We start from the raw sequence: 113082 nt of genomic DNA, 5'->3' as shown, positions 1-113082 counted from the left end.
CCGGCGACGTCTATACCGTGCGCGACGACCAGGTCGTCGCCTCGACCGTCGCCGCCAAGCGGCACGCCGTCGTGCCGTCACCGGGCGGCGGCGTCCGGGACGCCCCGGTCGAGGGGCGGCGGCAGAGTCAGCCGGTCCTGTCGGACGACCAGGTGCTGCGCCTGGTCCGGCTCGGCAGGCGCATCGAGGAGCACTTCGCACGCCCTCAGGACATCGAGTGGTGCCTGACCGGCGACGACTTCCACATCGTCCAGAGCCGGGCGATCACCACGCTCTTCCCGATCCCCGCGACCGACGACGGCGAGAACCACGTGTACCTCTCCGTCGGCCACCAGCAGATGATGACCGACGCAATGAAGCCGCTGGGGTTGTCGTTCTGGCAGATGACGACGCCGCGGCCGATGTCCGAGGCGGGCGGTCGTCTGTTCGTCGACGTCGCGCCGCTCCTGGCGACGGCGGCGGGCCGCGCGACCATGATCGACACGCTGGGCAAGGCCGACCCGCTGACCCGCGACGCGCTGCGGACCATCCTCGACCGCGGCGACTTCATCCGCCCCGTCCCCGACGAGCCCGCCGCCGCGCCGCCCGCCGCAGCCGAGCCCGCCCCGATCGAGACCGACCCGGCCCTCGTCACCGAACTCATCCAGCGCAGCGAGGAGTCGCTGGCCACGCTCAAGGACACGATCAAGGACCTGTACGGCACGGCGCTGCTCGACTTCGTCCACGCCGACATCGCGGAGCTGAAGCGTGTCCTGTTCGAGCCCAGGAGCATCCAGGCGATCATGACGGGGATGGACGCGGCCTGGTGGCTCAACGACCACCTCGACGAGTGGCTGGGCGAGAAGAACGCCGCCGACGTCCTGACCCAGTCGGTCCCGCACAACGTCACGTCGGAGATGGGCCTGGCCCTGCTCGACGTCGCCGACACCATCCGCCCGCACGCCGAAGTGGTGGCCCACCTGGAACGCGGCGGCTCCCTGGACGACCTGGCCGGCCTGCCCGGCGGCCGGGAAGCGCGCGACGCCATCCAGGCCTACCTCGACAGGTACGGCATGCGCTGCGCGGGCGAGATCGACATCACCAGAACCCGCTGGAGCGAGCACCCCGCCACGCTCGTCCCCACCCTCCTCGGCAACGTCAAGAACTTCGAGCCGGGCGCCGGCAGGCGGCACTTCGAGCAGGGACTGGAGGAGGCACGCCGCAAGGAGCAGGACCTGCTGACGCGGCTGCGCGACCTCCCCGACGGGGAGCGCAAGGCCGAGGAGACCAAGCGGAACATCGACCGCGTCCGCACCTTCGCCGGCTACCGCGAATATCCCAAGTACGGCATGATCAGCCGCTACTTCGTCTACAAGCAGGCGCTGCTGCGCGAAGCCGACCGCCTCGTCCAGGCCGGCGTCCTGCGGGAGCGGGACGACATCTTCTACCTGCGCTTCCAGGAGCTGCAGGACGTCGTGCGCACCGGCGAGGCCGACGCCGCGCTCATCCAGGAGAGGCGCGCGGCGTTCCGTACATACGAGACGCTCACCCCGCCCCGCGTCCTCACCTCGGACGGCGAGGCCCTCACCGGCCAGTACCGCCGCGACGACGCCCCACCCGGCGCCCTCTCCGGCCTGCCCGTCTCCGCCGGCACCGTCGAGGGCCGCGCCCGCGTCGTCAAGGACATGGCCGAGGCCGACCTGGAACCGGGCGACATCCTCGTCACCGCCTACACCGACCCCAGCTGGACCCCGCTGTTCGTCACCGTCGCCGGGCTCGTGACGGAGGTGGGCGGGCTGATGACGCACGGGGCGGTGATCGCCCGGGAGTACGGCCTGCCGGCGGTGGTGGGCGTGGAGCAGGCCACCAGGCTCATCGAGGACGGGCAGCGCATCCGCGTCCACGGCACCGAGGGTTACGTCGAGATCCTGGACTGAGCCATCATCGCCTGGTGACCCCCTGCCCGTTCTGCCTCATCGGGGCCGGCGAAGCCGACGCCGAACTCGTCGCATGGCGCACGGCCAACGCCTACGTCGTGCCCGTCCCCTCGCAGCGCCCCCGGAACCCGGGACACTGCCTGGTCCTGCCCACCGCACACGTCACCAGCCTGGACACGGCATCGGCCGAGGTGCGAGGTGAGGTGTTCGAGCTGGTGAGCCGCGTGGTGGGCGCCGTGCCGCGGGCATTCGGGGCGGTGGGCAGCATCGTGCAGCAGAACAACGCGATTCCGGGGCAGGTGCTTCACCACCTGCACGTGCACGTGATCCCGCGCTTCGAGGGCGACGGATTCGTGCAGCCGGATCCGTCCAAGGTCGAGGTGCCGTTCGAGGTCCGGGCCGAGCAGGCGGCGCTGCTGCGGGCACAGCTCTGAGCCGGCTTGGCAGGGTTCAGGAAACCTTCGCCCGGCGCAGCCGCTCGGCCGACTGTGCCCGAAGCGCGTCACCGCCCGCCGACGGGCCACCGCACAGTGCCATCTCCCGTGCGTTGTACGCGGCCATCCACACGCTCGCCGCCCACGCGATCTCCACCTCCACGAGCGTCCCCGAAAGCCGTGAAACATGAGCGTCGGCAACGGCGAAATGCCCCGAGCAGCGAGAGCCCGCGCGGCCCACAACGCCTGCTGCCAGACCACCCCCCGCCCCGCGCAGGACCGGGGGCGGGCGAATGGGGGATGCGGTGAAAAGTGAGCAACCTACCCCCGAGCGTCGACGATCATGCCCGCGCCCACGGTGGTGTTGCTCCCCTCCTCCACCAGAATGAACCCGCCGGTCAGCCGATTGCGTGAGTACTCGTCCACGAACAGCGGATGGGTGACCCGCAAGGACACCCGCCCGATCTCGTTGAGCCCCAGCGCGGTGGCCGTCTCGTCGCGGTGCAGCGTGTTGACGTCGAGCCGGTAGTGCACGTCTCGCACCAGCGCCCGCGCCGTACGCGTCGTGTGCTTGATCGTCAGCTTCGACCGCGGAGCGAGCTTGACCGCGTCGGTCATCCAGCACACCATCGCCTCGAGCTCCTGGGCGGCCTGCGGCTGGTTGTTGGGCCGGCAGATCATGTCGCCCCGCGAGATGTCGATGTCGTCCTCCAGCCGGAGGGTCACCGACATGGGCGGGAAGGCCTCCTCGACGGGGCCGTCGAAGGTGTCGATGGAGGCGATCCTGGTCGCCAGTCCCGACGGCAGGTGCAGGACCTCGTCGCCGGGCTTGAGGACGCCTCCGGCCACCTGGCCGGCGTAGCCGCGGTAGTCGTGGAAGGCCGGGTCGGTGGCCTTCTGGGGCCGGATGACGTACTGCACGGGGAAGCGCACGTCGACCAGGTTGCGGTCGGAGGCGATGTGCACGTTCTCCAGGTGGTGCAGCAGCGACGATCCCTGGTACCAGGGCGTGTTCTCCGAGCGGGACACGACGTTGTCGCCGTGCAGCGCGGAGATCGGGATGAACGTGAGGTCGGAGACGTTCAGCTTGGACGCGAAGGAGGTGAACTCCTCGCGGATCTCCTCGAAGCGTTCCTGGGAGTAGTCGACGAGGTCCATCTTGTTGACGGCCAGGACGAGGTGCGGCACCCGCAGCAGCGAGGTGAGGAAGGCGTGGCGGCGCGACTGCTCCAGCACGCCCTTGCGGGCGTCGATCAGGATGATGGCCAGGTCGGCGGTGGAGGCGCCGGTGACCATGTTGCGGGTGTACTGGATGTGGCCGGGCGTGTCGGCGATGATGAACTTGCGCCGGGGCGTGGCGAAGTAGCGGTAGGCGACGTCGATGGTGATGCCCTGCTCGCGTTCGGCGCGCAGGCCGTCGGTCAGCAGCGACAGGTCGGTGTACTCGGTGCCGCGGTCGCGCGAGGTGCGCTCGACGGCTTCGAGCTGGTCTTCGAAGATCGCCTTGGAGTCGAAGAGCAGGCGTCCGATGAGGGTGGACTTTCCGTCGTCAACGGAGCCGGCGGTGGCGAAACGCAGAATGTCCATGATCAGAAGTAACCCTCACGCTTGCGGTCTTCCATAGCGGCCTCGGAGGAGCGGTCGTCGGCGCGGGTGGCGCCGCGCTCGGTCAACCGGGTGGCGGCGATCTCCTCGATGATCGCCTCGACGGTCGCCGCCGTCGACTGGACGGCTCCGGTGATCGTCAGGTCGCCGACGGTGCGGTAGCGGACCACGGCCTCGAAGACCGGCTCGTCGTCGCCGCGGGTGACGAACTCGCTGTCGGCCAGGAGCATGCCGTCGCGCTCGAAGACGCTCCGGGTGTGGGCGAAGTAGATCGAGGGGATCTCGATGCCTTCGCGCCGGATGTAGTCCCAGATGTCGAGCTCGGTCCAGTTGGACAGCGGGAAGACGCGGATGTGCTCACCCTTGCGGATGCGCGCGTTGTAGAGGTTCCACAACTCGGGACGCTGGTTCTTCGGGTCCCACTGGCCGAACTCGTCGCGGAAGGAGAACACGCGCTCCTTGGCGCGGGCCTTCTCCTCGTCGCGGCGCGCGCCGCCGAAGACGGCGTCGAACTCGTTGTCCTCGATGGCGTCGAGCAGCGTCGTGGTCTGCAGGCGGTTGCGCGAGGCGCGGCGCCCGGTCTCCTCGGCGACGCGTCCGGCGTCGATGGAGTCTTGCACGAGGGCGACGACGAGCCGCGCGCCGAGCTCCTCGCTGCGGCGGTCGCGGAACTCCAGCACTTCGGGGAAGTTGTGCCCGGTGTCGATGTGCATCAGCGGGAAGGGGATCGGCGCGGGCCAGAAGGCCTTCTCCGCGATGCGCAGCATGACGATCGAGTCTTTTCCGCCCGAGAAGAGCAGACACGGGCGCTCGAATTCGGCCGCGACCTCGCGCATGATGTGAATGGCTTCGGCCTCGAGCACGTCGAGTTGCGACGTGGTGTAGTCGCGCTGCTGCAGCATCCGATCTCCTCTAGCGGTGCAGGTCCCGGATTCCGGCGAGCAGGGAAGGCGCCAGCTCCGGTAGGGAAACAAGGATATCCGGAAGGGTCGGGTCGACTTGGTTGTAGGTCAGCTCTGAGCCGTCGATTCTGCTCGCGTGCGCCCCGGCCGCCTGCGCTACCGCCACCGGCGCCGCAGAATCCCATTCGTACTGCCCCCCGGCATGCACGTAAGCCTCGACCTCGCCGGTCAGCACGGCGGCGATCTTCGCCCCGGCCGAGCCGATCGGCACCAGGTCGGCGCCCAGCAGGTAGGCGAGCTTCTGCACGAACTCCGGCGGCCGGGTGCGGCTGACCGCGATGCGGAAGCGCCCTCCCTCGAACCGCCGCAACGGCACGGGCGCGGCCGTACCCAGGCATCGTCCCTGCGCGGGCAGCGCCACGGCGCCCGCCACCAGCGAGCCGCGCTCCCACAGCGCGACGTGCACGGCCCAGTCGGCGCGCCCTTCCTCGGCGAACTCGCGCGTGCCGTCGAGCGGGTCGACGATCCACACCCGCTGCGCCTGCTGGCGGCGCGGGTTCTCGCGTTCCTCGCGCGTGGCCTCCTCCGACAGCACGGAGTCGGAGGGCCGGAGCCGGGCCAGCGACTCCATCAGGAAGACGTGCGACGCGCGGTCACCCTCGGCACGCAGCGCGGGAGGATGCTCGAAGCCGAGGTCGGCGCGGAGTTTCAGGAGCGACTCGCCGGCCGCGGTCGCCAGATCGGCGGCCAGATCGTGGTCGTCGCGAATCGTCATCAATAGGCTCCTTGCCCGCGTGCTACGGCCGACCAAGTCTTCCATAGGATCTGCAGATCGAGCATGAGGGACCAGTTCTCCACGTAACGCAGGTCGAGCCGCACGGATTCCTCCCACGACAGGTCGGATCTCCCGCTCACCTGCCACAACCCGGTCAGCCCGGGACGCACCAGCAGCCGTCTGCGCACGTCGTCGCCGTAACGGGCCACCTCCTCCGGCAGCGGAGGCCGTGGACCCACCAATGACATGTGCCCGAGCAGCACGTTGATCAGCTGCGGCAGCTCGTCGAGCGAGTGGCGGCGCATCCTGGCCCCCAGCGGCGTGATCCGCGGATCGTTGCGGATCTTGAAGAGCACGCCTGCGCTGTCGCTGGTCAGCGTGATCTTCCGGTTCTCCGCGTCGCGCCACATGGTGCGGAACTTCAGGATCGTGAACGTCCGCCCGTCGCGCCCCACCCGCGTCTGACGGAACAGGGCGGGTCCTGAGCTGGTCAGCCGTACGGCAAGCGCCAGCGTCACCAGCACCGGCGCCAGCACGACCAGCATCGCCAGCGCGACGACACGGTCGAAGCAGTTCTTCACCAGTTGCCTGGCCCCGGCCAGCTCGGGATGCTCCACATGAAGCAGCGGCAGCCCCGCGGCGGGCCTGATCGTGGTGCGCGGGCCGGCGACCTCCATCAGCGCGGGCGCCACGACCAGCTCCGTGTGCGTGCGCTCCAGCCGCCAGGCCAGCCGCCTGAGCGCCACCCCGTCCATCTCGGGGCAGGCCAGCACCGCCACCGTGTCGGCCTCGCACTGCCCCACCACCAGGGCCACGTCGGCGAACGCCCCCAGCACCGGCACGTTCTCGATCTGCCTGCCGGGAACGTCACGCGGCAGGCAGGCGGCCACCACCTCCATGCCGTGGTAGCGCTCGGTGCGGAAGCGTGTCACCAGGTCGGCGATCGCCGCGGCATGCCCCACCGCGACGACCCGCCGCATGCACTCGCCCGCGGCCCGGCGCCGGTGCAACGCGCGGCGCAGGCCGTACCGGAAGACCAGGGTCAGCACCACGGTCAGCGGCAGCGCCACCACGACGTACCCGCGCGCGACCTCGGTCTTGGTGGCGTAGGCGCAGACGGCCAGCGCGGTGATCAGCACCAGCCCGCACTGCACGACCCGGCGGAACTCCTCCGAGCCGATGCCCAGCATGCGCGGCTCGTAGGCCCGGTTCAGCGCGATCGCGCACACCCAGGCGAGCGGCAGGGCCAGGCTCAGCACGATGTACGGCGTGGCGTAGGAGGTCACCTCGCCGAAACGCACGAGGAAGGCGACGGCCGCCCCGGCCCCGGCGCAGGTCAGATCCGAGGCGAACGCGCGCAGGAGGTACGGGCGCACCCAGGCCGGCCTGCGAGGATCGGCGCGCCAGGTGACGACCGGTTCCGATCGGACGACGGTCATCAGCCCTTCGCCGTTGTGCACGCACGCCTCCACGTGACCACAGGTCAACAGATAGTCACCAGAGCGTAGCGACCCGGTCGACCCGGCACAGGCGAACGGTTCTATGCGGCGATCAGCGAGGAGGGCCGGAAATGTTCAGGTCGAGCGCGTGGAAGGAGTTCTGCGTCGCCTCCAGGCCGCGCTCCATGAGCGACTCGACCACGTCGGCCGACCGGTCGACCAGGAACGGCAGATCCTTGCGCTCGGCGGTGGCGAAGTCCTTCAGCACGAACGAGGCCGCGTCCATCCGGCCGGGCGGGCGGCCGATGCCGAACCGCACCCGCAGGTAGTCGCGCGAACCCATCGACTTGGTGATCGACTTGAGCCCGTTGTGGCCGTTGTCGCCGCCGCCCAGTTTGGCGCGCATCGCGCCGTACGGCACGTCGAGCTCGTCGTGTACGACGATGACGCGCTCCACCGGGATCTTGTAGAAGTCGGACAGCAGCTTGGTGGGACCGCCGGACAGGTTCATGTAGGTCAGCGGCTTGGCCAGCACCGCCTTGGGCGTCTCCAGCAGCTCGGCCCGGCTCCTGTGCACCTTGAAGCGTCCGCCGGCGCGCGCGGCCAGCTCGTCGAGCGTCATGAAGCCGGCATTGTGCCGGTTGCCCGCGTATTCAGGACCGGGATTGCCCAGCCCGACGATCAACCAACGATCCATCAGATCCCCGCTTATGCCGAAACGGGGCAGCCCGCGGACTGCCCCGTTTCAGACGGATGACTACTCGGCGTTGTCGCCCTCGGCGGCCTCGGCGCTCTCGCCCTCGGCAGCCTCGGCGCTCTCGCCCTCGGCGGCCTCGGCCTCGGGCTCCTCGGTCGGCTTGGCGGTGACGTGCAGCACCAGAGCCTCGGGGTCGGCGGCCAGGGTCGCGCCCTGCGGCAGCTTCAGGTCGCCGGCCAGGATCTGGGTGCCGACCTCCAGGCCCTCGACGTCGACCTCGATGCCGGTCGGGATGTGGGTGGCCTCGGCCTCGACCGAGATCGAGACGAGCTGCTGGTCGAGCAGGCCCTCGGAGTTGACGTCGCCGACGGTGGTGACGGGGATGTCGACGGTGACCTTCTCGCCGCGCTTGACCAGGAGCAGGTCGACGTGCTCGACGAAGCCCTTGATCGGGTCGCGCTGCACACCCTTGGGCAGGGCCATCTCGTCGATGCCGTCACCCTCGAGACGGATCAGGACGTTGGGCGTGCGCAGGGCGAGCAGGATCTCGTGACCCGGCAGGGTGAGGTGCTTGGGGTCGATGCCGTGGCCGTACAGGACGGCGGGAACCTTGTCGGAGCGACGGATCTTGCGAGCGGCGCCCTTGCCGAAGGTCGTACGGGCTTCGGCGGCAATGCGTACTTCGGACACGACATCTCCTAGGGATGCGATTGCGGAATCCCGCGCTCACCCTCAACCGCCCTAGCGGAAGGCGTTACGAGCGCGGACAACCCCACAAGCCTACCTGCTGCGTACGGCGGGCGCGCCCGCCCGCCGTACGCCCGCTCAGGCCTCGCCCTCGAAGAGGCTCGTGACCGAGCCGTCGTTGAACACCTCGCTGATCGCCCGCGCGATCAGCGGCGCGATCGACAGCACGGTGAGCTTGTCGAACTTCTTCTCCTCGCTCAGCGGCAGCGTGTTGGTGACGATCACCTCGGAGATGCGGGAGTTCTTCAGCCGGTCGACCGCCGGGTCGGAGAAGACCGCGTGGGTCGCGGCGACGATCACGTTGGTGGCGCCCTGTTCGTACAGCGCGTCGGCCGCCTTGCAGATCGTGCCCGCGGTGTCGATCATGTCGTCGATCAGCACACACGTGCGCCCGCGCACCTTGCCGACGACCTCGCTGACCTTCACCGAGTTGGCCACGTCGAGGTCGCGCCGCTTGTGGATGAACGCCAGCGGCGTGCCCAGCGTGTCGGCCCAGCGCTCCGACAGCCGCACGCGGCCGGTGTCGGGCGAGACGACCGTGGTGTTGGCCAGGTCGAGCTTGTCCTTGAGGTAGGCCTCCAGCACCGGCATGGCGAACAGGTGGTCGACCGGGCCGTCGAAGAAGCCCTGGATCTGCGAGGTGTGCAGGTCGATCGACATCAGCCGGTCGGCGCCCGCGGTCTTGAAGATGTCGGCGATCAGCCGGGCCGTGATCGGCTCGCGGCCGCGGCCCTTCTTGTCCTGCCGCGCGTAGCCGAAGAACGGCATGACCACGGTGATCCGCTTGGCGGAGGCACGCTTCAGCGCGTCCACCATGATCAGCTGTTCCATGATCCACTTGTTGATCGGCTGCGTGTGCGACTGGATCACGAACGCGTCGCTGCCACGCACCGACTCCAGATAACGCGCGTAAATCTCACCGTTGGCGAAGTCGACGAGCTTGGTCGGCGTCAGCGAGATGCCAAGACACTCGGCCACCTCCTCGGCCAGCTCCGGGTGGGCCCGCCCGGAGAAGAACATGAGCTCTTTCTCACCAGGCTGCTTGATGCTCGTCACGCTTCTACTCCCGCTCTTGCTCGTCGGCCAGCGCCCGGTGGGCGGCCGTGGCCGATTTCGTGCCCGCGCGCCTGCGCAAGACCCACTTTTCGATGTTGCGCTGACGCGCTCTCGCCACCCCGATGGCACCGGGGGGAACGTCGTCGGTGATCGTCGAACCGGCCGCCGTGTAAGCGCCGTCGCCGACGTTCACCGGTGCGACGAGCATGGTGTCACAGCCCACGAAGGCGGCCTCGCCCACGGTCGTGTGGCTCTTGTTGACGCCGTCGTAGTTCACGAACACGGTCGAGGCGCCGATGTTGGCGTCGGCGCCGATCGTCGCGTCGCCCGCGTACGTCAGGTGCGGCACCTTCGCCCGGTCGCCCACCTTGGCGTTCTTGGTCTCCACGAAGGTGCCGACCTTCGACTTGACCCCCAGCACCGTGCCCGGGCGCAGATAGGCGTACGGCCCGACGCTCGCCTCGGGACCGACCACCGCGCTGTCGCAGACGGCGTTGCGCACCACGGCGCCGGCGCCCACCCGCGTGTCGGTCAGCGTGCTCGCCGGACCCACCTCGGCGCCGCTCTCGATGATCGTACGGCCGTGCAGCTGGGTGTTCGGGTGCAGCACCACGTCGGGCTCCAGCTCCACCTGGACGTCGACCCACACGCTGGCCGGATCCACCACGGTCACGCCCGCGCGCATGTGCGCGTCGAGGATGCGCTGGTTCAGCACCCTGCGGGCGAACGCCAGCTGCACCCGGTCGTTGACACCCTCGACCTCGACGTAGTCGCCCGCGATCCAGGCGCCCACCCGGTGACCCTCTTCGCGCAGGATCGACAGCACGTCGGTGAGGTACTCCTCGCCCTGGGCGTTGTCGGTCGACACCCGCTTGACCGCGTCGGCCAGCAGCAGCCCGTCGAAGGCGTAGACGCCGGAGTTGATCTCGCGGATGGCCCGCTGCTCGTCGGAGGCGTCCTTCTCCTCGACGATCTCCAGCACGCTGTTGTTCGCGTCGCGGACGATCCGGCCATACCCGGTCGGCCTGGGCACCTCGGCGGACAACACGGTGACCGCGTTGCCCTCCTCCGCGTGCCGTACGAGCAGCTCGCGCAGCGTCTCGGCTCGCAGCAGCGGCGTGTCGCCGTAGGTGACGAGCACCGTGCCCGCGATCGTGCCCGTCTCCTCCAGCACCGTGCGCACGGCGTGCCCGGTGCCCTTCTGCTCACGCTGCACCACCGCCCGCGCGTCGGGGCTGGTGTTCTTGAGATGGTCGCCGACGCGCTCGCGCGCATGGCCGATGACGACGATCAGCCGCTCCGGCTCGAGCTCACGAGCGGCGGCGAGCATGTGGTCCACCAGCGTGCGACCGCAGACCTCGTGGAGCACCTTCGGGGTCTGGCTCTTCATCCTGGTGCCCTCGCCGGCGGCGAGGACGACGACTGCGGCCGGGCTTACCGGGTTAGGGCGCGGCACACTCACGGATTGAGGCTCCCTGTGGCTGGGCGGTTCAGGGTTTCGGGGTACGGCTGCCGTGTTGCTCGTTGTTGCGACGGCTACCGCACCGCTACCCTCCCGACACGCTGAGGATACCTGGCCTGTCCCGCCGCGGGTCAGCGGAGGGACACGAACCCGAACTTGCCCAGCTCCGGCGCCAGGATTCGAACCTGGAATACCCAGAACCAAAATCTGGTGAGTTGCCAATTACTCTACGCCGGATCGCCCGGAGCCCCCGGCTCCAGGGGTCAAGCTTACCGACCTTCACCACCGGCCGCCGACTCCCTTATCCCGCCGGGGCACCCCGCCTGCCTACGCCTCCGCCCATAACAGACAGACCGAAAATAGGCAAGGCATGGAACCCACATCAGGGGGCAGCAGAGAACGTCATCTTCCCCACATTCGCGTCTTAGCCGTTCCTTACCTACGATGGCGTAAGTTACGGTTGCGTAGCTCGGACATACTTCCCCATCTGTGTCGTGAGAGGTAGCCCATGACCATCGCCGTCGACCGACCGGCACCGACCCCCAAGCCCGAACACGACCCGTCCCGCCGCTCCAAGACCGAGCTTGCCATCTTCGGTCTAGTGGTCGGACTCCCGCTCGTCGCGTTCGCGGCGGCCGTGCCCTTCGCCTGGGGTTGGGGCCTGACCTGGACCGACGTCATCATCGGCTTCGTCTTCTACATCGTCTCCGGCCTCGGCGTCACGGTGGGCTTCCACCGCTACTTCACCCACGGCAGCTTCAAGGCCAAGCGCGGCCTGAAGATCGCACTCGGCGTCGCCGGCAGCCTGAGCCTGGAGATGTCCGTGCTCGACTGGGTGGCGGTGCACCGCAAGCACCACAAGTTCTCCGACAAGGAGGGCGACCCGCACTCGCCGTGGCGGTTCGGCACCAGCTTCAAGGCCGTCACAAAGGGCCTGCTGTACGCGCACATGGGCTGGCTGTTCGAGGCCGAGCGGGCCAACCGCGAGAAGTACGCTCCGGACCTGCTCAAGGACCCGGACATCGTGAAGCTGCACAAGGCCTTCATCCCGCTCGCCGCCTTCTCGCTGTTCGGCCCGGCCATCCTGGGTGGTCTGATCACCATGTCGTGGTGGGGCGCGTTCACCGCGTTCTTCTGGGCCACGCTGGTCCGCATCGGCCTGCTGCACCACGTGACCTGGTCCATCAACTCCATCTGCCACGTGTTCGGCGACGAGGAGTTCGAGTCGCGTGACAAGTCGCGCAACGTGTGGATCCTGGCCATCCCGTCCTTCGGCGAGTCGTGGCACAACCTGCACCACGCCGAGCCGACCTGCGCCCGTCACGGTGCGCTGAAGGGTCAGATCGACCTGTCCGCGGGCACGATCCGCATCTTCGAGAAGCTCGGCTGGGCCCACGACGTGCGCTGGCCGAACCCCGAGCGGCTGGCCGCCAAGCGCGTGGCCGCCTGAGCGGCCGGGCGGGAGACCTGATTCGGCCGATCCGGCCGTGATTCGACATGATGGAGTCTGTGACCGTTCCCCGAAAGCGTATGACCGGCCGAGAGCGCCGCGAACAGCTGATCCGCATCAGCCGCGCGCTCTTCGCCGAAAAGGGGTTCGACGCGACCTCCATCGAGGAGGTCGCGGCCCACGCACAGGTTTCCAAGCCGGTGGTCTACGAGCACTTCGGTGGTAAGGAAGGCCTCTACGCGGTCGTGGTCGACCGCGAGATGCAGAAGCTGCTCGGAATGATCACGGAAGCACTGGCCGCGTCGCACTCGCTGATCAAGCTGGAGCGCGCGGCCTTGGCGTTGCTGCGATACATCGAGGAGAGCAGCGAGGGTTTCCAGATCCTGGTGCGCGATTCGCACGCCGCCTCCGGCACCGGCACGTTCGCCAGCCTGATCAGTGAGATCGCCAGCCAGGTCGAGGACGTCCTGGCCGACGAGTTCCACAGCCGGGGCTACGACCCGCACCTCGCGCCGATGTACGCCCAGATGCTGGTGGGCATGGTGGCGCTGACCGGCCAGTGGTGGCTCGATGTGCGCAAGCCCAGCCGCGAGGAGGTCGCGGCGCATCTGGTGAACCTGGCCTGGAACGGCCTGACGGGGCTCAACCCCAGCCCGCAGATCACGGCGGCGACCCGCAATCACACGCCGCGCCCGATGGCGCCCAAGCCTGTCGATCTCGACGGCGACGAGCCTCGCGAGCTGAGCGAGAAGGAGCGCCGAGAGGTCGAGAAGGTCCGCATCCGCGAGCAGCGCGAGGCCGACAAGGCCCGCGAGCGCGATCTGAAGGAACGCGAGCGCAATCTGCGTGAGGCGGAGAAGGCGGCCGACCGGGCGGAGAAGCTCCGGCAGCGGGAGGCGCGGCTGGCCGAGCGTGCGGCGCGGCTGGCGGAGAAGGACCGCGAGAAGATCATTGTGGAGCGGATCCTGCCGCTTGCCATCGAATCAGCAGAAACGGAACAGACAGAGTAAGTCGTTGAGCGTAAGTTAACGCATTGTTCAACCTAGTTGGGCATATTAACCAATATGTCCGCCGAACTGCTGCACCCTGGAAACGATCTGCCCCTGCCTCAGGAGCGCTTCCTCAACCGTGAGGAGAGCTGGCTGCAGTTCAACGAACGGGTGCTGGAGCTTGCCGAGGATCCCTCGCTTCCCCTTCTCGAGCGAGTGCGGTTCTTGGCGATCTTCGCCAGCAATCTGGACGAGTTCTTCCGAGTGCGGGTGGCAGGTCTCAAACGCCGCATGGCGACGGGCCTGCTGTTGCGGACCAAGAGCGGGCTGAAGCCGCGCGAGGAGCTGGCGCGCATCGGCACGATCGCCGACCGGCTGGCCACGCGGCACGCCCAGGCCTTCCATGAGCGCATCTGCCCGCAGCTGGCCGCCGAGGGCATCGAAATCGCCCGCTGGGAGGATCTGGGCCGCGAGGAGCGCACGGAACTGCGCAAGCTGTTCAGGGAGCGGATCCGCCCGGTTCTGACGCCGCTGGCCGTGGACCCCGCCCACCCGTTTCCCTATATTTCCGGACTGTCGCTCAACCTCGCCGTCGTCGTGCGCAACCCGGTGACCGACCACACGGTCTTCGCCCGGGTCAAGGTCCCGTCGCAGCTGCCCAGGTTCGTGGCCGCCTCCAAGGACCGGTTCGTCCCGCTCGAGGATGTGATCGCCGCCCATCTGGGCCAGCTCTTCAAGGGCATGGAGATCGTCCAGCACCACGTCTTCCGCGTGACCCGCAACGAGGACCTCGACGTCGACGAGGACGTCACGGAGAACCTCATGCAGGCCCTGGAGAAGGAGCTGCTCAGGCGGAGGTTCGGCCCGCCGGTCCGGCTGGAGGTCGAGGACACCATCACCCCGGAGGTGCTCAAGCTCCTGGTCCAGGAGCTCGACGTCGCCCCGCACGAGATCTACCGCATCCGGGGACCGCTCGACCTGAGCGGCCTGCACGCGATCGCCGACCTGGATCGCGCGGAGCTGAGCTACCGCCCGTTCGTGCCCGCGGAAGCCGTACACGCCGAGGACGACATCTTCGCCGTGCTGCGCGAGCGCGACCTGCTGGTCCAGCATCCGTACGACTCGTTCGCCACCAGCGTGCAGCGTTTCATCGAGTCGGCCGCCGAGGACCCGCGCGTGCTGGCGATCAAGCAGACGCTCTACCGGACCAGCGGCGACTCCCCCATCGTCGACGCGCTGATCAACGCGGCCGAGGCGGGCAAGCAGGTCGTGGTGGTCGTCGAGATCAAGGCGCGCTTCGACGAGCACGCCAACATCGAGTGGGCGCGCAAGCTGGAGAAGGCCGGCTGCCACGTGGTCTACGGCGTCGTGGGCCTCAAGACGCACTGCAAGCTCTCGCTTGTCGTACGGCAGGAGCCGAACGGCGAGCTGATGCGCTACTGCCACATCGGCACGGGCAACTACAACCCCAAGACCGCCAGGCAGTACGAGGACTTCGGCCTGCTGACCTCCGATCCGCTGGTCGGCGAGGACGTCACGGACCTGTTCATCCACCTGACCGGCTACTCCAACCACTCGGCCTACCGGCGCCTGCTGGTCGCCCCGCACTCGCTGCGCGGCGGGCTGCTGGCGCGCATCGAGCGGGAGATCGCCCACCAGCAGGCGGGGCGTCCCGCGCGGATCCGGATCAAGACGAACTCGCTGGTCGACGAGGAGATGATCGACGCCCTCTACCGGGCCTCCCGGGCGGGAGTCCCGGTGGACGTCTGGGTGCGCGGCATCTGCACGCTGCGTCCCGGAATCCCCGAGTTGTCGGAGAGCATCCGGGTCAGGAGCATCCTGGGCCGGTTCCTTGAACACTCCCGCATCTACGAGTTTGGCCTGGGCAGGCGTCCCGAGGTGTGGATCGGCAGCGCGGACCTGATGCGCCGCAACCTCGACCGCCGCGTGGAGGCGCTGGTCAAGGTGACCGGCCAGCAGCACAGGGCCTACCTGATCGAGCTCATGGACCTGGCCATGGCGGAGACGACCAGCTCGTGGTGGCTCAACTCCGACGGCACGTGGACCCGGCACCAGGGCACCGACCTGCAGAGCCACCTGATCGGCACCAGACGATGGAGGACCGTTGACGGCTGAGCCCATCAGGGCCTCGGGAGCCGTGGTGTGGCGCGGCTCCCCTGACGCTCCCGAGATCGCCGTCGTGCACCGGCCGCGCTACGACGACTGGACCTTTCCCAAGGGCAAGGCCGAGCCGCGCGAGCACGACATCGTGACGGCGCTGCGCGAGGTCAGGGAGGAGACCGGCTTCACGGTCACGCTGGGCCGGCGGCTGCCGGCTCACGACTACACGCATAACGGCCGCCCGAAACGAGTGAACTACTGGACGGCACGCCTCATGTCCGGCCATTTCACCCCGAACGACGAGGTGGACGAGCTCGTCTGGCTGGATCCGGCCGCCGCCAGGGACCGCCTGACCTTCCCGTTCGACGCCGCGCTGCTCGACCGGCTGCGCCCGCTCGACACCGTCCCTCTCGTGCTCGTACGGCACGGCACGGCCGGCGAGCGTGACGCGTGGCAGGGACCCGACCGGCTGCGCCCGCTCGACGCCCACGGGCTGATCCAGGCCAGGATCCTGGCCAAGATCCTGCCCGCCTACCAGCCCCGGCTGCTGCTCAGCTCGCCGAGCCTGCGCTGCGTCCAGACGCTGGAGCCGTTTCTTCGCACGCTCCTCAACTCCGTAGACGCGAGCCCGGCCCTGGAGCCCCTGCTCAGCGAGGAGGAGTGGGATCCCGACAAGACCGTCGACCTGGTCGACGGGATCCGCGTGCCCGCGGTGGTCTGCTCGCACGGCAAGGTGCTCCCCGCGCTCGCCCCGCGGCACCTCGACAAGGGCGCCTTCGTCGTCCGGCACCGCCTCGGCGAACGGGTGGTCGCCGAGGAGTACCACCTGACGCGTTAGAGCAGCTTGCCGACCGCTTCGACCGTCCGGGCCCACACGGCCGGGAATTCGGCGTGCGCGCGCTCGGCCGTGTTGCGCTCGATCCCGATCAGCAGGCCGTACGTGAAGGTGTCCTCACCCGCCTGCCGCGCGGTCTCGGCCTCCTTGGCCAGGGTCTCCTGCGCGACGACGCCGTCCTGATGCTTGCCCAGAACCTCCTGTACGGCTTCCGCGTGCTTGGCCAGCCTGCCCATGTCCTTGCCGAGCGCGGGCCGGAGCGCCTCCGCGGTGTAGCGGGCACGCTTGGCGGCCTTGCGCACGTCGTGCATGGCGATCTCGCGGCGCTCGGGGTCGTCGATCGCCTGGGCGGTGTCGTAGGCCCTGGTGACGCGGTTCCAGTTCTTCGCCGCGGCGGCGGGGAGCTGCTGCTGGGCGGGCTTGCCCGCCTTGCCGGTCAGCTTCGGCGCGGAGACCAGCCGGTCGAGCGCGTCGAGCAGGGCGAAGTAGCGCTCGCCGCGCAGGGCCTCGCGGATGCGCTCGTAGGCTTCCTGCTCACGTCGGTGCAGGTCCTCGCCGAGGCGGGTCTGGATCGGGCCGGTGACCAGCTCGGGCGCGAGGCTGCGCAGGTGGCCGTCGAAGCGGGCCCGGATGACCTCCAGGTCGCGGGCCTCGCCCAGCACGGTGCCGAGCCATTTCAGCTCTTCCTGCAGCTCGTCCGTGTCCGTGATGATCGACTTGAAGGCCTTGAGCGCGCTGCGCATGCGCCGCGAGGCGACGCGCATCTGGTGCACGGCGTCGTCTTCCGCCCGCCGTACTCTCGGGTCCTGCGAGAGCAGGGCCGCCACGTGCCCGGCCAGGTAGTCGACCACCACCGCACCCGCGCTGCCCGGCTCGGTGGCGGCGCGTTCCAGGGGCGCGGGTTCGAGCAGGCGGGCCAGCTTGCTGGCGGCTCCGGCGGGTTTCGCGCCGGCCTTCATGATCTTCTTGCCGACCTTGGCCAGGAGCTTGCGGTCGCCGTCGAGGAGTTCGGCCTCGACCTCGCGCCACCGCACGACCCTGGGCTCCTCGCCCGTCACGGTGCCCTTGACGCGGTCGTCGGCGACCTCCAGGTCGTTGCCGAGCCGGACGACCGTGCGCCGGGTGTCGAGCTCGGCGACGATCTGCAGGTCGGCGCCGCGCGTGAAGGCGAGCACCAGGTCGGACAGCTCGGTCGGGACGACCTTGATGCTGCGGGTCAGCGGGTGGGTGATCTCCTGCCGCGCGCCCTTGGCCTTGGGCAGTTTCAGGTGCCAGCCGGGGTCGGAGCCTCCGCGTCTCCTGCGGAGCGTCACCCCTCGCCTGGCCAGCCGCAGATCGGCGGTGTCGTAGTAGAGGGCGACGAGCTGGTAGCTCTTGGGGCCGATCGTCGCACCCAGATCCGGTAGTTCGTAGTCGGGTGGAACGTCGAACTTGTCCTCGATCTCAATGCCCACTAGACCCCCTAGATGGCCGATTTCGGACCATGATGCCATCGCAAGGTGAACATCACACGGCCTGAAGGAGCTCGATCCTGTTGCCCACCGGATCTTTCACATAAATTCGCCGATATCCGGGGAAAAGGTTGTCTGGTATGGCCTCGGGAAGCATTTTCGCGAGTTCGTCGAGATTGTCGACGAGGAAGCCCGGATGGGCCTTGGCCGCAGGACGGAAATCGTCCTCGATGCCCAGGTGCACCTCGACCCCCGGCCCCCTGAACCACGCGCCGCCGCGCTTGGCCAGTTCCGGCGGCTTGGGCACCTCCTTGAGGCCGAGCACGCCCTCGTAGAACTCCTTGAGCCGCGGCTCGCTGCCCTTGGGCGCGGCTAGCTGGACGTGGTGGATCGCTGTGATCATTTCTGCCCCACGACGAAGATCCTTCTGAACGGGAACGCCGTGCCGTAGGGCCGGCGCGGGTAGGCCTCGCCGAGCCGTACGGCCAGCTGGGCGGTGAAGCGCTCGCGCTCCTCCTGGTCCAGGCGGTCGAAGACCGGGCGGAGGGCGGTGCCGGAGGTCCACCTGAGCACGGCGTCCTCGCCCTGCAGCAGATGCACGTAGGCGGTCTCCCACGCGTCGATCAGCTTGAACCGGCCGGCCAGCAGGTCGAGGTAGCCCTCGGGCTCGTCGACGGGCCTGGCCCGGGGCACGTCTCCCACCTTGTCCCGCCATTCGGGGCCCTGGCAGAGCTCCCGGATGATCACGTGGCTGGGCGCGTCGAAGTTGCCCGGCACCTGGAAGGCCAGCCAGCCTTCCGGCGCGAGGGCGTCGGCCCAGCGCGTCAGGACCTCGCGGTGGGTGGGCACCCACTGCAGCAGCGCGTTGGAGACCAGCACGTCGACGGGCCCGTCGGGGGTCCAGGTCGCGGCGTCGGCGACGTCGAATCTCACGCCGTGGTGCTCGCGCGCCTGGTCGATCATCTTCTGCGAGGAGTCGAAACCGCGCACGTCCGCTTCCGGCCAGCGCCGCTTGAGGGCGGCGGTCAGCTCACCGCTGCCGCAGCCCGCGTCCACCACCGTCGCCGGGCCCTGCGCCCCGATCCTCGCGGTGAGCTCGAAGAACGGGCGTGATCGTTCGTCGGTGTACCGTGCGTATGCCGACGGGTCCCAGATATCTCTTGACATGAAGATAATTGATATCGAGAGAGATATCTCGATGTCAAGACAGTAGACTTCTCCCATGAACACCGATGAGGTCGATCGGCTGGTCGCCGCCTGGCGACAGGAACGCCCCGATCTGGACGTCGAGCCGCTCCAGGTGCTCAGCCGCGTCTCGCGGCTGGCCAAGCACCTCGACCGCGCCCGCCGGGCCGCCTTCGCCGAGCACGCCCTCGAGCCGTGGGAGTTCGACGTGCTCACCGCGCTGCGCCGCGCGGGCAAGCCGTACGAGTTGTCACCCGGCGCGCTGCTGCGGGCGACGCTGGTCACCTCCGGCACCATGACCAACCGCATCGACCGCCTCGCGCAAGCCGGGCTGGTGCGCCGCCGCCCCGACCCCGAGGACCGGCGCGGCGTGCTCGTCTCCCTCACCTCCGAGGGGCTCGACCGGGTCGACGCGGCCTTCGCCGGCCTGCTCAGGCGCGAACACGACCTGCTGGCCGGGCTGGGCGCCGACGACCAGCGCGCACTCGCCGGCCTCCTGCGCACCCTGCTGGCGCCTTTCGACAGCTGAGCCCTTCGAGCTTCGCTGCACCCCGATTACTCACCGAGGCGCTCGGCGACCTCCAGCCACTCCCCCTCGACCGAGTCCTTCTGGCCCAGCACCTCACGCAGCTGGGCGTCGAGCTCGCCGAGCCGCCCGAAATCGCTCGCGGCGTCGGCCATGGCCGCGTGAAGCTTCGCCTCCTGCTGCCCCAGCTTGTCGAGCTGGCGCTCCAGCCGGTTGAGCTCCTTGCGCAGCTCCCGCTCCTCCTTGGCCGACTTCCCCGGGTCAGCCACCGGAACAGGCGCCTCGACCGGAGCCTTCACCGCCGACGACACCCGCGCGGTCACCGCGCCGCCAGACGCCCGCCGCTCCAGGTACTCGTCGACGCCGCCGGGCAGCATCGACAGCCGCCCGTCGCCGAGCAGCGCGACGCACCGGTCGGTGACGCGCTCCAGGAAGTAGCGGTCGTGCGAGACCAGCACCAGCGTGCCGGGCCAGCCGTCGAGCAGGTCTTCGAGCTCGTTGAGCGTCTCGATGTCGAGGTCGTTGGTCGGCTCGTCGAGCAGCAGGACGTTCGGCTCGTCCATGATCAGCCGCAGGAGCTGCAGCCGCCGCCGCTCGCCGCCGGACAGCTCGCCGACGACCTTCCACTGCGCCTCGCCCTTGAAGCCGAGCCGCTCCAGCAGCTGGGAGGCGCTCCACTCCTTCTTGCCGACCTGGATGTACTTGCGGATCTCCTCGACGGTCTCCAGCACGCGCCGCTTCGGGTCGAGCTCGGCGAGCTCCTGCGACAGGTACGCCAGCCGTACCGTCTTGCCCTTGACCAGCCGGCCCGAGTCGGGCCTGACCTGCTCGGCCAGCAGCCGCAGCACGCTCGACTTGCCCGAGCCGTTGACGCCGATCAGCCCGATGCGGTCGCCGGGGCCGAACTGCCAGGTCGAACGGTCGAGCACCAGCGGACCCTCACCGGGGCCTCCCGCGTGCAGCGTGAGATCTTCGAGGTCGTAGACGGTCCTGCCCAGCCGCGCCGAGGCGAACTTCAGCAGCTCGACCGTGTCACGCGCCGGCGGCTCGTCGGCGATCAGCGCCTGCGCGGCCTCGATGCGGAACTTGGGCTTGGAGGTGCGGGCGGGCGGGCCGCGCCGCAGCCACGCGATCTCCTTGCGCATCAGGTTCTGCCGCCGCTCCTCGGCCGCCTGCGCGATGCGCGCCCGCTCGGCCTTGGCCAGGACGAACGCGGCATAACCGCCTTCGTACCGCTCGACGCGGCCGTCGACGACCTCCCACGTCCGCGTCGAGACCGCGTCGAGGAACCACCGGTCGTGCGTGACGACCAGCAGCGCGCTCTTGCGCGCCGACAGATGCCGCGCCAGCCACGCGATCGCCTCGATGTCGAGATGGTTCGTCGGCTCGTCGAGCATGATCAGCTCGTGGTCCTCGATGAGGAGCTTGGCCAGCGCTGTGCGGCGCCGCTCCCCACCCGACAGCTCGGCCGCCTTGGATTCGAGGTCGAGGTCGCCGATCAGGTTCGCGAGGATCTCCCTGATCTGCTGGTCTCCGGCCCACTCGTGCTCGGCCTTGTCGCCGAGGACGATCTCTCGTACGGCTTTCGCCGGGTCGAAGTCGTCGCGCTGGGCGAGCAGGCCGATCCGGACGCCGCGGGTGTGCGTGACCCGGCCGCTGTCGGGCTTGAGCGTGCCCGCGATGACCGAGATGAGCGTGGACTTGCCTCCGCCGTTGCGGCCCACGACGCCGATGCGATCGCCTGCCTCGATGCCGAGGGAGACGTCGCTGAGCAAGGGCTTGGGGCCGAAGGCCTGGGAGACCGATTCGAGATTGACCAGATTCATCGCAGCACTAGCGTATCCGCGCCGTCCGCTTGTGCCGTACCACCGCCTGTGCCGTACGGCCGCTTGTGCCGTACGTCCGCCTGTGCCCGTACGTCCGCCTGTGCCGTACGCCCGCCTGTGCCGTACGGCCGATCACACGATCTCCGCGCCGGGCACCTCCCCGTGGGCGGCCACCGCGAGCCTGCACACCCCGGCACCGCTCAGCGCCGCCGCCAGCTCCCGCGCGTGGTCCGCGTCGCGTGCCAGGAACGCGCAGGTCGGGCCCGACCCCGACACGATCGCCCCCAGCGCGCCGAGCTCGCGTCCCGCCTCCAGGGTCCTGGTCAGCGACCGCCGCAACATCACCGCCGCGGGCTGCAGATCGTTGACCAGTTCGGTGCCCAGCCGCTCGGCGTCGCCCGCCGCCAGCGCCGCCAGCAGCCCGTCGTTCACCCGCGGCCAGGCGACCTGCTCCCCGGTCGCCTCGCGCAACCTGTCGCACTGGCCGTAGACCGTCGCCGTCGACAGCCCGCCGTCGGCCACCGCGAACACCCAGTGGAAATCGCCCCCGGTCGGCACCCCGGTCAGCTGCTCGCCCCGCCCTGTGCCCACCGCCGTGCCGCCCAGCAGCGAGAACGGCACGTCGCTGCCCAGATCGGCGGCGATCTCCATCAGGTCCTCGCGCGGCAGCCCGAGCCCCCACAACTCGTTGCACGCCACCAGGGCGCCCGCCGCGTCGGCGCTGCCCCCCGCCATGCCGCCCGCCACCGGGATCGCCTTGCGGATGATCAACTCCACGCCGTACGTACGGCCCGCGTGCTTGGCCAGCGCCCGAGCCGCCTGGATGGCCAGATTGCCATCGTCGAGTGGCACCTGGTCGGCGTGCTCGCCCTCCACCCGCACGGTCACCAGCTCGGACTCCCTGGCGACCACCTCGTCGAAGATCGACACCGCGTGGAAGACGTTGACCAGGTCGTGGTAACCGTCGTCACGCAGCGGGCCGACCGACAGCTGGACATTCACCTTGGCGGGCACCCGGACGGTCACCGAACTCATCGCGCTTCTACTCTCATCCCCAGTGGTTTTCAAGGCTCCCGATGCTATCGGTGAGCGGTTCACAGGATTGGCGGACCGCGATATGCACGTTCTCGAAGTGCCGCAGTGGCAGGGCTCGGGCGCACCGACCGCCCGTCGCCTCGCCGAGGGCGCCGCCCTGCTGGCCGGCATGGTCCCGTACGGCACGCGCCTGCGGGTGCCGGTCGACGAGGAGTCGTCGGTCGACGGGATCGCCGCCTCCGTACGCTCCATGCTGCCGCCAGGACCGGTGCTGACGGTCGGCGGCGACTGCTCGGTCGACCTCGTCCCCGTCGCGCGAGCCGTCTCCCAGTACGGCGCGCGGCTCAAGGTGTTCTGGTTCGACGCGCACGGCGACCTCAACACGCCCGAGTCGTCACCCTCCGGGGCCTTCCACGGCATGGTCCTGCGCACCCTGACCGGCACCGGACCCGCCTCCCTGGTGCCCGACACCCTCCTGGACCCGGAGCGGATCGTCCTGGCCGGCGTCCGCGACCTGGACCCGGGCGAACAGGCGTACGTCGCCTCGTCGGGCATTACCCACCTGCGAGACACCTCCGGGCTGGAGTCCGCGCTCGCTCCGGGCGACGTCGCGTACATCCACATCGACCTCGACGTCCTCGACCCCGGCGTGTTCTCCTCCGTGGGCACTCCGGCGCCCGGCGGCCTCCAGCCCGGCGAGCTCCTCGACGCCGTGGCGGCCATCGCGTCGGTCGCCGAGGTGGTGGGGATGGCCATCACCGAGTACGAGCCGTCCTCGGCGGCCGACCAGGAGCTGCTGGTGCCTCTCGTCAGAGGGCTGACCTCGGCTTTTGCGGCTTCGAAAAAATCTTGAGAAAAATCTGGGTGCGTTGTCGAAACGAGGGCCGTCCGTTCGCCGCGTAGGCAGAGGGCCGGAAACGCCGGTCCCGGCGAACGCAAGGACGACCACCATGGCCCTCCGCACCACCACCTCCACTCCCGCACCCAGCACCTCCACTCCCGCACCCAGCACCCCCACCCCCACCCCCGCGCATGACGCCCCCACCCCCGCCGCCGCTCACAGCGCCTCCACACACGGCACCCTCACCCCCGAGAAGGCCCCCCTCACCTCCGCACAGGGCGCCCCCACCCCCGGGCACGGCACCCCAACCCCCGGGCACCGCATCCCTACCCCCGCCTCCACACACGGCTCCTTCCGCGCCACCCGCCAGACGGGGCGCACCCTCCAGCTCCTCCGCCTGGGCGCCCTCGCCGGCCCCTTCTACGTCACCGTCGCCCTGTCCCAGGCCCTCACCCGCGAAGGCTTCGACCTCTCACGCCACCCCTGGAGCTTCCTCGCCAACGGCGACCTGGGCTGGATCCAGACCACCAACTTCATCCTCACCGCCCTGGCCACCATCGCCTTCGCCATCGGCCTCCGCCGTACCCTCACCCCTCTCCCCATCCCCACCTCGGCTCCCGCCCCCACGCCCACCCCCGTACCCTCCACGCCCGCCTCCGGCCGCGGCCGTGACTCCAGCCGCGGCTCCGGCCACGCCGCCAATAGCCACTCCCCCAGCCGCGGCTCCCGCTGGGCCCCTCGCCTCATCGCCGCCTTCGGCGCCAGCATGCTCGGCGCCGCCGCCTTCCCCGCCGACCCCGCCATGGGCTTCCCCACCGGCACCCCGGAAGGCCCCGGCGCCATCACCCTCGCCGGCACCATGCACATGGCCGTCGGCGGCGTCGGCTTCCTGTGCCTCGTCGCCGCCTGCTACGTCCTCGCCTCCCGCTTCACCCGCTCCGGCGAGCGCGGCTGGGCCATCTACACCCGCATCACCGGCACCCTCTTCCTCGGCGCCTTCCTCGGCATCGCCACCGGCGGAGCCATCGCCTGGGCGAACCTGATCTTCGTCGCCGCGATCATCGCCGTCTGGTGCTGGATGTCGCTACTGTCCATCAAGCTCTCGCGCAACGCCTGATCCCGCCCCACCGCCCACTGCTCACCACCCACCACCCACCGCTCACCGCTCACCGCTCACCGCTCACCGCTCACCGCTCACCGCTCACCGCTCACCGCTCACCGCTCACCGCTCACCGAAGGAGCCCGCCATGCGTTACCTGATCACCCTCAAGGTCCTGTCCCAGCCCGACGGCCCGCCGCCCGCGGAGCTCATGGACGCCATCTTCAAGCTCGGTCAGGAGGCCACCGAGGCGGGCGTCCTCCTCGACAACAGCGGCCTCGCCCCCAGCTCCCAGGGAGCCAGGATCGTGGCCACCGGCGGCCGCCTCGCGGTCACCGACGGCCCCTTCGCGGAGGCCAAGGAACTGATCAGCTACGCGCTGTACCAGGTCAAGACGAAGGAGGAAGCGGTGGAGTGGGGCTCCCGTTTCATCCGCATCCACCTCGACCTGTGGCCGGGCTGGGAGGGCGAGGCCGACGTACTGCGCCTCTACGGCCCCGAGGACTTCGCCCCACCCGCCTGACCCCCACCCACGCACCCCCACGCACCACCACCTGACTCGCCGAGACTCTGGCCCCCGCCCGTTCGCACCGGACGCTCACTACACCACCCGACCCGCTGCCCCAAGGCCCGCCGTAGCTCTCCCGCAAACGGCGGGCCTCTTGCTGCCCGGGGCTACTCACCGCCTGCCCAGAGACGGACATCGCTCTCTTAGGCAACCCCGCCCAGCGACGCACATCGCCCTCGTAAGCACCCCCGCCCAGCGACACACATCGCCCTCGTAAGCAGCCGCGTCCAGCGACGCACATCGCCCTCGTAGCAGCCCCGCCCACCGACTCGTAAGCGAGCCCAGCGCCTACCCCCTCCTGTCTCTGAGTCCGCCCCTTAACTCCACCCCGTCCCCCGCCTTTGATGCCGCGCCGCCTCCCACTCCCAAGCTCGTCCCTGCCTCCCACTCCCAAGCTCGTCCCTGCCTCCCACCAGTCGACGGATCCCACTCCCCCTCCCGCCAGGGGCTTCCCTCCACCCGCCCGCATCCGATATCCACATCCCATGCCCACAGCCGACGCGCATCGCGCAGTAGAAGCCGTCTGGCGAATCGAATCCGCCCGCGTCATCGCCGGGCTCGCACGCATGGTCAACGACGTCGGCCTGGCCGAGGAGTTCGCCCAAGACGCCCTGGTAGCCGCTCTGGAGGAATGGCCCCAAAAGGGCATCCCCGACAACCCCGGCGCCTGGCTGATGCGTACGGCCAAGCACCGCGCCATCGACCAGTTCCGCCGCCGCGACACCTACGACCGCAAGCTCCAGCAAGTCGGCCACGACATGGAGATCCGCCAGGAGTCCGCCGAAGCCGAGCTCGACGACGCACTGGACGACCACATCGGCGACGACCTCCTACGCCTGATCTTCACCGCCTGCCACCCCGTCCTGCCCGCCGAGGGACGCCTGGCCCTGACCCTCCGCCTGCTCGGCGGCCTCACCACCGAAGAGATCGCCCGCGCCTTCCTCGTCCCCGAACCCACCGTCGGCCAGCGCATCTCCCGCGCCAAGCGCACCCTCGCCGACAAACAGGTCCCCATCGAGCTCCCACCCCCCTCCGAACTCCCCACCCGCCTCGCCTCGATCCTCGAAGTCATCTATCTGATCTTCAACGAGGGCTACGCCGCCTCCACAGGCGAGGACTGGATCCGCCCTTCCCTCTGCGAGGAGGCGATGCGCCTGGGCCGAGTCCTCGCCGGCCTCCTCCCGAACGAACCGGAGGTCCACGGCCTCCTCGCGCTCATGGAGATCCAGGCCTCCCGCATCCCCGCCCGCACCGCACCGGACGGCTCCCCCATCCTCCTGCTCGACCAGGACCGAAGCCGCTGGGACCGCCTCCTGATCCGCCGAGGCCTGACCGCGCTCGGCCGCGCCGAGTCGCTCGGCACCCTCGGCCCGTACGCCCTCCAGGCAGCCATCGCCGCCTGCCACGCCCGCGCCCTCACCGCCGACGCCACCGACTGGCCCCGCATGGCGGCCCTCTACCGGCTGCTCTCCCACGTCAGCCCGTCACCCATCGTCGAGCTCAACCGCGCCGTCGCCGTCAGCATGGCCGATGGACCCGCCGCAGGACTGGAGATCGTCGACACCCTGTTGTCGGACCGCTCGCTGCGCGACTATCCCCAGTTGCCTGCCGTACGTGGCGACCTCCTCGCCCGCCTCGGCCAGGCAACGGAGGCGGCTGAGGCCTTCGAACGTGCGGCGGACCTGACACGCAACGCTCGCGAACGCACCCTGTTCCTGTCGCGCGCCGCCGCTCTCCGCCAGCCGTGACTGGCCGCCGCATGCCGGCTTCCCCCCAGACGCGATCGGCGGTGGTAGGCCGGCTTCCCGCCAAGGGTGATCGGCGGTGGTGGGCCGACCTCCCGACAAGCGTGATCGGCGGTCGTGTGCCGACCTCCCGCCACCCGAGATCGATGGTCATCTGCCGACGGGGACATGAGGCGGAGGCGTCGCTCGCGGGAGGCGACGCCACACTGACGCGACCCCACACGGACGCGACCTCAGGGTGAGCCGCCCAGCCACGGTCCCCGGAGAAGGCGCGATCGCGCCGCGCGGGGAGGCTGGACGCGGCGACCCAGGCCGAGGGGCGAAGACGAGGACGACGCCGGACTAGGCACACCCGACGGAGACGCCTGCGGGGGACGTCAGACGAACGCGCTGGACGAAGACGCCAGATTCAGACGCCCGGAGGTGGGGGCGCCAGTCGGAGCCGTCAGTCGGAGCCGTCAGACGGAGGCTCCAGACGGAGGCTCCAGACGGAGCCGTGAGAGGGGGACGCCCGACGGGGGTGGACGTGTGCGCCGGACGGAGATGGAGTGGCTGCGAGCAGCCCAGGTGGGATAGCCGAGGGGGTGGCTGGGGCACTGCGGTGGGGGCGCGCTCATGAGCCTTCTCGGAGCGTTGCGCGGTAGCTGCGGGGCGGGACCCCGAACTCTCGACTGAAGATGCGGCTGAAGTGGAACGGGCTGGCGAAGCCGGAGGCGGTGGCGACCTGGCCGATGTCGAGGTCGGTGACCTCCAGGAGCCTGGCGGCGTGCCGTACGCGGGCTTCTCTGACCGCGGCCATGGGTGAGCGGCCCGTCGTCTCGGTGAAGAGGTGGGCGAAGCGGGACGGGGACAGGGCGATGGCGCGGGCCAGCGACGTGACCGTGTGGGGCGCTGCCGGGTCGGCGGTGATGAGTTCCTGGGCGTGGCGGATGCGGGCGTCTCCGGTGCGGGCTGGGCGGGCTCCGGCTGTGGCGAGGAGGAGCACGGTTTCCACGGCGCCGAGAACCAGTTCGCGGGCCTCTGCTGCGGTGGCGACCACGGCCTGGGTGGGCGTGGTGGGGTCGGGCGGGAGACCGTGGCCGGTCCAGCGGGCGTCGGCGTGGGCGCGGAGGAACGTCTCGTCCACGCGTGCGGCGGTCAGGCCGGGGATGACGAAGAAGCCCGGGCCTGCGGAGTGGGGTGACAGCCATGGCAGCCACGACTGGCGTGGCTGGAAGTGGATCCACCAGAAGCGCCAGTGGTCGTCGGCTGTGCGGTAGGAGTGCGGGGTGTTCGAGGCCAGGACGACCAGGTCTCCTGGGGAGGTGGTGCGGGTGGTGGCGCCCTGTTCGATGTGGCCGCTGCCTTGTTGGGTCCACATGAGCATCCAGCTCGGCGAGCCGGTACGGCGGCGGGTGCCGTAGCCGCGGGGCATGTCGTAGTGGCCGACGATCACCAGCTCGGCAGCAGGAACAGACATGTCATTAGCCGTTGGGTGCATACCTTCCGCCGGGACGGCTCCTTAGCGTGGGATGTATGAGAACGAGCGATTTTCACCAGCGGGGCTATCTTGTCCTACCGGGTCTGCTGTCCGCGCACGAGGTGGCGGGGATTCGCGACGAGTTCATGAGGCTGCACGCCGATGGGCCTATTCCTGGGCATTTCTCGCCCACCGTGGGGGCCGAGGGTGAGGCCTACGACGTGCTTCGGGAGTATCCGCGGGTGATGCACCCGCATCAGGTCAACGAGCTGACCATGCGGTATCTGCTCGATCCGCGGATCGCCGCGGTGCTGCGGGAGCTGCTTGGGGAGGAGCCGATAGCAGCGCAGAGCATGTTCTACTTCAAGCCGCCCGGGGCTCGGGGGCAGGCGTTGCATCAGGACAACTTCTATCTTCGGGCCGAGCCTGGGACTTGCATCGCCGCCTGGATCGCGATCGACCGGGTCGATCGCGAGAACGGGGGGCTTGAGGTGGTGCCGGGGACTCATGCCATGGATCTGTTCTGTCCTGAGAACGCGGACCAGGACGTGTCGTTCACGCGGGAGTACGTGCCGCCGCCTCCTGGGCTGGAGCGGGTGCCGGTGGATATGGAGGCGGGAGACGTGCTGTTCTTCAACGGCAGTCTGGTGCATGGCTCGGAGCCGAACTCGACCGTTGATCGGTTTCGGAGGAGTTTGATCTTTCATTATGTGGGTGAGTCGACCACGCATATTTCTTCCTGGTATCCGACGTTGCGGATGAGTGGGGAGGTCGTTGCGATCGCGGCTGCTGTGGGTGGGGGGCCTTGTGGGACGGAGGGTGGCGGCGTTTCTGGGCCTCACTGATGGGGGTGGGGCTGGGCTGGGCTCGCTGAGGCTCGGGACCCCGGCCTCAGTGATGCAGTGGAGGAGCCGGTATCAGCGAGCCCCAGAGGGCGCGGGACTGGGTCTCGCTGATGCGGTGCGGGCGGCGCTGCGTTCTAGGGGTGGTGGGTCGGGCGGCAAGGCGGGCTTGATGGCCCGCGAGCCCCTGGTCTTGCCGCCCGACGTTTGGTGGGGTCAGCCGGGGCGTACGGCGCCGCGGTAGATCGGGCGGTAGTAGGTCGAGTTGAGGAACTGGGTCTTCTTGACGACGTCGCCCGTCTTGGGGGCGTGGATCATGACGCCGTTGCCGAGGTAGAGGCCTACGTGGGTGGGGTCGCCCGTGCCGCCGCCGAAGAAGACCAGGTCGCCCTTGCGTAGGTCGTTCAGGGGGATTCTGCGGCCCTGGCGGAACTGGGTGCCGGTGTAGTGGCCGAGCTTCACGCCTGCCTTGGACCAGGCGTAGAGGGTCAGGCCGCTGCAGTCGAAGCCGACTGTGGAGGCGCCTCGGCCTATGCCTTTGGTGGCGCCTGACGGGGCGCCACCGCCCCAGGAGAAGGGGGTGCCTAGTTCTTGGAGGGCGGTTGCTACGGCCAGGTCGGCTTTTGTGGTTGAGGGCTTGGCTGGGCGGGGGGTGGGCTTGCGCGGGGTTGAGCGCTTGGGGGGTGAGGACTTTGGGGGTGACGACTTCGGGGTTGAGGATTTCGGGGGTGTGGCTCGGGGGGTGGAGTCGCTCGGGGTGGAGTCGCGGGGAACGGGGCGGGTGATGTCCGGGTGCGTGATGTCGGGGCGTCGGGGGTGGCGTTCCGGTGGGATGGGGCGGTCGTGAGAGACAAGACCGCCGTGGGAGGCGGGGTGGTCGGCGGGCAGGATTCGCCAGGGGTCGGCGAATTCCTCGCGGGGGCGCCAGAGGGCGATCGGCCATTCGATGGAGGACGGCCATGGTGTGGTGGCCCTTGGGGGCTCGTCAGGCCATGAGCGGGTGCTGGCCCAGGGCGGGATGCCAGCGCGCGGGCGAGAGCTGATCCACGGCGGCGTGTCGGGGCGCGAGCGGGTGATCTCCCAGGGCGGAGTGTCAGGGCGCGAGCGGGCGTTTGCCCACGGCGGTGTGTCAGGGCGGGGGCGAGAGCTTGCCCACGGCGGTGGTGTGTCAGGGCGCGAGCCGGTGCTGACCGACAGCGGCGTGTTGGGGTGGGAGCCGGGGCTGGTCCATGGCGGTGAGCCGGGCTTTGAGGGGGTGCTTGCCTCGGGGGTGGGGCCGTCGGGGATCGCGGGTGGCCAGGGGGTGGTGGCCGATGCTCGGGTCCACTGGGTGGCTGAGAGGTGGGCGGATTCCTGCGTGGGTGCGGTGGTGGTGATGTCGGTGATGCCGGCGCGTTTGAGGAGCCGCCGCAGCGTGGCGTCGTTTCTCGTGCATGCCTCATGCGGCAGGACGACCCGTACGCGCAGCGGTGACGCGGCTGGGCCGGGTGGCTGGGTGTCGAAGAGCGGTGCGTAGAGCCGAGGGAGGGTGACCACGCCTGAGCATGTGGTGGTGGGGTCGGCGAGGGCGGACGCGGTGGGGAGTGCGCTCAGGGTGGCGAGCATGCCGCCGCTGATCGTGAGCAGCCGTGGGCGGGGGGACATCCTGGTTCTCCTCGAAGGTTGGAGCGAATCGAGGCGCCCAGGATGTTGGTCGGCGCGGAGGGGACGAGGGGGCGAATGGCGTTCTGTGGATGGCGGCCGGGAGGTGGGGTGGCCTGTGGATAGCGGCGCAGGTCGCGCGGGGACGACCAGGGTCACGCCGAAGTGAGCGCGGGTAGGGCCGGGTCACGACGCGGACAGCGCAGGCCGCGCCGCGCCGGGGCGGGGCGCGCCGGGGCGGGACGGGACGAGGCGGGACGGGACGGGGCGAGGCGGGGCGAGGCAGGGCGAGGCGGGGCGGGGCGGGCTGCGCCGGGGCCGGGGCGCCGGGCCGGGGTGGGGCGCCGGGCCGGGGCGCCGGGCCAGGGTGGGGGGCCAAGGCAGGGTGGGGGGCCAAGGCAGGGTGGGGGGCCAAGGCAGGGTGGGGGGCCAAGGCAGGGTGGGGGGCCAAGGCAGGGAGCCAAGGCGAGGCGCCGAGGCGGGGGGTGGGGGCAGGCCGGGGTGCGTCGGGCCGCGATGGGGCACTGCGCCGACAGGGAGGTTGCTCGCAGTGCGGAGCGGCGCGCCCTCAAGCAGGCCGATGCTCCGCGATACGGGCGTAGTCCCCCACCTCCAACTGCTCCCCCCTCAGCGACGGATCCACCCCCGCCCCCCTCAACGCCTCCTCCGCCCGCGCCGCCGTGCCCGCCCAGCCCGCGAGGGCGGCGCGTAGGGTCTTGCGGCGTTGCGCGAAAGCGGCGTCAATGACAGCGAAGACCTCCTCGCGGGAGGCAGTGGTGGAGGGGGGGTCGCGGCGGACGAGCGAGACGAGGCCGGAGTCGACGTTGGGCACCGGCCAGAAGACGGTGCGGCCGACGGGTCCGGCGCGGCGGACGTCCGAATACCAGGCGGCCTTGACCGACGGCACGCCGTAGACCTTGGAGCCGGGGCGGGCGGCCAGGCGGTCGGCGACCTCGGCCTGGACCATGACGAGGCCGCGCTCCAGCGACGGGACGGCGGCGAGGAGGTGGAGGACGACGGGGACGGCGACGTTGTACGGAAGGTTCGCCACGAGCGCTGTCGGCAAATATCCGGAAAAGTGGGTGGGGGTCACCCGCATCGCGTCCGCCTCCACCACGGTGAGCCGCGACCCGAGCCCCCGCTCCCCCACCGTGACCGGCAACTGCTTCGCGAGCACCGGATCGATCTCGACCGCGACCACGTGCGAGGCGGCCTCGAGCAGGGCAAGCGTCAGCGACCCCAGCCCAGGACCGACCTCGAGCACCACGTCGGAGCCCGAGACCTCGGCGGCTCGGACGATCTTTCGTACCGTCCCGCCGTCGATCACGAAGTTCTGGCCCAGCCGCTTCGTCGGACGAAGATCAAGCTTCTGCGCCAAATTACGTATTTCCACGGGACCTAGCAGGCTCATACTGTTCCCCACATCCATCCAGTCTCCCGCACCGAAGTACCTGGGATGGACGAGGGGAGGCCGGGCATGGACAACGAAGGGACATCCCTGATGGATCCAACGGGCGCAGCGCCGCTCCGCCCCACGGACCGGCGCGAGATCGGCCCGTACCGGCTCCTCGGCAGGCTGGGCGAGGGCGGCATGGGCACGGTGTTCCTGGCGCGCGCGCCCACGGAGCGCCTGGTGGCGGTCAAGGTGGTGAAGGCTGAGTACGCCAACCAGCAGGGCTTCGCCGCCCGTTTCCACGCGGAGGTGGAGAACGCCCGCCGCGTGGCGAGTTTCTGCACCGCCGAGGTCCTCGACAACGGCAATTCCGACGACGGCCGGCCGTACATGGTCACGGAGTTCATCGCGGGCACCCCGTTGTCGGAGCAGATCGCGCAGTACGGCCAGCTCGATCCTGGCACGCTCCACGGCGTGGCCCTGGGCGTGGCGGCGGCGCTGGCGGCGATCCACAACGCCGGCCTGGTGCATCGCGACCTGAAGCCGGCCAACGTCATCCTGTCGCTCTCCGGCCCGCGCGTGATCGACTTCGGCATCGCCCGCGCGCTCGACCGCGACAGCGGCTTCACCCTGTCGGGCGAGCTGCTCGGCAGCCCGGGCTGGTGGGCTCCCGAGCAGGTCAGGGGCATCGAGATCACCCCGGCGGCCGACATCTTCTCGTGGGGCTGCCTGGTGGCGTACGCGGGCAACGGCCGCCATCCGTTCGGGCGCGGCGATGTGATCACGCTGGCCTCCCGGGTGCTCAACGACCAGCCTGACCTGGGCGCGCTGCCCGCGCCGCTGAACGATCTCGTACGGCAGGCGACGCAGATGGATCCCGGGGCCCGTCCCAGCGCGCAGGAGCTGGTGCTGGCGCTGGTCGGCGGGGTGCCGAGGCCGGTCGATCCGCCGACGGTGATCGCCACGGATGTGCTCAACCAGTCGTGGCAGCCGCCGGAGAACGTGGTCAAGGACACCGGCGCGTTCCGCAGGTTCTCGCGCCGGGGCAGGAAGAAGGCCGAGCAGGAGGCGCTGGAGCGGGAGTTCCAGGAGGCCGTGGGGGCGCAGCAGGGCGAGGACAGCTCTCCGGGGCAGGTCGCCGCCTTCCAGGAGCTGACGCCGCCTCCCGTGGTCGTCCGGGATGCGGGTAACGCTCCCACCTACGTGCGCCCGGAGCCGGATCACACCAATCCCGCCGAACCGGTCAGCAAGCCCAGGAGCACCCGCTGGCTGATCGCCGCGGCGGCGGCGGTCGCCGCCCTTTCCGTGACGGGCGCGGTGCTGATCAGCACCCTGCGCCCGGTCGCGTCCACGAGCACCCAGACCGATCCGACGGCGGGGCCGACCCAGGTCACCCAGCAGGTCAACGACGTGGGCCGCAGGTTCGCCCTGGGACCCGCCATCGACGATCCCCTCCTGCTGGTCACCGAGGCGCCGCAGTGCGGCCTGGCCGACTACCAGGGCACGCGGAGCGCCCAGGGCCAGCTCTGCCTCGTCAGATGGACCATGATCAACCCAGGGGGAACGATCAAGGAGCTGGGCGACCCCGTGGTCACGCTCACCGACAACCAGGGCGCCGCCCACGACCCGGCCCCGGCCGATCTGCCCGCCTCGATCGTCCCCGGCGGCCGGGTCGACGGCGTCTTCGTCTTCGACCTCGCGCCGATGCGCGTGCCCGTCAAGCTGTCGGCGACCATGTTCCCCGGCGGCAAGCAGGTCGAGGTGATCCTGTGAGGCATCTGCTGGCGCTGCTGATTGCGGGGGCGAGCCTGACGGTCACCGGGCCGCAGGCGGCCGCCGTCGCGTGCACCACGCCCGTCGAGACCGACCACACCGCGATCGGCGACCCGTTCGCCGGTCCCGGCGCGGTCCACCTGCTGTCGGGCAACAAGCTCGTCGCCCTGCCGAGCCCCGAGCTGGCGGCCGGCGACGGGTACGGCTGGTCGGCGGAGGTCGCCGACCTCGACGGGGACCGGTGTGCCGACGTCCTGGTCGGCGCGCCGTACGCCGACGTGAACGGCGCCCGCGACGCGGGCGCGGTCTATGTCCTGTACGGCGGGGGCACGCGGCCGCCCAGGAAGCTCATCGCCCCGAGCCCCCAGCAGGACGCCCACTTCGGCTGGTCCGTCTCCGCAGGCGACGGCCTGATCGCGATCGGCGCGCCGTACGAGGACGAAGCCGACACCCAGGACCAGGGGGCGATCTACACGGGCACCGCCGACAACCTCAGGCGCCTGTCGCAGGAGATGGCCGACGTGCCGGGCAACGGCGAGGCGGGTGACCAGTACGGCTGGGCGTTGCAGTTCACGCGTGGCCGCAGCCTGGCGGTCGGCGTGCCGTACGAGAACAACGACGGCGCGGGCAAGCAGGTCGGCGAGGGGCTGCTCGACACCGGCTCCATCACGCTGATCAACGACGTGACGGCGGCGAAGATCACGGCGACGAAGTGGGAGCCGGAGGAGCTGGAGGCGGGCTCGCGGTTCGGCTACGCGCTGGCCTACTCCGATTCCGTGGGCCTGGCGGTGAGCGCTCCGGTGGAGGGCACGGTGCGGTTCTTCGACGCGGCGCTCAAGCAGACCAGCACGTTGCGGCAGCAGTCGGCCGGTGCGCTGGCCGCCTCGCCCGACGGGCGGCTGGCGATCGGCATCGCCTCGACGGGCTCGGTGAGGATCGTGGGACCGGGCAGGAGCGACCGTACCCTCGACGTCACCGACAGCGACGGGCGGCTGGGCGCCGCGGTGGCCTTCAGCGGCAACCGGCTGGTCGTCGGGGCGCCGGACCGCGGGCCGTACGGAGCGATCGCGGTGTACGGGCGCAACGCCGACGAGGAGGAGACGTTCCGGCCCGGCAAGGGCGCGGAGTTCGGCGCCACGCTCAGCTGAACAACTGGGCCCCGCACTGGGGCCACTGGCCCTGCCAGCGCCCGCTCACACGCTGGTAGAGCAGCTGCGCGCGGTAGGTCTGCTCGGCCTCGGGCCAGGCGGTCGGCAGGCGCGTGCCGCCGACCGCCTTCCACATGGGCAGGCTGAACTGGTACATGCCGTAATAGCCGCCCGCCGCGTTGACCGCCTTCGGGTTGCCGTGCGACTCGCATCTCGCGAGCGCCGCCCAGTTCAGCTCCGCCACCCCGGCGGGTACGGCACGCGCGGGGCGGGCGGGCTCCACCTTGATCACGACACCACGGGGCGGATAGCTGTCGAGCGACGGCGTCACCCGGTCGCCCGGCCCGAGCCGTACGCCCTCCTCCTGAAGCACCTGCCGCACGGTGTTCCCGGTGGTGTAGACGATCTTGCGGTCGTCGCCCTCCACCACCTGGACCCGGCGCTCGGCCGGCTCCGAAACCGGCATCGTGCCCCCATCGGACGCCGACAGATGCCCGATGGACGCCACGGGCGGGGCCTCCGGCGGGCTGTCGACGACGAGCGTCACGGGCCTGGCACGCCGCACCACGATGCGGGAGCCGTCGGCCACCTCGTCCATGCCGGAGGAGCTGACGTAGTCGTTCGGCCCGACCGAGACGTCCGCCTCGTCGAGCAGGTCGTAGACCGTGTCGGAGAAGGTGCTCATCGCCACGGTCTGCTGGTCGATGACCAGCTCGACCTGCTTGCCCAGGTTCGCGACGGACAAAACGACGACGGGAATCAGGGCGGCGACGCCGTAGGCCGTCCACGCCCACGGCGACAACCATGGACAGCGGGGACGCGGCTTGCGTCTGCTTCCGGCCATCTGGCACCTCCACGCACGGTAGAGCGCCAGACGCTAGTTGCCGACTACTCAGAGTCACAACCAGATCACGAAAAGATGGTCACCAACTACCGAAGGCGGTGTTTCCGTTGGCAGTGATGGCCCGGCAGAGCTCGTCGGGATGCATCTGCTTGACCTCGGCCAGGCAACGCACGATGAGCGGGATCAGGTAGGGAGCGTTCGGCTTGCCCCGGTGCGGGACCGGCGGCAGATAGGGCGCATCGGTCTCGACCAGGATCAGCTCGGCAGGCGCGACAGCCGCGGCCTCACGGAGATATCCGGCGTTCTTGTAGGTCACCGGCCCGGAGAACGACATGAAGTATCCGGCTTCGGCACACTGCTTGGCCATCTCCGCGTCGCCCGAGAAGCTGTGGAAGACCACGACGTCGGGGGCGCCGACGGCACGGAGCACCGCGAGCACGTCGTCGTGCGCGTCACGGTCGTGGATCACCAGCGCCTTGCCGGTGCGCTTGGCAATCTCGATGTGGGCGCGGAAACTGGCGTGCTGATCGTCCTTGGACGCCCAGTCGCGGTAGTAGTCGAGCCCGGTCTCCCCCACCGCCCTGACCTTCGGAAGGCCCGCCAGCTCCTCGATCTCGGCGAGCACCTCGGCCGTCGAGGCGAACGACTCGTTCGGATGGATCGCCACGCCCGCGTAGATGTCGGGGTGGAGCTCGGCCAGATCGGCGTTCCAGCGCGAGGACGGCAGGTCGTAACCGATCGTGACCAGCCTCGTCACCCCGACACGGCGCGCCTCGTCGAGCACGCTCGCGACCGTCGCCGAGGCCGCCTGGGCGGCCTGCGCCACCGGATCCCCCGAGGAGGCCTGACGCTTGCCGACCATGATGTCGAGGTGGCAGTGGCTGTCGAACACCTCGACCGGCAACGGCTCCGGCGCGTCGGGGAGCATGCTCAGCCCTCCAGGCGCGGGAAGAGGATCTCGCCCTTGGTGATCGTGGCGCCCTCGGGCAGCACACCCCAGCGGCCCGCCTCGTGCACCTTCTGGGCGGGCAACGCGCCCAGGTGCTCCTCAGCGCCGAGCGAGAGCCACAACTTCTCGGCGGTCGCGGGCATCACCGGGTTGAGCAGCACGGCGATGGCCCGCAGCGACTCGGCCGCGGCGTAGAGGATCGACGCCAGCTTGGCCTGGCCCTCGGGAGAGGTGTCCCTGGCCACCTTCCATGGCTCCTGCTCCGACAGGTAGAGGTTGACCTTGCGCACGAAGTCGAAGATGTGGCCGAGGCCGCCGGAGAAGTCGAGGTCTTCACCGATCGCCCGGTCGGCCTTCTCGACGGCCTCCCTCAGCGGGCCGGCGAGCGACTCGTCGGAGCCCGCGGGCAGCACCCCGTCGAAGTACTTGCCCACCATCGCCGCCACCCGCGAGGCCAGGTTGCCGAAGTCGTTGGCCAGTTCGGAGGTGTAGCGGGCGGTGAAGTCCTCCCACGAGAACGAGCCGTCCTGACCGAACGGGATCGCGCGCAGGAAGTAGTAGCGGTAGGCGTCGACGCCGAAGTGCTCGGTCAGCTGGCGCGGCGAGATGCCGGTCAGGTTGGACTTGCTCATCTTCTCGCCGCCGACCATGAGCCAGCCGTTGGCGAACACCCGGCCGGGCAGCGGCAGCCCCTGCGCCATGAGCATCGCCGGCCAGATCACGGCGTGGAAGCGCAGGATGTCCTTGCCCACGAGGTGCACGTTCGCCGGCCAGATGCGGTCGAACTTCGCCTGGTCGGCGCCGTAGCCGACGGCGGTGGCGTAGTTGAGCAGGGCGTCGATCCACACGTAGATGACGTGCTTGTCGTCCCACGGCACCTTGATGCCCCAGTCGAAGCTGGAGCGGGAGATCGACAGGTCCTGCAGGCCGGATCTCACGAACTGCACGACCTCGTTGCGGGCGCTCGCCGGCTGGACGAAGTCGGGATTGGCCTCGTAGAACTCCAGCAGGCGCGTGCCGTACTCGGACAGCTTGAAGAAGTAGTTGTCCTCCTCGAGCCACTCGACCGGGCGCTTGTGGATCGGGCACAGGTCGCCCTCGAGCAGGTCGCCGGGAGCCTTGTACTCCTCGCAGCCCACGCAGTAGGGGCCGGTGTAGCTGCCCTTGTAGATCTCGCCCTTGTCGTAGAGGTCCTGGACGAACTCCTGCACCCGCTGCGTGTGGCGCGGCTCGGTGGTGCGGATGAAGTCGTCGTTGGCGATCTCGAGGTGCTCCCAGAGCGGCTTCCACGCCTCGCTCACGAGCTTGTCGCACCACTCCTGCGGGCTGACGCCGTTGGCCTCCGCCGTACGCATGATCTTCTGGCCGTGCTCGTCGGTGCCCGTCAGGTACCACACGTCCTCGCCGCGCTGACGGTGCCAGCGCGTGAGCACGTCGCCCGCCACCGTGGTGTACGCGTGACCCAGGTGAGGAGCGTCGTTGACGTAGTAGATCGGCGTCGAGACGTAGTAGGCGGCCATGCGGGAAATCCTATCGGGGTGTCTTTCCGCGCATGGCCGCATGTGCGGGTTAGCGCACGTCGACGTAGTCGCTGCCGCTGGTGGCCTTGGTGAAGGCCCAGCCGCCGCCGTAGACCGCGCGCCACGTGCCGTCCGCCTTGGCGGTGAAGGCGCGGCTGAAGTTGCCCTTGCCGCTGGTGGTGATGCCGCCGAGGGTGCTCCAGGTGGTGGAGCCCTTCTTCCTGAACTGGATGCTCACCCAGCCGCCGTTGAGGTGACCGTAGGCGGTGCCGGTGGTGTTGGTGCCCTGGAGCACGCCGGTGACGGTGATCCGCTTGCCCTTGCGGACGGGCTCGGGACCGGCGTTGAGGGACACGATGCGGGCGTGACGCTGCAGGTCGTAGGTGAAGCTCGACGAAGCGGTGACGCCGTGGCTGTTACGCACGACGACGCCGCAGGTGGCCTTGTTCGGCGCGCCGGGCATGACCCACATGCCGCCCTCGAAGACGCCCGAGACGGTCTCGTCGAGGTCGAAGGTGTAGCCGCCGCAGGTGACGTCAGCGTCGGAGTCGTCGGTCTTGGTGTAGACGGTGATGTCGACGCCGGTCTTCTTGCCGGGGTAGCGGATGGCGGCGTCGTCGACGTCGATGTAGGAGATCTTGACGGGGAACAGGGCGGCGTCGAGGGCCTTCTGCGCTTCCGTCACGACCTTCTCGGCCTCGGCCCACAGGCCCTTGAGGCGGTCGGCCTCGGCCTCGAGGTCACGAGCGGCGGTCCACAGCGGGACGGCCTCGCCCTCGAGGGTGGTGGCCTTGGCGTCGGCCTCGTCGAAGGCGGCCTTTTTGCCGGGCAGGCGCTCGGCGGCCTCCTCGAAGCGAACCTTGCCGGCGCTGAGCGCCTCGACGGCGGCGTCGAAGGCGGCCTTGGCGGCGTCGCGGTCCTTGGTGGCCTGCTCGACCTGCTCGGGGGTGGCCTCGGCGAGCGCCTTCTCGGCTGCCGCCAGCTTGGCCTGGGCCTCCGTCACGGCGCTCTCAAGGCCGGGGATCGCGGCGTGGGCGGCCGCCTTCTCGGTCAGCTCGTCCTCGTAGACGCCCTTCAGCCGGTTCGCTTCGTCGCGGGCCTGCGCGGCCAGGGCCTTCGCGGCGTCGGCCTTCTCGTCGGCCGCGACGTAGAGCTCCTGGGCCGCACGGTAGGCGTCCTCCGCCTTGTCCGCGGCCCGGATGGCCGCCCGCAGCGCGAGCCGCAGCTCGTCCACCGTGGGCGCGGCCTGGACCACGGCGCCGGCCGGGGCGGCGAAGGCGGCGGGGATGACGACGCCGGTGGTGGCGGCGGTCGCGGCGAGCAGGGAAGCGAGGGCGCGCTTGCGCACAGGTAACTCCAGTGGTGATTCGGCCCGCGGTTCACAGCGGACACACAGTTAAGACTTAGAGAACATAAGGTCCACTTCTTCGTAAAGAGTGACAAAACGGACGGGAGATCGGCTAACAAGTTGATAAACGCCGAGGAGCCCCCGGAAAACCGGGGGCTCCTCGGCGAGTGCGAGAGTGCGAAGGATCAGACGCGCTGCTCGCGCGTCACCCTCTCGGCCGCCTCCTCGGCGGCCTTGGCGGCCACGTCGATCGACGACTCCCGGGTGCGCCGGATGCCCAGGATGCTGACGAACAACGCGGCGAAGATGGTCTGGAAGCTCATGATCAGCGCGGTCGCCGCGGGCACGACGATGCGCAGCGACTCGCGCGGGTCGAGCTGGCCGAAGCTGCGCACCTGCCAGTGCACCAGCGACATCACCAGGCCGACGACGCCGGCCAGGGCCAGCAGGCCGCCGACGACCAGGCCCTTCTCCAGGGTGACGATGCTCACCAGCTTGCGGATGCGCGGCGACTCGGGCAGGAAGCCCTCCTCGGCGGCGTAGACCTTGGTGAACACGGCGAACAACATCGCCTGGAACCCGATGACCACCGCGGCGGACGCTCCGACCAGGGTGTCGACGTCGAAGGCGAGCTCGCCGATGCGCACCGGGCCGAAGGTCAGCGCGGTGCCGGCCACCAGGCCGACGACCATGAGCACGAAGCCGGGGATGAAGAACAGCCACTTGGGGCTGTAGAGCATCAGGAAGCGCAGGTGGCGCCAGCCGTCGCGCCAGGAGCGCAGGTGCGGCGGGCGGGAGCGGCCGTCGGGCGAGAGGGTCGTGGGCACCTCGCGCACGTCGAGGCCCTGCAGCGTCGACTTGACGACCATCTCGGAGGCGAACTCCATGCCGCCGGTCTGCAGGCCGAGGCGCAGGATCGAGTCACGGCGGAAGCCACGCAGGCCGCAGTGGAAGTCACCGATGGCGCTGGGGAAGAACAACCGCCCGATGAACGACAGGACGGGGTTGCCCAGGTAGCGGTGGAGCGGAGGCATGGCGCCCGGCTTGATGCCGCCCTTGAAGCGGTTGCCCATGACCAGGTCGGCGCCGTCGCGCAGCTGCTCCACAAAAGGGAGCAACGCCGTGAAGTCATAGGAGTCGTCGGCGTCGCCCATGATGACGTACTTGCCGCGTGCCGCGCGGATGCCGCCCATCAGGGCGTTGCCGTAGCCCTTCTCGTCGACGTGGACCACGCGGGCCCCTGCGTCACGGGCGAGCTGCTGCGACCCGTCGGTGCTGCCGTTGTCGGCGATCAGCACCTCGCCGTCGATGCCGTGCTCTTCCATGCAGGCCAGAGCCTTGCGAATACAGACTTCTATGGTCTCTGCCTCATTGAGGCAGGGCATGACCACCGTCAGTTCCACGCTTTAACCCTCCGGTCATGACTCTTCCAGCCAACCATGATGCCCTCTGCCCCCAGATGCTCGGGTCAAGTCCGCGAAACGCCTGGCATCCTTGTGGGCATGGTGAGTGTCGCGGATCAATCCGCCGTCAATCACTCAACACCGCGCCGAAGCCTACGGATCCGGATGTTTCTTCGGCATAACCGAGTGTTTGTGGCGGCCTTCGCCGTAGGAGCGATCCTTCGGCTCATCACCATGTTCGGGTACGGCCCGGCGATGTGGTTCAACGATTCGTATCAATACGTAAACGTTGCTTTGCATCCGCGCGCCGACGTCATCCGACCGGTCGGTTACAGCCTGTGGCTGTTCCTGCTCAAGCCGTTCAGCAGCCTCACCCTGGTCGTGTTCACCCAGCACCTGATGGGCCTGGCCACGGCGGTGCTCGTCTACCTGCTGCTGCGCCGCAGGTTCGGCCTGCCCGGCTGGGGCGCGACGCTGGCGGCCGCGCCCGTGCTGTTCGACGCCTACCAGATCCAGATGGAACAGCTGGTGATGTCCGACTCCATGTTCACCCTGCTGGTGGTGGGCGTGGTCACGCTGGTCCTGTGGCGCGAGCAGCTGACGTGGCGCATCGGCGCGGCCGTGGGACTCATGCTCGCGGTGACCGCCCTGACGCGGTCGATCGGCCTGGCCATCCTCGGCCTCGTGGTGCTCTACCTGCTGGTCAAGCGGGTGGGCTGGAAGCCGATCGTGGCCATGGTGATCGCCTGCGCGCTGCCGGTGCTGGGCTACATGGCCTGGTTCAGGTCCGACAACGGCAAGTTCGGGATGACCTACAGCGACGGGCTCATCCTCTACATGCGCACCGCCGTGTTCGCCGACTGCAAGAAGATGGAGATCGACCCGCGCAAGGAGCTCGACCTGGCGCTGATGTGCCTCGACGTCGAGCAGCGCAAGCCGTACGCCCAGTGGTACCTGTGGGGCCAGGGCCAGGGCCGCGACGACGGCACGGCCAGCGAGATCCTGCACCGCTGGCCGGGCAAGAAGTTCGACGAGTTCAAGAACGAGATCGCCGGCCGCTTCGCCAAGCGGGCGATCATGGCTCAGCCCGGCGACTACCTGCGCGTGGTGGCGACCGACTTCCTGCGCTCCTTCCACTGGGGGCGGCCGCAGTTCCCCGACGCCAAGACGTTCAACCAGTACGAGTTCCGTCCCGACCAGCCCGCGCGCCTGGAGGTCTGGTCGACGTACCAGGGGCGGGCCGACACCGACGCGTTCATGTACGAGCAGGGCCCGCCAGAGACCAAGACCAAGCAGCCCTGGGCGACGTTCATGGACGTCTACCAGGACTGGTTCTTCCTGCGCGGCATCATGCTGGCGCCGATCATGCTGATCGGCCTGTACGGCGTGGCCAGGCGCTGGCGGCGGCTGGGCGGGCCGGTCGCGCTGCCCTGGCTGGCCGCCTTCGGGCTGCTCCTGGCTCCCGCCGCGACCGCGGAGTTCGACTACCGCTACGTGCTGCCCGCCGTACCCCTGGCGTGCCTGGCCGCGGCGATCACGCTCAGACCCAGGTCCGCAGCAACATCCGCGCCCACCACTCCGAGTGAGTGATCGTCTGGCCGCTGAGCACGGGCGCCAGCCACCAGAAGTTGATCAGCACGATCAGCGTGTAGGCGCCCACGCCGGCGGCTCCGACCGCCCGCCGTACGGGTGAGGCGTCGGATCTGCCCAGCGCCTGCCCCGCCAGGAAGGTGACCGCCAGCACCATGAACGGCACGAGCGGGATCATGTAGAAGAAGTACATCGTCCGGTTGTGGGAGATCGCGTAGTAGAGCCACGGCGCCCACCCGGCCACGTAGGCCAGGAGCACCGCGCCGGCCCGCCAGTCGCGCGAGGAGGTGTACCAGGCGACCATGCCGATCAGCGCCGCCGCCGCGCCGAACCACAACGCCGGCGTGCCCACCGCCAGCTCCGCCTGCACGCAGCGCTGCGCGCCGCAGCTGATCTCGCCCTGCCAGTGGAAGGAGATCGGCCGGTTGAGCAGCGGCCACTGCCACGGCTCCGACATGTAGCTGTGCGTGCTGGTCAGCCCGGAGTGGAAGCTGAGCACCTGCTTCTGGTAGTCGAGCCAGGAGCGGAAGGAGTCGAACAGGAAGAACAGCGGCCCTGACGAGGTCGCCTGCTCCCAGTTGCGCCCCCAGCCCTTGTCGGTGACGAACCAACCGGTCCAGGTGGCCATGAAGGTCACCGCGGGCACCAGCGCCATCGCCGACAGGGCCGTGGGCAGGTCCCGCAGGATCGCCCCCTTGTACGGCAGGCGCAGGCCCACCGCCCGCCTGGCGCCCATGTCCCACATCAGCGACAGCACCGCGAAGGCGATCAGGAAGAAGATGCCCGACCACTTGACCGCGCAGGCGGCGCCCAGGCAGACGCCGGCCGCGATGCGCCAGGGCCGCGCGCCGAGCCAGGGACCGTGCAGGGTCACCGGCGAGGTTTCGTACCAGAGGGCCAGGCGCTCGCGTGCTTTGTCGCGGTCGACCACCAGGCACGCGAAGCCGGCCAGCACCCAGAACATCAGGAAGATGTCGAGCAGCGCGGTGCGCGACATGACGAAGTGCAGGCCGTCGAGCGACAGCAGCAGCCCGGCGAGGCAGCCGAGCAGGGTGGAGCGGGTCATGCGCCGGGCGAGCCTGGCCAGCATGAGGATCGACAGGGTGCCGACCAGGGCGGCGGCGAACCGCCAGCCGAAGGGGGTGACCCCGAAGAGCCACTCCCCCACGGCGATCATCCACTTGCCGAGCGGCGGGTGGGCGACGTAGGAGCCGCCCGCGTCCCAGATGTTCAGGTCGCCCGCCATGATCATGCGGTCGGCGATCGGGTTCTTGTCGTCGCCCAGCGTCTCCTGCTCGGCCCCGAAGGTGAGCAGCGCGTAGGCGTCCTTGATGTAGTAGGTCTCGTCGAAGACGATGGCCTTGGGATGGCCGAGATTGATGAAGCGCATGGCGCCACCGAGGACGGCCACGAGCACCGGTCCCACCCACCCCCAGAGCGCGCTCTCCTGCATCGGGGGGACCAGTCTGCGTAACATCGACACCTATGCTCTCCTGTGGACGGCGTCGTAGAGCTCCCGTTTGACCAGGCCCATGGACTTGGCCACCTCGGAGATGGCGTCCTTGGCCTTGGTGCCGTTCCCCACCATCTCATCCACCAGGGCGATCGCGTCTTCCATCGACCCCTGACCCGGCACATGGCCTGACACGACGATGGTGATCTCGCCCTTGACCCCGCCGGCCGCCCACTCGGCGAGCTCGGCCAGGCCGCCCCGCCGTACCTCCTCGTAGGTCTTGGTCAGCTCGCGGCAGACCGCGGCCCGCCGGTCGGGGCCCATGGCCTCGGCCATGGCGGCCAGGCACTCCTCCAGCCGGTGCGGGGCCTCGAAGAAGACCATCGTGCGCTGCTCGGTGGCCAGCTCGGCCAGGCGCCTGGCGCGCTCGCCCTGCTTGCGCGGCGGGAAACCCTCGAAGCAGAACCGGTCGGAGGGCAGTCCGGAGATCGCCAGCGCGGTGGTGACGGCGCTCGGCCCCGGCAGGGCGGTGACCGGAATGCCCGCTTCGACCGCCAGGCTGGTCAGCCGGTAGCCCGGATCCGACACGCCCGGCATGCCCGCGTCGGTAATCACGACCACGGTCGCGCCCGCCCGCAGGCTCTCGATCAGTTCGGCCGCGCGCGCCGCCTCGTTCTGGTCGTAGTAGGAGACGATCCGCCCCCGGATCTCCACCTCCAGATCGGTGGCCAGGCGGCGCAGCCGCCGCGTGTCCTCGGCCGCCACCACATCGGCCGTCGTCAGAAGGTCTCGCAGCCGGGGCGAGGCGTCCGCTGCCTGTCCGATCGGCGCCCCCGCCAGCACCAGCCTGCCGTGTTCGCTCACCCAACCATTGTGGCCGTGTTTTTTCGGTAAGCACCCGCTTGGGGCCCGTACGATGTCCGAATGGCGGTGACCGATTTCCTCAACCTCAAGGAAACCAGACTGAGCGCGCCGTCGGTGCGTGATCGTCTGGTTCCCCCCATGCCGGGCAACCCGCTGTGGGGCTGGCTGGGACCGATCCTCGTCATGATCTTCGGTGGGGTGCTGCGTTTCCTCAATCTGGGACACCCCAAGGCTGTCGTCTTCGACGAGACCTACTACGCCAAGGACGCCTTCTCGATCATCACCAACCTGGTCGAGCGCACCTTCATCAAGGACGCCGACAAGGCGATCCTGGCGGGCAACACCGACGTCTTCGCCAACGAGCCCTCCTACGTGGTGCACCCGCCGCTGGGCAAATGGCTGATCGGCGCGGGCGAGTGGCTGTACGGCATGAACCCGCTCGGATGGCGCGTCGCGGCCGCCTTCTTCGGCACGCTGTCCATCCTGATCATCGCCAGGCTGGCGCGCCGCATGACCCGCTCGACGCTGCTGGGCTGCTTCGCCGGCCTGCTGCTCGCCCTCGACGGCCTGCACTTCGTGCTCTCGCGCACCGCGCTGCTCGACATCTTCCTGATGTTCTTCGTCCTGGCCGCCTTCGCCTGCCTGGTCGTCGACCGCGACAAGGCGCGGGCCAGGCTGGTCGACTGGTACGAAACCTCCGCCGTCACCGCCGAGGGACCGTGGCTGGGCGTCAGGCCCTGGCGCATCGCCGCCGGGCTCATGCTGGGCGCCGCCTGCGCCGTGAAGTGGTCGGGCGCGTTCTTCTTCGTCTTCTTCATCATGTCGTGGCTCTGGGACGCGGGGGCGCGCAAGGCCGTGGGCCTGCGCTCGCCGTACCGGGGCGCGCTGGTCAAGGACGTGCCCACCGGGCTGATCGCCGCCGTCGTCGTGCCGGCCGTGACCTATCTCGTGAGCTGGACCGGCTGGTTCGTCACCGACAAGGGCTGGGGACGCAACTGGGAGGAGGCGACCTCGTCGGGGCCGTTCTACTTCCTGTTCAGCTCCTTCCGCTCCCTGGTCGACTACCACCTTCAGGTGCTGAGCTTCCACTCCGATCTGACCAGCACCCACCCGTACCAGTCGGAGCCGTGGTCGTGGCCGCTGCTCCTGCGCCCCGTCGCCTTCTACTACGAGGGACGCCAGGACGTCTGCGGGGTCAAGGACTGCTCCGAGGCCGTGCTCGGGGTCGGCACGCCGGTGATCTGGTACGGCGCGCTGGCCGCGCTGGTCGCCCTGATCGCCTGGTACGTGGCCTCGCGTGACTGGCGCGCGGGAGCCGTCCTGCTGGGCTACGCGGTGGCGTGGCTGCCGTGGTTCTACTTCGCGTTCAAGGACGACAGGACGATGTTCCTGTTCTACGCGATTCCCATGCTGCCCTTCATGATCCTGGCGATCACGCTCTGCGCGGGATTGCTCATAGGGCCGAAGGGCTCGTCCCAGACCCGGCGCACCGTCGGCGCGGCGATCGTCGGATCGTTCGCGCTGCTGGCGCTGATCAACTTCTGGTGGCTGTACCCGGTCCTGTCGGCCGAGGTCATCCCTTACACGCAGTGGAAGGCCAGAATGCTCTTCGAGAAGCGATGGATCTGACCCGGTTACAGCTGGCTTGATGGTGATTTCGTAGGGTAGTCGCTGTGCAAGAGCCAATACGCACCGGTTTCGGTCATCGTCAGGGCCGGGGTCGATACGGCAGACTTCGAGGCATGCCCGCACCGGACGTGGCCGCGCTCCTGGCGCTGCTGGACCCAGCCATCGCCGACGAGGCCAGGACCGCCGTGGAGTGGCTCACCGGAGGTGAGCCACTCGAGACGGTGACCCAGCTCGACGTGTGCGAGTTCCTCTGGTTCACGCTGCCGCTGAAGGTCGACGGCGACCCGGTACGGCTCGCCCGCGCGCTGGGGCAGCTGCTCACCCTCGGCGGGCTGTCCCGCTACGCCGAGATCTGCACCTCGGCCGTGACCCTGCGGATCTTCCGCGTCTACGCCGAAGACGGGCAGGACGCCGGCAACGCCGCCTACCAGGAGGCCCTGGCGGCCACCGGCGTGCTGCCTCCCGACGTTCCCGAGCTCGCCTGGAGCATGATCATGGGTCCGGAGGAGCTGGGCGCCCACGTGGCGTGCTCGGCCGCCCTGGAGCTGGCCCAGCTGTCCGACACCCCGTTCGACGCCGTCGAGCTGACGCGTGACTGGCTCACCCGGCCGCGTGCCGAGCTGGGCGGCGACAGCTGGCTGCACCGCGTGCACGGCGAGCGGCTCAACCGGTGGGTGCTCGGCCGCGGTGAGGCACGCCGCGAGCTGGCCCAGCCGTTCGAGGTGCGGCTGCACGCCCCGGTGCCGCTCGACCCCTCGCTGGAGCCGGTGGCCAGAGGGCTGATCTGCGGCGAGCCCGACGAGGTGACGCTGCTCCTGCTGGCCGACGGCTCGTCGTGGTCGGCGGAGTCCCTGCAGGAGCGGGTCGGCGCCGTGGCCGGCCGTACCTCCTCCGACCTGCTCCCGCGGCTGGCCTCGCTCGGGCTGCTGGCCGACCCCGTACGGCTGACGCCGACCGGCCAGCTGGTCGCCCTGTCGGCGCTGCGATCACACGCGTTGCGGCCACGGAAATACGTGACCCCGGGCTAGCCGAGGATGCGCGCGATCGTCGTACGGCCCATGGCGCTCATGGCCGGGTTGCTCTCGGCGTAGTACCAGGCCGCGCCGAGGGCCTGCTGGAAGGCCCAGGCGCGGCCGCGCTCCCACTCCAGGTCGTCGCTGCCCAGCTCGCGGCGCAGCACCCCACGGGGACCCGCCTCCAGCAGGTGCCAGGCGCCCACCAGGTCGAGGGCGGGGTCGGCGGGGCCGAATCCCCCGCCGTCGAGGACACCCGCGAGCCGCCCTCCGTCGACCAGCACGTTGCCGGGGATCAGATCGCCGTGGTTCATCGTGTCGGGAGCCTCGCGCGGCAGCTCGCGCAGGTCCGACCACAACCGCCTCAGCCGCGGGACGTCGAACAGCTCCTCGCTGCGTCGCAGGCACGTCTCCACCCACTCGTCGTGGTCGCTCAGCCGCCCGCCCCTGCCGCCGCCGGAGAAGGTACGGCCCCGCGTGTCGAGAGCACGCAGCCCGGCGATGAACTCGGCCAGATCCCGGGCCAGCCCCTCCGACCCGCCCGCACCGGCCGCCGAGGCCACGACGCCGGGCAGCCAGGTCTGCACCGACCACGGCATCGGATAGCCCTCACCCGGCTCCCCGATCGCGATCGGCTCCGGGGTCGGGAAGCGGGTGGCACCGGCCAGTTCGCGTGAGGCCCGCGCCTCGCGTTCGAGCCAGTCGCGTGCGGCGGCCGGATCCTTCGGCTCCAGGGGGAAGCGGGCCGCCAGGCCGTCGCCGATGCGGAAGATCGCGTTGACGGTGCCCTCCCCCGGGACACGGCTGACGGGCAGGCCGCGCCACTGGGGGAACTGCCCGTCCACCAGGGCCCGTACGGTCTCGGGTGCGACGGTCAGCTCGTCGGCGTGCATCTTCACCGGTCGAGCCTGCCACGCGCCGGACTCCCGCTGCCAACGGTTTACCTCGCGTGCCGTACGAGCCGGACCTCGAGCTCCAGCACCACGGCGTCCTCCAGCAGCAGGGCGGTTGCGGCGTTCCAGTTCACGCCCCAGTCGCGGCGGTTGATCGTCGCGCGGCCCGTGAAGGAGGGCTCGGGGCCTGTCAGCTCGAACTCCACGGTGACCGGGCGGCTCACGCCGCGGATGGTCAGGTCGCCGGTGACCACGAACGTGTTCCCGCCCGCCCGCTCCACCCGAGTCGAGGTGAAGGCGATGGCCGGGTGCTCGTCGGCGTGCAGGAACCTGCGCCGCAGGTGCTGGTCACGCCGGTCGTCGCGGGTCCGGAGGCTGGCGGCCTCGATCGTGATCCCGACGCTCGACCGCGACGGGTCCTCTCCGTCGAGGCGCGCGTGGCCGGCGAAGGCGTCGAACCGGCCACGCACCCTGGTCGCCATGGTGTGCCTGCCGACGAAGCCGATCGTGGTGCGGGCGGGGTCGAGGACGTAGTCGCCGGTCAGTTCGCTGAGCTGGGTGATGGTAGTCATGGCAGGTACGACGAGACGGGCGCGCGGAGTGTGAGGCGCCGGGCTCACATTCCTGGCCGCTGTTCCGTCATACCTGCCGGAGGGGGACCTTTATGAACGCGATCATGAGTGAGCGGCGGCAGTTGATCAACCTCGCCTACCGGCTCCTCGGCTCCCTGGCCGACGCCGAGGACGTCGTCCAGGAGACCTACGCGCGCTGGTACGCCATGTCGCCGCAGCAGCAGGAGGCCATCGAGTCTCCCGGCGCCTGGCTGACCAAGGTCGCCGGCCGGATCTGCCTCGACGTGCTCGGCTCGGCGCGCGTGCGCCGCGAACGCTACGTCGGCGAATGGATCCCCGAGCCGGTGCCCGGCCACCACGAGTGGTCCACGGCGAGGCTGGGCAGCACCACGGTCGACCCCGCCGAGCACGTGACCCTCGACGAGTCGGTCAACATGGCCTTCCTGGTGGTGCTGGAGGCGATGACCCCGGCCGAGCGCGTCACGTTCGTCCTGCACGACGTCTTCCGCTACACCTTCGTCGAGGTGGCCGAGATCGTCGGGCGCAGCCCCGCCGCCTGCCGCCAGCTGGCCACCTCCGCCAGGCGGCGCCTGCGTGACGCACGCGTGCCCCCCGCCTCCGGACACCGGCACGCGGAGGTGGTCCGCGACTTCAAGCAGGCCTGGGAGGCCAAGGACATCGGCGCGCTCATCGGCCTGCTCGCCCCCGGCGCCGTGGCGATCGGCGACGGCGGCGGGCTCGCCAGCGCCGCGCCGCACCCCATCGAGGGCAGCGCGCCGATCGCCCGCTACATCGCCGGCATCGGCGACGGCCCCGGGCTGGTCATCCACGAGCGGCTGGTCAACGGCCAGCCCGGCCTGCTGCTGGAGTACGAAGGAGCCGTGGCGGGCGTCCTGGCCTTCGAGATCGCCGACGACGGCCGGATCAGGCGTATCTGGGGCATCCGCAACCCCGAGAAGCTGCGGCCGTGGAGCGAGGGCCTATGACACCTCCGCCCGCTGCTCGCGGGCGATCGCGACGGTCTCCCTGCCCGACGGCAACCTGGTCGCGATCGCCATCACCACCACCGTGGCCACCCCGGCGACGATCAGCAGCACCTGCACGCTGATCACGTCGGCCAGCGGGCCGAACACCAGCATGCCGACGGGCGTGGCCAGCGCCATCACGATGCTGACGTAGCTGAAGACCCGCCCGTGCATGGCGGGCTCGACCGTCTCCTGGATGAGCGTCATGAACGGCGTCGAGAACGGCGGCACCAGCAGGCCGATCAGGAACATGAAGCCGAAGAAGATCCACAGGTTCGGGCTCAGCCCCAGCCCGATCGTCACCAGCCCGAACCCGTAGACGGCGACCAGGATCAGGCCGATCCTGCCGCTCTTGGCCAGCACCGTCGACATCAGCACACCGCCGAGCAACATGCCCAGGCTGAAGGCGATCTCCAGCACCGCGAGCATCCACGACTCGCTCCCGAAGCTGCGCGCCACCATCAGCGGCGTCATGAACGACGGCGCCACGGTCAGCAGGAAGATCACCGTGTACACGATCAGCAGCCAGCGCACGACCGAATGGCTGCTGATGTAGCGCATGCCCTCGACCAGGTCCTGCCAGTAGGTGGCCGTCGACTCGCTCACCCGCTCCAGCGTCGGCACCGCCACCAGCGCCAGCAGCCCGATGCCGACGACCGCCGTGATCACGTCGAGGAAGAACACCGGCACGAGACCGAACTTCGCGTAGATCGCCCCCGCCGCGGCAGGAGCGAGCAGCGCCATGGCCGACTGGATCGTCTGGAAGATCCCGTTGACCCGCATCAGCTGATCACCCGGCACGATCTGCGGGATCATCGCCTGTACGGCAGGCGTCTGCACCCCGGCGCCCACCGACCTCACCGCCACGGCCAGCAGCACGATCCACAGATCCGTCACCCCGTTGGCCATCAACACCGCCAGCACCAGCGTCGCCGCCGCGATGCCCGCGTCGGCGACCATCACCAGCACCCGCCGGTTCATCCGGTCAGCCAGCACACCGCCGAAGAGCGAGACGAGTCCCTGCGGCAGGAAGGCGGCCACCGCGTAGAGCGCCACGCTCAACCCGGAGCGGGTCTCCAGGGTCACCCACCACATGACGGCGTATTGCACGACCATCGAGCCGAAGAGCGACACGGTCTGGCCGGTCAGGAAGAAGGCGACGTTGCGCCGCCAGTGGGTGGTCATCTTGCTTGCCTTCCGAGGTGCCGGTAAAAGTGATCAGTATTACCGCATGTACCCATTTCCGCAGAATGGCGAGGGTGAGAGTGGTTCTCGGCCGCCACCTTCTCGCCGCGCTCGTCTACGACACCCTCGCACGCCTGGCCATCCCCGTGGCCGTCATCGCCCTCATGGCCCCGCGTACGGCTGCCGGATGGTGTGACCGTTGACCCGACGACGCACGGACGCGAAGAGCACGCCGATCCTCGACTGGACACACCCGCGAATCCAGAGCCTCTCGGCCGAGATCCGCGACACCGACGAGCGGGGGTTCCTGGTCGCCGCGCACGGCCTCATCGCCGAGCGGGTCCGTCCGGTGTACGCGATGAACGATGCTCTGCCACCCACGCCAGAGATCTGATGATCGATCCGCAGTCCCCCGCCACGTGGTCCTGGCCTGGCCCGAGTTCCTGGTCGGCGGGGCGTGGGTGAGCGTGTCGGAGCTCCACGGTCCGTCACGGACCGCGGAGCCGTTCACCAACACGGGCGACGAGACTCTGTTCGAGGCCGTCGCGCGTGGCTGCGACCTGTCAGGTCACGTCCTGGCCGACCTGGGCTACTTCGATTCCCGCGACGACCTGTTCGCGCGGCACGGGCAGACCCTGTGCCTCCCGATGCGCGTCGCCGCCGATCTCCTCAGTGCTCCCACGCTGCGGCGCCGCGCAGCAGGTGGTGGTCCGACACGCCAGGGGTGCAGGCCGCGGCGTCGCCGCGTACGGTGGTGAACCAGTAGTAGCTCAGGAAGATGTAGTCGATCTTCCCGGGCACCCCCACCCCCGGTGAGCACACGGGTTCGGCCGTGGCCTCGCCGGTCCTGCAGCGATCCTGCTCCTGCCCGCACGTGTTCCCGAAGTGTTCCTTGTCGTTCTCGTCGACCTCCTGGAACACCCCGTGCCCGCCGGTGTGGTTGTACAGCGGGTCGAGGGTGGCGTCCGTGGGCAGCACGTTGAAGTCGCCGCCCAGCACCACCGGCTCACCCTGGGCGGCGAAGGCCCTGGTGAGGGTGGCGACGCGCTCGACCTGTACCTTGGCGCTCGCGGGGTCGGGGTCGATGTGGGTGTTGCACGCCCTGACGGTCCGTCCGGTGACGGTCGAGCGGGCGCACAGCAGCTTGCGGTCCTCGACGTTGCCGACCTCGGGGAGCGCGTCGACGGTGCGGGAGCCGTTGTTGATCGTGCCCGCCTCCCCCTTGGCGAAGATCACCAGGCCGAAGCGGTGGTCGGTGCCCCAGTCCGAGCAGCCGGGCGCGGACGGCAGGGCCGCCGCCCACACCGAGTCGTACCTGGGCTTGTCCGTACGGCTCTGCAGGTGGTCGCGCAGCAGCGTCCACTGCCCGTAGCAGACCTCCTGGAGCATCACGAGGTCGGCGCTCCAGTTGTCCATGGCGCGGACGACCACGTCACGCCAGGCGGTCTTGGAGCCCTGGTAGATGGGCGGGCAGTGCTTGGCGGAGCCGCACACGTTGTAGGAGATGAAGCGCGGGCGCGGCCAGTTCTCGGCATCGGGCAGGTCGGCTTGGGCTGGACTCGGGGTGAGGATCAGGCCTAAGGAGAAGAGCGTGGCGAGGAACGTTCTGACTGCTGCCCGCATCGGCGAGCTCCTTTCGATTCATTCCACGGTGATGACCTGGTCGGTGAGCCGGGCCCGCTCGGCGGCGAACACGGCGAGGTGGGAGGCGAGCGATTCGGCGGGGCCTGAGCGGATCAGGTCGCGCTCGCCGGTGGCGACGGCGCGGACGAACGCGTCCATGAGGCGCGCGTCGCCGCCCGCGTGGCCGCCGCCCGCCGTGGCGTCGCCGGTGGGTGTCACGTCGAGGGTCGTGGTGGCGCCGGTGCGGAAGTCGTTGACCATGACGCTCTCGCCGTCGCACGACAGCTCGCCGTGGGTGCCGAAGATGCGGGTACGGCGGTGCCCGCCGGTGTTGAAGGCGGTCATGGTGAACGTGCCGGTGGCTCCTCCTTCGAACTCCATGGCGACGACCTGGTGGTCGACGACGTCGTTGTCGCAGTCGTAGACGCATCTGCCGTACGGCCCGTGCCTGAGGGCGCTGGTGAGCGCCTCCTCGGTGAAGGTGGCCGTGACGACGCTGAGCGGCCAGCCGTGCCGCCCTTCGCGCAGCCGTCCGAAGTAGAGGCGCGTCGCGGAGTACGGGCAGTCGGGTTCGACGGCGCAGTCGAGGCAGCGTGCGGCCGCTCCCTCGGGGCGGTTCTCGGGCCGGAAGTGCTGGAGTCCGCCGAAGCTGGACACGCGCCTGATGGGGCGGCCGACGACGTACTGGAGCCAGTCGAGGTCGTGCGACGACTTGGCCAGCAGCATGAAGCTGGCCTGGTCGGACCTGCGCCAGTTGCCGCGCACGTAGGAGTGCGCCTGGTGCCAGTAGCCCACGGGTTCGAGGTGCTGGACGGAGACGATCTCCCCGATGCGCCCCGAGCGCAGCACGGATCGCACGGTGTCGGTGTACGGCGCGTAGCGCAGCACGTGGCAGACGGCGAAGATCACGCCTGCCCGTTCGACGGCCGCGACGATGGCGCGGCACTCGTCCTCGGTGGGCGCCAGCGGCTTCTCGACGAGCAGGTGGCAGCCGAGCGCGGCGAAGGCCTCGGCCGGTTCCGCGTGGTCGGAGTCCTGGGTGGCGATCACGACGGCGTCGGCGATCCTGCCGGCGGCGGCCAGCTGCCGCCAGTCGGAGAAGACCCGGGCGCCGCTCGGGCGGGCCAGGGCCAGCGCGCGCTCCTCCGAGGGGTCGGCGACGGCCACGATCCGTGCCTGCTCCGGGTGCGCCAGCGCCCACCGGGCGTACCCGCTGCCGCGGTCTCCGGCTCCGACGATGGCCAACGACACAGGTGACGACATGCTTCTCTTCTCAGCCATTCAGGTTGTCCAGCAGGGAGCTCTCGACGACGTCCAGGGCGGTGCGCAGGGCGCCGACGGTGACGGCACGGTCGCCCAGCGACGACACCTCCAGCCGGGGCGGCAGGGAGGTCATCTGCGGCAGCCTGCGGCGGATGGGTTCGGCGATCTGCTCGCCGGCGGCCGCCACGCCGCCGCCGATGACGATCAGCTCGGGGTTCAGGAGCAGGGCCAGGGTGCCGACGGCTCGGGCGATGCGGGCGAGGATCTGTTCGAGGACCTGCTGGGCCTCCTCGTCGCCGTCGCGGGCGGCGGCCATCAGCAGCGCGGCGTCGCCGGTCAGCCCTTCGGCGCCGCCGGGCCGTACGGCATCGTGCTCGCGCAGCCTGGCCACGACCTCCTTGCCTACGTGGCTGGCCAGCGCGCCGATGCCTTCCGCGCCGGGTGTGTGTTCGAGCAGGCTGAGGAAGGCCATTTCGCCGGCGCCCCCGTCGTGGCCGCGGAAGACCTGGCCGCCCGAGACGATGCCCGCGCCCAGCCGTTCGCCGGCCAGCACGTAGATGACGTCCTGGCTGGCGGCGGCCACGCCGCGCCAGCGCTCGCCCACCACCGCGAGGTTGGCGTCGTTGTCGGCCAGGACCGGCGCGCCGAAGGACCGGCCCAGCTCGGTCCTGAGGTTCAGGCCCTTCCAGTCGGGCAGCACGTCGCAGGCCAGCACCACGCCCGTGCGGGGGTCGACGACGCCGGGCGTGGCCGTGCACACGGCCAGGACGGCGGAGCGTTCGACCCCGGCGGGTTTCAGCGCGGCTCGTACGGTCCTCCGAACACCGTCGAGCCTGGCCTTGCGGTCGAGTTCCTGGCCGAGCTGCCTGACCTCGGTGGCCAGGACGGCGCCGCGCAGGTCGGCCACCGAGACGACGCACTTGTGCACGCCGATGTCGATGCCGACGACGTAGCCGCGTTCCGCGCGCAGCCGTACGAGCCGGGCGGGACGGCCGCGGCGGCCCGCGGGGGCGTCCTCGGTCTCGGCGATCAGCCCGATCCTGCGCAGATCCTCGATCACCGCGTCGACCGTCGGCCTGGACAGTCCCGACGCGTCGGCCAGCTCGGCGAGGCGGATCGTGCCGACCTCCCGCAGGACAGCGAGCGCCCTCTCGGCGTTCAGTCGGCGCAGCAGGGGGGCGGTCGCTGAAGACGTCATGGCAGGCATGGTGTCACCCCTTCACCGCACCGGAGGTGAGCCCGGCGACGATGCGACGCTGGGCGAGCAGGACGAGCACGACCACCGGAACGGTCACCAGCAGGGCGGCCGCGGCGATGGCGCCGTACGGCTGCTGGAACTCCGAGTCCCCGGTGAAGAAGGCGAGCGCGGCGGGGACCGTGCGGGAGGCCTCGGTCGAGGTGAGCGAGATCGCGAACAGGAACTCGCCCCAGCACGCCAGGAAGGTGAGCAGGAACGTGGTGACCACGCCGGGAACGGCCGCGGGCAGGATCACCCGGACCAGCGCCTGGAGCCGGGTGGCACCGTCGACCTGCGCCGACTCCTCCAGCGCACGCGGGATGGTGCGGAAGAAGGCGGTCAGCAGCCAGATCGCCAGCGGCAGCGAGAACGAGACGTAGGGGATGATGAGGCCGAGCCAGGTGTCGAACAGGCCGAGCTCCGTCCACAGCGTGAACAGCGGGCCCACCAGCGCGATCGCGGGGAACATCGTCAGCCCCAGGGCGGTGCCGAGCACCAGCCCGCTGCCGCGGAAGCGCAGGCGCGCGATCGCGTACGCCGCGAAGACGGCGACGATCACCGAGACGGTCGTGGCGATGAGCGAGATGCCCACGGAGTTGCCCAGTGCGGTGGTGAACATCGGCTTGGTGAACAGGCCGGTGTAGTTGTCGAGCGTGGGCGAGGCCGGCAGGAAACGCCCGTCGTTCTGCAGGGTGGGCGGCTTCAGCGACAGGCTCACGACCCAGACGATCGGCGCCAGGGTCCAGACGGCGACCGTGAGGGTGACCAGGATGTCCGCGATCCGCCGCCTCATGACGCACCTCTGAACGCTCGGACGAAGCCGGCCGCGATCATCGCGACGCAGACGAACAGCAGCACCGAGACGGCCGAGCCGAGGCCGACCTCCAGGTCCCTGATCAGGAAGCGGTAGCTCAGGAACGACAGGGTCTCGGTGCCGACGGCGCCCTGCGTCTGGATGTAGACGGTGTCGAAGATGCGGAAGGCGTCGAGGGTGCGGAAGAGCAGGGCGACCATGATGGCCGGCCGTACGCACGGGATCGTCACCCGCCACAGCCGCTGCCAGGCGTTCGCCCCGTCGACCTTGGCCGCCTCGTAGACCTCGCCGGGCACCGTGACCAGCCCGGCCAGCAGCATCAGCGCCATGAACGGCGTGGTCTTCCACACCTCGGTCAGCACGATCACCGTGTAGGCCGACCAGGTCTCGCCCAGCCAGTTGAAGTCGCCGCCGACGAATCCCACCGACGGCTGGAAGGCGAAGCGGAAGGCGAAGGCGGAGACGACGGTCAGGACGGCGTACGGCACGAGCACGACGGTGCGCAGCAGCTGCCTGCCCCACAGCACCTTGTGCATGGCCAGGGCGAGGGCGAAGCCCAGCACGAACTCGAGCCCGACGCTGGTCACCGTGAGGATGACCGTCGAGGACAGGTCACGCCACCAGTCCTGGCCGGTGAGGATCTCGCGGTAGTTGCCGAGCCCCGCGAACGCCCGCTCGCCGGGGGCGCTCAGGGAGTAACGCTCCAGCGACAGGGCGACGGTCCGCAGGACCGGCACCACCGTCACCGCCAGCATGAGCAGCAGCGCCGGGCCGGCCATGAGCCAGCCCAGCCGCTGCTCGGTGCGGACTCGGTTCACTGTCCCACGGCCTGGGCGACGGCCGCCTGGGCCTTGGCCGCGGTCTCGGCGGTCACGGACGCGGGCGGGTGGAAGGCGGTCTGGATGGCGGTGGACAGCGCGTTGTACTTGCGGACCATCGGGCGCGGCGAGGCCTCGGCGATCGAGTCGCGCATGACGTCGGCGAAGGGGAACTTGGCGCGCACCTCCGCGTCGTCGTAGACCGACGAGCGGGCGGCGGGGATGCCGGCGCCCATCATGAAGCCCTTCTGGGACTGGGTGGAGGTCAGGCAGGCGAGGGCGGCGTAGGCGCTCTCGCGCTGGTCCTCGGGCGTGCCTGCGCCGATGGCGATGTTGGAGCCGCCGAGCGGCGGAGCGCTGGGGACCCCGGCGACGACCCTCGGGTACCTGGCCCAGCCGTAGTCGTCGAAGACCTTTTTGAACTCGGGTTCCTTAGTCGCGCGGTCGGCCGCGGCGGCGTAGACGTAGCCCCAGTTGGTCATGAACGACGCCTCGCCCTGCTCGAAGGCGGCCCGCATGGTCTCCTCGTCGAGCGTGCTCATGCCCTTGAGCGCGGCGGGGCCGGTGGCCAGGGAGCCGATGACGGAGGCGGCCGCCCGCCCGGCGTCGCTGTCGAGGCCCGGCTGGCCCTCGGCGTCGACGACCTGGCCACCGGCCGAGGCGACGAGGGCGTTGACGAAGACCGTGTATCCCTCGTAGCGGTTGCCGGGTGTGGCCACTCCGCGCTCGCCCTCCGGCATGCCGCCGGCTGCGGCGAGGAGCTGCTCCCAGGTCAGTTCGCCCTTGGCGGGGTCGATGCCCGCCTGTTCCGCGCGCGACTTGCGGTACCAGAGCAGTTGCGAGCCGGACAGCAGCGGCGCCGCGTAGAGCTTGTCCTTCCAGGTCGCGGACTTCAGCGCGCCTTCGAGCGTGCCGTCGGTGACGGTCTTGGCGGTGGCGTCGGGCAGCGGCAGGATCCAGCCGGCTTCGGCGAACTCGGCCGTCCAGACGACGTCCATGGTGATGAGGTTGACCGACTTGTCCTTGGCCGAGAGCCGCCGCACGAGTTGCTCGCGCTGCTTGTCCGAGCCGTCGGGGAGGGTCTCGACCTTGATCGCGTACTTGCCGTCCTTGGTGCAGGCGGCCACGGCTTCCTGCGTGGGCGTCTCGGCGTTCGGGCCCTGCCACCAGGTGAGCGCGACGGGGCCTTCGCTCTCGGCGGCGCACGCGGCCAGGGGCAGGGCGGTGAGTGCGGCCGCCGCGAGCCGAAGCAGATTGCTCATGAGGGGTCCTTGGGGGAAGGAGGCTTGCTCTTTTTTTCAGGGTCATTTATTAATTAAGCCTGAAGAATAAGAGCCGCTCGTGACGTCGTCAAGACGGCCCCCCGATCGGCTCGCTCATGAGAACGAAGGACGCTTATGCCCCGCACAGCCTTAACGTCCCTGGTGGCAGCCCTGACGATCGCGCTGCCCGCCGTGGCCGTACCCGCGGAGGGAACGACCTCGCCCACGCTCCCCCCGGGCCTGACCCTGACCACGCTGTCGCTGGGCGCCCAGGACGCCGACGACTTCTGGACGGTGCACGTCTATCTGCCCGCGACCCTCGACGGTCCCGCCGCCACCGCGGGCACGGCGCTCGGATCGAGGGAGATCGCCGACCGCATCGCCGCCGGTCTGCGCGAGAAGGGCTTCGAACCCCGCGTCGAGCAGGTCGACCTGCCCGCCTTCGCCGACCGCCCGGCGGGCGTGCTCGGGTGGACCGTACGGCTGGGCCGCTACGCCACCAGCGGCGAGGCGTCCGCGGCTCTGACCCAGGTCAGAGCCGCGGGCTTCACCGGCGGCACCCGCTACACCGCGCAGGACGGCACCGACCGGAACGCGCCGCAGAAGGTGCACGTGCTCCGCGTCGACTTCAGCCAGTTCCGCGGCACCGTGGACACCGACTTCGGCCCGGCGCTGAACGGCCCCGAGACGCTGACCGACCTCATCGCCGCGACCGGCGCCAGCGCCGGCATCAACGCCCAGTGGTTCTACAACCGCGCCCCCGGCGGCCTGTACGTCAAGAACGGCAAGCTCATCGGCTCCGCCACCCAGGGCCGCGGCGGGATCAGGATCACGCACGGCGGCCGACGGGTGGACGTCGACGCCTACACCGCACACGTCACGCTCCGCGCGGGCGGGGCGACGGCCGAGGTCGACGGCGTCAACCGGCTGCCCGGCGAGGTCTGGAACTGCGGCGGCGTCGGCGGCGACCAGCCCACGCAGAAGCCCCAGCACGACCTGAAGTGCACCGACCCCAGCGAGCTGGTGCTCTTCACCCCCGAATGGGGCGTGCCGCCGGTGGGCGAGGGCGCCGAGGCCGTGCTCGACGCCGACGGCACCGTGCTGGCGGTCAACACCACGCGCGGCGCGAGCGTCCCGGCCGGCGGATCGGTCGTCCAGGCGATCGGCGACAGCTCCGCGTGGCTGCTGGCCCATGCCGCTCCGGGCGGGAAGCTGACCGTCACCGAGCGCGTCGAGGACAGCAGGGGCCACCGCGTGCCGCTCACTCCCGACACCACCATCCTGCAGGTCGGCCCGACCCTGGTCCGCGACGGCCAGGTCTCCGTGAACGCGGACGCGGACGGCCTGATCAGGGAAGGCAGCGACCAGACGTTCACCTACAACTGGACGCTGCGCGCCAACCCGCGATCCATGATCGGCATGGACGACCGCGGGCGGCTGATGCTCGTGGTCGTCGACGGCAGGCAGGCCGGGTACAGCGAGGGGCTCGGCATCGCGCAGACGGCCGAGCTGATGAAGCGGCTCGGCGCGGTGGAGGCGATGAACCTCGACGGCGGCGGCTCCAGCGTGCTGGCCACGGCCGGCGCGGGCATCGTCAACCGGCCTTCCGACGCCACGGGACAGCGCTCGCTGGGCAACGTCTTCCTGGTCAGGCCATAGGTTCCCGAACCTGGGCGGAGCCGGACGCCACCACGCGTCCGGCTCCGGCCAAGCGGCCTGCTCACCGCTCCATCAGCGTGCGCAGGCCCTCCAGCAGGTCCGCCGGAGTCGGCGTGTTGTCGGGGTCCACCAGCCACTGCGCCGCCAGCCCGCCCAGCAGGGTCTGGATCACCGCCCCCACCTGCTCGGACTCCGACCCGAACAGCTCCGCCAGCCCGAGCCTGGCGTGCCGCCCCGCCTCCGCGAACGCCTCGCGCATCTCCGGCGTGCGCGCCATGTGCGCGACCAGCTCGAACTGGATCGTCCACAGCGGCCTGGCCGTGGCGAAGGACTCGATGACCTTGCCCCAGGTCGACTCGAAGTCGCCCGGCTCGGCCAGCACCCGGCCCAGGTCCTCGCTCCACTCCCGCATCGCTTCGACGACCGCCTCGTTGAGCAGGTCGTCCTTGGTGCCGTAGTGGTAGCCGATCGCGGCCAGGCTCACCCCCGCCGCGTTCGCGATGTCGCGCGCGGTCGTGCGGAAGTAGCCCTTGTCATACAGGCAGCGTTTGGCGCCTTCGAGGAGGTCTTCTCGGTTACCCATGAGTTCATCTTACACAGGTGTCTTGCACACTTGTCTAAGACATGCGTACTATTCAGGACATGACGAACATCCTGATCTCCGGCGCGAGCATCGCGGGCACGACCCTCGCCTACTGGCTGCGTGAGTACGGCTTCACCCCCACCGTCGTCGAGCGCGCGAACGAGGTGCGCGAGGGCGGCTACAAGGTCGACATCCGCGGCGCCGCCCTCGACGTCGTCGAGCGCATGGGCCTCCTGGAGCACATCCGCTCCCTGCGCACCGACGTGCGCACCGGCTCCGTGGTCGACGGCGCCGGACGTCAGGTGGCCAGCATGGACGGCGACAGCTTCGGCGGCCGCGTCCACCAGGACGCCGAGCTCCACCGCGGCGACCTCACCCGCCTCCTGCACGAGGCGACCAGCGGCGTCGAATACCTCTTCGGCGACTCGATCGCCTCCATCGACGGCACCCAGGTGACCTTCGACAGCGGGCTCGTGCGCCACTTCGACCTGGTCGTCGGCGCCGACGGGCTGCACTCCAACACCCGCGCGCTGGCCTTCGGCCCCGAGGACCGCTACGTGCGCGACATGGGCTACAACGTCTCGATCTTCAGCGTGCCCAACCACCTCGGGCTCGACCGCGAGGAACTCACCTACGTCGGTCCCGGCCGTACGGCACTGCTCTACAGCACCCGGCAGGACGCCGGAGCCAAGGCCATGTTCCTGTGGCAGTCCGACGACAAGGCACGCGAGCGCGCCGAACAGCAGCGCATCCTCGCCGAGGCCTACACCGGCTCGGGCTGGGAGGTGCCGCGCCTGCTCGAGGGCATGGCCGACGCGCCCGACTTCTACTACGACTCCCTCAGCCAGGTGCGCATGGACAGCTGGCACGCGGGCCGGGTCGCGCTGATCGGCGACGCCGCCTACTGCGCCTCCCCCGCCTCGGGACAGGGCACCAGCCTGGCCCTCGTCGGCGCCTACGTGCTGGCGGGCGAACTCAAGCGCGCCGCCGGCGACCACACCGCCGCCTTCCCCGCCTACGAGGCGCGGATGCGCCCCTTCGTCGAGGCCAACCAGGCCCTGGGCACCGGCAACATCAAGCGCATGGTGATGGCCACCCCGTTCCAGGTGCGCATGTCGATGATCATGCTGCGCGTGGTCAACCTGCTGCCGGGCAAGGACCGCATCATGGCCAAGGTCGTCGAGCCCATCCACCGCGCCGCCACCGCCATCGACCTGCCGTCGTACTAGCCGAGCGTGTCACCCGTCCCCGGCCTGCCTCGCCCGCGTCCCGATGGAGTGGTGAACTTTTCTTCGATCATGCGCATCGAAGAGAGTGAGAGTCCCGACCAGCGTGCGGCTGGCGCCTCTCCTCCGCCGGGACCGCCGCCCCGCAGGTGTGGGGCGGCGAGAACCCACTCGTTGCTGGGGCTATGATCGCCAGCGATCGCCAGCACAAGGGGTTCGCATGTGGCCGTTCCGGAAAAAGCACGACCTGCTCGACCTCGAAGAGCGGTCTCCCCGGCTCGGGATCAAATACAAGGACCTGCTGGTCATGAACAGGCTCGCGGATTCGGGCGCCGACCTCGACCAGCCCCGCCACGTGAGGTTCCACCCTACGCCCCGACCCTCGATGTCGCTCAGAGCGTTGCCAGGGAGGCTCATCTGTCCCCCTTCGGTCTCCAAGTGGAGGTCGGCAAGCCCTTCCTCGGGTCACGGGGGAAGTGGCCGGTGACGTGCGATGCGAACGCGGTGATCACGCCCGATTTCGTGCGCGAGACGGGATACCTCTTCGATGCCATCGCCCAGAAACACGGCGCCGACTACGATGGGTGGGAAGTGGCAGCGACCCCTTGACGCTGCGTCGAAGCGACGCGAACGGCGCACGCCGTCCCCGCCGCGAGCAGGCCCGCCACGGCGATCACGACGCGCAGCAGGCCGTCCGCCGACGAAGGCGCCGCGAAGTACACGCTCCCCAGGCCCGCCACCGCCGTCACCCCCGCGAGCACCGGGCCCGTGGCGTTGAGCGCCGAGATCGCGGATGCCAGCCGCGGCTCGACCAGCGACGTGACCTGCGCGATCAGCGGGCTGTACCCGGCCGCGTGCCCCGCCCCCGCCAGGAGCAGCAACGGTACGGCGAGCTCCGGCTGCCACTCGTCGCGGCAGGCGAGCACCACCAGGATCGCCCCGCCGGCGAAGGCGAGCGGCCCGGCGGCCGGCAGCACGCGCTGCACAGCCTGTGGATACCGCGTCCAGGTCAGGCTCAGCGTGCCGAATCCCAGCGCGTAGGGCACGAAGGCCAGGCCCGCCTCGAAGGGCGAGTATCCCAGCGCGGTCTGCAGGTGCAGCGTGAGCGCGAGGACGAAGGCGGTGTAGCACCCCATGATGGTCCAGCACGCCGCCAGCCCCGGCTTGACTCCGCGGGGCCGTACGGAGGCCAGGTCGAGCAGCGGGTGCGGCGCTTGGGTCTCGTAACGGACGAACCCCGCCAGCAGTACGGCGCCGCACCCGAGCGAGATCCACGTCCACGCGGGCCAGCCGAGGTCACTGCCGAAGATCAAGGGGATCGTGATCGCCGCCATCGCCGCGGTCAGGACGGCCACGCCGCCGGGGTCGAGCCGAGCCCGCTCGTCCGGGCGCGACCCGGGCAGCAGCCTCGGCCCCACGACCAGGGCGGCCAGGCCGATCGGGACGTTGAGCAGGAAGACGGGACGCCACGACAGGCCGAAGAGGTCGGCGCTGACGACGAGCCCGCCGACGACCTGCCCCAGCGCGACGCCGAGGGCGAGCACCATGCTGTAGAGGCCGATGGCCCTGCGGCGTGCCGTACCGTCCCAGTGCGTCTGGATGAGCGAGAAGATCTGCGGCGTGAGCAGCGCCGCGCCGGCGGCCTGGGCGATGCGCGCGAGCACGAGTACGGTCACGTCCGGCGCGAGCCCGCACAGCAGCGAGGCGCCGGTGAACCAGCCCAGCCCGAGCAGGAACGCGCGCCGCTGCCCGATCACGTCGCCGATCCGCGCGCACGTGACCAGGAGCACGCCCACGGTCAGCAGGTAGCCCGACACGATCAGCTGGATGCCCGTGCCTCCGGCCCGGAGGTCGCCGCGGATGGTCTCCGCGGCGACCGACACGATCGAGCCGTCCATGGACGCCATGACCTGGCCGGTGAGCAGGACGGCGAGCATCGGGCCACGGCGCACGCCCGTGACCGGCGAAGGAACGGGAGGAATCACCCGTCCAGTGTCGTCACGCGGTGTCCGCGGGGTCTTGAACAAGTTTGCGGCGGGACGCGCGGATGGCGGCGGCGATCCGGTCGACGTCGGCGCGTTCCGCGGGAGGCAGGGGCGCACCGACCGATTCCCGGAGCGCGGCGGCCTCGTCCAGCAGGGCCGCCGCCTTCTCGTGGTCGCCCCCGGCTGCCGCGACGCCGGCCAGCCCTTCGGTCGCCAGGGCGACGGCCCGGCGGTCACCGGCCTCGCGGGCCGCGGCGAGCCCCTCCTGGTGCAGCGACCTGGCCGCGGCGAGATCGCCGCGCAGTTCGGCGATGAAGCCGAGTTCCGCCATCAACAACGTCAGCCCGTAGAAGGGCACGCCGTAGTCGGCTTCTAGGCGGCGGTTCCAGGCCAGCGACCGCTCGAAGAGCCGCTCCGCCTCGTCGAGGTCTCCCGTACGGCGGGCCACGAGGCCGAGGCCGACGCGGGCGAACTCCTCGGCGAACCTGTCGGACTGCTCGGCGGCCAGGCGCATCCCCCGCTCGTGCAGGTCACGCGATCGGCCGAGATCCGCGGTCAGCAGGGCGATCCGGCCGAGGCCGGACAGCCGGTAGGAGGCGTCGGTCCACAACTTCAGGTCCTCGGCGATGCGCAGCCCCTCGCCGAGCAGTTCGGCGGCCCGCTCGTAGTCACCGTTGATCTCGGCGAGGTAGCCGAGCATGTCGGACGCCTGCAGCCATCCCCAGCCGTCACCCAGCTCGGCGAAGATCGCCAAGCTCTCGCTGCCCGCCTGTTCGGCGCGGGCGTGGTCGCCCTGGAACATCGCCTGCTTGGCCCGGCTCGCCAGCGCCGCCGCCTCGCCCCAGCGGTCGCCGGTCGCGCGGAAGGCGGCCAGTGCCTCGGTGAGCAGTTCCCCGGCGGTGGTGGCGTCGCCGAAGCCCAGGTGCGCGAGGGCGAGGAACCAGCGTTCGCGCGCGTCGCCGGGGGCCAGGGCCCGAGATGCGGTACGGCTGCGCTCGATCAGGTCGTCGCCGTCGCCGGTCAGCATCGCGAACCCCGCCTCCCAGGCAGCCCTCCTGGGCGAGCCGTCGACGGTCAGCGCGGCGGCGAGGAAGGCGCGGCCCTCGCGATGACGGCCGCGCAGGAACCAGTACCAGGCGAGCGCGTCGGCCATGCGCGAGTCGCTGTTGTGTTCCAGCGTGGCCCGCAGGTTGGCGGACTCGGCGTCGAGGCGCTCCAGCCACTGACGCTGAGCCGGGCGGTACAGCTGGGGCGCGGCGCGTTCGGCGAGCTCGGCGTAGTAGCGGTCCCGGCTCCGCAGCACGGCCTCACCGTCGCCGAGCCGATCGAGCCGATCGAGCTGTTCGAGCCGTTCGAGGCAGTAGGCGGCGATCGACTCCAGCAGCCGGTAGCGCGCTCCCGCCGTCGGCTCCACCATCGACCTGGCGATCAGCTGGTCCAGCACATCGGCCACGTCACGCCCGTCACCCCCGTCCAGCCCGAGGTCCGCGCACCCGGCCCGGGCCGCCTCCAGCGTGCAACCGCCCGGATGCACGGCCAGCCGGAGCATGACCTGCCGCTGCTCCTCGGTGAGCTGCTCCCAGCTCCAGTCGATCACCGCACGCAGGGTCTGCTGGCGTGCCGGGCGGCCCCGGCCCGAGACGGTGAGCAGGTGGAAGCGGTCGTCCAGCCGGTCGGCCACGCCGCGCACCCCCAGCGCGCGTACCCGGGCGGCGGCCAGCTCCAGCGCCAGCGGCAGCCCGTCCAGCCTCCGGCAGATCGCCGCCACCGCCGCAGCGCTCGCCTCGTCGAAGACGAAGCCGGGCGCGGCGGCCGCGGCGCGGGCGACGAACAGCCGCACGGCGGCCGCACGCCCCGGGTCCTCGCCGGGAACCGGCAGGCCGAGCGGCGGCACCGCGTACAACGTCTCGCCCGGGAGCGCCAGCGACTCCTGGCTGGTCGCCAGGATGCGCAGGTCAGGCGCGGACCGCAGCAGCAGATCCGCCAGGTCGGCGACCTGGCCGACCACGTGCTCGCAGTTGTCGAGCACCAGCAGCGAGCGGCTGCCGCGCAGGGCGTCGGCGAGCCGGTGCGCCAGGTCGGGCGGACGCACGCCGGGGCGCGAGCCGGTCGCCGTGTCGTCGCGGACGCCGAGCTGGGCGGCCACCACCTCGGACACGCCCGCCGTCTCGCAGGACGTCCCGGCCAGCTCGACCAGCCACACCCCGTCAGGGAAGGCCTCGGCGGCACCGGCCGCGACCGCCAGGGCGAGCCTGGTCTTGCCCACCCCGCCAGGGCCGGTCAGCGTGACCAGCCGCGCGGAACCGAGCAGGCCGGCGACCGCCGCCACCGCCTCCTCGCGGCCGATGAGCTCGGTGAGCTGGGCGGGAAGGTTCGTCCGGGGGCGCGCCGTGACCGGACGCGGGGGCGAGGCCAGGGAGGGGTCCTGCCGCAACATCGCCTGATGGAGGGCCGCCAGCTCGGGGCCGGGGCCCAGCCCCAGCTCGTCGGCCAGCAGCTGCCGTACCTCGTCGAAGCCCGCCAGCGCCTCCGCCTGCCGTCCCGACCGGTAGAGCGCGCGCAAATGGGAGGCGCGCAGCCGCTCGCGCAGCGGATGGGCGGCCACCAGCTCGCCCATCTCGTCGGCGAGCAGCCCGTGCTCCCCCAGCTCCAGCCGTACCTCCGCCTGTTCCTCCAGCGCCGTCAGGCGCTGCTCCTCCAGCCGGGCGGCGGCGGCGCGGGCGAACTCCTCGTCGCCGAAGTCGGCGTACGCGGGCCCGCGCCAGAGCGCCAGCGCGTCGGCCAGCAGCCCGGCCTTCGCCGCGGCGCCGGTGGCGGCGCGGGCGCGGTGGAGCAGCTCGGCGAAGCGGACGGCGTCGACGTCGGCGGCGCGCAGGACGTAGCCGCCCGGCTGGAACACGACCAGCTCGCGCCCTCCCGGCTCGCCCTGCTCCAGGGCGCGGCGCAGCTGGGACACCTTGGTCTGCAGCGTGTTGCCCGGCCGGCCCGGCGGGTCGTCCCCCCACAGGTCCTCGGCCAGGCGGTCGGCCGACACCGGCCGACCCTCGTGGACCAGGAGGTCGGCCAGCAACGCACGGACCTTCACCTCAGGGACCCGTACGGCCCGCCCGTCGTCGGTCCACACGCAAAGCGGTCCAAGGACACCGAATCGCACCTGGTCACCGTACCCGCAGCGAACCCCCAGCCGATCGTGAGCACCCCCGGCCACCGTGGACCTCACCGAGAACGACTTGAGGAGCAACGCCATGAACCGTCAGATCCACCTGGTCTCCCGCCCCACCGGCGAACCCCGGCCGGAGAACTTCCAGCTGGCCGTCACCGAGCTGCCCGAACCTGCCGACGGCCAGATCGTGGTCCGCAACACCTGGATGTCGGTCGACCCGTACATGCTCGACCGGATGCGCGAGGAGGAGTCGTACATGCCTCCGTTCCAGCTCGGCGCGCCCATGGAGGGCTCGGCGATCGGCGAGGTCGTGGCCTCGCGCGCCGCCGGCGTCCCGGTGGGCGCGGCCGTCGTGCACTTCCAGGGCTGGCGGGAGTACGCGGTGGTGGACGCCGCCGCCGCGACCGTCGCCGACCTGTCGCTCGCGCCCGCCGAGGCGTGGCTGGGCGCGCTGGGCACCACCGGGCTGACCGCCTACGTGGCCCTGACCCAGGTCGCACCCGTGCGGGAAGGCGACGTGGTCTTCGTCTCGGCCGCCGCCGGGGCGGTGGGCAGCGTCGCCGGGCAACTCGCGCGCAAGCTCGGCGCCTCCCGCGTGATCGGCTCGGCGGGCGGCCCGGCGAAGACCGCGAAGCTGGTGGAGAGCTTCGGCTTCGACGCCGCGATCGACCACCGCGCGGGTTCGCTCGCCGCGCAACTGGCCCAGGCCGCCCCCGGCGGCATCGACGTCTACGTCGACAACGTCGGCGGCGACCACCTGGTGGCGGCCATCGACGCGCTCAGGCACGGCGGCAGAATCGCGATGGTCGGCTCGATCAGCTCCTCCTACGCCACCGAACCGCTCCCCGGCCCGGCCAACCTGTTCGCCCTGGCCGCCAAGGACGCCACCCTGCGCGGCATGCTGGTCAGCTCCTACTTCCACCTGTTCCCCGAGTGGATCGGCAAGGCGGCGGGCTGGCTGGCCGACGGCTCGCTGCGCACCGAGCTGACCGTCACCGAGGGCATCGACCGTGCTCCCGCCGCCTTCCTCGACATGATGCGCGGCGGCAACGTCGGCAAGATGCTGGTCCGGCTCTAGTGCTCCTGTTCATGACGAGGCGTCGTTGACGTATCTGGCCACCTGGACGCGGTTGGTCACCTCCAGCTTGGCGAACACGTGGCCCACGTACGTCTTGACGGTCGCTATCCCCAGGTGGAGCGCCGTGGCGATCTCCCCGTTGGTGAGCCCCTCGCTGATGGCCACCGCCACCTCACGCTCCCGGGTGGTGAGGCGGGCCAGCCGGGCGCGCGCGAGACGGCGGCGCTCGTCCAGTCCGCTGCCCGTCACCGTGGCGATCAGCCGCCCGGTGACGCCGGGCGAGAGCATCGGCTCGCCCAGCATCACCCGGCGCACCGCGCGCACGATCTCCTCCGGCTCGGTGTCCTTGACGAGGAAGCCGTCGGCGCCGTGCCGCAGGGCGGTGAGTACCAGGTCGTCGGCGTCGAAGGTGGTCAGGATCACGATCCTGGGCAGCCGGCCGCGTTCCCGCAGGGCCTTGGTGGCGCGCAGGCCGTCCATGACGGGCATGCGGATGTCCATCAGCACCAGGTCGGGGCGTTCCCGCGCGACGACGGCGAGCGCTTCCCGCCCGTCGCCGGCCTCGCCCGCGATCTCGACTTCGGGAGCGCCGCCCAGGATCATCCGCAGTCCGGCCCTGACCAGCGGGTCGTCGTCGGCGATCACCACTTTGGGCACGGGAACCTCGCCGTCACCCGGAACGTGCCGTCGTGGACGCCGTGCGTCAGGTGCCCGCCGGCCAGTTCGGCCCGCTCGGTCAGCCCGATGAGCCCCAGCCCGTCGCGGACCCTGCCGGTGAACGGATTCGACACCTCCACCTCCAGCCACTCCCCCGCCGTTTCGCGCAGCCGTACCGTCACGGGGGCGCCGGGCGCGTGCCTGCGCGCGTTGGTCAGCGCCTCCTGCACGATGCGGAAGCAGGTGCGCGACAGGCTCTCCTCCACCCTCGGCACCGGCTGCCCGCCCAGGTCGAGCGTGACCGCGGCCCCCGTCTCGCGGACCTCGGCGAGCAGCGCGGGCAGTTCGAGGAGCGTCGGCTGCGGCGGCTCCACGACGGCCGCGTCGTCGTGGCGCAGCACTCCGAGCACCTGCCGCAACTCCGCCAGCGCCAGGTGCGCGTTGGCGCGGATCGTCGCCGCCGTCTCGCGCGCCTGCTCGCGCTCCAGGTCCTCGCGGAAGGCCAGTGCTCCCGCGTGCATGGCCACCAGCGAGATCCTGTGCGCCAGGACGTCGTGCATCTCTCGGGCGATCCTGGCCCGCTCCGCCGTACGACCCTGTTCCTCCCACGAGGCGGCCAGTTCCCGCCGTGCGCCCAGGTAGAGGCCGAACACCATGGCCACCGCCAGCAGGGCGAGCGTGAGCAGGACGCTGCCGGCCGTCTCCGCGACGCTCGGCCGTACGCCCGTGAACAGCGGGCGGTAGAGCCGGTCGCCGACGCTCATCGCGACGGCCAGCGTGGCCGCCGCGGCGACGGCCCATTCCCGTCTGCGGCGGGTGGCCAGCGTGGCCGCCGCCAGCAGCGCGGGCCCGAGTGCGCTGACCGACACGGCCGCCGCCGCGACCGCCGCGAGCGTCACTGCCAGCGGGCGCTCGTGCCGCAGCGGCTGTACGGCAAGCGCCACGCAGCCCACGGCGGCGTCGACGACCAGCATCGCGCCGAGCAGGTCCCCGGAGAAGTCGATCAGCATCGTGGTGGTCAGCATGATCCAGAGCGCGGCCCCGGCCAGCCCGGCCATCCCATAGGGCAGTAATCGGGACATGGCACCCACAGTAGGACAGCCCATCGGCGCGGCGGCTCCCCCCACGGGTGGAGGTGTTCGAGGCTCAGGGTGGAGGTCACGGGACCCGGCGAAAGCCGACGCTGGGAGGCATGACCACGCTTTCCTCCGTCAAGGGCCAGGCCCGCTTCGCGGGTCTGCTGTACGCCCTCATGGCAGCCCTGGGCATCTGGGCCGAGCTCTACGTCCGCGCCAAGGTCCACGTTCCCGGCGACGCGGCGGCGACCGCCGCCCGGCTGGCCGCGCACGAGTCCCTGGTCCGCTGGGGCCTGGCAGCCGACCTGGCGATGTCCACCGTCTTCGTCGTCCTCGGACTCGCCTTCCAGCGCCTGTTCCACTCCGTCTCCAGCCGGCACGCGACGGCCCTGCTCGTCCTGGTCGCCGGGGGCGCGACCAGCATGCTGGTCAAGCTGACCTTCCAGGCGGGAGCCCTGGCGGTGGACGACGCCGATCTGGCTCTGCTCATGCTGGACCTGCACCACGACGCCTACGTGATCGGCGGCATCCTGTTCGGCCTCTGGCTGCTGCCGCTGGGACGGCTGCTGCGGCTGTCGGCGGACTTCCCCTCGTGGCTGGGGATGGTCGTGCTCGTGGGCGGGGTCGCCTGGCTGGCGGACCCGGTGCTGGCGTTCGTGCTGCCGCCGTCGCTGGGGCTGCTGCGGGACCTGATCGCGGTGCCGACGTCGGTGGCGGAGTTCGGGCTGATCCTCTACCTGTTGATCAAGGGCGCGAGTCCTGGCACCCGGCCGGTCGAACCCGCCAGGGTCGGCGCGGCCCACGCTGACGGCCCCTGACGACCAGCCCGGCTCTCAGACCCAGGTCGCCGAATCCGGGTCGATGCCCCGCTCGCGGGCGTGGGCGTCGATGACGTCGCGCAGCCAGACGGTCAGGCCCGGCTCGATCGCGTCGTAGTAGGCCGTGAAGCCCGGGTCCGCCACGTACTTCCTGCCCAGGCAGACCTGCATCGACAGGGTGCAGTCGAAGGAGGCGTTCATGACGGCTCGGTGCCGCTCCGCCAGGGCGTCGGCCTCGGCGCTGCCCGGCCTGACGCCGGCGCGTTTGGCCGAGGCAAGATCCTGTTCGAGCGTCGTGACGGTGTCGGCGACCCGCTGCCAATCTTCGGGAGTCATACGGGCGGCACGCTCGGCGAACTGCGCCCACTGCGCCGTGTCGCCCCACCGCTCACGTGCGCCCTCGGTCAGCGACGGCTTCCAGCGTTCGCCGAAGATCGCGATCTGTTCCTCGGCGGAGAGCAGGATGCCGGTGCGCGCGGCCTCGATCATCCGGTCGACCGCGCCCACCATGGCCTGCAGGCGGGAGATGCGCTCAAGGAGCTGGCCGCGCTGCTGCTCCAGCGGCCCGGTCATGTCGACCGCCGGTGCGTCGAGGAGCTCGCCGATCTCGTCGAGCGGCAGGCCCAGCTCGCGGTAGACGAGCACGCGGTGGAGGCGCGCGATGTCGGCGGCGGAGTAGAGCCGGTAGCCGCCGCCGGTTCGGCCGGACGGGCGCGCCAGCCCGATCCTGTCCCAGTGGTGGAGGGTGCGGACGGTGACGCCGAGATGCGCCGCCGCGGCCCCGACGGTCAGCCCGCCGAGACCGGCGGCGTCGCCCATCGCGGCGGGGGTCATGTCATCGAGTCTGACATGCGGTTTCACCGCTTCGGCAGGCTGTAGCCGTTCGCCTCCAGGTAGCGCGCCTCGGCGCTGCCGGGGTCGAAGAGGCGGGCCGCGGTCACGACCACGCGGGCGTTCTCCGGCGTGACGACCTCCACTTCCACGGTGTTCCATGGGGTCTGCCGTGGTCCGGTGGTGCATCCGGGCACCAGCTCGCTGCACGCCCGCACGATCTCGTCGACCTGGCTCAGCACGCAGCTGAAGCCGATACCCACCGTCGCGATCTCCGGCATCGCGTCGCCCGGGACGAGCAGGACGTCCTGGAAGGCCCAGCGCCGAAGGTGCGTGACCTGGCCGGGGACCGTGAACAGGTCGACGAAGCCGAGCCCGCGTGTCCAGAAGTCCACGGACGCGGCCAGGTCGGGCGTCGGCACGGTCACGTACATCGGCATGCCGTAGATGCCACGGTAGATCTCAGGCGGCGTCGCGTCGGGTCCGGGCAGGGGGACGGGGCTGATCTCGAATGCGTCGTAGTAGTCGCTCATGCGGCTCAGCGTCCAGCCTGACGCGACGTCAGGGTCAAATCGGTTGTCGTCGGCGAGGGGCGGCTCCCTGGCTGCTCAGCCTCGCTTGGCAGCCAACGCCCATAGCGCTACCACCATCAGCACTGCGGTCAGTCCACCGCAGACCATCACCGCCGACACCGAGAAGGCGTCCACAACCCGGCCGCCGAGGAAGGCGCCAAGAGCGAAGGTCGCCTGGAAGGACGAGGTGAACACCACCGTGGCCGCTTCTGGCGCGTGCCGGGCGGCGGCGATGAACGAAGCCTGCGAGCAGACGGGCACACCCCCGTAGGCCAGTCCCCAGAGCATGAGCAACGCCACCGCTCCCACGATCGTGCCGCCTGCCGAGGGCAGCAGCAGGGTGGTGGCCGCGATCAGGCCCCCGCACGTCACGAAGGCGAGCCGCAGGCGTGAAGCGACAGCCCTGCCCGCCAGGAAGTTGCCCGCGATCCCGGCGACGCCATACGCCAGCAGGACGGCGCTGACAGCGGCCGGAGACAGCCCGGTGACGTCCTGCAGGAAGGGCGTGACGTAGGTGTAGGTGCCGAAATGGGCCAAGACGATGAGGAACGTGGCCACCAGGGCGATGACGGCCCCCCGGGTACGCAGCAGGTCGAGCAGGACCCGCGCGCTGGTGACCTGCTGAGCGGGCAGCGGCGGCAGCAGCACCAGCAGGGCCGCCATGACCAGGACGGACAGTACGGCCAGCACCAGGAAAGCGGTCCGCCAGCCGGCGAGATCGCCGATGAAGGTCCCGGCCGGTACGCCGAGCACGGAACCCAGGGGCACTGCGGAGAAGATCACGGCGGTGGCCGTACCGACGGCCCGCGGCGCCACCAGACGCCCGGCCAGCCCCGCCCCGATCGACCAGAAGCCGCCGATGGTGAGCCCCACCAGCACCCTGGAGATCAGCATGACCCAGTAGGACGTCGCCACCGCGGCCAGCACGTCGGCCACGGCCAGCACCGCCATGAGAACGCACAACATCACGCGCCTGTCGAGGCGGGCGGTGGTCAGCGTGACGACGGGCGCGGCGACCGCCGCGACGATGCCGGGCAGCGCCATCGTCAGCCCTGTGACGCCGTCGGAGATCCCGAAGTCGGCGCCGATGGCGGTCAGCAGGCCGATGGGCAGGATCTCGCTGGTGACGATGGCGAAGATGCCCAGCATGAGCGCGACGATCGCGAGCCAGTTAATGACCGATGTGCGGGTGGGTGGGGCGAGCGTTGTGGTGGACATGGTTCCCGTTCAGGCAGGTGAGCGCGTGATGGATGAGCACCCAGCCAAACAGGGAGGGACGAGCGAGCACCGGCACGTTTCGGACATCACCAGTGCTTGACACCACTCCACTTGTAGTACTACCTTGACCACTCCAAGCGGAGTACTACATACGGAGTTGTTTGATGCGAAAGCTCGTCTACTACATCGGCGTCTCCCTCGACGGCTACATCGCCGGCCCCGACGCCGAGTTCGACTTCTACCCCGTGTCCGAGCAGATGGCCGCCTGGGTCAACCAGCGCTACCCGGAGACCGTCCCCACCCATATCCAGAAGCTCGTCGGCCTTGAGGGCGTGCCCAACCAGGTCTTCGACACTCTGGTGATGGGCCGCGGCACCTACGAGGCGGCGGGCGCTTCCGTCACCAGCCCCTACTCCCACCTGCGGCAGTACGTCGTCTCCCGCACGCTGACCGTCGACGAGCCCACGGTGCAGGTGGAGACGGGCGATCCGATCGAGCTCGTCCGGCGGCTGAAGGCCGAGGACACCGGCATGGACATCTACCTCTGCGGCGGCGGCAAGCTCGCCTCCTCGCTGCTCCCGGAGATCGACGAGATCATCCTCAAGAGCTACCCCGTGGTGGCGGGGACGGGCATCCCGGTGTTCTCGGGACCGTTCCGGCCCACCCTGTTCACTCCCACCAGGCGCGAGTCCTTCGACAACGGCGCCCAGATCACCTGGCTCACGAGGGCCTGAACCTCCTAGGAGACGCATGCGGATCAATCTCTCAGCCCTTGACAATCACGCCGAGCTCAACCGCCGCCCGTCCGGATCGCCGCGCCGGGAGGAACCTCGGGCGCGCGACCCTAAGCCCACGGGGCGCATCAACCCCCCGCGCCGCCCGATTGCCGCCCCTCGCCGCGGTGGGTATTGAGCGAGCCGGCGCTCCGCCCACTCACCAATGCACAAGACGCGCTTCATGAACGCGAACCTCCCGGACCAGCTCCGGGCGGCGCATTCGCAGTGGCTGTCGACCCATCCGGCAGGCCTGTAGCCGCGCGACCGGGCACACACCCCACGGGCCCTGAAAAGCCGAGCCCGTTCTGCGCTGCTCAGCGGAGCCGAGCTCGAATCTGTCGGTGGACCCTGCCACCATGTCCGCCATGTCACCCATCTCAGGCATCGATGCCCTCGGCGAGATCTACTGCGTGTCCTTCGTTCGCGGGCTGTCCCCCGAAGAAGCCCTGCGGCGGTTCGGCATCGATGAGGAGACCCTGGAAGAGGGGCTCCCGTTCGATGAGCTCGACGAGCGTTCCGCGGAGAACATGCCGGACGACGGGGCCGGCTACGTCGCCGCTGCCAAGGTGGGCGACTGGACGGTGATCGTCGAGCCGGGAGGCTGGCGACTGGCCGCGGACTCCGAGAAGTTCCGCCCGGTCTCGCGAGGAACAGAGCTGGTGGCGGTATGCCGGCACGATTACGCGGAGGACAGCTTCGCCTACATCGTGGACGGCACGCCTGCCCTGTGGTTCGACCCTGCCCGTCCAGAGGACGGCTCCGAGCACTTCACGGCGATGATGAACGAGGTCGGCTTCTCCGAGGAGGACCCGATGGGGAGTTCCTTCGCTCTCGCCGCCCGCATCACTGGACTTGGCGACGTCGACCTGCGAGCGCTCAGCTACCTCGGAGCCGATCCGGACGACCTGTAAACCGCTGGGGTGCCCGGTTCAGCGGGTGGCCCCCTTCGAGAACCTCCGGAAACGACGAAATCCCGTCCGATCTCAGCGACCGAACGGGATCCGTCAACTTCAGTCCAGCCGTTCCAGAGAACGACCCTGGTGGAGATGAGGGGATTTGAACCCCTGACCCCTTCGATGCGAACGAAGTGCGCTACCGGGCTGCGCTACATCCCCAAGGACTCGACCAGATTAGCAAACTTCCACCACTCCTCGCGCCATCCCATCAATCCCCCACCGCCCGCCGGGGCGGTTCGGCGTACTGATCGAACAGCACGTCCGCCTGACGCGCCTGGAAGGCGATGATCTCCGCCTCCGCCTGAGCCACGGCTGCGGCCTCGGCGGCGCGCCGCTGGGCGCGGACGCGGCGGGCGCGTTCGGCACGGGCGAGGGCCGTGTGGTTGCGCCGCTCGCGGTCGACGGTGACCGCGATGCGCAGCACGCAGGCGTACGAGAAGAGGATCACGCCGGCGGGAGCCACTCCCCACCAGGGGATGACCTTCACCGCGGCGGTGACGATGGAGGCCACGCAGAGCAGGACCGAGAAGAACAGCAGCCTGCGCCTGCGAGCGACGATGATGGCCCGGTGCCTCGCGCGGATGTGCCGGAAGTCGGCCAGCGAACGCTCGAGCGTGTCGGGATCGTAGGTCTCCTGGGCCTCTTCGAGAAGCTCGTCGGCCTCGTAGAAGTCCTCTTCCAGCTCGGCCAGGTGGTTCTTGTCGCGCCGCAGCCACAGGGGCACCAGCACGCACAACCACATCACCACGATGGCGAGATAGAGGAAAACCGCGCTCACGGCCACCTCCTTGCAGCACGACGAAGACGCTGGGCGTCTGGTTGCGTCTTCGATGTGCTCACGTCACGCACCGTAAGACCGCGTGTCACTGATTGACGAGCATTCGGTGCGGTGTGTCGCGAGATCGTCAAAGCTCTTCCACCGCGGACCCGGCTCGACGCCACTGCACGAGCAGGCCGCGAGGGGCGTCCTCGACGGTCAACGCGTAGCAGATGTGGTCACGCCAGGCCCCGTCGATGTGGAGTTGACGGCGCCGAATGCCTTCTTCCCTGAACCCGAGTTTCTCAACCACGCGGCGGCTGGCGGAGTTCTCTGGCCGAATGTTGGCCTCGATGCGGTGAAGTCCGGCGGTGAAGAAGCAGTGGTCGACCGCCATGGCCAGGGCGGTGGGGGTGATGCCGCGGCCGGCGAGTGCGCCGTCGATCCAGTAGCCGACCTGGGCGGAGCGGGCCGAGCCCCAGACGATGGCGCCGACGGTGAGCTGGCCGGCGAAGCGGCCCTGGTAGGTCATGACCCAGGGCATGGACAGGCCTTGGCGGGCCTCGCGGCGGAGCGTGCCGACCATGGAGACGTACGGCCCGAGCCCGGTGCGGAACAGCGGGGTCTCGGGGTTGCTGGGCTCCCATGGACGCAGCCAGTCGGCGTTGCGCAGCCGGGTCTCGCGCCACATCCGGACGTCGGTCAGCCGCAGGGGCCGAAGCCCCACGGGCCCCTCGGTCAGGGTGGCGGGCCAGCCGCGAAATCGATCCACACCTGCATCATCTCTCAGCGAGGGTGGTCGCCACCACGAATCTGATCCACAGCATGACGAAGGACAGGCAGGAGTACGGCAAGGCCGTCACGCACGCCGCCGGTGGATCCGGGCAGGTTCACGATCAGCGTGTTCCCGGCTTGTCCGGCAAGTCCTCGCGAAAGGATGGATGTCGGAACTTTGTCGCGGCTTGCCTGACGTATGGCCTCCGCGATGCCGGGAATTTCCCGAGAAATTACGCGCGCGGTCATCTCCGGAGTGAGGTCCTGAGGCGTGAGCCCGGTGCCTCCGGTGGTGACGATGACGTCGTACCCGTCGGAGACGCCCTTGCGGAGTGCGTCTTCGACGGCCTGGCCGTCGGGAACGACGAGCGGGCCCTCGACGTCGCAGACCTCGGCGAGGCCGGCGGCCAGGACGGGTCCTGATTTGTCGGCGTAGACGCCGGCGGAGGCTCGATTGGAGACGGTGACGACGAGAGCTCGCACGCTCATGACCCGCTCCGCGTGCCCGAGGCCGGCCAGGGCGTCGTCATGACCGAGTCCAGACGCCAGTTTTGCCCCCGGTCTTCTCCTCGACCCGCACATCGCTGATGGTCGCGCCGGGGTCGACCGCCTTGACCATGTCGATCAGCGCGAGCCCGGCGACCGCCACGGCCGTCAGCGCCTCCATCTCGACACCGGTGCGATCGGCGGTCTTGACCACGCAGGTGATCTCCACCCCCGAGTCGACGATCTCCAGCGTGACCTTGACGCCGTGCAGCGCGATCGGGTGGCACAGGGGGACGAGGTCAGGCGTGCGCTTGGCCCCCATGATCCCCGCGATGCGGGCCACGCCGAGCGCGTCGCCCTTGGGGTTGTCGCCCGAGCGCAGCAGCTCGACCGCCTCGCCCGACAGCAGCACCCGGCCGGTCGCGGTCGCCGTACGGATGGAGGTGTCCTTGGCGGACACGTCGACCATGCGTGCGGCGCCGCTCTCGTCGAGGTGGGTGAAGCGGCTCACAGGGGCAGCACCTCCACCACCGTGCCCGCGGGCAGCTCGGTGACGTCTTCGGGGACGATGATCAGGCAGTTGGCCGTCGCCAGGGCGGCGAGCTGGTGGGAGCCCTGCCCGTGGACCGGCGCGACGGTGCCGTCGGAGGAGAGCACGCCGCGCAGGTAGGAGCGCCGTCCCTCGGGCGAGCGCAGCGGCCCGGCCGTGGTCGCCCTGCCCAGCGCGTGCGGGGTGACCGGCAGGCCCTTCATCTTGCGCAGCGCCGGCTCCACGAAGAGCACGAACGACACGAAGGACGAGACCGGGTTGCCGGGCAGCGCGAAGATCGGGACGTGGTCCTCGCCCACCACGCCGAAGCCCTGCGGCATGCCGGGCTGCATGGCGACGCGCTCGAAACGCACCGTGCCCAGCGGCGACAGCGCCTCCTTGACCGGCTCGTAGGCGCCCATGGAGACCCCGCCACTGGTGATCACCACGTCGGCGCGGACGAGCTGAGCGTCGAGCTGGTCGAGGAAGTCGGCGGGGTCGTCGCCGACGATCCCGACGCGGAAGCTCTCGCCGCCGGCGTGCCGTACGGCCGCGGCCAGGGTGTAGCTGTTGGAATCCCAGATCTGGCCGGGGCCGAGCGTGTTGCCAGGTTCGACGAGCTCTGCGCCGGTGGCGATGACGACGACACGCGGGCGCGGGCGCACCCAGACGCGGCGGCGGCCCACCCCGGCCAGGATGCCGAGCTGGGTGGGCCCGATGACCGTGCCCGACTTCAGCACGATCTCGCCGGCCTGCACGTCTTCGCCGGCGCGCCGGATCGCGTTGCCCGCGGAGGCGCCGCGGTTGATCACCACGGAGGCGGTGCCGCCGTCGGTCCACTCGACGGGCACGACGGCGTCCGCGCCGGGCGGGACCGGCGCGCCGGTCATGATCCGGACGGTGTGCCCGGGGCCGACCGCGCGCAGCTCACCGGAGCCGGCCGCGACGTCGTCGACGACCGGCAGCGTGACCGGGATGCTCGACAGGTCGGCGGAGCGTACGGCGTAGCCGTCCATGGCCGAGTTGTCGAAGGGCGGCAGCGGCACCGGTGAGGAGACGTCCTCCGCCAGGGTGGTGCCGAGCGCGCGCTCCAGCTCCATCTCCAGCGGGGCCAGGGGCCGGATCGTGGCCAGCACCTCGGCCAGGTGAGCGTCAACCGACTTCATTGAGGAATTCTCGCAGCCACGGCACGAAGTCGGGTGCCAGGTCGGGCCGGTCGGCCGCGAACTTCACCACCGTGCGCAGGTAGTCGAGCTTGTCGCCGGTGTCGTAGCGCCGCCCGCGGAACAGCACGCCGTGGACGGGCCCGCCCTCCTCGGTGGAGCGTCCGGCCAGTGTGCGCAGCGCGTCGGTCAGCTGGATCTCGTTGCCGCGCCCCGGCGGGGTGTTCTCGAGCACCTCGAAGACGGCCGGGTCGATGACGTAGCGCCCGATGATCGCCCAGTTGGACGGCGCCTCGTCGACCGGCGGCTTCTCGATCAGGTCGGTCACGCGAACGACGTCGTCCTCCGCGGTCGCCTGGATGGTCGCCACGCCGTAGAGGGAGACCTGCTCGCGCGGGACCTCCATGAGGGCGATGACGCTGCCGCCGTAGGTGCCGCGCACCTCGATCATGCGCTTGAGCAGCTCGTCGCGGTGGTCGATGAGGTCGTCGCCGAGCAGGCACGCGAAGGGATGGTCGCCGACGTGCTGCTTGGCGCAGAGCACGGCGTGGCCCAGGCCCTTGGGCTCGCCCTGGCGCACGTAGTGGAGCGTCGCCAGGGAGGCGGGCTCGCGCACCTGGGACAGGCGCTCGTCGTCGCCCTTGGCCTCGAGGACCTCCTCCAGCTCGAAGGCGCGGTCGAAGTGGTCCTCGATCGATCGTTTGTTCTTGCCGGTGACCATGAGGACGTCGAGGAGCCCGGCGGAGGCCGCCTCTTCGACGACATACTGGATCGCGGGCTTGTCGACGATCGGCAACATCTCCTTGGGAGTCGCCTTGGTCGCCGGAAGGAACCGGGTGCCCAGACCCGCGGCGGGCACGACGGCTTTCGTCACAGGGTCGAAGTCAGCCATGGTGTAGACCCTAGTGGAGGTAATTCGTGGACAAGATGAAGCTCCGTCGCAAGTTGATGGAACAGCGTGCCTGTCTTTCTCCCGAGCGGCGCCGGGCAAACGCGGTCGGCATCAGGGAAACCCTCCTCGATCAGCCGTGGGTGCAGATGGCGGGGCTGGTGGCCTGCTACTGGTCTATAGGTTCCGAGCCGGAGACGCACGGCCTTGTCTTCGCCCTGTGGAAACACGGCGCCACCGTGATGTTGCCTGTGCACAAGTCCGATGACGATCTGGACTGGGCGGTCTATGACGGTCCCGACACGCTCGCACCGGGACGTTCCGGGATCATGGAGCCGGTCGATGCCAGAAGGGGCGTCGAGGCCATCCGCACGGCCGCCCTGGTGATCGTCCCCGCGCTCGCCGTCGACGCGCGGACCGGCGTACGGCTCGGCCGCGGCGGCGGCTCCTACGACAGGGCCCTGGCCAGGGTGGGTCCCAACGTCCCGACGGTCGCCCTCCTGCACGACGGGGAGCTGATCGACGGGGTGCCCGCGGAACCGCACGACCAGGCGGTCCGCTATGCCGCGACACCAGTGGGACTCACTAGGCTTATGCGGTAAATGGAGATCGATGTCTGGATTCTGCTCGGCGCTGCCGTCGTCGTCGTCGCCATCGTGTCCGTCGCCGTGGCGCATCGGAGCGGGCTGCCCAGTCTCCTGCTCTTCCTGGGCTTCGGACTGCTGCTGGGCGACTCGGCCATCGGCATCCAGTTCAGCGATCCCGAGCTGGCCCAGCACATCGGCATGTTCGCCCTGGCGATCATCCTGGCCGAAGGCGGCCTGACCACCAACTGGCGACATGTGCGCCCTGCCGTACCCAGTGCCCTGATCCTGGCCACGCTCGGCATCGGGGTCAGCGTCGTCGTGGTCGCCTACGCCGTCCACGGCCTGTTCGGCACCGACTGGAGACTGGCCCTCATCCTCGGCGCGGTCCTGGCCTCGACGGACGCGGCCGCGGTCTTCTCGGTCCTGCGCAGGCTGCCGCTCCCGCCGAAGCTGTCCGGCATCCTCGAGGCGGAATCGGGCTTCAACGACGCGCCGACCGTGATCATCGTGGTGATGCTCAGCCAGATCACCCAGCCCATGCCTGATCTGTGGACCTTCGTATGGAACACCGCGCTGGAGCTGGCCATCGGCGCCGCCGTGGCGTTCCTGGTGGGCCCGGCCGGAGTGTTCGCGCTGCGACACGTGGCCCTCCCGGCCTCGGGCCTCTACCCGATCGCCGTCCTGGCGCTGACCTTCGTCGCGTACGGCGGAGCCGTACTCCTGCACGGCTCCGGCTTCCTCGCGGTCTACGTCACCGGACTGATCCTCGGCAACGCCCGCCTGCCCCACCGGGCCGCGACCCGCGGGTTCGCGGAGGGCGCCGCCTGGCTCGCCCAGATCCTCCTGTTCGTCATGCTCGGCCTGCTCGCCAGCCCGAAGGAGATGTCGAGCGCCATCGTGCCCGGCCTGATCGCGGGAACAGTCCTCGTGCTCCTGGCCAGGCCGATCTCGGTGATGATCTCCGCGTTCGCGGCACGCGTGCTGCGCCTCGATCGCATCAGCTGGCGTGAGCAGGCGTTCCTGTCGTGGGCGGGGCTGCGCGGCGCCGTCCCGATCGTCCTGGCCACCATCCCCTGGGCCAACAATGTCCAGGGCTCGGAGGAGCTGTTCGACCAGGTCTTCGTCGTTGTCGTGGTGTTCACGCTGGTCCAGGGACCGACCCTGCCGTTCGTGGCACGCCTGCTCCGTGTCGGCGCGCCAGGAGAGGCGCTCGACCTGGAGGTCGAGTCGGCGCCGCTGGAGGAGCTCAACGCCGACCTCCTGCAGCTCAAGGTGCCGCCCGGCTCCCAGTTGCACGGCGTGGAGATCTTCGAGCTCCGGCTGCCCTCCGACGCGCAGGTCACGCTGATCGTGCGTGACGGGAAATCCTTCGTGCCGTCCGACACCACGCGCGTGCGCGCCGGCGACCAGGTGCTGATCGTCACCTCGGCCAGCTGCCGCGAGCAGGTCGAGCGCCGGATGCGGGCCGTGTCGCGTCAGGGCAAGCTGGCCGGTTGGTACGGCGAGCGAGGGTTGGAATGAGTCAGCACCTCGCGTCGTTTATGATTAGCAGTCGCGTTGGCAGAGTGCCAGAGAGCCCCATGGGAGGAGCGTCCGTGCCCACCTACCAGTACGTCTGCAACGACTGCGGTGAGCAGCTCGAAGTCGTCCAGAAGTTCTCCGACGACGCCCTGACGGTGTGCCCCAACTGCGAGGGCAACCTGCGCAAGGTCTTCTCGGCCGCCGCCATCGTCTTCAAGGGATCGGGCTTCTACCGCACCGACAACCGTTCGTCGTCGGCCTCGTCCTCCACGAGCACCGCCGCGGCGACGAAGAGCGAGAGCACCAAGACCGAGAGCACGAAGACCGAGTCGAAGCCGAGCACGACACCCGCGCCGGCCGCCTCCTCGTCCAACTAGGGGCGGTCCGTCGGGCTGCCGAGCAGCTGCGGCGACAGCTCGTCGATCAGCTGCTCCAGCTCGGGCCGCGGGCCCCAGTCGGCCACCAGCTCGCGCAGCGTCTGCCGGCAGCTCTGCAGCAGTTCCTCGGCCTTGACGTCTCCCTGCGGGGTCAGGCGCAGGGAGTGGCCGTCGGTCGAGCGCCTCACCAGGCCCTGTTCGATCAGGCGGTCGACGTACGGCCTGCCTTCCTGCCTGGTGACGTCGGCGCGCGCGGCGAGTTCCTCCGCCATCAGCCAGCCGGCGTCCTGCAGCCTGGTCAGCACCCAGATCGACTCGGGCGGCAGATCCAGCAGGCCGTTCTCGGCGCCCAGCTTGACGTAGAAGTCACGGCGCAGCCGCTTGTCGGCCAGCCGTACCAGACCTCGCTCGACCTCGGCCAGCGAGTTGCGCTCCGCCGAGGTCGCGCCCAGCCCTTCGCCGATGTCGACGGCCTTGGTGGTCTCCCTGAGCTTCTCCTCCGGGATGAACCACGACAACACGAACGCCACGGCCATGATCGGCGTGGCGACCGTGAAGACCTGCGCGATCGAGTCGGCGTAGACGTGCAGGAACTCCGACTGCAGGTTCGCGGGAAGCGTCTGGATGATGGTCGGGTCCGCCTGCACCTGCGCGGGATCGAACCCCGGCGGCAGCTGCGTGGTGGCCACGACCTGCGACAGGTCGTCGTTGAGTCGCGAGGTGAAGACCGAGCCGAGTACGGCCACGCCGAACGAGCCGCCGATCGAGCGGAAGAAGGTCGCGCCACTGGTGGCGACGCCGAGATCCTCGAAGCCGACGGCGTTCTGCACCGCGATGACCAGCACCTGCATCACCAGGCCCAGGCCGCAGCCCAGGACCAGCAGGTCGATGCTCATGGTCAGGGTGGAGCTGGTTTCGGTCAGCCTGGAGAGCATGAACATGCCGACCGTGGCAATGGCCGTACCGAGGATCGGATAGATCCGGTATTTGCCGGTCTTGGCGATCAGCTGGCCGCTGAGGATCGACATGCCCAGCGTGCCGACCATCATCGGCAGCAGGTGGAGCCCTGACGCCGTGGCGCTCACGCCGTACACGACCTGCATGAACAGGGGCAGATAGGTCAGCGCGCCGAACATGCCGAAACCGACGACGAAGCCGACCAGCGACGTCATCGTGAAGACACGCAGCTTGAACAGGTGCAGCGGGAGCACCGGCTCCTTCGCGCGGGTCTCGACGAACGCCCAGAGGCCCACCATGACCACCGCGGCGACGATCAGGCCGATGATGACCGGGTCGGACCAGGCGTAGGTCTGCCCGCCCCAGGTGGTCATCAGCACCAGGCACGAGGTCGCGCCGCCGAGCAGGACGATGCCCGCGTAGTCGATCTTGTGCTTGGTGCGCTTGGAGGTGCCCGGCAGCACCGCGGCGATCACGAACAGCGCCACCACGCCGATCGGCAGGTTGATGAAGAACACCCAGTGCCAGGACAGGTGGTCGACGAACAGGCCGCCCAGCAGCGGGCCGATCACGCTGGAGACGGCGAAGACGCCGCCGAAGAAGCCCTGGTACTTCCCGCGGTCGCGGGCCGAGACGACGTCACCGACGATCGCCTGCGCCAGGACCATGAGGCCGCCGCCGCCCAGTCCCTGCAGGCTGCGGAAGGCGATCAGCTGGCCCATCGTCTGACTGAGGCCGCACAACGCGGAACCGATCAGGAAGATCACGATCGCGGCGATGAACAGCCCTTTGCGACCGTATTGGTCACCCAGTTTGCCCCAGAGCGGGGTCGAGACCGTCGAAGCGAGCATGTAGCCCGTGACCACCCACGACAGCTGTTCCAGCCCGCCGAGATCGCTGACGATCGTCGGCAGAGCCGTCGAGACGATCGTCTGGTCGAGCGCCGCCAGGAGCATGCCGAGCATGAGCGCGATGATGATGAGCATGAGCCCCCGCTGCTGCTTCATGAAACGGATCATACTTATCGTGTTCACTGCATAACTCTTCGGAGTCGGTTTTCCACAGAACGGGGTTCCGCCGCTGTTGGTCACCTGGACTGGCCGCTAGTCTCAGCGCCATGGTCACTCGCGCAGAGATCGGCGTCATCGGCGGCTCGGGCTTCTACTCCCTGCTCGACAACGCCGAGGAGATCGAGCTTTCGACTCCGTACGGCCCGCCCAGCGATGTCGTCACCGTGGGCCGCATCGGATCCCGCACCGTTGCCTTCATCCCGCGCCACGGGCGCGACCACCGCTTTCCGCCCCATCGCATCCCCTACCGGGCCAACCTGTGGGCACTGCGCTCCCTCGGGGTGACCCAGGTGCTCGCACCCAGCGCCGTGGGCTCGCTCAAGCCCGAGATCGGGCCGGGGGCGCTGGTGATCCCCGACCAGTTCGTCGACCGCACCTCCGGGCGGGTCCAGACGTACTACGACGTCAACGGCGCCGTCCACGTGTCCCTGGCCGACCCGTACTGCCCGTCGGGGCGGGCGGTGGCGATGACGGCGGCGATGACCGGCGGGTGGGAGGTCGTCGACGGGGGGACGCTGGTGGTGATCGAGGGGCCGCGGTTCTCGACGCGGGCGGAGTCGCGGTGGTTCTCGTCCAACGGGTGGAGCATCGTGGGGATGACCGGGTTTCCCGAGGCTGCGCTGGCTCGGGAGCTGGCGCTTTGTTACACGTCGCTGTCGCTGGTGACCGATCATGACGCCGGGGTGGAGGCCGGGGAGGGGGTCACGCACGAGGAGGTGCTGGCGTTCTTCGGGGCCAATGTGGCGAAGATGCGGACGCTGGTGTCCGAGGCGGTGGGGATGTTGCCTCGGGAGCGGTCGTGTTCTTGCGGGAACGCGCTGGACGGGATCAAGCTGCCGTTCGAGCTGCCTTAGGGGCTGGGGCGATCGCGGGTGGGGCCTTGTCGCACTCTGCCCCGCTGAGCTCGCGCCCCGCTGAGCTCCTGCCCTGCCCGCCACCGACCCGCTGGCCTTGCCCGCCCACTTCTGACCCGCTGACCCGCTGGCCCGCTGGCCTTGCCCGCTCACTTCTGCCCTGCCGCCGACCGCTACCCTGCCCGCGGTCCACCCGCCCATCGCGCGCTGCGTCGTTCGCCCTGCGCCCTCGCGTCTAGTTGCCGCTCCCCCTCGTCCTCGGCGCCGGTTGCGCCCTCGCTCACATCCCTCTTCCCCTAACCCCCTCGCCGGGATCCGCGCCCCCGGCTCCCTCTCCCCTCCCCGGACTGGAGTCATCGTGCGCCCCTGGATCCGTCGTTTCGCCCGCCGCCGTCGCCTCGTCGGCGCCGCACTGGCCGCCCTGGCGATGCTCAGCGCCCTCACCGCCCTGAGCCCGTCCCCCGGTCCCACCACCGAAGTGCTGATCGCCACCCGAGACCTCGCCCCCGGCCCCCTCCACCCAGGAGATCTCCGGCGCACCCAAGCCCCGCGCTCCGCCGTACCCGACGGCGCCGTCCTCGAGGGCAGGACCCTCGCCACCCCCATGCGCCGCGGCGAGATCCTCACCGACGTCCGCCTGCTCGGCGCCGCCCTGCTCGCCCGCCTCCCCCCAGGCACGGTGGCCGCCCCCATAAGGGTCTCCGACCCCGAGATCACCACCCTCCTCACCCCCGGCGCCGCCATCGGCGTCATGGCCACCTGGGAGGGCGCCCAGAGCGCTCACACGGTCGCCGAGCGCGTAACCGTCATGTCAGTCATGACCGAGGGCCTGATCGTCGTGGCCTCCACCCCGGAGCAAGCAGCCCAGCTGGCAGCGGCCCAAGCCTCAGAACGACTTTCGATCACCCTACGGAGTTGAGCCACTACGATCTGTCGCATGAGTGGATTCAAGAAGTTCCTCATGCAAGGGAACGTGATCGATCTCGCCGTCGCCGTCATGATCGGCGCCGCCTTCCAGCAGATCGTCGACTCTTTCGTCAAGGACATCATGACGCCGCTGATCGGCGTCTTCGGCGGCATCCCTGACTTCAGCGAGCTCTACTTCACGATCAACGGCTCGAAGTTCATGTACGGCGACTTCATCAACCATGTGGTCTCGTTCATCATCGTGGCGCTGGTCATCTACTTCGTCATCGTGCGGCCGTACACCCGCTACAAGGACTACGCGGCCGCCAAGCAGGAGGCCACCACCCGCGAATGCCCGGAGTGCCTGACAGAGATCCCGATCGAGGCCAAGCGCTGCTCGGCCTGCTGCGCCCAGGTCGGCGTCGGCTAGAGGATCGAATCGGATTGGGGGTCGTACTCCCAGTGCCACGGCTCGAAGGGGCTGGAGTACGCCCAATCCGGGTGGATCCACCCGTAGCGCTTGCCGTTCTTCTCCAGCCAGTTGAACTCGGCTGAGCGGAACCTCTCCACCCCTCCACACAAGTCCACGGCCAGCCCGAGCCCGTGGTTGCTCCGTCCGGGCACGGCGGCGAACCCAGGCCGCCGGTAGTAGACCGACTGCTGCTCGGCCAGGTTCCGGTAGGCGTCGGACACGCACATGCTCCGCCCGAACTGCCGCTTGTAGGCCTCGTTCAGGCTGACGAACGCGATGGCGGCATCCGCTCGCAGTTGATGCCCCTTCTGCTGAAGCGGACAGAGCAGATCTGTTGGAATCAGCCCGTTCGGATAGTCGTCGGCCGCCCCGATCTGGAGCGGATTGCACCCCAGCGCGGCCCGACCCACCTTGTCGATCTTGATGCCCAGCTTGACCAGCGCCTGCGTGAGCGACTTGACGACCTTGTCCGAGCGCTTCCGGATCAGATCGACCTCCGCCGACATCTGCGCCTCGGCCAGCAGATTCCCCGCGCGCAGCTCCTGCGCTTCCGCCGCCAGCCGCTCCTTCTCGGCATGCAGCCGGCTGGTCACCTCGATCGCCTGCTGCCGGTTGGCGACGATCTCGCCGGTGTCGGCCATCGCACGCAACGTCCTGATGTCGGCCTCACCCGACAACAACGAGGTGAACCCATTGGCCAGCGGCTGCTGGTACAGCGCCTCGGCGATCTGCGAGACGGGCTTACGCCGTACGGCCAGCTCCCGCTCCGCCAGCGTCAGCTCGTCGAGCGTCGCCTTGAGCTCCTTCTCGGCGGTCTCGATCTCGGTGCGTCGCTTGATCAACGCCTTATCGGCGGCCTCGAGCTCCTTGGCGGACTTCTCCGCCTCCTTGCGCAACGCGGTCAGATCCCCAGGATCGTTCTCCAGCGCGGCCGCGAGGCCCACCACCGAGGCCCGCGCACCCAGGGCCGTCTCCGCACCCTGCGCGGTCTCCGCACCCCGAGCCGTCTCCGCACCCCGCGCCGTCTCCGCACGCACCGGCTGGACGGCAACGACGAAGCTCGTGGCCACGACGACCGCGATCAGACCCGCTGATCGTGGGGACGGCACCGTCGGCTCCTCCATTGCACACTCGTTACCTCGGTCAGGCACGCACGTTACTACAGCCCCCTTAGTGCCCGGACCGAACTCCGGAGAGCCGTTATGTCCAGTTCATACGGATTGCCGCTCATGCTCCCGACATAGCTCCCACAACCACGTCTCCTCCCACTCCCCCGGGCACCCTTCGGCCGGCCTCACCGGCCCCCGCCGCGGCCGCTCAGCCCCCTCGGACCCCTCCGTCCGCGGCACCCGCACCGTCTCCCCGCCGCCGTTCCCGGGCTCCACCACCACACCCGGCTCATCCCGCTGCGGCTCCCGCTCAGGCGCCGGCACCATCCCCCCGTACACCCGATCCGGCCGCGCGGGCGCCGGCGCCAGCACCGGCTCGAACACCACCCCACGTACGGCAGGCGCACCCCCCGGAAGAGCCGCGGCCGCGCCCTTACCCTCATCGGCGGCCTGGCGCTGATAACCCAACTCCCCCGCCATCAGCCCCCCGGCCAGAATCGCCGGCGCCAGAAGCGCGGCCCCAAGGCCCACTGGCCTCCTCGTGCGCGTTCTTTTACTCACGAGCAGGACGTTAGCCACGCCGGGCGGGCCGGTTAGGGAGCGCTTGTCATGGCTTTACCGCAGGTCGGGGTAGGGATGACTTTGGTTCTTGAAGTTGGTGGGTGGGGCGGGCGCATGTGGTGGCCGTCTTTCGCTACGCTTACAGGTGTCCGCCTCCGTAGCTCAGGGGATAGAGCACCGCTCTCCTAAAGCGGGTGCCGCAGGTTCGAATCCTGCCGGGGGCACCTTGTTTTCGTCGATGACCTGCGGTTTCTTGGCCGCAGGTCTTTTCGTTGTAGGCAGTTGGATGCACTCGGATGCAGCCGTAGGACGAAGATCGCGGGATATACGCGGGATGATCTTAGGGTTGTTACCGCAGGTCGGTCGGCCTTTTGTGGGAGCGGTCTGGCTTGAGGCGTTGATCGTTTCTAGGGTGGGGCTGTGCAGCGACTCGTCCTCTTTGACCTTGATCGGACCCTGATCGACCTGGGGAGTGCCTTCGGGCTGTGGGCTGAGGAGTTCGCCGAGACGCACCGACTCGGGTCTGACGCCGTCGCGTGGTTGAAAGAGATCGACCACGTCACCCACCCACACCGGGAAGCGTTCTTCAGCAACGTGCGCGAGCACTTCCAGCTCTTGACGCCCGTAGAGGAGCTGTGGGCCGAGTATCGGCGGCGCATGCCGTACTTGGTGAAGCCGTATCCGGGAGTGCTCGACGAACTGGCTCAGCTCCGCATTCTTGGATGGAAGGTCGGCATAGTCACCAACGGCACCGCCGACAACCAGCTCGGTAAGCTCCGCCAAACCGGCCTGGCCGAAGCGGTGGACGGCTATGCCGTTTCCGGGGTCGAAGGCATCCGCAAGCCTGAAGTCGGCCTGTTCGAGATAGCCGCCAAGCGCTGTGGACTGAGTCTGGCCGGTGGCGGGTGGATGGTCGGCGACAACCTCACCGCGGACATTGAAGGCGGACGGAACGCCGGCCTGCGCACAATCTGGGTAGACCACGGCACATGGCCAGGCAAGGAGCACCGCGCCGATCACGTCGTCGGCAACGTGGCGGAGGCCTTCGCCCACCTGCGGCCGTAGGCCGATCGCGATGCCAGCCGGGCATCGTGGGTGGCTGGGGCGATCGACGCCGTAGGACCTCCTTCGTCGGCCCTACGCCACCGGTGACGGTGGCTGAAGCCCGAGAGACGCTCTCCGTTCCACCTCACATGAGGGCACGCGCCCGTAAGGTCGTCGGCATGAGCCGTCGCATCGACTTCTACGACGATCCCGAGGCGCCCCAGCCGAACAGCCTTGTGCCGTCCGTGAACGTCATCGTGACCAACGATGCCGGGGAGATTCTCATGATCCGGCGCAGCGACAACGGCAACTGGGCCGTGCCGGGTGGAGCGATCGATCTGGGCGAATCGATTCCTGCGGCAGGCGTGCGTGAGACCTTCGAAGAGACCGGTATCACTTGTGAGATCACCGGGCTTGTGGGGACCTACAGCGATCCTCGACACGTGATCCTCTACACCTCCAACGGGGAGGCCCGGCAGGAGTTCTCACTGGTGCTCACTGGGCGGGCGGTCAGCGGGCAGCCGACGCCGAGCAGCGAATCCGTTGAAGTCCGCTGGGTGGGACGCGACGAGGTGGGTTCGCTCCAGATGGATCGGTCGATGCGCATGCGGATCGAGCACTTTCTCAGCCCTGCTTCGCTGCCGCACATCGGCTGACTCGCCCGATACGGTGTTCTTGTGCTGCAGGAGGACGCGGTTCGCCTTGGTCAAGAAGCGGCGCGTCGTCTGGCGCTGTCCGGCGCGGTCGAGATCAGGCCAGGTCTGACCAAGGCGGAGTTCACTGAGGTCGAGACGACATTCGGTTTCGGGTTCGCCGATGACCATCGCGCGTTCCTGGCCGCCGGACTACCTATCAACTCCCATAAGCCCGATGAAGGCGCTATGTGGGAGCGGCCGTGGCCGGACTGGCGCGATGCCGATGAAGACGAGCTCCGCCGCCACCTTGATTGGCCCACCAGAGGAATGCTGGATGGCATCGAAGATGGCGGCTGGCTGCGTCAGTGGGGAACCCGGCCCGGCAGCACCTCAGCGGCGATAGAGATCGCCGAAAGTGCGCTGGCCCAGGTTCCGAGACTTGTTCCGATCTATGCCCATCGCTTCTTGCCCGCAGGACGTGGGACCTACGGCGGGCAGGTTCTGTCCATCTGGGGGACCGACATCATCAGCTACGGCAGCAACCTGGCCGAGTACATCATGAACGACTTCTATGAACTCAACGACGCGCGTCATAGGTCGACAGCAGCTCCGATCCCGTTCTGGAGCGACTTCATCCACTAATTGGCGATCGCCTGTGGACTGTCAGCACAACACCGGCCCCAGCACAAGGCTGGGGCGGTGCTTAATGATCAACCAAGAGCCCTGTTGATCTTGTTGTTGATGTGATCATGCTGGCCGTCCATGCACTTGGCGTAGACCCGTAGGAGCACGTCGACGCTGTGCCCAGCCCGCTTGGCGACCTCCGGCGCCGGAACACCCGCGTTGAGCCACAGCGAGACAGCCGCGTGCCTCATGTCGTAGGGCCGCGCGGCCAAGGCCGATGCGACCTGCGATGGCGTCAGGGCCAGCTTTCGCGCCTCCTGCCAGACATAGGAGTAGGCAGAGCTGGAGTATGTGCCTTCCTTCGCAGTGCGGAAGAGCCGGCCATCCTTCGCCGTGCCGAACTTCTCGATGTGCTCCCGCAAGATGGCGACCAGCGCGGGCGGGATCGGGATCTCTCGCGTGTCCTTCTTAGCCCGATGCTTGAGCGCGCGATCCTCATGTGTCTCGCCGCTGTCGCTCCAGCGCTTCGTAGCCTGGGGACGTGCCCCCTCCAGCACGATAAGTCCCCAGCCGGATTCAGGCAGGGTCAGATTCGTCTCCCGTAGGGCCGCAACCTCCTCCGGACGCAGCGCCGCGTAGTAGACGCAGGCGAACAACGCCTTGAGACGAGCACCCCTCTTCCTGCCGACCTTCGCAACCGCGTCGAGGAGTTGGCGAGCCTGATCCGGGTTGACCACAGTGCGCGGGTCGACCGTGGTGGCGGCCTTGGGCGCGGACCACTTGACCCCATCGAGCGGGTTGGAGCTGAACACCTTCTGTTCGACGGCCAGTTCCAGCAGGTGATGCAGGACGGCGCGCTTGCGGCGTACCGTGTTTGCTCCCGCGGACTTACCCGCGAAGGTCACCGAGATCGCATCCAGCGCCATGCGGATCGTCGCAGCATCCCCCAGCTTGGAGATCGGCAGCGAAGCCTTCTGAAGCCACCGCATCGCGGCATCGAGTTCCGGTGACAGCGCAGACCGCCGCTTCTCGGGCAGCAACGCGTGCTCCCGAAGCACAGCCCGGAGAGCTTCGTCGTCGGGACGTCCCGGCAGATCGGTCACCAGCGCGGGAATCAGCGACAACATCGCGTAGGCGTCTGTCTCCCGCGTCCTGGCCGCCAAGGTCCGCCAGCGCCTCAGGATGAACGACTGCGCGAATTCCAGGAACGAAGGCTCGGAGGAGTTCGCTGCGAGCAGGGACACCGGCAGACCGGTGGCCAGGTCGAAGGCTTCGCCCTGTTTGGCCGCCTGTCGCAGGTCCGAGAGGAAGGCGGTGGCGAGCCCTTTGGTGCGGAAGCTCTTGCTCTTGCCGAACCGCCCCACGGTCCAGCGGACGATGTAGCTGGATGTCTTCTGCCCCACCCGGTGCTGGATCTCCCAGAACTTCACGTCGTAGGTCGTGTTCATGCGGCCCCCCGGCGCGAGTTGAGCCAGTTCACCAGGTCGCTGCGCCACACGCGCAACTCGTGGTTCGGGAGCTGGATGCACACCGGAGCGTTGCCCAGCTCGCGCCACCGGTAGAAGGTCCGGCGCGAAACCCCGCCCAGCTCACTGAGGACCTGCGGCACGGTCAGAAGTTCGTCGTTACGGCTCACAGGCGACCCCCTGTGATCGCGGCCGCGACGAGTTGGTCCGAGAGCGACAGGCCCTTGCCCGCGTACTCCCAACGCGCCACGACGAGCACGGTGTCTTCGGGCAGGAGCGGCAGACGCCCTGTCGTGATCTGCTCGGTGCGCTGATGCTCCTCGCGGGCGGCCCGAAGCGCGCCGAGGGTGGTCGAGTAGCGGCGTGACTTGGTGGAGAAGTGTCCGCGAAAGCCGAGCACGTGAGCCCATGAAGTCAGTCGCAGCTCGGCCAGGTCTTCACGAGCTCCAAGGCGCAGGCACTCGGCGATGAGGCGTCGCGGGTGTTCACGCATCTCGTAGAGAGCGAGTTCGTCGAGACTGTGGATCTTTCGATCGAGCGTGCCGACGCATTCGGCGGACTTGGTGGCGTACTTGGCGATGTAGCCAGCGACGGCCTGTTCGGACACCTCGCCGTCGAAGGTGATGCGCCGCGTGTCGAGCTGCGTGCCCCAGCGAAGTACGTGGCCGGCGACCGGGACGGTGACTGCCTGTGCCGCGTGCCGTACGGCTGCCGCCAGCAGATCCGGCGTCGCCCACGGCGGTGGGGGTGAGCTGGGACCGTCGTTCCCGTCGAGGCGGATGACGGCGTGGAAGTGGACGATGCCGCGCCGCTGATACTCGGCGACCTTGGCGAAGGAGACCGTCAGCACGTCGCGGAGCTCCTTCTGGGTGAGTCCGGCAGCGCGAGCTATCCGGCGACGGAGTGCTTCTGTGAAGCGGCGCCAGAGCTCCGGGGAGACGGCGTTGAACAGGACTGAGCCGGTGTAGTCGTAGCAGTCGAAGCACAGCGGCTCTCCCAGGCGGGGATCGTCGCGGTGGTGCCGTTCCTTGCACGCGAGCACTCGTCCGTGTGGGCAGGTTGGGGCGTTGCGGTGAGGGTGGCAGTGCCCTTTTGACCGGCGGGTGTGGACCTTGCCGAAGGATGGAGCGGTGAGCGTGACGAAGAGAGCCGGGTGGGCGGTCACCGTGGCGGGGACGCCTTTGCCTCCGACGAGTCCGGCGCGAACGAGCTGGTAGGTGTCGGCGCGGTAGGTCTCGGCGCAGGACGGGCAGCGCGAGGCGCGGCGGGTCTTGCACGCGACCCGGAGCACGCCGTCCGGTTCGTGGTTGGTGGTGTAGCGGTGGAGCAGTTCGCCGGTGGCGGGGTCGTAGTGCTCGACCTTGCCGCGCAGGTGGATGGGTTGGCGGCAGCCGCCGTTGGTGTGGACTTGGGCGGCGAAGCGGTCGAAGGTGGGGCCGTTCAGACGTGCTATCAGCGCGGTTAGCGCGTGATGGTGGGGCAAGATGGGTTCCGTCCTGTTCCAGTTCGGCTGGTGTGGGATGGCCCCCGGCCTGGCGCGGATCTTGGCGGATGTGTGGCCAGGCGGGGGGCGCTGCGATTACGCGGGGTGGATGTCGAGCCCGGTGCCGTGGCAGTCGCGGCAGGTTTCGCGGTCGAGGTCGAGCCCGGTGCCGTTGCAGGTGCAGCAGGCTTGAGGGCCGTTCACTGGTTCACCTGGCGCGGGATGATGTTGACGAAGACGCGGTAGTGGCGGGGCCGGGACCGGTCGGGGTAGGCGCGCGAGACCGAGGTGACGGTGAAGATCTCGCGGATCCGGAACATGCCGTAGGTGATCTCGGCGTGGGTGCCGTCAAGGCGGATTTTCATATGGGTTCCTTTCAGCGGACGGTGCGCAGTAGGTCGGAGGCGAGTTGGTTAGAGACTCCGAGGCGGGCGCGCAGGGCGTCGCGGGTGATGGGCTTGCCGTACTGGGTGGTGTGTTCGTCGGCGACGCGGCGGGCGTAGTCGACGAGAGCCGGGTCCGGCGCGGGACCCTCTTCCACTTCGGGGACGAGGGCAGGACGGTCCGGGACGGGTGAGGACGGGATCGAGACGTCTTCGGGACGGGTTGCGGACGAGCGGCGTTCGAGCATGGAGATCGCGACCAGGAAGGCCGCAGCCGGTGTGGCGGCGGTGATCCAGCCCCAGGCGGTCGGTACGGCTTGCGCCAGGTTGGCCGCGAGGCTGAGCAGCACTCCCCCGGCCAGGACGAGCACCGGCCAGGAGATCCAGCCTCTTGGAGAGCGGCCGGTCTTCTTGTCGCGCTGGCGTTCGCGAGCGGCCATGACGCAGGTGAGGTCGATGCAGACCGCGATGGCCCAGGACATCCAGCCGGTCTGGCCGTGGTCGGCGGCGGTGTCGCGGATGTGGGTGAAGGAGCCCGCTCCGGCGATGAGGGCCAGGACCACGATCGGGCCGGTGTCCAGCAGCCAGCGGGTCAGGCGGCGCATCGTTCCTCCCTTCAGGCGGGGATCTCACGAGGCTGGGCGGCGAGCAGTTCCGCCCAGTCCGGGGTGTTGTCGGCGTGGGTGGTGGCTGCTTGCTCGGCGGTCTGTTCGCTGACGTAGTAGGAGCGAGCCCGGTACCACTGGCCGTCGGATCCGGCGACGATCGCGACGCCAGGTGTGGCCGGGGCGATGGCGCGGGCCGCGTCGAGTGCAGCGGGGTCGAGGTCGCCGAGGGTCATATTCGCGGTCTCGGGATCGTTGACCCGGTGGCAGATGCGGCCCGAGCACTGGGCGCGCAAGGCGGTGACGCCGGGTCCGAGGTCGGATCCGATGCGCTGGCCGCAGCAGAACAGGTAGATCCCGAAGGCTCTGCCGAGTTGGGCGACCCGCAGCAGGCCGGTCGAAGCGCGAGCGACTTCGTCCTTCTCGCTCTTGTCGGCCATCAGATACAGCTCGGCCAGCTCGTCGACGAGGACCACGATGGGAACGGGGCGGATGCCGGGCGGGAGTTGCCAGATGTTGCGGGCGCCGGCCATGCGGCAGATGCCCATGCGTTCGGCCATCAGCGTCTGGAGGTCGTCCAGGAGCAGTGTGCATTCGGCGCGGGTGGTGGCCAGGGCCGAGAGGCGTGGCTTGTATGGGGTGAACTCCACGCCGCCCTTGAGGTCGAAGCCGACCAGCGCCACCGGCTGTGGCGCGAGGCCGACGATGAGGGCGTTGGCGAGGTTGGATTTGCCGGACTGGGTGGCTCCCGCATTCATCCAGTGCGGCACCGTCTTGAAGTCGATCTCCCAGGGCTGTCCGGTCTCCAGCCGTCCCACGGTGACCTTGAGCAGGTCGGTGGAGGGCGGCAGGTGATCGACCTTGACCAGGGGGTCGCGAACGGTGACCGCGAGCCGTACACGGCCCGGCTTGTGGGAGGAGACGCGTACGGCGTGCACGCCCCAGGAGTGGGCGAGCCGTTCGGCCGCGTCGGCGTAGTCACCCGGGATCTGGCCTTCCAGGGTGCGGAGGGTGACGCGCCAGCCGTACCGAGTCGGCATCGGGAGCCACATCCAGGGTCTGGTGTCCACGCTCACCCGCTGGAACTTGCGCTTGACCCGGACGACGCCGGTCGATTCGACCAGGCCGGGCACCGTCGTGAACCAGAAGCGCTGCCGCTTCTTGGTGAGTCCGCAGCCGAGGGCGATCTTGCGCCAGGAGGCCAGGACGCTGATCGCCATGAGCGGGTAGGCGACCACGTACCAGAAGGAGCGGAAGTGCCAGCGGCGCCAGCACGCGAGGACCAGCAGCGCCGACAGCGCCATGACGAGGACTTCACGCATTGGCGGCCTCCGCTGCGGGCAGGAGCGCGGAGGCGCGGTAGCTGATGCCCCAGCGTCCGGAGATCTCCCAGACGTAGCCGAGCAGGCCGACCGGGTTGAGCTGGTCTCCGGCCTTGATGGACGGTTCGCCGGTGGTGGCGATCTTCATGAGCTCGATGCGACCGAACTCGTCTTCCACGCTGGCGGTGATCTCGAAGACGGTGTTGCCGTGCTTGTCGGTCTTGATCTCGCCGGTGTCGCGGTTGAGGACCCTCGGGCGAGGGGCCTTGACGCAGGTGATCGTGAGCTTGGCGGTGTCCACAGGAATCGGGACGGTGCGCATGGTTGGTGTTCCTTTGTTCGTAGCAGCCTTGCATACATAGAATGCTAAGCGTTCTAAGTTGTCAAGGGATTCATCGCAGACTTGGTTGGCATGTCGGTCCAGTCATGGTGAACTGGAGCCGTGGTCGAGAAAACCGGCAGGCCCGGCTACCTCCAGATAGCCGACGACCTGCGCACGCAGATCAGGACGGGCAAGCTCGCGCCCGGCTCCTCGCTGCCGTCGACCGCACAGCTCGGCCAGCGATACGAGGTATCGGCCTCGGTAGTGAAGGCCGCCATCAGCGTGCTCCGCACCGAAGGTCTGATCGTCGGCCAGCAGGGCAAGGGCGTCTTCGTCCGCAACGACCTACCCGAGCCGGCCCCTGCGGCCGGTGGCGAGGTCATGGAGCAACTGGCCCAGATCCGGGCGACCCTCCAGGATCTCGGGGAACGGCTGGCGGACCTGGAGCAGGCCGTGTTCCAAGAGCCGAAGAAAGCTCGTTGACCCGACAGGCCAGCTCTTCCATTTCTGTCCGGATTGCCCGGAGTTCTTTGAGGATCCGCTCGTTCGGCGTCATTTCGGCATCCCTTAAATCCGTTGGTTGAGATGCCGATAGTTCATCGCTCCGAAGCGCGAATGTGTATCACGGATCTTTAGCTAAGCTGCTTCACTGCTGACTGCACGGCGCTTACACATCCATTTTCACATCCGCCACACGAGCACCCTGCGAAACATATGCCAATGAGGACAATCCCCCGTCCCGGCTGGCGACCCGTTGTCCTGCGCGAACACCGCGAGGCCCACGGACTCAGCCTCGAAGCCGCCGGAGACACCTTGCGCCAGGTCGCCCACCGGCACGGCCTGACCGCACCCGCCGCCAATTTTCAGACACTATGGGCACACGAGCACGGAGCGGTATATCCCGGACCACATTATCGGCGCGCCTATTGCCTGATGTACAAGGCGAGCGAACCGGCTCTGGGTTTCCGCTTGCCGCTTCCCGGCGAAATAGTCGAAGTGGAAAATTCCATCTCGGATTTGCCGAAGCCCACCGATCCCGCCACCGACCGCGCAGCCGCCCAGGTCATCGAAGAGACCCTGATGAAGGTCTCGGGCTCCCCGTCCGAAAACCCACTGCTCACCCGCGTAGTGGACGCCTGGAAGCGCCGCCACGGCTCCGGCAGCCCGAAACCGATCCTGGTCCTGGTGGGCGGCTATGCCGGATCGGGCAAGACCGAGTTCTCCCGCTTCCTGTCCGACATCACCGGCTGGGCCTTCCTGGACAAGGACTCTCTGACCCGCCCGATGGCCGAGCGACTGCTGGTCTCCCTCGGCGGCGACCCGCACGACCGGCACAGCTCGCTCTACCTGACAGAGGTTCGCCCGTTGGAGTACCGGTGCCTGATGGACACCGCATTCGACAATCTCCACGTCGGCAGCTCCGCGATCCTGGCGGCCCCGTTCATCGCCGAGCTGATCGATCCCGACTGGGTGTGCCGCCTGACGAATCGGTGCGCCGCCCGTGGCATCGACGTCGCTGTCATCTGGGTGCGGTGCGACGTGGAATCCATGCGCGAGTACATCGAGTTTCGGGGAGCCGCGCGCGATGCTTGGAAGCTCGCCAACTGGGAGACCTATACCGCCGGGCTCAACACCACGACCAGTCCTGACACCGCGCACATCACCGTCGACAACCGGCTCGGGGCCGCCATCAGCCTTGCCGACCAGACCCGCGAGACGTTGAAACGGATCCTGGCATGAACCGCGGCATCATCCTGTACGGCCCGCCCGCCAGCGGCAAGAGCACCCTCACCCGCGCCCTGACCTCCCTGGACCCGCGCTTCGTTCTGCTGCGCAAGCTCAAGGCCGGGAACCGGCGCGGGGCATCCGAGTACGTGTTCGTCGGCTGGGAGGAACTGGCCCAGCTCCGCGCGCAGGGCCGGCTACTGGTCGAGTCCGAGCGGTACGGCAACGCCTACGCCATCTCCGTCGACCAGCTAGCCGCGCATGAGGCGCTTGGCCAGGTCCCCATTGCGCACATGGGCAACATCCCCGATCTTCGACGGCTCGCCGAGAGCGGTGACTGGCTGACCGTGCTGCTGTGGATCCCACGAGCCGAATGCTTGCGGCGCTCCCGAGAACGCGACGACCCCGACACCACTGCGCGACTCATCGCCTGGGACGAAACCCTTGCCGACCTCGAAGCCCACGGCGGCGAGCATGCCTTTGATCTGCGGCTGGACAGCGACCAGGCCGAGCCCGCCGAACTGGCCTCTGCGGTCGCCAGCCTTCTCACCGACCGCCCGGTCAGCAGCTACCTGGCCTGACCACGAAGGAGGCGCCGCCACAGTTCCACCGCCTCGCGGGCGGACTGCCACTCACTCTCCACCACCGACACCGGGGCTGAGACCGTGAGCCTGCGCACAAACCACAGACCGCCCGCCGTGCACAGCTCGAACACCACCTCATCGCACACGCAACAGGTGTGGTCACGCACCCGCACTCGGTCCACGCGCGGCACGCTTGGAAACCACTCGACGCGGTCATGGTCTTTGGCGGGCGCTGCTATGTGCAGACCGTGATACTCCCAGCCCTTCACGCGGCGCTGCCCCGGTGCTGAGCTTCGAGCTGTTTCACGAACGCGTCGATGTTGTCGGCTCCGACCGTCTGGCACAGGCCCGCGTCGATTTCTGCCATGGTCAATGGGGTACCGCGTCTGGTGCCGTAGAAGGCACCCGTGTCACTCCGGAAGATCGACCAGTCCGGGAACGCGGACCTAAGGGAGTCGAGATCAGCTGACATACACCCAGGGTAGAGGGCCTGTACATACCTGTCCATGACATGGCATGCCATGGTCCGAATGAGGCTGGCTGATCATGCCTTCCTATGGTTGGACTGTGATCGACTACGAGCCGGACCGGTTCAAGTGGGAGCAGATCGCCGACATGCTCCGTTCGCGCATCGCTGATGGCACCTACCCGTCCAAGCATCTGCTGTCAGAGGTCCAGCTCATGCAGGAATTCGAAGTCGCGCGCGGGACTCTCCGCAAGGCCATGCAGCGGCTTCGGGACGAGGGCCTGATCTATACGGTGCCAAACCTGGGCAGCTTCGTCAGCCCGCAGGACGATCCCACCAACTGACCACAGTGGGTCAGCGTGTGCCGCCCATTGCGCGGCACGCCTGATTACGCAGGGCCATCTTCGGCTGGTCGGGCGGAAACAACTCGTCGCACTTGGCGTCCATCAGGGTGAATGCCTTTCCATCTGATGTGGATGGCGCCTTCTTGCGGGGCTTTGCGCCGAGCCAGGGCGCGGCTGTGACCCTCCTCCGAGGCTGGCGCGCTTCGTTCGCCTCAGCGCGACGCTTGCCAGACTTTCGGGCAGATCCCGTCGGGTCTGTCGAGGGCCTGGGCGGCATCGGTGACTGGAATGTTGATCGCGGCTCGGGCGCTGGCGACAGCAGTACACGATGTGACCCAGCGGGTGCCGTGCCGGACGGTCGCGCCGAGGGAGGCGCATCACTCGCCGACGAGTCGGCCAGCCAGGGCCGCCACCCAAGCAGCCCACCGCCCACCACGACGGCAGCCACGGCGACCATGAGCCAAAAGGCCAGCGGGTCACGGCGGGGTGGCTCTGGTTCATAGGCGGGAGGCTGCGCCCAAAACGGCGAGCCAGGACCCGAACGCCACAACGCCGAGGGCGGCAAAGACGAGTTCCGCCCTATCGCAGACGAGTCGTCGGAATCGTGTCGTCGCAGGTCAGCCACTCGAAGATCGTACGGAGCCAGCTGACACCCCGTCAGGCTATCCGGATCATCCGCGGGAAATGATCATGACGCAGTGATCGCTGAATGAGAACTTTCTCTACGGATTCAAGGCACCCCGAGCGCCTACGGCGCGCGGTGCGCCTGCTGACCGCGCTGCGGCTCTTCGGCCGGTCGCGGCCAGCAACCCCCTGGGCGCTTTGCCACCAGCCCCTTGCCAGCACGCGAAGCAACTGAAGCTGCCGGCGTTCCTTTGCATGGTCGCCTAGTCACACAACCAGCCATGGCGTATGAAAGGGCGACAGATATTCATCAGGCCATGGCCCAGTCTGCTAACCGAGCTAATCCCAAGGCGCGGAGCGACCGGTCCGACAACACGAATATGACCCTTCGGCTCCGAGAGCCTCAGTTAGGGTCGAACAATTGGGAATCTTCCTGGCCAACCGTGCGAGCCTTGTCCCGTTCGTCCAGCTTCATCTTCAGCGCGACACCCTCGTCGCCCAAAATCTTAGCCAGTTCTTCCCATGCCATGCCCGACCATGCTGGACCGTCTGAAAGAGCTGCAATAGCTAGGTTAGCAACCTCGCGAGGGCTACGGGCTCCAGTATAGTGAGCAACCAGGGTGACCCCAACTTTACGAAACTCTGCGCCATACCCGTCTGCAGCGCACTCCCGTTCGATCAGTTCATGAAGTTCATCGCATTCGAGCTCGATAACCCCGCGATGCGCTATCGGTAGCACCATAAGAAGCCAGGATATTTGGCGCTTGACATGATCCGATTCACACTCTATCCAGATTTGAATCAATCGCTCACGAAGCGCCTTAATTAGGTCTGCATCAAACTCCATTCTCCGAGAGACCCAGCACAGGGACCACACATACATAAATGTGACTGAAGGGCTCAGCCGATCGCGCATTAGGGAGTCAATAATCGCGAGGGCCGCCTGAGGTTGCGGGAAGCTACTGCCAGATGCCATCGAGGGATGCCTACGCGGAACGCGGGTGTCCCAGTGATATGCAACTGACATCATGAGAGCTCCGGCCTCCAGCTTCTCCCGCTCGGCAGAATCCACTCTGAGCCTATCCAGTACCCAGCTCGGCGATATGAGTGTCGCATCTTCGCTCTCATCCAGACGAAGGAAACAGAGCCGCCCAAGGATGCTCCCAGCCGATGCCATGTAGGAAGCGCCTCGCTCCATTTCTTCTAGGCAGGCGACGCGCAGAAGGTCCTCGTACTTGCTATTGATCAGCGCTCCAGGGAGCCGTTCCTGATTGTAGTGGCCGCCGTGAGTAATGCAGCAGTCGATCGCACGTCTAACCAGCTCCGGCGCCAGGGGAACTTCGTCTTCTAGGCAAGAAATCAGAGCATCAACCAGAGTAGATCGAGTTGGATACTCGCCATCCTCATCATCGTTGCCATGAAGGTGTGTATCGCTTTCCCGGATTAGTTTGATGAGATGGTTAACAATCACTGGTCCATTACGGCGCGCTAGCACCGCCGCCAACGATACAACCTCACGCCAGCTGTCCTCCCCGAAGCGCTCACCTATGATGTCCACGATTGGCAATCCCGCCACATCGACCGGGAGATAACCGTAGGCAATTGCGGTAGCTGCGAGATATTCTTGAAACGTGAGATGCTTGAATTCGTATATCTCGCGAATGACCCCGTCTTCGATTCCATGGCCGCTAAGGACCAGGAGACTGCTGCGTTCTTCAACTCGTGCGAGAAATTCACCGACCGAGAGGGACGCATATGATAGCTCATCCGGGAGATCTCGCCGCGCTTCTTTGAAATATGTAGCAAGCTGGCGGGATGAGACGCTAGTTGTCCCGCCATCCATCATTCGATAAGCGGCATACGCGAGTTGAGGGATTGCCTCCTCACGCTCAATGGGCTCATGACCTTCTACGTTCCAGGTCATGAGAAGGACATCAATGGCCTTATCGTAGAGGACGCTTCGCTTCCTAGGAAGCTGCCCCACCCATCGGCGAACAAGAAGCAGCGTTGTAAGCAATAGTGGATTGACAGCCAGCCGATAGACCCTGTCAGTAGAGATAATCGCCGTGGCTAGTTCGCGCGCTTCCTTCTCCACCCGAGGAAGATCCCGCAAGACTTGGCGATGCCACATAATCGTCAGCTTAGTTATGGCTTCCGGAGAAAGATGCGCAACGCGATATATTTTACATATAGAGTGAACCGAGGAAGCGACAACTCGATAACCTGTTTCTCGGGACGTAAGGACAAGGCGAATGTTTGGATAAGTGGCGAGAAAAGTTCGTAGCTGACTAACAAAAATCTGTCGCATCGAAGCTTCGCGGATCTCATCCAAGCCGTCTACAAGTAGTAGAAGCTGTCCATTGCGCACGATGGCTCGCACGGCCTCCGCGAATGCTTGCGACAGTTCCGGCATTTCTGCTTTAGTCGCGAGCGAGCCAATTATTTCGATAATCGAAAGGCGTGCAGAATCACCCAACTGTCGACATTTAATCACGACGGGGAACCAGTCCGCTTCTGGTAGATCCCAGTCGTCGTCCCGATATTCCTTGATCTTAGCATAGTGAACTGCAATACGCTTAAGAAGCGTAGTCTTACCAGCGCCTGGCGATCCCAGAATGGCTAGCCGAGCGTTGTTTTCCAGGATTACCTTTATTGGCTTTTCTCCGGACTCTTCGACGCCTTCTAGGTCGACGCTCGTTTCATCTTTGTCCTTTGCAGTTTCATGCTGCGAATCGATCAAAGTGAGATCTACATAGAGATCTTCGAGCTTGAAGCTTTTGGCTCCTACTTCATGGTCCGCAGGCATACCTTCTAGAGTAATACTGCTGTACTCGCGAAGCAGATACTCGCGATATTTTGCTCTCGCCTCATATCCCTCATCGGGGCTGCGGAAAGGAACACGTTCATTCACGACGGGCAAATCGAAATCAGGTAGTTGACGAATACTGGCGATCTCGCAGATAGAGCTGCAATCGCTCACTGGTAGCGGGCGACCGTCTGCGTGCAAGAAGCACATATGGCTGCGCCGGTGATCCGTCTCAATATAGACTTGCCAGACCCATCCACCTGAATGCGCAATAAGGGTCAGGCGATCATCGATGCGGCCGTCGATGTCGCCAGCTGCTAGCATTCTTGTGACAGATTCAAACGCTCTTTCGGGCGGAACTACCACTCCTCCGCTAATTAGCTCACCAATCAATTTCGGCCCATCAATGAGGATGATTCGCTTCTCACGCAGGTCGCTTTCTTGAGCAATGGCAGACCCTTTAAATCCTGCAATTGAGACGAAGTAGCCTACGCTATTGAGGTTCGTGGCTCGCCGTTCGGCGTCCAATGCTCCGTAGAACTTGTTGAGATCATCTCCTCCGGCAGGCGTCTTCTTAGCTTTGCACTCCGCGACAAGTCCTAGGTCCTCATGACGATGCCGGCCGATGACATCAATTTCTCTCCCGGAGCGCGGGACATCATAAATAAAGTCGCAATACCCGAGGCAGTGAAAGAGGTCGCCAGCAAGTTTTGTGAGGACACCGCCTTGCTCGTTATTGTCGCGAGCGACTACAAGAAGCCGCATCGGTCTCATGTTTACTCCTTCGCCTACTTGTGAGCTTCAAACAGTGACGTGAACCCCGCGCAGATTCGAGGCTAGTTACCGAATCGGTATAATTGTTCGTTTTGTCTGCTAGAAACTACACTTTAAGGATGACCCAAACGGGCGGTGTTGTGGTTGGCCAGAGAATGACACCCCGGGACACGTGTTTTTGTAGCCGGGCTGTCGGGAGAGCACTCACCTCCCTTCCTTAGTTCAGCAATGGCCGGCGCCATGCCATCTACCCACGAGATGCAGCTCCTGCGATCGCGGGAGGCTCTGCGATGACCTTGACGTGGGTACGACCGGAGCCAGATCTTGGTGAGGCTCGCGCACAGAAGTCAGCCGTTAAGCGTCCGCGCCCTAACACGGCCCCACCCGTACACTGCGTCTGAACCAGCGTCAGGCGTAACTCCCAAGATCAAGGCCACAGAACTCGAATCGATCTGTCATACGCTTGCCTCTGGTTGTCGGTTCTTCCTGGCATGCTGAAAGACCATCCGTAAACTCGCCCCAGGAGTCGGTTTGTCTACGCGCACGGTGGGTTTCGTCTATGTCCTGAGCAACGAGTCGATACCAGGGATCGTCAAGGTAGGGATGACTACTAAGCTTGCGGAAGACCGTGCAAGGCAGCTCTACGCTACCGGTGTCCCGCTCCCGTTCGATGTCGAGTTCCGCGCCCTGACATCCCACCCGCACGAGGTCGAAAAGCGCACCCACAAGTTTCTGAAGTCCTTCCGAGTCTCACCGAAGCGAGAGTTCTTCCGGGTATCCCCCGACCTGGCAATCGATGCGGTCAGGGATGCCCTTTTGAACGTCGCCAGCATCGACGCGTGGGACGCTGACGAGCCACATCACGTCAGGAGCGGAGACCGGATCGCGCTGACCGCGTCGGCCGGTGACCTCTTCGTCGTCCTGGCGCTGCCATACCTTATGGCGCCGCGAATCGAACCGGTCGACTTTTGGCAGGCACACAGTGACGGCGACTCGCTTGAGCTCATGGGCCCCCGAGACGTGGAGGCAGTGGCGGGGTTCAGCGACGACGAGCCGGAAGGCATGGCCGATCCTGTTCCCTACCTCGATCGGAAACGCAGGGTGCCGAACGGCGTCATCAATGGGAGAGAGCGTCTGGTTCCCGGAAATCGTCTGCTCTGGCTCCGTCCTCTGGCCGACAGCCAATTCTGCAAGATTGCTCTCTTCGAGATGTTGGATCATTGCCAGGTGGTCAGCCGAACCTGGGACAAGAGAGTTGGCCCCGACGGCTATCCACTTCTGCTGAATACCCCTACGTATGAAAGCCTGCCGCCGGGTGTGGTTCGCGCGGTCCAATTGGTTATGCGCCTGCCGCTTCCTCGGTCATCGGCGCCACGGCCGAGTCCCGCGACCGGCGAGAGGTCGGACCATGCGACACTCGGTGAACGCGACCCGGCATACTGGCTCACTCAGCTCGCACAGCCCGAATCGGTCCGCCGCGCTCGGAAAGAGGGAGGTCGAAACGAAAGATCAGCAGATTAATCACCCTAGCCTCTCTATCCGGTCGCTACCTCCTGGCCAATCCGCAACCGGCCAGCGCAGCTCGACTCGGGGACCGCTCGTACGGGATCGGGGGATGTGGGGATCGAACTCGGCGGGTGTGGGACATTCGCGGGATGGCCTTGTCAGTGGTGCGGGCTGTACGAGACGTCCGCGCAGCTCACATCGCGTGATGAAGCCTTACTGCCCCCGCTCTCCTAAAGCGGGTGCCGCAGGTCCGAAACCTGCCGGGGGCACCTGGGTTCGTCGATTACCTGCGGTTCTCGGCCGCAGGTCCTTCGTTGTATCCAGGCGCATGCAGCGTAGGACGCCAGAGTGCCTCGAAATCAGGGCGCCAGCGGCCGGTGTCGTCAACGCAATAGCCCTCGCTCCACCGGGAAGCTTGCACTCAGTCGCCGGCTCGGGCCAATCCAGGAGCACTCAAAGTCGCTCCACCAGTCACAGGCGATCCGGACGGGACGGCGACACCTACGGGCTCCGTACAAACCAGCGTCAAGCGCATGCGTCTCTCACGTCTACATCTGTTTCGTCCGCTCTGAGCGTGGAAGAGAGCCGATGTGGCAGCCGTTTGGGATGTGCTGGTGGTTGGGGGCGGTCCGGCGGGGTCGGCTGCGGCTTTGCGGGCCAAGCAGTTGCGGCCGGACGCTTCGGTTCTGCTTCTCGATCGTGAGGACTTTCCGCGCGACAAAGCGTGCGGGGACGGGATCGCCGCTCATGGGCGGGACGAGTTGGCTCTGCTCGGGTTGCCTGATCTGCTTGCCGATTATCGTCCGACTCAGCGGTTGTCGGTGGTTTCGCCGGGGGGTGTTCGGGTCTCGGCGACGGTTGCTCGGCCTAATCATGTTGTGCCGCGGATGGTGTTTGATGCGCGGCTTGTCGAGGCGGCTCGTGCCCGTGGGGTTGAGGTGCGGCGTCATCGGGTGCGATCGCTGGTGGCCGAGGGGGGACGGGTCAGGGTTGATGATGCGCTGACGGCCGCTGTGGTTGTGGGCGCTGATGGGGCGAATTCTGTTGTTCGGCGGCTGCTTGGGGCGCGGGCGACGCCGGAGCGGCATACGGCGATTGCGGTTCGGGGGTATGCCGATCTGCCGAAGGCGGAGGATGCTCAGCTGATCGCGATGCAGAGGGCGGGGTGGCCCGCCTATGCGTGGGCGTTTCCGATTGGTGATGGGACTGCGAACGTGGGGTTTGGCATGCTGCTGCCGAAGCTGCATGCCACCGGGCGGCCGGGGCGCGAGGTGCTGCATGGGCGGCTTAGGGAGTTGCTGCCTGAGCTGCCGGCGCGGGAGTTGCGCGCTCATCATCTGCCGTTGTCGCCTGGTCGGCCGAAGCCGGGTGTTAGCCGGGTGCTGTTGGCCGGGGATGCGGCCAGTCTCATCAATCCCTTGACGGGTGAGGGGATCTATTACGCGTTGTTGTCTGGACGGCTGGCTGGGGAGGCGGCGGTGCTCGCGCCGGATGATCCGTTGGCCGCCTATCGGCGGGATTTGCGGGCGGCGCTTGGGCGGCATCTTCGGACCACGGATGTGTTGGCTCGCGCCGCGCAGTCGCCTGGCTTTATTGACGCGGCCATTGCCACGGCTGCTCGCCGGCCGGAGGTCTTCGATCTGCTGGTGGAGGTGGGGCTGGGTGCGGGCACGGTTCCGGCGTCATTGGCGGGGGCCGTGGTGGGGCGCTGGGCGGCGAGGAGTGTGGGTGTGCGCTGATGATCTGATCAGCCGGTGAGCTGCGCGTGAGTGGGCTGCTCGGTGGTGGGCTGCTCGGTGGTGGGCTGCGAGTGGGGGCTGCTCAGCCAGTGGGTCTGACGTGGGTGCCCTGGTCAGATCGTGAGCTGGGCGTCGGTGGGCTGCTCAGTTAGTGAGCCGGAATGGGTGCGTGGCTCAGACGGTGAGGCGCGGGTGGGTGCGCTGGTCAACCGGTGAGCCGCCCGACGGTGGCTGCCCGGACAGTGAGCTGCGCGTGGGTGCGCTGATTGGGCGGTGAGCTGCGCGTGTGTGCGCTGATTAGGCGGTGGGCTGCGCGTGGGCGGGCTGGTCAACCGGTGAGGTGGGCGCCGTTGGCGATCAGGAGGGCCACGTCGATGCCGGCGACCGCGACCGCTGCGGCGAACAGGGCTCGGGGGGCGCGGCGCATCATCGTCAGGCCTGCGGCGGTGACGCAGCACGCCAGGACGAGTGCGCCCCAGGCCCATGCGGACGCCTTGCCGTACGGGCCGAAGGCGAGCAGGGCGGTGGCTGCTACGAGTGGGAGGGGTAGCAGGATGGCGATTCCGGTGCGGCCCAGGCGTTGGGGCCAGCCGCGGATGCCGGCGGCGAGGTCGGCTTCGAGGTCCGGGAGGACGTTGGCGAGGTGGGCGCCGAGGCCTAGGAGTGCGGCTGCCGAGACCGCCCACCAGGCGGGCCATGGTGCTCCTGGCAGGCCGAGCGTGACGAAAGCCGGGAGCGTGCCGAAGCCGATCGCGTAGGGCAGCCAGGACAGCGCTGTGGCTTTGAGCTTCAGGTCGTAGGCCCAGGCGGCGCCGACGCCGATCAGGTGGATCAGGCCGGCCTGTAGGCCGGAAGCCAGCGACAGCGGCACGCACAGCGCGAGGGCGGTGAACGCTGCGGCGCGTACGGCCCTGGCGCTTACCAGGCCCGCCGCGATCGGCTTGTCCGTACGGCCTGCTGCGGCGTCGCGTCCGGCGTCGACGGCGTCGTTGCACCAGCCTATGGAGAGCTGGCCGGCAAGCACGGCGGCGGTGGCGACGACGGATCCCGCGGCGTCGCGCCCGCTGGCCACGATGACGGCGGCGACCAGCAGCGTGACGGCGGCGGTGGGGCCTGGGTGGCAGCTGCCCAGCAGTCCTTTGAGTGCCGCCGCCGAGATCATCGTCGTTCTGGACGTCTTCGCCGAGATCACCGCCGTTCGCCGGGCATAGTCGTCAGGCGCGCGGGCAAATCACTCAGATGACCCGAATCGCAGCCGTTCATGGGGTGGTGCCCGAAAACCGCTATCCGCAAGCCCAACTGACTGAGCTGGCCGCACGAACCTTCCTGCCCGATGGCGCCGACCGCACACTCCTGAGACGGCTGCACGGCAGCGCGCGGGTCGACTACCGCCACCTGGCGTTGCCGTTGGAGGACTACGCCAAGCTCGACGGCTTCGGCGCGGCCAACGAGGCGTTCGTCTCGGCTGCGGTGGAGCTGGGCATGCAGGCCGTCTCCGGGGCGCTGCACAAGGCAGGGCTGGAACCGGGTGACGTGGATCTGATCATGTACACGTCGGTCACGGGTATCGCGGTGCCATCGATCGATGCCCGTGTCGCCACGCGCCTCGGCATGCGATCGGATGTCAAAAGGATTCCGATCTTCGGGCTGGGCTGTGTCGCCGGGGCGGCGGGGCTCGCGCGCTTGCACGACTATCTGCTCGGACATCCTGATCATGTGGCGGTGTTGTTGTCGGTTGAGTTGTGCTCTCTCACCCTGCAGCCTGGGGACGGCTCTACAGCGAGTCTGGTGGCCAGCGCGCTGTTCGGCGATGGTGCCGCGGCGGTGGTGGTCTGTGGGGCAGCACACGGGGAGTCGGAGCGGGGAGGCTCGGAGCATAGGGGCTCGGAGCATAGGGGCTCGGAGCATAGGGGCTCGGAGCATAGGGGCTCGGAGCATAGGGGCTCGGAGCATAGGGGCTCGGAGCGCGGAGGGGAGCCAGGGCGCGCAGGGCCCGAACAGGGAGGGTCAGGACAGGGAGGGTCAGGACGCGTAGGACCTGAACGCGGCCGTGGCGGGCCGAGTGTGGTTGCCACCCTCGCGCACCTCTACCCCGAAACCGAGCACGTCATGGGCTGGGAGGTGCGCGACGGCGGCTTCGGCGTGGTGCTGGACGGGAGCGTGCCCGACGTCGTGCGCACCTACCTCGCCGGCGACGTGCGCGCGCTGCTGAGCGCGCACGGCCTGAGCACGAGCGACGTCTCCGCCTGGGTGTGCCATCCCGGCGGTCCCAAAGTGCTGGAGGCGGTGGCCGACGCCCTCGAACTGCCGTCTGAAGCGCTGGGAGTGACCTGGCGCTCGCTGGCCGACAAGGGCAACCTGTCGTCGGCCTCGGTCCTGCACGTGCTGAGCGACACCTTGGACGATCATGCCCCGCCACCGGGAACGTACGGCATGCTCATGGCGATGGGTCCGGGGTTCTGCGCCGAGCTCGTCCTGCTGCGCTGGTAGCCGTCCATGATCTGGTACTCGTTGCTCGTCCTGGCGGTCGGGATCGAACGGCTGGCCGAACTCGTCGTCGCCAAGCGCAACACCCGCTGGAGCATGGAACGCGGCGGTATCGTGCGCGGGCAGCGCCACTATCCGTGGATGGTGGCGCTGCACACAGGGCTGCTCGTGGGCTGTCTGGTCGAGACGTACGTGGCCGACCGGCCGTTCATCCCGGGGCTCGGCTGGCCCATGGTGGTGCTCGTGCTCGCCTCCCAGGCGCTGCGCTGGTGGTGTATCACCGCGCTCGGGCCGCAGTGGAACACGCAGGTGATCCTCGTGCCCGGGCTGCCCGCCGTACGCAGCGGCCCTTACCGCTACAGCTGGATGCGCCATCCCAACTACGTGGCGGTGGCGGTCGAGGGGGCCGCGTTGCCGCTCGTCCACACCGCGTGGATCACCGCGCTGGTCTTCACCGTGCTCAACGCCGTCCTGATGGTGGTGCGCATCCGCTGCGAGAACGAGGCGCTCAAGCTGCTCGACGAACGGCCGAGCCGTTGATCGACCTTCTCGTGGCGGGAGGCGGGCCGGCCGGGCTGGCCACCGCGATCCACGCCGCGCTGGCCGGCCTTCGTGCCGTCGTCGTCGAACCGCGCGCCGCGCCGGTCGACAAGGCCTGCGGTGAGGGCTTGATGCCGGGTGGGGTCGCGGCCTTGCGGGCGATGGGCGTGACCCTCCAGGGACATCCCCTGGCCGGGATCGACTACATCGGTCCCACGGCACGGGTCCGCGCCGACTTCGCTCACACCCGGGGCCTGGGCGTGCGGCGTACCGCCCTGCACGCCGCCCTGGCCGAGCGGGCCGCCGACCTCGGGGTGCCCGTCATCGCCGCCAAGCTGGACGACCTGCGCCAGGACGAGCATGGCGTCGAGGCGGCGGGGCTGCGGGCGCGTTGGCTGGTGGCCGCCGACGGCCTGCACTCACCGATTCGCGCCAGGTTGCGGCTCGGCCTTCCCGACCGCAGACCCAGCAGGTACGGCTTGCGCCGGCACTTCCATGTCGCCCCCTGGTCCGATCACGTCGAGGTCCACTGGTCTGCGGCCGGCGAGGCGTATGTGACGCCGGTGAGCGACGATCTGGTCGGGGTCGCGATACTCAGCACGCGACGCATGAGCTACGACGACCATCTGGCGGCCTTTCCCACCCTGCTTCCGAAGCTGACCGGCGAGCCCGCGACCGCCGTGCGCGGGGCCGGGCCCCTTCGTCAGCGGGTTCGCGCGCGGGTGGCCGGGCGTGTCCTGCTGGTGGGGGATGCCGCCGGCTACACCGACGCCCTTACCGGCGAGGGTTTGTGCCTGGCGGTGCGCTGCGCCCAAGCGCTGGTGGGCTGTCTGGTCGAAGATCGGGCGGGTGACTACGAGCACGCTTGGAGGCGGCTGTCACGCACGCACCGGCTGCTGACCGGCGCCCTGCTCGAAGCCGCCAGGAGGCAGAGCACCGCGCGGCTGGTCGTTCCGGCCGCGGCGCGCCTGCCCTGGCTGTTCACCGCGGTGGTACGCGCCCTGGCCTGACCCGGGGCTCGAGCAGAGGGTGTTGCGAGTGGAGCTCCATCCGGTCAGGAGGACGATCGCCACGCCCGGATCCAGGCGGCTTCCGCGGCCGCGTCGAGCAGGTAGGTGGGTCGCACGCGGCCCAGCGGCACATAGACCAGGTCGATGGCGAGCAGCGTCGAGGCGGTGGCCAGCCCGATCCGCCGGGCATGCCGTACGCCCTCGGGAGTACGCGCGGCGCGGACCTGGGACCAGCCGACGCCGACCAGCAGGCCGGCCACCGTGCGTACCAGCCAGCGATCCGTCTTGGGGCCGAACACCGCCTCGAAGCTGCGCATGTGCAGCAGCGGCCAGGCCCCGCCGAGGATGTTGAACGCACCCTGCGACCGCGCCACCCAGGCACCGGCCCTTCGAGGTTGGTCGTCTTTGCGCTTCATCCTTTGACAGCTACCCCGGGCGGGGGTGGCGAATCGGCACGGCCTTCTCGTCCACTCCCAGGCCGTCGCAGGTCTAGCATGTCGCGGGTGATCCCCAACGTCGATCCCGACCCGTTCGAAGGCCTGGACGCCTCGGCCCTTCCGGTGCGTCAGCAGCAGATCCTGGCCGCCATCCAGGACTGGGTGATCAACCACGGCTACCCGCCGAGCACGCGCGAGCTGGGGCGGGCGGTCGGGCTGCGCTCGGCGTCGGCGGTGTCGAAGCATCTGAGGAGCCTGGAGGACAAGGGGTTCCTGCGCCGGGCCTCGACGCTGACCCGCCCGATCGATGTCCGTCTCTTCCTGCAGCCGCCGGCTCCGAGACCGCCTGTCGACCTGGTGTCGGTGCCCGTGGTGGGCGATATCGCCGCGGGCACCCCCATCCTGGCCGATGAGCACGTCGACGATCTGCTGACGCTGCCGCGCGACCTGACCGGGCGAGGCACCGTGTTCGCTCTGCGGGTGCGGGGCGATTCGATGATCGAGGCGGCCATCTGTGATGGCGACATCGTGGTGGTGCGCCAGCAGCCCGAGGCGTACTCCGGTCAGATCGTCGCCGCGATGATCGACGGCGAGGCGACCGTCAAGGTGTTGCGCCGCCGCGACGGGCACGTCGAGCTCGAACCACGCAATCCCGCCTACTCTGTCATCGACGGAGATGAGGCAGTGGTGCTGGGCGTGGTGGTCTCGGTCCTGCGCAACGTCTGAAGGCGCGCGCAACCTCCTGAGAGGCGCGCGCAACCTCCTGAAAGGTGCGCGCAACCTCCTGAAAGGTGCGCGCAACCCTCCTGAAACCTCCCAGAGGCGCCTACCCCACCCGTTCCCCGCCGTGGTCCGCCCACAGGCGAGCGGCCTCCGCCCGGTTGCGCAGCCCGAGCCGCGAATACACCCGATGCAGATGCTTGGACACCGTCGCGGGCCGTACCCCGAGCCGCCGGGCGATCTGCGCATCGGTCAGCCCCTCGGCGACCAGCCGCAGCACCTCTCCTTCCCGCCGCGACAACTCCAGTCCCGGCCGAGCCCCCCGCTCTCCCGCGACGGCGAACGGCACCCGCGCGGCCTGCGGAGCCAGCTGCAGTGCGAACTGCCCGTGCAGCGGAACGCGCCGCATGGCCGTCCCCACGTGGGCAGCGCTGGCCGCGAGCAGGTCACGCTGCCGGTCGGTGAACGTCCCGCGGGTGCGTGACAGCGTGATGGCCTGCGTCACCGGTCCATGGAAGGAGAGCGGCAGGCAGAGCTGGTCGCTGGTGCCGTACATGGCCTCCCGATACAGCGGCGTCGCCTGCCACTGCCTGGCCCCCACCACATCCGAGAGCCGCAGCGGAAGCCCATGCCGGGGAGCGGCGGCGAGCCGTGACAAGGGCTCCCGCAGCGGGTGTGTGTGTCCCAGAGCGGCGTAGGCCGGCAACACGGACAGGTCCGGCCGGTGCGCGGGCCAGAACACGGCGACCTCGTGCTGCGTGCGGAGGTTGAGCTGGGTGAGCGTCGCGGTGGCACTGCCCACCAGCCCCGCCACCTCGGCCAGCAACGGCCGCACGTGCGCGAACGTGCGCACGCGCAGCGCCGCGACGGTGAATTCCAGTACGGCACGCAGATCCTTGGCGCGTAACGACGACATCATGATGCCCCCCTGATCGGTCAGGTCGGGCCCCCGGGAGAAGGTATCTACGGCCATTGCATAGTTCTGCGTAATAAGTGGCATTCGACCCGAGAGTGCGGCCAAAGATGGCTCCGACGAATCCACCGCCGATGTCTGGAGTTCACGCATGCGTGCACGCACTCTCACCGCCGTCATGGCCGGCCTCATCCTGGTCGGCCTGGGTCAACCGGTCGCCACGGCAGCGGGTCCACCGGGCGCGTTATCCGTGCTCGCCCCCGGCGACGTCGACGACGACGGCATCCCCGACCAGGTCGAGCTGGAGGGGATCAAGCGCCCTGACGGCAGCCTGTCCATGGACCTGGCCGCGCTGGGCGCGAGCCCCTGCCGCAAGACCGTCCTGGTCGAGGTCGACTACATGGCCGACGCGGACCATGACCACCGCCCGGACCTGTTCGGCGGCTCGACGGGGCTGCCGCATCCCGATCTGGGGGTGAATGACACCCGGTTCGAGGACGACGGCCACAACCAGATCGCGGTCGGCGACTTCAACAACGACGGACGCGACGAGATCGCCATCGCCGACGCCTCCGAGGGCGGGCGCATCCACGTCTACGACGCGGTCACCCACACCGCCCACCCCGACCTCGGCGTCCACGACACCCG

At 69.1% G+C, this 113082-nt stretch carries 106 protein-coding genes, 3 tRNA genes and 1 pseudogene (1 of these 110 cut by a window edge); 49 read left to right on the top strand and 61 right to left on the bottom strand.

Annotated elements, in window-relative coordinates:
- Window positions 1–1916, top strand: the 3' portion of a protein-coding gene (rph, locus tag HNR30_RS34470) for a rifamycin-inactivating phosphotransferase (protein ID WP_181614286.1). It extends 667 nt beyond the left edge of the window; the window shows 1916 of its 2583 coding nt (coding positions 668–2583); the start codon falls outside the window, past its left edge; the stop codon is at window positions 1914–1916.
- Between the two features lie 14 nt (window positions 1917–1930).
- Entirely contained in the window at window positions 1931–2350 is a 420-nt protein-coding gene (locus HNR30_RS34465) for an HIT family protein (protein WP_181614285.1), read from the top strand.
- Window positions 2351–2671: 321 nt separating this feature from the next.
- Here the strand turns inward: HNR30_RS34465 and cysN are convergent, their stop codons facing one another.
- From cysN to HNR30_RS34420, 9 genes are all read right to left on the bottom strand, one after another.
- A complete protein-coding gene (gene cysN / locus HNR30_RS34460) occupies window positions 2672–3937 on the bottom strand; it encodes a sulfate adenylyltransferase subunit CysN (RefSeq protein ID WP_376771772.1) in 1266 nt (421 codons plus the stop codon).
- Window positions 3938–3939: 2 nt separating this feature from the next.
- Window positions 3940–4857, bottom strand: a complete 918-nt coding sequence (gene cysD, locus HNR30_RS34455; RefSeq protein WP_181614284.1) for a sulfate adenylyltransferase subunit CysD — start codon at window positions 4855–4857, stop codon at window positions 3940–3942.
- Between the two features lie 10 nt (window positions 4858–4867).
- Window positions 4868–5632 carry a 3'(2'),5'-bisphosphate nucleotidase CysQ gene (locus HNR30_RS34450; RefSeq protein ID WP_181614283.1) on the bottom strand — a complete coding sequence of 255 codons (765 nt, stop codon included), beginning with the start codon at window positions 5630–5632 and terminating at the stop codon, window positions 4868–4870.
- The gene (locus HNR30_RS34445; protein ID WP_181614618.1) at window positions 5632–7071 is read right to left on the bottom strand and encodes a sugar transferase; all 1440 of its coding nucleotides are present in this window, start codon (window positions 7069–7071) and stop codon (window positions 5632–5634) included. The genes HNR30_RS34450 and HNR30_RS34445 overlap by 1 nt, the downstream gene beginning before the upstream one ends.
- A 112-nt stretch (window positions 7072–7183) precedes the next feature.
- Window positions 7184–7768, bottom strand: a complete 585-nt coding sequence (gene pth / locus HNR30_RS34440; RefSeq protein ID WP_181614282.1) for an aminoacyl-tRNA hydrolase — start codon at window positions 7766–7768, stop codon at window positions 7184–7186.
- Between the two features lie 60 nt (window positions 7769–7828).
- On the bottom strand, window positions 7829–8458 hold the full coding sequence (locus HNR30_RS34435) for a 50S ribosomal protein L25/general stress protein Ctc (protein WP_181614281.1): 630 nt from the start codon (window positions 8456–8458) through the stop codon (window positions 7829–7831).
- A gap of 135 nt (window positions 8459–8593) precedes the next feature.
- Window positions 8594–9571, bottom strand: a complete 978-nt coding sequence (locus HNR30_RS34430; RefSeq protein WP_181614280.1) for a ribose-phosphate diphosphokinase — start codon at window positions 9569–9571, stop codon at window positions 8594–8596.
- Between the two features lie 4 nt (window positions 9572–9575).
- Entirely contained in the window at window positions 9576–11033 is a 1458-nt protein-coding gene (gene glmU, locus HNR30_RS34425) for a bifunctional UDP-N-acetylglucosamine diphosphorylase/glucosamine-1-phosphate N-acetyltransferase GlmU (protein ID WP_181614279.1), read from the bottom strand.
- Window positions 11034–11197: 164 nt separating this feature from the next.
- Window positions 11198–11270, bottom strand: a tRNA-Gln gene (locus tag HNR30_RS34420).
- Between the two features lie 271 nt (window positions 11271–11541).
- Between HNR30_RS34420 and HNR30_RS34415 the strand changes: the two genes are divergently transcribed.
- From HNR30_RS34415 to HNR30_RS34400, 4 genes are all read left to right on the top strand, one after another.
- Complete coding sequence (locus HNR30_RS34415; protein WP_181614278.1) at window positions 11542–12483, top strand: acyl-CoA desaturase; 942 nt, start codon at window positions 11542–11544, stop codon at window positions 12481–12483.
- Window positions 12484–12563: 80 nt separating this feature from the next.
- Window positions 12564–13493, top strand: coding sequence for a TetR/AcrR family transcriptional regulator (locus HNR30_RS34410; RefSeq protein WP_181614277.1), 930 nt, complete (start codon window positions 12564–12566; stop codon window positions 13491–13493).
- A gap of 54 nt (window positions 13494–13547) precedes the next feature.
- Entirely contained in the window at window positions 13548–15608 is a 2061-nt protein-coding gene (locus HNR30_RS34405; protein ID WP_181614276.1) for an RNA degradosome polyphosphate kinase, read from the top strand.
- Window positions 15598–16431 carry an NUDIX hydrolase gene (locus tag HNR30_RS34400; RefSeq protein ID WP_181614275.1) on the top strand — a complete coding sequence of 278 codons (834 nt, stop codon included), beginning with the start codon at window positions 15598–15600 and terminating at the stop codon, window positions 16429–16431. The genes HNR30_RS34405 and HNR30_RS34400 overlap by 11 nt, the downstream gene beginning before the upstream one ends.
- On the opposite strand, the gene HNR30_RS34395 is transcribed toward HNR30_RS34400, so the two are convergent.
- From HNR30_RS34395 to HNR30_RS34385, 3 genes are read right to left on the bottom strand one after another with little or no spacing between them, the layout of a single operon-like run.
- Window positions 16428–17882, bottom strand: coding sequence for a CYTH and CHAD domain-containing protein (locus HNR30_RS34395; protein ID WP_181614274.1), 1455 nt, complete (start codon window positions 17880–17882; stop codon window positions 16428–16430). The two genes, HNR30_RS34400 and HNR30_RS34395, sit on opposite strands and share 4 nt — an antisense overlap.
- Before the next feature lie 52 nt (window positions 17883–17934).
- Window positions 17935–18282, bottom strand: a complete 348-nt coding sequence (locus HNR30_RS34390) for a VOC family protein (protein WP_181614273.1) — start codon at window positions 18280–18282, stop codon at window positions 17935–17937.
- Window positions 18279–19046, bottom strand: a complete 768-nt coding sequence (locus tag HNR30_RS34385; protein WP_220134311.1) for a trans-aconitate 2-methyltransferase — start codon at window positions 19044–19046, stop codon at window positions 18279–18281. Before HNR30_RS34385 ends, HNR30_RS34390 begins: the two co-directional genes overlap by 4 nt.
- 55 nt (window positions 19047–19101) lie before the next feature.
- Between HNR30_RS34385 and HNR30_RS34380 the strand changes: the two genes are divergently transcribed.
- Window positions 19102–19593 (top strand): MarR family winged helix-turn-helix transcriptional regulator, encoded by a 492-nt coding sequence (locus HNR30_RS34380; RefSeq protein WP_181614272.1) that lies wholly within the window; start codon window positions 19102–19104, stop codon window positions 19591–19593.
- A 26-nt stretch (window positions 19594–19619) separates the two neighbouring features.
- Here the strand turns inward: HNR30_RS34380 and HNR30_RS34375 are convergent, their stop codons facing one another.
- Together HNR30_RS34375 and HNR30_RS34370 are read right to left on the bottom strand one after the other, a co-directional pair.
- Window positions 19620–21416, bottom strand: coding sequence for an ABC-F family ATP-binding cassette domain-containing protein (locus tag HNR30_RS34375; RefSeq protein ID WP_181614271.1), 1797 nt, complete (start codon window positions 21414–21416; stop codon window positions 19620–19622).
- Window positions 21417–21548: 132 nt separating this feature from the next.
- Window positions 21549–22451 (bottom strand): 4-(cytidine 5'-diphospho)-2-C-methyl-D-erythritol kinase, encoded by a 903-nt coding sequence (locus HNR30_RS34370; protein WP_181614270.1) that lies wholly within the window; start codon window positions 22449–22451, stop codon window positions 21549–21551.
- An 82-nt stretch (window positions 22452–22533) separates the two neighbouring features.
- Between HNR30_RS34370 and HNR30_RS34365 the strand changes: the two genes are divergently transcribed.
- The 4 genes from HNR30_RS34365 (at window position 22534) to HNR30_RS34350 (ending at window position 26707) form a co-directional block, all read left to right on the top strand.
- A complete protein-coding gene (locus tag HNR30_RS34365; protein ID WP_181614269.1) occupies window positions 22534–23304 on the top strand; it encodes an arginase family protein in 771 nt (256 codons plus the stop codon).
- 97 nt (window positions 23305–23401) lie between these two features.
- Window positions 23402–24409: a DUF998 domain-containing protein gene (locus HNR30_RS49595; protein ID WP_281389894.1), complete on the top strand. Its 1008-nt coding sequence runs from the start codon at window positions 23402–23404 to the stop codon at window positions 24407–24409.
- A gap of 130 nt (window positions 24410–24539) precedes the next feature.
- Window positions 24540–24914: a YciI family protein gene (locus HNR30_RS34355; protein ID WP_181614268.1), complete on the top strand. Its 375-nt coding sequence runs from the start codon at window positions 24540–24542 to the stop codon at window positions 24912–24914.
- A gap of 530 nt (window positions 24915–25444) precedes the next feature.
- The gene (locus HNR30_RS34350) at window positions 25445–26707 is read left to right on the top strand and encodes an RNA polymerase sigma factor (RefSeq protein ID WP_181614267.1); all 1263 of its coding nucleotides are present in this window, start codon (window positions 25445–25447) and stop codon (window positions 26705–26707) included.
- Window positions 26708–27317: 610 nt separating this feature from the next.
- Here the strand turns inward: HNR30_RS34350 and HNR30_RS34345 are convergent.
- Complete coding sequence (locus HNR30_RS34345; protein ID WP_220134310.1) at window positions 27318–28163, bottom strand: helix-turn-helix domain-containing protein; 846 nt, start codon at window positions 28161–28163, stop codon at window positions 27318–27320.
- A 56-nt stretch (window positions 28164–28219) separates the two neighbouring features.
- On the opposite strand from HNR30_RS34345, the gene HNR30_RS34340 reads away from it, so the two are divergent.
- Window positions 28220–29008, top strand: a complete 789-nt coding sequence (locus HNR30_RS34340; protein WP_181614265.1) for a phytanoyl-CoA dioxygenase family protein — start codon at window positions 28220–28222, stop codon at window positions 29006–29008.
- 213 nt (window positions 29009–29221) lie between these two features.
- Here the strand turns inward: HNR30_RS34340 and HNR30_RS34335 are convergent, their stop codons facing one another.
- Both HNR30_RS34335 and rsmA read right to left on the bottom strand, forming a co-directional pair.
- A complete protein-coding gene (locus tag HNR30_RS34335) occupies window positions 29222–30610 on the bottom strand; it encodes a C40 family peptidase (protein WP_246379962.1) in 1389 nt (462 codons plus the stop codon).
- Window positions 30611–31214: 604 nt separating this feature from the next.
- Window positions 31215–32075, bottom strand: coding sequence for a 16S rRNA (adenine(1518)-N(6)/adenine(1519)-N(6))-dimethyltransferase RsmA (rsmA, locus tag HNR30_RS34330; protein ID WP_246379894.1), 861 nt, complete (start codon window positions 32073–32075; stop codon window positions 31215–31217).
- Between the two features lie 72 nt (window positions 32076–32147).
- On the opposite strand from rsmA, the gene HNR30_RS48470 reads away from it, so the two are divergent.
- Together HNR30_RS48470 and HNR30_RS34320 are read left to right on the top strand one after the other, a co-directional pair.
- On the top strand, window positions 32148–33812 hold the full coding sequence (locus tag HNR30_RS48470; protein ID WP_181614263.1) for a serine/threonine protein kinase: 1665 nt from the start codon (window positions 32148–32150) through the stop codon (window positions 33810–33812).
- The gene (locus HNR30_RS34320; protein WP_181614262.1) at window positions 33809–34960 is read left to right on the top strand and encodes an FG-GAP repeat protein; all 1152 of its coding nucleotides are present in this window, start codon (window positions 33809–33811) and stop codon (window positions 34958–34960) included. The genes HNR30_RS48470 and HNR30_RS34320 overlap by 4 nt, the downstream gene beginning before the upstream one ends.
- Here the strand turns inward: HNR30_RS34320 and HNR30_RS34315 are convergent.
- The 5 genes from HNR30_RS34315 to HNR30_RS34295 form a co-directional block, all read right to left on the bottom strand.
- On the bottom strand, window positions 34953–35804 hold the full coding sequence (locus HNR30_RS34315) for a resuscitation-promoting factor (RefSeq protein WP_181614261.1): 852 nt from the start codon (window positions 35802–35804) through the stop codon (window positions 34953–34955). The genes HNR30_RS34320 and HNR30_RS34315 overlap by 8 nt on opposite strands.
- A gap of 79 nt (window positions 35805–35883) precedes the next feature.
- The gene (locus HNR30_RS34310; RefSeq protein WP_181614260.1) at window positions 35884–36732 is read right to left on the bottom strand and encodes a TatD family hydrolase; all 849 of its coding nucleotides are present in this window, start codon (window positions 36730–36732) and stop codon (window positions 35884–35886) included.
- A gap of 2 nt (window positions 36733–36734) precedes the next feature.
- Entirely contained in the window at window positions 36735–38273 is a 1539-nt protein-coding gene (metG, locus tag HNR30_RS34305; protein ID WP_181614259.1) for a methionine--tRNA ligase, read from the bottom strand.
- A 49-nt stretch (window positions 38274–38322) separates the two neighbouring features.
- Window positions 38323–39621 (bottom strand): hypothetical protein, encoded by a 1299-nt coding sequence (locus HNR30_RS34300; RefSeq protein ID WP_181614258.1) that lies wholly within the window; start codon window positions 39619–39621, stop codon window positions 38323–38325.
- A 185-nt stretch (window positions 39622–39806) separates the two neighbouring features.
- Entirely contained in the window at window positions 39807–41024 is a 1218-nt protein-coding gene (locus HNR30_RS34295; protein ID WP_181614257.1) for a glycosyltransferase family 2 protein, read from the bottom strand.
- Window positions 41025–41318: 294 nt separating this feature from the next.
- On the opposite strand from HNR30_RS34295, the gene HNR30_RS34290 reads away from it, so the two are divergent.
- Window positions 41319–42614 (top strand): hypothetical protein, encoded by a 1296-nt coding sequence (locus tag HNR30_RS34290; protein WP_246379892.1) that lies wholly within the window; start codon window positions 41319–41321, stop codon window positions 42612–42614.
- Here the strand turns inward: HNR30_RS34290 and HNR30_RS34285 are convergent.
- Together HNR30_RS34285 and rsmI are read right to left on the bottom strand one after the other, a co-directional pair.
- Window positions 42565–44091: a dolichyl-phosphate-mannose--protein mannosyltransferase gene (locus tag HNR30_RS34285; protein WP_246379890.1), complete on the bottom strand. Its 1527-nt coding sequence runs from the start codon at window positions 44089–44091 to the stop codon at window positions 42565–42567. The genes HNR30_RS34290 and HNR30_RS34285 overlap by 50 nt on opposite strands.
- A 6-nt stretch (window positions 44092–44097) precedes the next feature.
- Window positions 44098–44931, bottom strand: a complete 834-nt coding sequence (gene rsmI / locus HNR30_RS34280; RefSeq protein ID WP_181614255.1) for a 16S rRNA (cytidine(1402)-2'-O)-methyltransferase — start codon at window positions 44929–44931, stop codon at window positions 44098–44100.
- Window positions 44932–44991: 60 nt separating this feature from the next.
- Between rsmI and HNR30_RS34275 the strand changes: the two genes are divergently transcribed.
- Together HNR30_RS34275 and HNR30_RS34270 are read left to right on the top strand one after the other, a co-directional pair.
- Window positions 44992–46560, top strand: a complete 1569-nt coding sequence (locus HNR30_RS34275) for a dolichyl-phosphate-mannose--protein mannosyltransferase (protein WP_181614254.1) — start codon at window positions 44992–44994, stop codon at window positions 46558–46560.
- A gap of 113 nt (window positions 46561–46673) precedes the next feature.
- Complete coding sequence (locus tag HNR30_RS34270) at window positions 46674–47588, top strand: hypothetical protein (protein WP_181614253.1); 915 nt, start codon at window positions 46674–46676, stop codon at window positions 47586–47588.
- Here HNR30_RS34270 and HNR30_RS34265 read toward each other — a convergent pair.
- Together HNR30_RS34265 and HNR30_RS34260 are read right to left on the bottom strand one after the other, a co-directional pair.
- The gene (locus tag HNR30_RS34265; RefSeq protein ID WP_181614613.1) at window positions 47585–48466 is read right to left on the bottom strand and encodes an aminoglycoside phosphotransferase family protein; all 882 of its coding nucleotides are present in this window, start codon (window positions 48464–48466) and stop codon (window positions 47585–47587) included. The genes HNR30_RS34270 and HNR30_RS34265 overlap by 4 nt on opposite strands.
- A 47-nt stretch (window positions 48467–48513) precedes the next feature.
- Window positions 48514–49038: a YceI family protein gene (locus HNR30_RS34260; RefSeq protein WP_181614252.1), complete on the bottom strand. Its 525-nt coding sequence runs from the start codon at window positions 49036–49038 to the stop codon at window positions 48514–48516.
- Window positions 49039–49142: 104 nt separating this feature from the next.
- Between HNR30_RS34260 and sigJ the strand changes: the two genes are divergently transcribed.
- Window positions 49143–50024, top strand: a complete 882-nt coding sequence (sigJ, locus tag HNR30_RS34255; RefSeq protein WP_246379888.1) for an RNA polymerase sigma factor SigJ — start codon at window positions 49143–49145, stop codon at window positions 50022–50024.
- Here the strand turns inward: sigJ and HNR30_RS34250 are convergent.
- A complete protein-coding gene (locus HNR30_RS34250; protein ID WP_181614250.1) occupies window positions 50019–51248 on the bottom strand; it encodes an MFS transporter in 1230 nt (409 codons plus the stop codon). The genes sigJ and HNR30_RS34250 overlap by 6 nt on opposite strands.
- A gap of 74 nt (window positions 51249–51322) precedes the next feature.
- Here HNR30_RS34250 and HNR30_RS49590 point away from each other — a divergent pair, with 74 nt between their 5' ends.
- Together HNR30_RS49590 and HNR30_RS34245 are read left to right on the top strand one after the other, a co-directional pair.
- A complete protein-coding gene (locus tag HNR30_RS49590) occupies window positions 51323–51451 on the top strand; it encodes a hypothetical protein (RefSeq protein ID WP_281389893.1) in 129 nt (42 codons plus the stop codon).
- Entirely contained in the window at window positions 51448–51642 is a 195-nt protein-coding gene (locus HNR30_RS34245) for a hypothetical protein (protein WP_181614249.1), read from the top strand. The genes HNR30_RS49590 and HNR30_RS34245 overlap by 4 nt, the downstream gene beginning before the upstream one ends.
- 275 nt (window positions 51643–51917) lie before the next feature.
- Here HNR30_RS34245 and HNR30_RS34240 read toward each other — a convergent pair whose 3' ends face one another.
- From HNR30_RS34240 to HNR30_RS34215, 6 genes are read right to left on the bottom strand one after another with little or no spacing between them, the layout of a single operon-like run.
- Window positions 51918–52871, bottom strand: a complete 954-nt coding sequence (locus HNR30_RS34240) for an endonuclease/exonuclease/phosphatase family protein (RefSeq protein WP_181614248.1) — start codon at window positions 52869–52871, stop codon at window positions 51918–51920.
- An 18-nt stretch (window positions 52872–52889) separates the two neighbouring features.
- Complete coding sequence (locus tag HNR30_RS34235; RefSeq protein WP_220134308.1) at window positions 52890–54134, bottom strand: Gfo/Idh/MocA family protein; 1245 nt, start codon at window positions 54132–54134, stop codon at window positions 52890–52892.
- A 10-nt stretch (window positions 54135–54144) separates the two neighbouring features.
- Window positions 54145–55332, bottom strand: coding sequence for an ROK family transcriptional regulator (locus tag HNR30_RS34230; protein WP_181614246.1), 1188 nt, complete (start codon window positions 55330–55332; stop codon window positions 54145–54147).
- Window positions 55333–55345: 13 nt separating this feature from the next.
- A complete protein-coding gene (locus HNR30_RS34225; protein ID WP_181614245.1) occupies window positions 55346–56164 on the bottom strand; it encodes a carbohydrate ABC transporter permease in 819 nt (272 codons plus the stop codon).
- The gene (locus HNR30_RS34220; RefSeq protein WP_220134307.1) at window positions 56161–57003 is read right to left on the bottom strand and encodes a carbohydrate ABC transporter permease; all 843 of its coding nucleotides are present in this window, start codon (window positions 57001–57003) and stop codon (window positions 56161–56163) included. The genes HNR30_RS34225 and HNR30_RS34220 overlap by 4 nt, the downstream gene beginning before the upstream one ends.
- Window positions 57000–58265, bottom strand: a complete 1266-nt coding sequence (locus HNR30_RS34215) for an extracellular solute-binding protein (protein WP_181614244.1) — start codon at window positions 58263–58265, stop codon at window positions 57000–57002. Before HNR30_RS34215 ends, HNR30_RS34220 begins: the two co-directional genes overlap by 4 nt.
- 162 nt (window positions 58266–58427) lie before the next feature.
- On the opposite strand from HNR30_RS34215, the gene HNR30_RS34210 reads away from it, so the two are divergent.
- Window positions 58428–59924: a phosphodiester glycosidase family protein gene (locus HNR30_RS34210; protein WP_181614243.1), complete on the top strand. Its 1497-nt coding sequence runs from the start codon at window positions 58428–58430 to the stop codon at window positions 59922–59924.
- Window positions 59925–59985: 61 nt separating this feature from the next.
- Here the strand turns inward: HNR30_RS34210 and HNR30_RS34205 are convergent, their stop codons facing one another.
- Window positions 59986–60507 carry a TetR/AcrR family transcriptional regulator gene (locus HNR30_RS34205; protein ID WP_181614242.1) on the bottom strand — a complete coding sequence of 174 codons (522 nt, stop codon included), beginning with the start codon at window positions 60505–60507 and terminating at the stop codon, window positions 59986–59988.
- A gap of 59 nt (window positions 60508–60566) precedes the next feature.
- Here HNR30_RS34205 and HNR30_RS34200 point away from each other — a divergent pair, with 59 nt between their 5' ends.
- Entirely contained in the window at window positions 60567–61736 is a 1170-nt protein-coding gene (locus HNR30_RS34200) for an FAD-dependent monooxygenase (protein ID WP_181614241.1), read from the top strand.
- A gap of 572 nt (window positions 61737–62308) precedes the next feature.
- Here the strand turns inward: HNR30_RS34200 and HNR30_RS34195 are convergent.
- Both HNR30_RS34195 and HNR30_RS34190 read right to left on the bottom strand, forming a co-directional pair.
- Window positions 62309–63718 (bottom strand): MFS transporter, encoded by a 1410-nt coding sequence (locus tag HNR30_RS34195; RefSeq protein WP_312894830.1) that lies wholly within the window; start codon window positions 63716–63718, stop codon window positions 62309–62311.
- A 13-nt stretch (window positions 63719–63731) separates the two neighbouring features.
- Window positions 63732–66842 (bottom strand): AfsR/SARP family transcriptional regulator, encoded by a 3111-nt coding sequence (locus HNR30_RS34190; RefSeq protein ID WP_312894829.1) that lies wholly within the window; start codon window positions 66840–66842, stop codon window positions 63732–63734.
- A 121-nt stretch (window positions 66843–66963) separates the two neighbouring features.
- On the opposite strand from HNR30_RS34190, the gene HNR30_RS34185 reads away from it, so the two are divergent.
- Complete coding sequence (locus HNR30_RS34185) at window positions 66964–67959, top strand: NADP-dependent oxidoreductase (protein ID WP_181614239.1); 996 nt, start codon at window positions 66964–66966, stop codon at window positions 67957–67959.
- 9 nt (window positions 67960–67968) lie between these two features.
- On the opposite strand, the gene HNR30_RS34180 is transcribed toward HNR30_RS34185, so the two are convergent.
- Window positions 67969–68616: a response regulator transcription factor gene (locus HNR30_RS34180; RefSeq protein ID WP_312894828.1), complete on the bottom strand. Its 648-nt coding sequence runs from the start codon at window positions 68614–68616 to the stop codon at window positions 67969–67971.
- Entirely contained in the window at window positions 68601–69698 is a 1098-nt protein-coding gene (locus tag HNR30_RS34175) for a sensor histidine kinase (protein WP_181614238.1), read from the bottom strand. The genes HNR30_RS34180 and HNR30_RS34175 overlap by 16 nt, the downstream gene beginning before the upstream one ends.
- A gap of 110 nt (window positions 69699–69808) precedes the next feature.
- Here HNR30_RS34175 and HNR30_RS34170 point away from each other — a divergent pair, with 110 nt between their 5' ends.
- Complete coding sequence (locus HNR30_RS34170; protein ID WP_181614237.1) at window positions 69809–70510, top strand: DUF4386 domain-containing protein; 702 nt, start codon at window positions 69809–69811, stop codon at window positions 70508–70510.
- Between the two features lie 15 nt (window positions 70511–70525).
- Here the strand turns inward: HNR30_RS34170 and HNR30_RS34165 are convergent, their stop codons facing one another.
- The 3 genes from HNR30_RS34165 to HNR30_RS34155 all read right to left on the bottom strand — a co-directional run bounded on the left by HNR30_RS34165 (window position 70526) and on the right by HNR30_RS34155 (window position 73062).
- Window positions 70526–71344, bottom strand: a complete 819-nt coding sequence (locus HNR30_RS34165) for a MerR family transcriptional regulator (protein WP_181614236.1) — start codon at window positions 71342–71344, stop codon at window positions 70526–70528.
- Window positions 71345–71367: 23 nt separating this feature from the next.
- Entirely contained in the window at window positions 71368–71874 is a 507-nt protein-coding gene (locus HNR30_RS34160) for a VOC family protein (protein ID WP_181614235.1), read from the bottom strand.
- A 75-nt stretch (window positions 71875–71949) separates the two neighbouring features.
- Window positions 71950–73062 (bottom strand): MFS transporter, encoded by a 1113-nt coding sequence (locus HNR30_RS34155; protein ID WP_246379887.1) that lies wholly within the window; start codon window positions 73060–73062, stop codon window positions 71950–71952.
- On the opposite strand from HNR30_RS34155, the gene HNR30_RS34150 reads away from it, so the two are divergent.
- From HNR30_RS34150 to HNR30_RS34140, 3 genes are all read left to right on the top strand, one after another.
- The gene (locus HNR30_RS34150) at window positions 73061–73231 is read left to right on the top strand and encodes a hypothetical protein (protein ID WP_181614667.1); all 171 of its coding nucleotides are present in this window, start codon (window positions 73061–73063) and stop codon (window positions 73229–73231) included. The genes HNR30_RS34155 and HNR30_RS34150 overlap by 2 nt on opposite strands.
- A 64-nt stretch (window positions 73232–73295) precedes the next feature.
- Complete coding sequence (locus tag HNR30_RS34145; RefSeq protein ID WP_181614233.1) at window positions 73296–73865, top strand: dihydrofolate reductase family protein; 570 nt, start codon at window positions 73296–73298, stop codon at window positions 73863–73865.
- 407 nt (window positions 73866–74272) lie between these two features.
- Entirely contained in the window at window positions 74273–74818 is a 546-nt protein-coding gene (locus HNR30_RS34140) for a DUF6461 domain-containing protein (RefSeq protein ID WP_246379886.1), read from the top strand.
- Window positions 74819–74945: 127 nt separating this feature from the next.
- Here the strand turns inward: HNR30_RS34140 and HNR30_RS34135 are convergent.
- The 7 genes from HNR30_RS34135 to galU form a co-directional block, all read right to left on the bottom strand.
- Window positions 74946–75022: transfer RNA gene (locus HNR30_RS34135), tRNA-Ala, on the bottom strand.
- Window positions 75023–75071: 49 nt separating this feature from the next.
- Window positions 75072–75641, bottom strand: coding sequence for a divisome protein SepX/GlpR (sepX, locus tag HNR30_RS34130; RefSeq protein WP_181614231.1), 570 nt, complete (start codon window positions 75639–75641; stop codon window positions 75072–75074).
- Between the two features lie 127 nt (window positions 75642–75768).
- The gene (locus HNR30_RS34125) at window positions 75769–76392 is read right to left on the bottom strand and encodes a GNAT family N-acetyltransferase (RefSeq protein ID WP_181614230.1); all 624 of its coding nucleotides are present in this window, start codon (window positions 76390–76392) and stop codon (window positions 75769–75771) included.
- Between the two features lie 14 nt (window positions 76393–76406).
- A complete protein-coding gene (locus HNR30_RS34120; RefSeq protein WP_181614229.1) occupies window positions 76407–76883 on the bottom strand; it encodes a MogA/MoaB family molybdenum cofactor biosynthesis protein in 477 nt (158 codons plus the stop codon).
- 37 nt (window positions 76884–76920) lie between these two features.
- Window positions 76921–77391, bottom strand: a complete 471-nt coding sequence (gene moaC / locus HNR30_RS34115; RefSeq protein ID WP_181614228.1) for a cyclic pyranopterin monophosphate synthase MoaC — start codon at window positions 77389–77391, stop codon at window positions 76921–76923.
- Window positions 77388–78575 carry a molybdotransferase-like divisome protein Glp gene (gene glp, locus HNR30_RS34110; protein WP_181614227.1) on the bottom strand — a complete coding sequence of 396 codons (1188 nt, stop codon included), beginning with the start codon at window positions 78573–78575 and terminating at the stop codon, window positions 77388–77390. The genes moaC and glp overlap by 4 nt, the downstream gene beginning before the upstream one ends.
- On the bottom strand, window positions 78562–79464 hold the full coding sequence (galU, locus tag HNR30_RS34105) for a UTP--glucose-1-phosphate uridylyltransferase GalU (RefSeq protein WP_181614226.1): 903 nt from the start codon (window positions 79462–79464) through the stop codon (window positions 78562–78564). The genes glp and galU overlap by 14 nt, the downstream gene beginning before the upstream one ends.
- 26 nt (window positions 79465–79490) lie before the next feature.
- On the opposite strand from galU, the gene HNR30_RS34100 reads away from it, so the two are divergent.
- The 3 genes from HNR30_RS34100 to HNR30_RS34090 all read left to right on the top strand — a co-directional run bounded on the left by HNR30_RS34100 (window position 79491) and on the right by HNR30_RS34090 (window position 81946).
- A complete protein-coding gene (locus HNR30_RS34100; protein ID WP_181614225.1) occupies window positions 79491–80063 on the top strand; it encodes a 5-formyltetrahydrofolate cyclo-ligase in 573 nt (190 codons plus the stop codon).
- A complete protein-coding gene (locus HNR30_RS34095; RefSeq protein WP_181614224.1) occupies window positions 80064–81569 on the top strand; it encodes a potassium/proton antiporter in 1506 nt (501 codons plus the stop codon).
- Window positions 81570–81643: 74 nt separating this feature from the next.
- The gene (locus HNR30_RS34090) at window positions 81644–81946 is read left to right on the top strand and encodes an FmdB family zinc ribbon protein (RefSeq protein ID WP_181614223.1); all 303 of its coding nucleotides are present in this window, start codon (window positions 81644–81646) and stop codon (window positions 81944–81946) included.
- On the opposite strand, the gene HNR30_RS34085 is transcribed toward HNR30_RS34090, so the two are convergent.
- Window positions 81943–83937 carry an MFS transporter gene (locus HNR30_RS34085; RefSeq protein ID WP_376771770.1) on the bottom strand — a complete coding sequence of 665 codons (1995 nt, stop codon included), beginning with the start codon at window positions 83935–83937 and terminating at the stop codon, window positions 81943–81945. The two genes, HNR30_RS34090 and HNR30_RS34085, sit on opposite strands and share 4 nt — an antisense overlap.
- A gap of 83 nt (window positions 83938–84020) precedes the next feature.
- Between HNR30_RS34085 and HNR30_RS34080 the strand changes: the two genes are divergently transcribed.
- The 3 genes from HNR30_RS34080 to mscL all read left to right on the top strand — a co-directional run bounded on the left by HNR30_RS34080 (window position 84021) and on the right by mscL (window position 86163).
- On the top strand, window positions 84021–84827 hold the full coding sequence (locus HNR30_RS34080) for an S-methyl-5'-thioadenosine phosphorylase (protein WP_181614221.1): 807 nt from the start codon (window positions 84021–84023) through the stop codon (window positions 84825–84827).
- A gap of 358 nt (window positions 84828–85185) precedes the next feature.
- Entirely contained in the window at window positions 85186–85746 is a 561-nt protein-coding gene (locus HNR30_RS34075; protein ID WP_220134304.1) for a CpaB family protein, read from the top strand.
- Between the two features lie 18 nt (window positions 85747–85764).
- Window positions 85765–86163 carry a large conductance mechanosensitive channel protein MscL gene (gene mscL, locus HNR30_RS34070; RefSeq protein ID WP_181614220.1) on the top strand — a complete coding sequence of 133 codons (399 nt, stop codon included), beginning with the start codon at window positions 85765–85767 and terminating at the stop codon, window positions 86161–86163.
- Here mscL and HNR30_RS34065 read toward each other — a convergent pair.
- On the bottom strand, window positions 86160–87314 hold the full coding sequence (locus HNR30_RS34065) for a D-alanyl-D-alanine carboxypeptidase family protein (protein WP_312894825.1): 1155 nt from the start codon (window positions 87312–87314) through the stop codon (window positions 86160–86162). The two genes, mscL and HNR30_RS34065, sit on opposite strands and share 4 nt — an antisense overlap.
- Window positions 87315–88026: 712 nt before the next feature.
- Between HNR30_RS34065 and HNR30_RS34060 the strand changes: the two genes are divergently transcribed.
- From HNR30_RS34060 to HNR30_RS34045, 4 genes are all read left to right on the top strand, one after another.
- Window positions 88027–88099 (top strand) — tRNA-Arg (locus HNR30_RS34060).
- Window positions 88100–88295: 196 nt separating this feature from the next.
- The gene (locus tag HNR30_RS34055; RefSeq protein ID WP_181614219.1) at window positions 88296–88940 is read left to right on the top strand and encodes an HAD family hydrolase; all 645 of its coding nucleotides are present in this window, start codon (window positions 88296–88298) and stop codon (window positions 88938–88940) included.
- A 158-nt stretch (window positions 88941–89098) separates the two neighbouring features.
- Window positions 89099–89575 (top strand): NUDIX hydrolase, encoded by a 477-nt coding sequence (locus HNR30_RS34050; protein ID WP_181614218.1) that lies wholly within the window; start codon window positions 89099–89101, stop codon window positions 89573–89575.
- Between the two features lie 21 nt (window positions 89576–89596).
- On the top strand, window positions 89597–90196 hold the full coding sequence (locus tag HNR30_RS34045; RefSeq protein ID WP_220134302.1) for a hypothetical protein: 600 nt from the start codon (window positions 89597–89599) through the stop codon (window positions 90194–90196).
- Window positions 90197–90264: 68 nt separating this feature from the next.
- On the opposite strand, the gene HNR30_RS34040 is transcribed toward HNR30_RS34045, so the two are convergent.
- The 7 genes from HNR30_RS34040 to HNR30_RS34010 form a co-directional block, all read right to left on the bottom strand.
- Entirely contained in the window at window positions 90265–91626 is a 1362-nt protein-coding gene (locus HNR30_RS34040) for a tyrosine-type recombinase/integrase (protein WP_181614217.1), read from the bottom strand.
- Window positions 91623–91814: a helix-turn-helix transcriptional regulator gene (locus tag HNR30_RS34035; RefSeq protein WP_181614216.1), complete on the bottom strand. Its 192-nt coding sequence runs from the start codon at window positions 91812–91814 to the stop codon at window positions 91623–91625. The genes HNR30_RS34040 and HNR30_RS34035 overlap by 4 nt, the downstream gene beginning before the upstream one ends.
- A complete protein-coding gene (locus HNR30_RS34030) occupies window positions 91811–93127 on the bottom strand; it encodes a replication initiator (RefSeq protein ID WP_181614215.1) in 1317 nt (438 codons plus the stop codon). Before HNR30_RS34030 ends, HNR30_RS34035 begins: the two co-directional genes overlap by 4 nt.
- Window positions 93128–93327: 200 nt before the next feature.
- The gene (locus HNR30_RS34025) at window positions 93328–93492 is read right to left on the bottom strand and encodes a hypothetical protein (RefSeq protein ID WP_181614214.1); all 165 of its coding nucleotides are present in this window, start codon (window positions 93490–93492) and stop codon (window positions 93328–93330) included.
- Between the two features lie 11 nt (window positions 93493–93503).
- Window positions 93504–94115 carry a DUF2637 domain-containing protein gene (locus HNR30_RS34020; protein ID WP_181614213.1) on the bottom strand — a complete coding sequence of 204 codons (612 nt, stop codon included), beginning with the start codon at window positions 94113–94115 and terminating at the stop codon, window positions 93504–93506.
- An 11-nt stretch (window positions 94116–94126) separates the two neighbouring features.
- Window positions 94127–95437, bottom strand: a complete 1311-nt coding sequence (locus HNR30_RS34015; RefSeq protein ID WP_181614212.1) for an FtsK/SpoIIIE domain-containing protein — start codon at window positions 95435–95437, stop codon at window positions 94127–94129.
- The gene (locus HNR30_RS34010) at window positions 95430–95759 is read right to left on the bottom strand and encodes an SCO3933 family regulatory protein (protein WP_181614211.1); all 330 of its coding nucleotides are present in this window, start codon (window positions 95757–95759) and stop codon (window positions 95430–95432) included. Before HNR30_RS34010 ends, HNR30_RS34015 begins: the two co-directional genes overlap by 8 nt.
- Before the next feature lie 120 nt (window positions 95760–95879).
- Between HNR30_RS34010 and HNR30_RS34005 the strand changes: the two genes are divergently transcribed.
- The 4 genes from HNR30_RS34005 to HNR30_RS33985 all read left to right on the top strand — a co-directional run bounded on the left by HNR30_RS34005 (window position 95880) and on the right by HNR30_RS33985 (window position 98878).
- Window positions 95880–96242, top strand: coding sequence for a winged helix-turn-helix domain-containing protein (locus HNR30_RS34005; protein ID WP_181614210.1), 363 nt, complete (start codon window positions 95880–95882; stop codon window positions 96240–96242).
- Between the two features lie 237 nt (window positions 96243–96479).
- Window positions 96480–97499 (top strand): P-loop nucleotide/nucleoside kinase family protein, encoded by a 1020-nt coding sequence (locus tag HNR30_RS34000; RefSeq protein ID WP_181614209.1) that lies wholly within the window; start codon window positions 96480–96482, stop codon window positions 97497–97499.
- A complete protein-coding gene (locus HNR30_RS33995) occupies window positions 97496–98065 on the top strand; it encodes a nucleoside/nucleotide kinase family protein (protein ID WP_181614208.1) in 570 nt (189 codons plus the stop codon). The genes HNR30_RS34000 and HNR30_RS33995 overlap by 4 nt, the downstream gene beginning before the upstream one ends.
- Before the next feature lie 570 nt (window positions 98066–98635).
- A complete protein-coding gene (locus HNR30_RS33985) occupies window positions 98636–98878 on the top strand; it encodes a GntR family transcriptional regulator (protein ID WP_181614206.1) in 243 nt (80 codons plus the stop codon).
- 1027 nt (window positions 98879–99905) lie between these two features.
- On the opposite strand, the gene HNR30_RS33980 is transcribed toward HNR30_RS33985, so the two are convergent.
- Entirely contained in the window at window positions 99906–103082 is a 3177-nt protein-coding gene (locus HNR30_RS33980) for an NACHT domain-containing protein (RefSeq protein WP_181614205.1), read from the bottom strand.
- Window positions 103083–103613: 531 nt separating this feature from the next.
- Here HNR30_RS33980 and HNR30_RS33975 point away from each other — a divergent pair.
- Together HNR30_RS33975 and HNR30_RS33970 are read left to right on the top strand one after the other, a co-directional pair.
- Window positions 103614–104603, top strand: a complete 990-nt coding sequence (locus HNR30_RS33975; RefSeq protein ID WP_181614204.1) for a GIY-YIG nuclease family protein — start codon at window positions 103614–103616, stop codon at window positions 104601–104603.
- A gap of 575 nt (window positions 104604–105178) precedes the next feature.
- On the top strand, window positions 105179–106327 hold the full coding sequence (locus tag HNR30_RS33970) for an NAD(P)/FAD-dependent oxidoreductase (RefSeq protein WP_312894824.1): 1149 nt from the start codon (window positions 105179–105181) through the stop codon (window positions 106325–106327).
- Window positions 106328–106655: 328 nt separating this feature from the next.
- Here the strand turns inward: HNR30_RS33970 and HNR30_RS33965 are convergent, their stop codons facing one another.
- Window positions 106656–107519, bottom strand: coding sequence for a UbiA family prenyltransferase (locus HNR30_RS33965; protein WP_312894823.1), 864 nt, complete (start codon window positions 107517–107519; stop codon window positions 106656–106658).
- A 47-nt stretch (window positions 107520–107566) separates the two neighbouring features.
- Here HNR30_RS33965 and HNR30_RS50405 point away from each other — a divergent pair.
- The 4 genes and pseudogenes from HNR30_RS50405 to HNR30_RS33945 form a co-directional block, all read left to right on the top strand.
- Window positions 107567–108109, top strand: a pseudogene (locus HNR30_RS50405) (type III polyketide synthase); the annotation flags it as partial.
- A 282-nt stretch (window positions 108110–108391) separates the two neighbouring features.
- Window positions 108392–108817: a 3-oxoacyl-[acyl-carrier-protein] synthase III C-terminal domain-containing protein gene (locus HNR30_RS50400; protein WP_312894883.1), complete on the top strand. Its 426-nt coding sequence runs from the start codon at window positions 108392–108394 to the stop codon at window positions 108815–108817.
- A gap of 6 nt (window positions 108818–108823) precedes the next feature.
- A complete protein-coding gene (locus HNR30_RS33950) occupies window positions 108824–109354 on the top strand; it encodes an isoprenylcysteine carboxyl methyltransferase family protein (protein ID WP_181614203.1) in 531 nt (176 codons plus the stop codon).
- Window positions 109351–110364 (top strand): NAD(P)/FAD-dependent oxidoreductase, encoded by a 1014-nt coding sequence (locus tag HNR30_RS33945; RefSeq protein WP_181614202.1) that lies wholly within the window; start codon window positions 109351–109353, stop codon window positions 110362–110364. Before HNR30_RS33950 ends, HNR30_RS33945 begins: the two co-directional genes overlap by 4 nt.
- Window positions 110365–110408: 44 nt before the next feature.
- On the opposite strand, the gene HNR30_RS33940 is transcribed toward HNR30_RS33945, so the two are convergent.
- Entirely contained in the window at window positions 110409–110780 is a 372-nt protein-coding gene (locus tag HNR30_RS33940) for a hypothetical protein (protein ID WP_181614201.1), read from the bottom strand.
- Between the two features lie 78 nt (window positions 110781–110858).
- On the opposite strand from HNR30_RS33940, the gene lexA reads away from it, so the two are divergent.
- The gene (lexA, locus tag HNR30_RS33935; protein WP_181614200.1) at window positions 110859–111527 is read left to right on the top strand and encodes a transcriptional repressor LexA; all 669 of its coding nucleotides are present in this window, start codon (window positions 110859–110861) and stop codon (window positions 111525–111527) included.
- 100 nt (window positions 111528–111627) lie between these two features.
- Here lexA and HNR30_RS47000 read toward each other — a convergent pair whose 3' ends face one another.
- Window positions 111628–112494 (bottom strand): helix-turn-helix transcriptional regulator, encoded by an 867-nt coding sequence (locus HNR30_RS47000; protein ID WP_220134300.1) that lies wholly within the window; start codon window positions 112492–112494, stop codon window positions 111628–111630.
- 91 nt (window positions 112495–112585) lie between these two features.
- On the opposite strand from HNR30_RS47000, the gene HNR30_RS33925 reads away from it, so the two are divergent.
- The coding region (locus HNR30_RS33925) for an FG-GAP repeat protein (RefSeq protein ID WP_181614199.1) at window positions 112586–113082 on the top strand (497 nt) is incomplete at its 3' end.

The sequence above is a fragment of the Nonomuraea soli genome (assembly GCF_013761175.1).
GTDB lineage: Bacteria > Actinomycetota > Actinomycetes > Streptosporangiales > Streptosporangiaceae > Nonomuraea > Nonomuraea soli.
Note: the sequence above shows the minus strand (reverse complement) of the source record. Positions and strands in the feature narration are given on the sequence as shown.

Coding starts and splice junctions, on each gene's coding strand:
- cysN (WP_376771772.1), bottom strand. CDS start 3,937: ATGGACATTCTGCGTTTCGCCACCGCCGGCTCCGTTGACGACGGAAAG.
- cysD (WP_181614284.1), bottom strand. CDS start 4,857: ATGCTGCAGCAGCGCGACTACACCACGTCGCAACTCGACGTGCTCGAG.
- HNR30_RS34450 (WP_181614283.1), bottom strand. CDS start 5,632: ATGACGATTCGCGACGACCACGATCTGGCCGCCGATCTGGCGACCGCG.
- HNR30_RS34445 (WP_181614618.1), bottom strand. CDS start 7,071: ATGACCGTCGTCCGATCGGAACCGGTCGTCACCTGGCGCGCCGATCCT.
- pth (WP_181614282.1), bottom strand. CDS start 7,768: ATGGATCGTTGGTTGATCGTCGGGCTGGGCAATCCCGGTCCTGAATAC.
- HNR30_RS34415 (WP_181614278.1), top strand. CDS start 11,542: ATGACCATCGCCGTCGACCGACCGGCACCGACCCCCAAGCCCGAACAC.
- HNR30_RS34410 (WP_181614277.1), top strand. CDS start 12,564: ATGACCGGCCGAGAGCGCCGCGAACAGCTGATCCGCATCAGCCGCGCG.
- HNR30_RS34405 (WP_181614276.1), top strand. CDS start 13,548: ATGTCCGCCGAACTGCTGCACCCTGGAAACGATCTGCCCCTGCCTCAG.
- HNR30_RS34390 (WP_181614273.1), bottom strand. CDS start 18,282: ATGATCACAGCGATCCACCACGTCCAGCTAGCCGCGCCCAAGGGCAGC.
- HNR30_RS34385 (WP_220134311.1), bottom strand. CDS start 19,046: ATGTCAAGAGATATCTGGGACCCGTCGGCATACGCACGGTACACCGAC.
- HNR30_RS34380 (WP_181614272.1), top strand. CDS start 19,102: ATGAACACCGATGAGGTCGATCGGCTGGTCGCCGCCTGGCGACAGGAA.
- HNR30_RS34375 (WP_181614271.1), bottom strand. CDS start 21,416: ATGAATCTGGTCAATCTCGAATCGGTCTCCCAGGCCTTCGGCCCCAAG.
- HNR30_RS34370 (WP_181614270.1), bottom strand. CDS start 22,451: ATGAGTTCGGTGACCGTCCGGGTGCCCGCCAAGGTGAATGTCCAGCTG.
- HNR30_RS34365 (WP_181614269.1), top strand. CDS start 22,534: ATGCACGTTCTCGAAGTGCCGCAGTGGCAGGGCTCGGGCGCACCGACC.
- HNR30_RS49595 (WP_281389894.1), top strand. CDS start 23,402: ATGGCCCTCCGCACCACCACCTCCACTCCCGCACCCAGCACCTCCACT.
- HNR30_RS34355 (WP_181614268.1), top strand. CDS start 24,540: ATGCGTTACCTGATCACCCTCAAGGTCCTGTCCCAGCCCGACGGCCCG.
- HNR30_RS34350 (WP_181614267.1), top strand. CDS start 25,445: ATGCCCACAGCCGACGCGCATCGCGCAGTAGAAGCCGTCTGGCGAATC.
- HNR30_RS34345 (WP_220134310.1), bottom strand. CDS start 28,163: ATGTCTGTTCCTGCTGCCGAGCTGGTGATCGTCGGCCACTACGACATG.
- HNR30_RS34340 (WP_181614265.1), top strand. CDS start 28,220: ATGAGAACGAGCGATTTTCACCAGCGGGGCTATCTTGTCCTACCGGGT.
- HNR30_RS34335 (WP_246379962.1), bottom strand. CDS start 30,610: ATGCTCGCCACCCTGAGCGCACTCCCCACCGCGTCCGCCCTCGCCGAC.
- rsmA (WP_246379894.1), bottom strand. CDS start 32,075: ATGGATGTGGGGAACAGTATGAGCCTGCTAGGTCCCGTGGAAATACGT.
- HNR30_RS48470 (WP_181614263.1), top strand. CDS start 32,148: ATGGATCCAACGGGCGCAGCGCCGCTCCGCCCCACGGACCGGCGCGAG.
- HNR30_RS34315 (WP_181614261.1), bottom strand. CDS start 35,804: ATGGCCGGAAGCAGACGCAAGCCGCGTCCCCGCTGTCCATGGTTGTCG.
- HNR30_RS34310 (WP_181614260.1), bottom strand. CDS start 36,732: ATGCTCCCCGACGCGCCGGAGCCGTTGCCGGTCGAGGTGTTCGACAGC.
- metG (WP_181614259.1), bottom strand. CDS start 38,273: ATGGCCGCCTACTACGTCTCGACGCCGATCTACTACGTCAACGACGCT.
- HNR30_RS34285 (WP_246379890.1), bottom strand. CDS start 44,091: ATGTTACGCAGACTGGTCCCCCCGATGCAGGAGAGCGCGCTCTGGGGG.
- HNR30_RS34275 (WP_181614254.1), top strand. CDS start 44,992: ATGGCGGTGACCGATTTCCTCAACCTCAAGGAAACCAGACTGAGCGCG.
- HNR30_RS34270 (WP_181614253.1), top strand. CDS start 46,674: ATGCCCGCACCGGACGTGGCCGCGCTCCTGGCGCTGCTGGACCCAGCC.
- HNR30_RS34265 (WP_181614613.1), bottom strand. CDS start 48,466: ATGCACGCCGACGAGCTGACCGTCGCACCCGAGACCGTACGGGCCCTG.
- HNR30_RS34260 (WP_181614252.1), bottom strand. CDS start 49,038: ATGACTACCATCACCCAGCTCAGCGAACTGACCGGCGACTACGTCCTC.
- sigJ (WP_246379888.1), top strand. CDS start 49,143: ATGAGTGAGCGGCGGCAGTTGATCAACCTCGCCTACCGGCTCCTCGGC.
- HNR30_RS34250 (WP_181614250.1), bottom strand. CDS start 51,248: ATGACCACCCACTGGCGGCGCAACGTCGCCTTCTTCCTGACCGGCCAG.
- HNR30_RS34240 (WP_181614248.1), bottom strand. CDS start 52,871: ATGCGGGCAGCAGTCAGAACGTTCCTCGCCACGCTCTTCTCCTTAGGC.
- HNR30_RS34235 (WP_220134308.1), bottom strand. CDS start 54,134: ATGTCGTCACCTGTGTCGTTGGCCATCGTCGGAGCCGGAGACCGCGGC.
- HNR30_RS34230 (WP_181614246.1), bottom strand. CDS start 55,332: ATGACGTCTTCAGCGACCGCCCCCCTGCTGCGCCGACTGAACGCCGAG.
- HNR30_RS34225 (WP_181614245.1), bottom strand. CDS start 56,164: ATGAGGCGGCGGATCGCGGACATCCTGGTCACCCTCACGGTCGCCGTC.
- HNR30_RS34215 (WP_181614244.1), bottom strand. CDS start 58,265: ATGAGCAATCTGCTTCGGCTCGCGGCGGCCGCACTCACCGCCCTGCCC.
- HNR30_RS34205 (WP_181614242.1), bottom strand. CDS start 60,507: ATGGGTAACCGAGAAGACCTCCTCGAAGGCGCCAAACGCTGCCTGTAT.
- HNR30_RS34200 (WP_181614241.1), top strand. CDS start 60,567: ATGACGAACATCCTGATCTCCGGCGCGAGCATCGCGGGCACGACCCTC.
- HNR30_RS34185 (WP_181614239.1), top strand. CDS start 66,964: ATGAACCGTCAGATCCACCTGGTCTCCCGCCCCACCGGCGAACCCCGG.
- HNR30_RS34175 (WP_181614238.1), bottom strand. CDS start 69,698: ATGTCCCGATTACTGCCCTATGGGATGGCCGGGCTGGCCGGGGCCGCG.
- HNR30_RS34170 (WP_181614237.1), top strand. CDS start 69,809: ATGACCACGCTTTCCTCCGTCAAGGGCCAGGCCCGCTTCGCGGGTCTG.
- HNR30_RS34165 (WP_181614236.1), bottom strand. CDS start 71,344: ATGACCCCCGCCGCGATGGGCGACGCCGCCGGTCTCGGCGGGCTGACC.
- HNR30_RS34160 (WP_181614235.1), bottom strand. CDS start 71,874: ATGAGCGACTACTACGACGCATTCGAGATCAGCCCCGTCCCCCTGCCC.
- HNR30_RS34150 (WP_181614667.1), top strand. CDS start 73,061: ATGAGCGCGACGATCGCGAGCCAGTTAATGACCGATGTGCGGGTGGGT.
- HNR30_RS34155 (WP_246379887.1), bottom strand. CDS start 73,062: ATGCTGGGCATCTTCGCCATCGTCACCAGCGAGATCCTGCCCATCGGC.
- HNR30_RS34145 (WP_181614233.1), top strand. CDS start 73,296: ATGCGAAAGCTCGTCTACTACATCGGCGTCTCCCTCGACGGCTACATC.
- HNR30_RS34140 (WP_246379886.1), top strand. CDS start 74,273: ATGTCACCCATCTCAGGCATCGATGCCCTCGGCGAGATCTACTGCGTG.
- HNR30_RS34120 (WP_181614229.1), bottom strand. CDS start 76,883: ATGAGCGTGCGAGCTCTCGTCGTCACCGTCTCCAATCGAGCCTCCGCC.
- glp (WP_181614227.1), bottom strand. CDS start 78,575: ATGAAGTCGGTTGACGCTCACCTGGCCGAGGTGCTGGCCACGATCCGG.
- galU (WP_181614226.1), bottom strand. CDS start 79,464: ATGGCTGACTTCGACCCTGTGACGAAAGCCGTCGTGCCCGCCGCGGGT.
- HNR30_RS34095 (WP_181614224.1), top strand. CDS start 80,064: ATGGAGATCGATGTCTGGATTCTGCTCGGCGCTGCCGTCGTCGTCGTC.
- HNR30_RS34080 (WP_181614221.1), top strand. CDS start 84,021: ATGGTCACTCGCGCAGAGATCGGCGTCATCGGCGGCTCGGGCTTCTAC.
- mscL (WP_181614220.1), top strand. CDS start 85,765: ATGAGTGGATTCAAGAAGTTCCTCATGCAAGGGAACGTGATCGATCTC.
- HNR30_RS34050 (WP_181614218.1), top strand. CDS start 89,099: ATGAGCCGTCGCATCGACTTCTACGACGATCCCGAGGCGCCCCAGCCG.
- HNR30_RS34040 (WP_181614217.1), bottom strand. CDS start 91,626: ATGAACACGACCTACGACGTGAAGTTCTGGGAGATCCAGCACCGGGTG.
- HNR30_RS34025 (WP_181614214.1), bottom strand. CDS start 93,492: ATGAAAATCCGCCTTGACGGCACCCACGCCGAGATCACCTACGGCATG.
- HNR30_RS34020 (WP_181614213.1), bottom strand. CDS start 94,115: ATGCGCCGCCTGACCCGCTGGCTGCTGGACACCGGCCCGATCGTGGTC.
- HNR30_RS34015 (WP_181614212.1), bottom strand. CDS start 95,437: ATGCGTGAAGTCCTCGTCATGGCGCTGTCGGCGCTGCTGGTCCTCGCG.
- HNR30_RS34010 (WP_181614211.1), bottom strand. CDS start 95,759: ATGCGCACCGTCCCGATTCCTGTGGACACCGCCAAGCTCACGATCACC.
- HNR30_RS34000 (WP_181614209.1), top strand. CDS start 96,480: ATGAGGACAATCCCCCGTCCCGGCTGGCGACCCGTTGTCCTGCGCGAA.
- HNR30_RS33995 (WP_181614208.1), top strand. CDS start 97,496: ATGAACCGCGGCATCATCCTGTACGGCCCGCCCGCCAGCGGCAAGAGC.
- HNR30_RS33980 (WP_181614205.1), bottom strand. CDS start 103,082: ATGAGACCGATGCGGCTTCTTGTAGTCGCTCGCGACAATAACGAGCAA.
- HNR30_RS33950 (WP_181614203.1), top strand. CDS start 108,824: ATGATCTGGTACTCGTTGCTCGTCCTGGCGGTCGGGATCGAACGGCTG.
- HNR30_RS33940 (WP_181614201.1), bottom strand. CDS start 110,780: ATGAAGCGCAAAGACGACCAACCTCGAAGGGCCGGTGCCTGGGTGGCG.
- lexA (WP_181614200.1), top strand. CDS start 110,859: ATGTCGCGGGTGATCCCCAACGTCGATCCCGACCCGTTCGAAGGCCTG.
- HNR30_RS47000 (WP_220134300.1), bottom strand. CDS start 112,494: ATGGCCGTAGATACCTTCTCCCGGGGGCCCGACCTGACCGATCAGGGG.